The following is an 85,590-nucleotide window of genomic DNA, read 5'->3' as shown; positions in this document are numbered from 1 at the left end:
TGGAACAGCTAACTCGTTGAATCTCAAGGAGTTTTCCGTTCCGACTGCGCCGGAAGTGGGGCGAATTATAGAGAGATTAAACGGGGCGTCAAGGGTTAATTTCAAAGTACTTCAAAACAACCTGCGCCCCACTCTATATATAGGTACGTTACTCAGCCTTCAAAGTAATACGCGCGAAGGCTTTCTTGCCGGCCTGGCAAACATGAGTAGCGCCCAGGGCAAATACGAAACCACGATCAACCACTTCGCCATCAACCCGAACACTACCCGCAGCAAGCAGGTCGCGAGCGGCTGCCGAGTTCTTCACCAGGCCCGCCTTATTAAGGATTGCAGAGATCGGCATCTCCTCACTCGCCAGCACTTCGACCTCAGGTAGATCTTCCGGCAGCTCACCATCCTTCATACGGTTGCCTGCACCGCGATGCGCATTCGCCGCTGCTTCTTCACCGTGGAAGCGTGCAACGATTTCTTCCGCAAGCTTGATCTTGATATCGCGCGGGTTCGCACCGGCCGCCACATCGGCGCGGAACGCATCGATCTCGTCCATCGAACGGAAGCTCAGCAGCTCGAAGTAACGCCACATCAGCGTGTCAGGGATCGATACCAGCTTGCTGTACATCACGCCCGGCGCTTCCTGGATGCCAACATAGTTACCCAGCGACTTGGACATCTTCTTGATGCCATCGAGACCTTCAAGCAACGGCATGGTCACGATGTTCTGCGCTTCCTGGCCGTAGGAGCGCTGCAATTCGCGCCCCATCAGCAGGTTGAACTTCTGATCAGTACCACCCAGTTCGACATCCGCCTTGAGCGCCACCGAGTCATAGCCCTGCACCAGCGGGTAGAGAAACTCGTGAATGGCAATCGGCTGATTGCTGGTGTAGCGCTTGTCAAAGTCGTCGCGCTCAAGCATGCGCGCCACGGTGTACTGCGAGGCCAGGCGAATGAAGTCAGCCGGCGTCAGCTTGTCCATCCAGGTGGAGTTGAACGCAACCTCGGTCTTGGCCGGGTCGAGAATCTTGAACACCTGCTGTTTATAGGTCTCGGCGTTATCCAGCACCTGCTCGCGGGTCAGCGGCGGACGCGTGGCGCTCTTGCCGCTCGGATCACCAATCATGCCGGTGAAGTCGCCGATCAGGAAAATCACCTGATGCCCCAGATCCTGGAACTGGCGCAGCTTGTTAATAAGGACGGTATGCCCCAGGTGCAGGTCGGGTGCGGTCGGATCAAAACCCGCCTTGATCCGCAGCGGCTGCCCGCGCTTGAGCTTCTCGACCAACTCGGACTCTACCAGTACCTCTTCCGCACCACGCTTGATCAGCGCTAGCTGCTCTTCAACCGACTTCATAACAGACCCGCAGGCTCAGATTCAAAGGGCCCCAACCATACAAGATCAGCCATCAATTACAAGTTTTTGCCCCGGATGTGACCCCGTAGCCGACTGATGACGTCTGCGCGCTTGCGCTAGAAGGGATTTGGTTATATTTTATACAGTTATTTCATCTTCATCATGTCATTCATCTTTTCCAATTCATCTATTTCAAAGTCAATTCATCTATGACCAACGAACCGCCTAAAGCGCCCCCGCTTTATCCGAAGAGCCATCTGTTGGCCGCCAGCGGCATCGCCGCCTTGCTCAGTCTGGCCTTGCTGGTGTTTCCCTCCAGCGAGGTAGAAGCCAAGAAAACCACCTTGAACCTCGAGCTGGAGAGCCCTGCCGAGCAGCTCAAGCAAGAACCGGACGCACCACTGGCGCAGAACGCAGAGGCATCCACCGCCTCACCGTTTGCCCAAATCGACAACAGCCCTGCGCCCACCGAGGAGACCGCCAAGGTCGAGCCGGCTGCTGCACCTGCGCCAGTACAAGCCGCCCCAGCCAAGGACCCTAGCCATCGCGAAGTGACCGTGAGCCGTGGCGACACCCTGTCGACCCTGTTCGCCAAGGTCGGCCTGCCGGCCAGCGCAGTGCAAGAAGTACTGAGCAGTAACAAACAGGCGAAACAGTTCAGCCAGCTCAAAAGTGGTCAAGTGCTGCAGATCGAACTGGACAAGGACGGTCAGCTGACCAGCCTGCACAGCAAGGTCAGCAACCTGGAAACCATTCGCCTGACCAAAGGCGCAAACGGTTACGCCTTCAATCGCGAAGTCAGCAAACCGGTGATGCGCTCGGCTTATGCCCACGGTGTAATCAAGAGTTCGCTGTCGGCATCCGGTCAGCGCGCCGGCCTGCCTCACAGCATGACCATGGATCTGGCACGGATCTTCGGCTACGACATCGACTTCGCCCAGGATATCCGCCAGGGCGACGAGTTTGATGTGATCTACGAGCAGAAGGTCATGGATGGCAAGGTGGTTGGCAACGGCAACATCCTTTCTGCCCGTTTCACCAACCGTGGCAAGACTTTCACCGCAGTTCGCTACACCAACAAGCAAGGCAATACCAACTACTACACCGCCGACGGCAACAGCATGCGCAAGGCCTTCATCCGCACCCCGGTTGATTTCGCCCGCATCAGCTCGCGCTTCTCGGCCGGTCGCAAGCACCCGATTCTCAACAAGATCCGCGCCCACAAGGGTGTCGACTACGCCGCACCACGTGGCACCCCGATCAAGGCTGCCGGTGACGGCAAGGTATTGCTCGCCGGACGTCGCGGCGGATACGGCAACACGGTAATCATCCAGCATGGCAACCGCTACCAGACCCTCTACGGCCACATGCAGGGCTTTGCCAAGGGCGTGAAAACCGGCGGCACCGTCAAGCAGGGCCAGGTCATTGGCTATATCGGCACCACCGGCCTGTCCACCGGACCGCACCTGCACTATGAGTTCCAGGTCAACGGCGTCCACGTCGATCCGCTGGGGCAAAAGCTGCCAATGGCCGATCCGATCGCCAAGGCCGAGCGTCAACGCTTCCTGCAGCAGAGCCAGCCACTGGTGGCTCGCATGAACCAGGAAAAAGCCACCATGCTCGCTTCCAACAAGCGCTAAGCAATGGCTCTTTATCTGGGGGTGATGTCCGGCACCAGCCTCGACGGCCTGGACATCGCCTTGATCGCACAGGAGCAGAGCACCCGGCTGCTCGCTACCCACTACATCCCCATGCCCGCCAACCTGCGCCAGGACCTGCTGGACCTGTGCGCCAGCGGCCCGGATGAAATCGCCCGCGCTGCGCTGGCAGAAGCACAGTGGGTAACGCTCGCAGCTCAGGGTATCGAACACCTGCTGGCCGCCCAAAACCTCAACCCGGCTGATATTCGCGCCATTGGCAGCCATGGTCAGACCATCCGCCATGAGCCGGCACGCGGCTTCACCGTGCAGATCGGCAATCCTGCTTTGCTCGCCGAGCTCAGCGGCATCTGCGTGGTGGGGGATTTTCGGCGCCGTGATGTGGCCGCAGGAGGCCAGGGTGCACCGCTGGTTCCAGCCTTTCATGAGGCACTGTTCGAGCATCAGGGACAACGCCTGGCGGTACTCAACGTCGGCGGTTTCAGCAACCTCAGTCTGATCGAACAGGACAAGCCAGTCAGTGGTTTCGACTGTGGCCCGGGCAACGTTCTGCTTGATGCATGGATTCATGAGAAACAGGGCCGCAGCTACGATGCCGACGGCGCCTGGGCAGCCAGCGGCCAGGTGCATGCCGACCTGCTTGCCAGCCTGCTCAGCGACCCGTTCTTCGCCGGTACCGGCCCGAAGAGTACCGGGCGCGAAGTATTCAACCTGCCCTGGCTCAAGCACCACCTGGCCACACAGCCGGTGATTGCCGCTGCCGATGTCCAGGCCACGCTGCTCGAGCTTACAGCCCACAGCATTGTCAGCTCGCTGCAGACAGCCCAGAAAGACACCCAGGCATTGCTGGTCTGTGGGGGTGGCGCCCACAACGGCACATTGATGAGCCGTCTGGCCGCCCTGCTACCTCGCGCCCGTGTCAGTAGCACTGCAGCTCACGGCATTGACCCGGACTGGGTCGAAGCCATGGCCTTTGCCTGGCTCTCCCACTGCTGCCTGCAAGGCATTCCGGGCAATCGTCCAAGCGTCACTGGCGCCCGCGGCCTGCGGGTGCTTGGCGCGATTTACCCAGCCTGAACCGCACACAGCAAAACGCCGCGCATTAGCGCGGCGTTTGCGGTGCAAGCAACCCAGCGATCAAATCGAGAACGACGAACCGCAACCACAGGTGGTGCTGGCGTTCGGGTTCTTGATGACAAAACGCGAGCCTTCCAGGCCTTCCTGGTAATCCACTTCGGCTCCTGCCAGGTACTGGAAGCTCATCGGATCGACCACCAGGGCCACCCCTTCGCGCTCGACGATGGTGTCGTCTTCAGCGACATCTTCATCAAAAGTAAAACCATATTGAAAACCCGAGCAACCGCCCCCGGTCACGAACACTCGCAACTTCAGGCGATCATTGCCTTCTTCATCGACCAGGGTCTTCACCTTGTGCGCTGCACCCTCAGTGAACTGCAATGCCACAGGGGTGAAGGATTCGACGCTCATGCTGACTATCTCCCGGCGCTATGCCGCCATAATGCGTGATGACGCGCATTATCCGCTTCTCCGAGAAAATCGGTCAACAATTGTGCGGCTTTCGTCTGGGTGCCGAGCAAAAACAACAAGGCCCGCACAAGGCGGGCCCGCTATCAGCAACGATACTTATGGCAGCAAGCCGGCATGCGACAGCCCCATGCGCTCATCCAGCCCGAAAAGGATGTTGAGGTTTTGTACAGCCTGGCCCGACGCACCTTTGACCAGGTTGTCGATGACTGACAGTACGACAACCAGATCACCACCCTGGGGCCGGTGCACGGCAATACGGCAGACGTTGGCACCGCGCACGCTGCGGGTTTCCGGGTGGCTGCCGGCGGGCATAACGTCGACGAACGGTTCATCGGCATAGCGTTTTTCGAACAGCGCCTGCAGGTCGACCGAGGTGTCGGCAACCGTTGCATACAGGGTGGAATGAATGCCACGGATCATCGGCGTCAGGTGCGGAACGAAGGTCAGGCCGACATCGCTCCCTGCCGCCCGGCGCAGGCCCTGGGTAATCTCTGGCAGGTGGCGGTGACCTTTGACGGCGTAGGCCTTCATGCTTTCACCGGCCTCACAGAACAGCGAACCCACCGCTGCGCCACGACCGGCACCACTCACGCCCGACTTGCAGTCGGCGATCAAGCGCGAGGCGTCAGCGATACCAGCCTCCAGCAATGGCAGGAAACCCAGCTGTGTTGCAGTAGGGTAGCAACCCGGTACGGCGATCAGGCGCGCTTGGCGAATCTGCTCGCGGTTGACTTCCGGCAGGCCATAGACCGCATCTTTGAGCAATTCCGGAGCGCCATGGGGCTGGCCATACCATTTGGCCCACTCATCGGCATCCTGCAGACGGAAGTCAGCAGACAGGTCGATGACCTTGGTGCCTGCCGCCAACAGTTCGCCCGCCAGGGCATGGGCAACACCGTGAGGGGTGGCGAAGAACACCACATCACAGGCCGCCAGGGTTTTCACGTCCGGCACGCTGAACGCCAGGCCGTCGTAATGGCCACGCAGGTTCGGGTACATGTCGGCAACCGCCAGGCCGGCTTCGGAACGCGAAGTGATAACCGCCACCTCAGCCTGTGGATGCTGTGCCAACAGACGCAGCAGCTCGACCCCGGTGTAACCCGTGCCGCCAACGATACCGACCTTGACCATAACGCGTGCCCCTTATCAACGAACCTACAGGAAAGCCCACGATAATAGGGGGCCTGAAACACGCCCACAACTGTTGAGATGGCCCGCCAGGCGCCTAGCCTCTACTATCTGACGACCGTGAACCCTGAAGGAACTCAACTCCATGCTTTTTCTCTGGATCAAAGCGCTGCATATCGTCAGCGTGGTCTGCTGGTTTGCCGGGCTGTTCTACCTGCCCCGCCTGTTTGTCTATCACGCGCAAAGCCAGGACAGCACCAGCCAGGAACGCTTCGTGACCATGGAGCGCAAGCTGTATCGCGGCATCATGCTGCCGTCGATGATCGCCACGCTGGTCTTCGGTATCTGGCTGATGAGCCTGACCCCGGGCTTTCTCAGCCAGGGCTGGATGCACGCCAAGCTCACGCTGGTGATCCTGCTGGTCGGCTATCACCACATGTGCGGCGCCCAGCTCAAGCGCTTCGCCCGCGGCGAAAACACCCGCAGCCATGTGTTCTACCGCTGGTTCAATGAAGTGCCGGTGCTGATCCTGCTGGCCGTGGTAATTCTGGTGGTGGTCAAACCGTTCTAACCTAAACCCTTACTCAGCCTCGGGATACCTGCCATGTCATTGCCTGCCCTGCTCGAACAACGCTTGCGTCTGCCGGTGGTTGCGGCACCCATGTTTCTGATCTCCAACCCGCAACTGGTGCTGGCCTGTTGCGCCAACGGGATCGTCGGCAGTTTCCCGGCGCTGAACCAGCGTGACAGTAGCGGCTTCAAGGCCTGGCTCGAGGAAATCGAGACGGGCCTGGCCGCCCTGGACAAACCTGCGCCCTACGCGGTCAACCTGATCGTGCACCAGAGTAATCCGCGTCTGCAGGCAGACCTGGCACTGTGCGTCGAACACAAGGTGCCGATTGTCATCACCAGTCTCGGTGCCGTGAAAGAACTGGTCGATGCCGTGCACAGCTATGGCGGTCTGGTGTTTCATGACGTGACGACCCGGCGCCACGCCGAGAAAGCCGCTGAAGCCGGGGTCGATGGACTGATCGCTGTCGCCGCCGGTGCCGGTGGCCACGCCGGTACCTGGAGCCCGTTCGCGCTGATTGCCGAGATCCGCCAGTTCTTCGACAAGACGTTACTGCTGGCAGGCTGCATCAACCGCGGCCATGAAATTCTCGCCGCGCAGCTACTCGGCGCAGACCTGGCGTACCTGGGCACCCGCTTTATCGCCACTCACGAAAGCCAGGCCCCAGGCCCCTACAAAGAAATGATGCTAGCGGCCAAGGCAGCCGATATCATCCACACCGCTGCGGTTTCCGGGGTGCCTGCCAGCTTCATGCGCCAGAGCCTGGAAAACGCCGGTTTCGACATGGCCGCCCTGCGCAGCCACACCGAAACCAAACTCAAACCCATTAGTGATGAGGCCAAGGCCTGGAAGACCGTATGGTCGGCAGGGCAAGGCGTCGGCGCCATCGACAAACTGTGCGCTGTCGAGCAACTGATTAACTGTCTTGACACTGAATATCGCCAGGCACAAGCCTCGGCCAAAGCCCTGAGCCAGCACTGGCCGGGTTGACCGATGAATTACGAAGGCAAAGGAAGCCCGTATGAATACCACCTTGGTCTCTGCAGTCTCGAGCAAGCCAAAGTTCATGAGCACGAAGGGGCGAATAGGCCGAGTGCGCCTGCTGGCCTGGACTCTGGCGCTGGCTGTAGCAACGATCAGTGGCCTGGTTGTACTGAGCGGGGTGTACAGCGCAATGCCGTCGATTCTGGTCGGCCGGCTGGTCATCGCTGGTTTGCTCATCGTCCAGATCCTGACCATGCTACCTGTCATCCAGCGCCTTCACGACCTGAACTGGAGCGGCTGGTTTTGCTGGCTGGGATTGATACCCTGGATAGGCTTGGTCTTTGTCTTGATCTTGGTACTGATGCCAGGTAGTCGCGCAGACAACCGCTTTGGCCCAGTACCAGTGCCCAACAGTACCCTCGAGGGGATTCTGGCCTGCCTATGGCCGCTACTGATCCTGGGCTTTATCGGTATCGCCGCACTCTAAACCGGAATCTAGGGCCCGCCTGCAGCGCTCGGGCTACCGTACCTGTAAACTGGGGGCTTTAGCCGCCCTTTCCGATTGGAGAACTGCATGACCCGTTACGCCATGATCACTGGTGCCTCCAGTGGCCTGGGCCTGGCACTGGCCGAGGCGCTGGCACGTCGGGGACGCAATCTGATCCTGGTGGCCCGCCAGCGTGACCCACTGGAAAGCATCGCCATCGAGCTGACCCAGCGTTTTGGCGTCGAAGTGCTATTTCGCGCCTGTGATCTGGGCGAACCACTGCGACTGTCCGGTTTCCTGCTGGAACTTGAAGAAAGCGAGCGCCACATCGACCTGCTGGTCAACTGCGCCGGCATTCGCTCCTACGGGCCGTTCCTGGCCCAGGAATGGGGCGACGAACAGGACCTGATCGAAGTGAACATTCTCGCCCTGACCCGACTTTGCCATGCGCTAGGCAATGCCATGGCCGTCCAGGGTGGCGGGCAGATCCTCAATGTCGCGTCCCTCGCAGCCTTTGCTCCAGGGCCATGGATGAGCAGCTATGCGGCGAGCAAGGCGTATGTGTTGCACTTCTCCGAAGGTTTGCGTGAAGAACTCAAACGCACCGGCATCAAGGTTTCGGTACTTTGTCCAGGCCCGGTCCGCTCGCCGTTACGGCGCATCCCGCGCTTGGAAAAGGGCCAGCGCTGCCTGAGTCCCGAGGAAGTCGCCTTGTACACCGTCCGTGCCCTGGACAAGAACCGTGCGCTGATCATTCCCGGTCGGCGCAACCGCTGGCTGGCATTCAGCCCGCGCCTGTTGTCGCGCTGGATGACCCGCAAACTGGCGGGCGCCATCAATCAAGCCTATTGCCCGCGCTGACTGCGCAGGGCTGGGCGTCGATACCCAGCCTGAGTACACTCAGGCCCGATCCCTCACATGGAGCAACCGTAGTGGAAACTCTGTTCACCAAGATCATCAACCGGGAAATCCCGGCCAAGATCATCTACGAGGACGACCAGGTTCTGGCCTTCCACGATATCGCCCCACAGGCGCCGGTGCATTTTCTGGTCATCCCGAAAAAGCCTATCCGCACACTCAATGATCTGACCGAAGACGACAAGGGCCTGGCTGGACACATCCTGTTCACTGCCCAGCGGCTGGCCAGGGAACTGGGCTGTGAAGACGGTTTCCGCGTAGTCATGAACTGCAATGAACTGGGCGGCCAGACGGTCTACCACATCCACATGCACGTACTGGGTCAGCGTCAGATGCACTGGCCGCCGGGCTGATCCAGGGCAAGCCCGATCACCTCGATTGCGGTAAACTGTCGGGCACATTCTTGCGGAGGTGCCCGATGGCTACCGAACGTCACTATTCGCCGCTCGACCGCTTGTTGCTGCAGGCCGATACCGCCATGCGCACCTTGCTACCTTTCAGCGGCCAACCATCCCGCCCGTCACCGGCCATCATCCAGCCGGATGTCACCCTGGACGATACCCAGACCCGTCACGTGGCCGGCCTCATGCGTATCAACCATACCGGTGAAGTCTGCGCGCAGGCGCTGTATCAGGGGCAGGCCCTGACCGCCAAGCTGCCACAAGTGCGCAAGGCCATGGAGCACGCGGCCGAAGAAGAGATTGACCACCTGGCCTGGTGCGAACAGCGTATCCGTCAGCTCGGTAGCCATCCAAGCGTACTCAACCCACTGTTCTACGGCATGTCGTTCGGCATCGGCGCACTGGCCGGTCTGGTCAGCGACAAGGTCAGCCTGGGTTTTGTTGCCGCCACCGAGCATCAGGTGTGCAAGCACCTGGACGAGCACCTGGAGCAGATTCCGAGCGAAGATGAAAAATCCCGGGCTATCCTTGAACAGATGCGCGTCGACGAAGAACAGCACGCCGAATCAGCCCTGGAGGCTGGCGGCTTCCGCTTCCCTGCCCCCGTGCGTTTTGGCATGAGCCTGATGGCCAAGGTCATGACCAAAAGCACCTACCGTATCTAGGACATGCCATGGCGGAACGCTTCGATGCCAAGGACCTGGCCCGCGCGGTGAGCGCAGGCGTTCTGAACCCGGGCCAGGACCAGGCCCTGCTTGAGTTTTTCAAGCGCCAACCGAGCACGCAGGCCAGCTTCCAGCTGGCTCATGTCGCATTCTACCTCGGCGCCCTGCTGATCATGGCTGCCATGGGCTGGCTGCTCAACGAGGCCTGGATGCGTATCGGCGACAGCGCCTTGCTGCTGATCGCCGTGGCCTACATTGCCGTTCTGACCCTGGGCGGGTTGTTCATGCAACGCCGCGGGCAGATCATCCCTGCCGGTGTGCTCGGCGCGGTTGCAGTCAGTATTGTGCCGTTGGCAGTGTTCGCAGTGGAGCGGCTCACCGGTTTCTGGCCGCTTGACGACACCCAGACCGGTTACCACAACTACTACACCTATGTGCAAGGTGGCTGGCTGCTGATGGAGGCGGCAACGGTTGTCGCCGGCTTGCTGATGCTGCGGGTGATCCCCTTCCCTTTTATCGTCATGCCGATCGCCCTGGCCCTGTGGTTCATGTCCATGGACCTGAGCGAATGGTTCTACGGTCATACCTTCAACTGGGAACAGCGCCTTGCCGTGTCGTTGTGGTTCGGCCTGGTAGTGCTGGCTGTATTCCTGGTGATCGATGGCCGCACCCGCCAGGACTTTGCCTTCTGGGGATACCTTGCCGGTCTTCTGGCCTTCTGGCTGGGGTTGAGCCTGATGGAAAGCGACAGCCAGCTGGGCAAAGCCTTTTACTGCCTGATCAACCTCGGCCTGATGGGCTTGGCGGTATTGCTTCGCCGACCGATGTTCATGGTCTTTGGCGCCATGGGCGTGGCTGCATACCTGGGCTACCTGTCGTACGAAGTCTTTGAAGACTCCCTGCTGTTCCCGCTGATACTGAGCCTGATCGGCTTGGGCGTTATCGCGCTGGGGCTGCTGTATCAGAAGCACCGTGAAGATCTGAGTCGACGTTTGCGCGCGCAACTACCCAAGGGCCTGGAGCAACTGCTGCCTGGGCTGCGCCGTTGACTAATCGATCGCGGGGCAAGCCCGCTCCTACTGTAGGAGCGGGCTTGCCCCGCGATGACATAAATCAGCCGAGTTCGACGATCTCGTAGCTATGGGTAATTTCAACACCCGCACGACCCAGCATGATCGACGCCGAGCAATATTTTTCTGCCGATAGCTCTACGGCGCGCTTCACTTGAGCATCCTTGAGCCCGCGACCTTTGACCACGAAATTCAGGTGGATCTTGGTAAACACTTTGGGATCTTCGCTGGCGCGCTCGGCTTCAAGGAATGCTTCGCAGCTTTCCACCGCCTGACGGGATTTTTTCAGGATGCTGACCACATCGAAGTTGCTGCAGCCACCCAGGCCCAACAAGAGCATTTCCATAGGCCGTACACCCAGGTTACGCCCGCCGGCCTCGGGTGGGCCGTCCATGACCACGACATGGCCACTGCCCGATTCACCGAGAAACATGGCTTCACCTGCCCACTGGATACGCGCCTTCATCATCCGGACTCCCTTACTTTAAAAAAGGCTGCCAGCTTAGTCCCAGAAGCGCCGGCGGAAAAGCTCAAGCGTGCGGGTAAATCTGCCGATACAACCACAAGTGTCTGATAAGCTGACGCCAAATCACTGGCACATAGCGCCAGACTACCTATAAAAGTGTACAAGCGTTGCCTCTTACCGGGATTCAGCCATGGTTGCCTCAGCCCTTCCAGCCAAGATCAAGAACATCGACAAGCTGCTCGCACATTGCCAGCGGCGCCGCTTTGCGGCCAAGAGCAATATCATTTGTGCCGGTGATAAAGCCGATAGCCTGTCATTCATTGTCAAAGGCTCAGTGACGATCCTGATCGAGGATGACGATGGCCATGAGATGATCATTGCCTACCTCAACAGCGGTGATTTCTTTGGCGAGCTGGGCCTGTTCGAACCTGCCGGCCAGGAACATCAGCGCAGTGCCTGGGTACGGGCAAAGAGCGAATGTGAAGTAGCGGAAATCAGCTATGAGAAATTCCGCGAACTGGCTCGTCAGGACCCCGACATTCTCTATGCATTGGGCAGCCAGATGGCCCAGCGACTGCGCAACACCACGCGCAAAGTCGGTGACCTGGCGTTTTTCGATGTAACCGGACGCGTTGCCCGCTGCTTGCTGGAGCTGTGCAAACAACCCGATGCGATGACCCACCCCGACGGCATGCAGATCAAGATCACCCGTCAGGAGATCGGTCGTATCGTCGGTTGTTCACGGGAGATGGTCGGCCGCGTCCTCAAGGATCTTGAGGAACGCAGCCTGGTACACGTCAAGGGCAAGACCATGGTGGTCTTCGGCACCCGCTAGTCGCGGGCGATGCCTTCGATCACTTCAGCGTAAGCCTGGCCGAGGCGCTCGAGCAAAGGCGCCTCGGGCACCACCTCGTGCAGGGCGATATGGCTGTCGGCCAGGCAGCGCTGCTCCAGTTCGCAACATTCGTTGAAGCGGTTGACCGCAGCCACCATCGACTCGCGCTCGTTATCCAACAGCAATGCGCCGTGCACCAGCACCACTGGACGCTTGCCGCCCAGCCCCTGGCGCCAGCGCTGAGCCGTACCTACCAGTTTGCGGCCATTGAGATTGACGTTGTAACGACCGTCGCAGAACGCCCCTTCGATTTCGCCTACCGAGGCCAGTCCGCCCCATTCACGCAACACATCGCACAAAGGCAGGCACAGGCGTTCGTAGGCATTTTCGATTCGGCCGTGGTCGCCTTCACTGCGAGGGGCCACATAGATCAGCGCGATATTGATCACCGCGGGCGATTGCGGCACCGGCTCGCCACCTGTTTCGCGCAACAACACCGGCCATCCGGCAACCGCCAGTTCGGAGCAGGCCGCCTCGAAGCCTTCAAGACGACTCATGCGCCGCGGCATGACCAGGGCATGATCGGTCGGGCGCCAGAACAACAGGCCATAGTCCTTTTCGCCCTTGCACACTGCTGCCAGCAGATCCTGCTCGGCATGCAGTCCGGCCTCGACAGTCACATCGACTAATTGATCAGTCATCGCAATAACCTTGTAGATACAAAAAAGCCGGCAATGCCGGCTTCAGAGTCGAATCAGTCCAGTCCTGGCACCAGATTCTGCACCGTGCGCTCAGGGAAGAACAGACGCTGCAACTCCAGCCCCGGATGCTCGGCGCGCATGAAGGCTTCGCCGACCAGGAACGAGTAGACCTCGTTGATTTCCATCAGCTCGACATCCGCGCGATTGAGAATACCGCTCTCGGTAATCGCCAGACGGTCGCGAGGAATCCGCGGCAGCAGGTCGAGGGTGGTTTCCAGGCTGACCTCGAAGGTATGCAGGTTGCGGTTGTTGACGCCGACCAGCGGGGTGTCGAGGGTTTTCAGCGCGCGCTCCAGCTCATCGCCGTCGTGCACTTCAACCAGCACATCGAGGCCGACGCTTTTCGCGGTGGCAGCCAGCTCGGCCATCTTCACATCATCCAGCGCCGAGACGATCAACAGCACACAGTCGGCGCCCAACGCACGCGCTTCGACGATCTGATACGGATCGATCATGAAGTCCTTGCGGATCACCGGCAGCTTGCACGCCGCACGGGCTTGCTGCAGGTAGGCATCGGCACCCTGGAAATAGTCGACGTCAGTGAGCACCGACAGACAGGTCGCACCACCTTTTTCGTAGCTGACGGCGATTTCGGCCGGCACGAAATTTTCGCGAATCACGCCCTTGCTCGGCGAAGCTTTCTTGATCTCGGCAATAACTGCAGGCTGTTTACGCTTGGCCTGTTCGATCAGCGCCTTGGCAAACCCGCGTGGAGCATCGGCAGCGGCAGCCAGGCGCTCAAGCTCGGCGAGGCTGACCCGGGCGCTGCGCTCGGCAACTTCCTGAACCTTGCGCGCGAGAATGTTTTCCAGAACCGTCGGTACACTCATCCTTCATTCTCCAGCTTGAATACGGCGGTGAAAGCGCCCAGCTCTTCGAGTTTTTCCCGGGCAAGGCCGGTGTGCAGTGCGTCGTGGGCAAGCTCGACGCCTTGCTTGAGGGTCATGGCGTGATCGGCGGCGTACAGCGCGGCACCGGCATTGAGCACGATCATTTCCGCAGCCTTCTGGCCATTCTCGGTCTTGCGCCGCCCCAATGCATCGCGGATCAATTCCAGCGACTTTTCCGGACTCTCGACCGCCAGGCCATGCAGGCTCTGGCTCTTCATGCCGAGATCTTCGGGCTCGACCCAGTACTCGGTAATCTGGTCATTCTTGAGCTCGGCAACGAAAGTCGGCGCGGCCAGGCTGAATTCGTCCAGACCATCCTTGGAGTGCACCACCAGCACATGCTTGCTGCCCAGCCGCTGCAGCACTTCGGCCAACGGACGGCACAGGGCCTGGGTGAACACACCGACCACCTGGTGCTTCACACCGGCCGGATTCGTAAGCGGGCCAAGCATGTTGAACAAGGTGCGCAGGCCCAGGTCACGACGTGGGCCGGCGGCATGTTTCATCGCCTTGTGGTGGGTCTGGGCAAACATGAAGCCAATGCCGACGCTGTCGATGCAGCGGGCAACCTGCACGGGCGTCAGGTTCAGGTAGATGCCGGCAGCCTCGAGCAGGTCGGCGCTGCCGCTTTTGCCCGAAACGGCACGGTTACCATGCTTGGCCACAGTGCAACCGGCAGCGGCTACAACGAAGGCCGAAGCGGTGGAGACGTTGAAGATGTTTGCGCCATCGCCGCCGGTGCCGACCACATCGACCACTTGATCCAGGGTATTGAGTTCGACCTTGTCGGCCAGCTCACGCATCACCGAGACCGCGCCGACGATTTCGTCGATGCTTTCGCTCTTCATGCGCATGCCCATCATGAAGGCACCGATCTGCGCTTCACTGCACTGGCCGGTCATGATCTCGCGCATCACATCGCGCATTTCTTCGGTGCTCAGGTCCAGGTGGCCGACGATGCGGCCGAGCGCGCTCTTGATATCCATGATCGATCCTTAGCGGCGGCCGCCGGTCTGTTTGAGGAAGTTGGCGAACAGCTCGTGGCCCTGCTCGGTGAGGATCGACTCGGGGTGGAACTGCACCCCTTCTATGTTCAGGGTCTTGTGCCGCAGGCCCATGATCTCGTCCACCGAACCGTCTTCAAGGGCAGTCCAGGCGGTCACTTCCAGGCACTCGGGCAGGGTTTCACGCTTGACCACCAGCGAGTGGTAGCGGGTCACGGTCAGCGGGTTGTTCAGGCCGTTAAATACGCCCAGGTCTTTGTGGAAAACCGGGCTGGTCTTGCCATGCATGACCTGGCGGGCCCGCACGACATCACCGCCAAAGGCCTGGCCAATGGACTGGTGGCCCAGGCAGACACCGAGAATCGGCAGCTTGCCGGCAAAGTGCAGGATAGCTTCGATGGAAACACCGGCCTCGGTCGGGGTGCACGGACCAGGGGAAACCACGATGCGCTCGGGGTTCAGGGCTTCGATCTGGGCGATGGTCAGTTCGTCGTTGCGAATGACTTTAACCTCTGCACCCAGCTCGCCGAGGTACTGCACGACGTTGTAGGTGAAGGAGTCGTAATTGTCGATCATCAGTAACATCTGGGTTCAACCTCTTGCATCTACTGACTTTAATGACATGCCTTGCGCGCGAGTGACATACGCGCCCCGCTCTGTGTGCGACGGTAGTTTCCGAATGCAGTGACAGTGACAGCGGTTTGAAAAAGGCAAAGCGATACTGGGCCGGAAAAACCGGCAGGAGATAAAGTCAGGCGCGCCAACGCCAACGGGCGTGGGCCTTGATAACGCGCATCAAGAGTTTGCTGACGATCAACACGGGGTAGGTCTCGTTCATACGTTCCCGCACAGTAGCTTACCGCAGCGGCGCACGCAATATGGCTGGAAGCATGGGGAAACGAATGGCCGGGTAAACAATACCCCCTGATTTGCTAAGGTCGCTCGGGCGGATTCTATAAAAACAATGAAAAGGGACCTCTTCGATGCAAAAACCTCCATTTTTCCGCTCATTACTCGGCACGTTACTGCTGGCCAGCAGCCAGGCATTTGCCGCGCCTTCACCCTATTCGACGCTGATCGTTTTTGGTGACAGCCTCAGTGACGCCGGGCAATTCCCGGACCCCAGCGACCCAAGCGGCAGCGGTCTGCGCTTCACCAACCGCGATGCAAATGGCCAGTACGCCGCGGTATCGCCCATGCTGCTAGGGGCACAACTGGGTATCGCGCCGAGCGAACTGGGTGCCTCCACCTCCCCGGTGAATGCCGCCCTGGGTCGCCCGGATGGCAACAACTGGGCGGTGGGCGGCTACCGTACCGACCAGATCTACGAGTCCATCACCGGTAGCTCATTGACCGTCATCCCCCCGGGTAACCCCGGGGCCGGCACCGTTTTGCGTGAGCGTCCCGGTTATCTTGCCGGGGGGCTGCGAGCCGACCCGAACGCGCTTTACTATCTGACCGGTGGCGGTAACGACTTCCTTCAGGGGCTGGTCACCTCCCCGGCTGGCGCCGTAGCCGCAGCTGATCGCCTGGCCGCCAGCGCCCACGCGCTGCAACAGGGGGGAGCGCGCTACATCATGGTCTGGCTGTTGCCCGACCTGGGCCTGACGCCAGCATTCAGCGGTACTGCACAGCAGGGGCCACTGTCGCAGTTGAGCAGTGTCTTCAATCAGGAGCTGGTGCGGCAGCTGGGGCAGATCGATGCGCAGATCATTCCCCTGAACGTGCCCCTGCTGCTTCAGGAAAGCGTCAACGCGCCACAACAGTTCGGCCTTGCCGTCGGCCAGAACCTGGTCGGCACCTGTTACAGCGGCAATGGTTGCCTGGAAAACCCGCTGTACGGAATCAACAGCGCCACGCCTGATCCAGACAAGCTGCTGTTCAACGACTCGGTCCACCCCACCAGCGCCGGGCAGAAGCTGATTGCCGACTACGGTTACTCGCTGCTCGCCGCCCCCTGGGAACTGACGCTACTGCCGGAAATGGCCCACGCCAGCCTGCGTGCGCATCAGGACGAACTGCGCAACCAATGGCAAAGCGACTGGCAAGGCGTCGGCCAGTGGCAAGCCATCGTTGCCGCCAGCGGACAGAAGCTGGATATCGATGGCCAGCGCAGTTCGGCAAGCGCCGATGGCCATGGTTACAACCTGACCCTGGGCGGCAGTTACCGCCTCGACGAAGCCTGGCGCATCGGTCTGGCCGTCGGTATCGATCAGCAGAAGCTCGAAGCCGGTGCCCACGACTCCGAGTACAAGCTCGACAGTTATCTGGCCAGCGCATTCGCGCAGTTCCAGCGCAACCAGTGGTGGGCCGATGCCGCATTGAGCGTGGGGCACCTGGACTATGGTGACCTGAAGCGTACATTCGCCCTGGGGATCAACGAGCGCAGCGAAAAAGGTGATACCGACGGCGAAGTCTGGGCCTTTGCCGCGCGCCTGGGCTACGACCTGGCTCAGGCTGACAGCGACTGGCACCTCTCACCCTTTGTCAGTGCCGACTATGCCCGCGTGAAAGTCGATGGTTACTCGGAGAAAGGCGCCCGTGCTACGGCGTTGAGCTTTGATGATCAGGAACGTGAATCACGCCGTCTGGGTCTCGGCCTGCTGGGCAAATACCGGATTGCGCCGACCACCCAGCTGTTTGCCGAAGTCGCCCATGAGCATGAGTTCGAGGATGATCAACAGGACCTGACCCTGCATCTGAACAGCCTGCCGGGCAACGACTTCACCCTCACCGGCTATACCCCGCAAAGCAACATGAATCGCGCCAGCCTGGGTGTGACTCATCAGTTAGCACCGCAACTGGCACTGCGCGCCGGATACAACTGGCGCAAGAGTGACGAACTGACCCAGCAAGGGATTAATCTGGCCCTGAGCCTGGACTTCTGACGGCATAAAAAACGGCGCTCATCTGGAGCGCCGTTTTTTCAACTTCAGCTGCGCGGCGTTTGTTCCGCCAGCGCTACCGCGCGGAACATCGCCCGGCGTTTGTTGATGGTCTCTTCCCACTCCAGCGCCGGTACCGAGTCAGCGACGATACCGCCACCGGCCTGGACATGCAGCTCGCCATCCTTGATGACCGCTGTGCGGATCGCGATGGCGGTGTCCATGTTGCCGTTCCAGGCAAAGTAGCCGACCGCGCCACCGTAGACACCGCGCTTGACCGGCTCAAGCTCATCGATGATTTCCATCGCGCGGATCTTCGGTGCCCCGGACAAGGTCCCGGCGGGCAGAATGGCGCGCAACGCATCCATGGCGCTGAGGCCTTCTTTCAGTTCACCGGTGACATTGGAAACGATGTGCATGACGTTGGAGTAACGTTCGATCACCATCTTCTCGGTGACCTTGACCGTACCGGTTGCCGACACCCGGCCGGCGTCGTTGCGGCCCAGGTCGATAAGCATCAGGTGCTCGGCGATTTCCTTGTCGTCCGACAGCAGATCCTCTTCCAGCGCACGATCAGCCTCTTCGGTGGCGCCACGTGGACGGGTACCGGCAATCGGGCGTACGGTGACCAGATTGTCTTCGACCCGGACCAGCACTTCCGGCGAGCTGCCCACTACGTGGAAGTCACCGAAGTTGAAGAAGTACATGTACGGCGTCGGGTTGAAGCAACGCAGCGCCCGGTACAGGTCGATAGGCGCTGCCTTGAAGTCGATCGACATACGCTGCGACGGCACAACCTGCATGCAGTCGCCGGCCAGGATGTATTCCTTGATGGTATCGACCGCACGCTCGTAGTCACTCTGGGTGAAGCTGGAGCGGAAGGTCGGCTCGGCGGCTTGCGGGCCACCCAGCTCCAGGCCGCGACGCGGGGTAATCGGCTGGCGCAGTTGTTCAAGCAGGCCTTCCAGACGTGCCAGGCCGTTTTCGTAGGCCTGCTCCTGGGCCGGATCGACCAGCACGATAGCGTGCATCTTGCCCGCCAGGTTATCGAACACCACCACGGCGTCGGACACCATCAGCAGGATATCCGGCACACCCAGCGGATCCGGGTTCGGGCATTTGCCCAGACGCTTCTCGACATAGCGCACGCAGTCATAGCCGAAGTAGCCCACCAGGCCACCATTGAAACGCGGCAGGCCGGCAATGGTCGGGACGTTGTAGCGCTCTTTGAAGGACTCGACGAAAGCCAGCGGATCTTCCACCTCGTGACGTTCGATTTCGACATCGTCATGGGTGATGCGTACCTGATGGTCATGCACCCGCAGCACGGTGCGGCACGGCAGACCAATGATCGAGTAACGCCCCCACTTCTCACCGCCCTGCACAGATTCAAGCAGGTAGGAGTTAGGTTGATCGGCCAGTTTCAGGTAGATCGACAACGGCGTGTCGAAGTCGGCCAGCGTCTCGCAGGCCAGGGGAATACGGTTGTAGCCGGCAGCGGCCAGGCGCAGGAATTCTTCGCGGGTCATGATAGCCTCGTGGCAAGCAGCAAATGGGTCAAACAGGCAAACGGGCCGGCAACGGCCGGCAGCGAACAGTCAGGCGCGCCAACGCCAACGGGCCAGGGCCTTGATGACTTTCATCCAGAGTTTGCCGGTAACCGCCACGATGGAATCTCGATCTTTGGGGGAATGAACGTCAGCCAACGTTATCCCAGTGGCCGCATCTAAGCAACCGGGCAACAGCGCGCGCAGGTCATCGATGACCAGGCACGGCTCTTCTTCGCTGATCGGCCGTCCGTGATTGTAGCCATAGCTCAAGCCCACGCACTTGACCCCGGCTGCTTTGGCCGCCAGCACGTCGCTGCGCGAATCGCCAACGAACAAGGCGGCTTCAGCCGAGACGTTGGCCATTTTCATGACAAACAGCAATGCTGCCGGATCAGGCTTCTTCTGCGGCAGCGTGTCGCCACCGATGATCCAGCGAAAATAGCGACCGATTTTCATCTGGTCGAGCAACGGCGCGACAAAGCGCTCCGGCTTGTTGGTGATCAGGGCCATTTCCACGCCCTGTTTGTGCAACCACTTGAGCGTGTCGCGTACGCCGGGGTACACCACCGTCAGCTGGTGGTTGTCGGCATAGGCCTGCAGGAACAACTCCAGGCCTTTCTCTGCCTCGTCTTCATCGACGCCGGCATGATCCAGACCACCGGCCAGGGCCCGGCGCACCAGCACCGGGGCACCATTACCGACCCAGTGGCGCACCGCCTCCAGGCCAGCGGGCTTGCGCCCCATTTCGAGCAGCATGTTATCCACCGCCGCTGCCAGGTCCGGTACCGAATCGATCAGGGTACCGTCCAGATCAAACATCACCAGTTTGGGCAGTGCGCCGGGGAACAGCTGCTCGAAGCCACTCATGGGCGCGCCAGGGCCAGTTCGGCATGCATCTTGGCAATGACCTCCTGGTAGTTCGGGGTATTGAAGATCGCCGAACCGGCGACGAAGGTATCGGCACCGGCGGCAGCGATCTCACGAATGTTGTTCACATTCACTCCACCGTCGATTTCCAGACGGATATCGCGGCCGCTGGCATCGATCAGCGCACGGGCTTCACGCAGCTTGTCGAGGGTGCCGGGAATGAATTTCTGACCGCCAAAACCTGGGTTGACGCTCATCAACAGGATCATGTCGACCTTGTCCATCACGTACTTGAGGGTGTCGAGCGGGGTTGCCGGGTTGAACACCAGGCCGGCCTTGCAACCACCGTCACGAATCAACTGTAGTGAACGATCGATGTGCAGGGTGGCTTCCGGATGGAAGGTAATGTAGCTGGCGCCCGCGTCGATGAAGTCGCCGATGATGCGGTCGACCGGACTGACCATCAGGTGCACGTCGATCGGCGCGGTGATGCCGTACTTGCGCAGTGCGGTGCAGACCATAGGGCCGATGGTCAGGTTCGGTACGTAGTGGTTGTCCATTACGTCGAAGTGAACGATGTCGGCACCAGCGGCCAGTACATTGTCGACCTCCTCGCCCAGGCGAGCGAAGTCGGCAGAAAGAATCGAGGGGGCAATAGCGTAGGGCTGCATGGCGCACCTGTAGGGCAGAATCACAGTGGCGCGCATTGTACCTCAGGCGAATGGCCATGGGCTGACCGGTATCAAAGCGGTCGTCGGATGTCGTACCGGGCTCCTTCGCAGCCCATCGCCGGCAAGGCCGGCTCCCACAAGAGCCAGTACATCTCCTGAGCTGTGGGAGCCGGCCTTGGCGGCGATGGGGCCAGCTTGGTCAGGCGGGCTGTTGGGTCCGCAGTTTCTCGCTACGCCCGCGCAACCATTCCAGGGTCAGCAACAGCACTACCGAGAAGGCGATCAGCAAGGTCGCCGCCGCGGCGATGGTCGGGCTGAGGTTCTCGCGGATACCGCTGAACATCTGCCGTGGCAGGGTCGCCTGCTCGGGGCCGGCGAGGAACAGGGTCACCACCACTTCGTCAAACGAAGTGGCAAAGGCAAACAGGGCACCGGAAATCACCCCGGGGGCAATCAGTGGCAAGGTCACCCGGCGGAAGGCTGTCAGCGGCGAGGCGCCAAGGCTGGCTGCCGCACGCACCAGGTTGTAGTTGAAGCCCTGCAGGGTCGCCGACACGGTAATGATGACGAACGGCACACCGAGCACCGCATGCACCAGAATCAGCGAAATGAAGCTGTTACCCATGCCCAGCGGCGCGAAGAACAGGTAGCTGGCGACACCGATGATTACCACCGGCACCACCATCGGCGAAATCACCAGGGCCATGATCAGCGGCTTGCCGGGGAAGTCACCGCGGGTCAGGCCGATCGACGCCAGGGTGCCGAACACCATGGCCAGGAAAGTCGCCGCCGGGGCGACGATGATGCTGTTCTTCAACGCCCGCATCCACTCGGCCGAGGCAAAGAAGTCGTGGTACCACTGCAACGAAAAGCCTTGCAGCGGATAAACCAGGAAGCTGCCGGAGTTGAACGACAACGGAATGATCACCAGTACCGGCAATACCAGGAACAACAGGATCAGCCCGCAGAGGATGCGCAAACTGTAGAACCAGACCCGCTCAACGGGCGACATGTAAGGGCTCAGCATGACAACGCTCCTCAGCTCAGACGCAGGCGGCTGGCACCGACCAGCCAGCTATAGATCAGGTACAGAATTACGGTAGCGAGCAGCAGCAGACCGCCCAACGCAGTAGCCATACCCCAGTTGATGCTGGTGTTGGTATAGAACGCCACGAAGTAGCTGACCATCTGATCGTTCGGGCTGCCGAGCAGCGCCGGGGTGATGTAGTAGCCGATGGCCAGGATGAACACCAGCAGACAGCCCGCGCCTACACCTGCGTAGGTCTGCGGGAAGTACACCCGCCAGAAACTGGTGAACGGATGGCAGCCCAGGGAGATCGCTGCACGCATGTAGGTGGGTGAGATGCCCTTCATCACGCTGTAGATCGGCAGGATCATGAACGGCAGCAGAATGTGGACCATGGAGATGTATACACCGGTGCGGTTGAATACCAGCTCCAGCGGTTTGTCGATGATGCCCAGGGCCATCAGTGCGCTGTTGATCAGACCACCCGATTGCAACAGCACAATCCAGGCGGCAACCCGCACCAGAATCGAGGTCCAGAACGGCAGCAGTACCAGGATCATCAACAGGTTGCTCTGCCGGGTTGGCAGGTTGGCCAGCAAATAGGCCAGCGGATAAGCCAGCACCAGGCAGATGGCGGTGATGACAAAGCCCATCCACAGGGTACGGGTGAAGATGTCCAGGTAAATGGCCTGGTCCGGGGTGGCCTTGGCCAGCTCGCCGAGATCATCGATGCGGTGGTCCAGAGCCGCCAACAGGTAGAACGGGGTGACGCTACTGGTGTTACGGCGAATAGCCTGCCAGTAGGCCGGATCGCCCCAGCGCTCGTCCAGCTCTTGCAGTGCTTCTTTATAAGAAGCCGGCTCGGTCTTGAACGGCAAGGCTCGGGCGGTTTTCGCCAGCAGGCTGCGATAGCCGGCCAGCTCCATGTTCAGACGCTTGGAGGTGTCGCCGAGGGTCTGGTTCTTGCGCGCCTGGCCAAGGTCTTCGCTCAGTGCCTTGTACACCGACTCGTCCGGCAGGCCCTTACCGTCCCACTGCGTGACCGCCGCAACGGTCTGCGGCAAGCCTGTGACAACTTCCGGGTTACCGACGCTCTTGTAGAGCAGCGCGGCAATCGGCACCAGGAAAACCAGCAGCAGGAATAGCGCCAGCGGCGCGATCAGGGCTTGCGCCTTCCAGCGGTTGACCCGCTCGGCACGCGCCAGACGCTGCTTGAGTGTGGAACCGGCGCCTTCATTCAGGGGCACTGCGATGGCCATAGCGAACTCCGAAATCTTGAGAACAGGAAGCGTCGGCGACGTGCCGACGCTCCATCAGCCGACCTTACTTGGCAGCCCAGGCGTTGAAGCGTTGCTCCAGTTGCTCGCTGTTGTCGGCCCAGAAGGCGACGTCGATCTGCACCTGGTTGGCAATGTTTTCCGGGGTGGTCGGCATGTCTTTCTTGATCTCGTCGGAGAGCAGGCTCACCGCTTTGGAGTTGGCCGGACCGTAGGCAATGTTTTCCGAGTAGATCTTCTGCTGCTCAGGCTTGACCGAATAGGCGATGAACTTCTTGGCTTCTTCGGCATTTTTCGCGCCCTTCGGGATGGCCCAGGCGTCGAAATCGTAGATGCCGCCGTTCCATACCACCTTCAGGTTGCTTTCTTTCTGTACTGCGGCGATCCGGCCGTTGTAGGCCGAGCTCATGACCACGTCACCCGAGGCCAGGTACTGTGGCGGCTGAGCGCCAGCTTCCCACCACTGGATGCTTGGCTTGAGTTCGTCGAGTTTCTTGAAGGCGCGATCCTGGCCTTCTTTGGTGCCGAGCACCTTGTAGACATCTTTAGGCGCGACACCGTCGGCCATCAGGGCGAATTCCAGGGTGTACTTGGCGCCCTTGCGCAGACCGCGCTTGCCCGGGAACTGCTTGGTGTCCCAGAAGTCGGCCCAGCTGGTCGGCGCGGTTTTCAGTTTGTCGGCGTTGTAGGCCATCACCGTGGACCAGACGAAGAAGCCTACGCCGCACGGTTGAATAGCACCCGGGACATAATCGGACTCGTCGCCGAACAGCGCCGGATCGAGTTCTTCGAACATGCCTTCGTCACAACCACGGGCCAGTTCCGGCGACTCGACTTCAACCAGGTTCCAGGACACGCTCTTGGTGTCGACCATGGCTTTGACCTTGGCCATTTCACCGTTGTACTCGCCCGCAACGATCTTGCCGTTGCCAGCCTTTTCCCATGGCTCGTAGAACGCTTTGGTCTGGGCTGCCTTGTTGGCACCACCGAAAGAGATCACGGTCAGGTCAGCCGCCGCCATGGCCTGGCCCGCCGCAAACAGCCCCAGCGTCAGAGCGGTCAACTTCAAGTGCTTTAGCATTATTATTTTCTCCACAGTACAGGGTTGGTGAAGCAAACCTTCAATTGGCTTCCAGGATCGGATCGAGCGCGCGGGCGTGCTCCACTTCCCAGCCAAGCGGTACCACGTCGCCCACGGCCAGGGCCGGGTCGAGTTCGGCAATCGGCTGCTTCACGAAGAAATCGGCCTTGCCGCATACCTCCAGACGAACCCGTACGTGGTCGCCCAGATAGATGAATTCGGCCACTCGCCCGGAGAAGCGGTTGACGCAGCTCTCGCTGTGGCCATTGAGGCGTACGCGCTCGGGGCGAATCGACAGGGTCACCGGCTCGCCGCTCTCGCCGACATTGACTGCCAATGCCTCGACCTTCTCACCGCGGGCCAGTTGCACCAGGCAACGCTCGCCGTCCTGACTGATCAGGCGGCCATTGATGCGGTTGTTTTCACCGATGAAGTTGGCGACGAAGGTGTTCTTCGGCTCTTCATAGAGAGTGCGCGGGTCGGCGATCTGCTGGATTTCGCCCTGATGGAACACGGCCACGCGATCCGACATGGTCAGCGCTTCGCCCTGGTCGTGGGTTACATACACCACGGTGACACCCAGGCGCTGGTGCAGGTGTTTGATTTCCATCTGCATGTGTTCACGCAGCTGCTTGTCGAGCGCGCCGAGCGGTTCGTCCATCAGTACCAGCTGTGGCTCGAACACCAGTGCCCGCGCCAGGGCCACCCGCTGCTGCTGGCCGCCGGACAACTGGCCGGGATAGCGCTTGGCGAACGCATCGAGCTGGACCATGTTGAGCACGCGCTTGACCCGCTCGCTGATGTCGGTCTTGCTCAGGTTGCGCACACTCAAGGGGAAGGCGAGGTTCTCCGCCACGGTCATGTGCGGGAACAGTGCATAGTTCTGGAACACCATGCCGATGTCGCGTTTGTGCGGCGGCACGTTGTTGATCGAGCGTCCGGCCAGCTGGATCTCGCCGGCGGTCGGGGTCTCGAAGCCTGCCAGCATCATCAGGCTGGTGGTCTTGCCGGAGCCGGAAGGGCCGAGCAAGGTCAGGAATTCGCCTTTGCGAATATCCAGATTGAGGTCTTTGACGATCAACGTTTCGCCGTCATAGCTCTTCTGCACACCGCGGAAGCTGACCAGCACTTCGCCGGCTGCAGCGCTCGAATTCACCTCACTCATACCCGTACCTTCTTGTTGGATGACTGCGTGCTGACAGCCTAGTGAAGGGGCGAGGCGGCGCAAATCGGGGGTGGAGAGAGATTGGTATCAGCAGGATGGAAGGTTTGGGGTAGGGATTGCCCTACAAGGATGGCGTTTTTAGACATGAGTCACCCAGGACCACCGCTATCGCTGGCAATGCCAGCTCCCACAAAAGGCCAGCTGCATGTAACCCTGTGGGAGCTGGCCTTGCCAGCGATGAATGCGACGCGGTGTCGTTTCTGGAACACTCAGAGCAACTTGTGCTCCATGGCGTACTTCACCAACTCCGCCAGCGAGTTCACATTGAGCTTCTGCATCAGGCGCGCCTTATGGGTGCTGATGGTCTTGTTGCTCAGTGCCAGCTGCTGGGCGATATCGTTGACATTGGCGCCTTGGGCCAGGCGCTCGAACACCGAAAACTCGCGCTCCGACAGCAGCGAATGCAGGGGCCGGGCATCAGTCAGGCCGACCTCGAAGACCATCCGGTCAGCCAGATCCGGATCAATATACCGACCACCGCCGGCCACCCGCCGAATGGCCGTCAGCAACAAGGCCGGATCGCTGTCCTTGGTCGCATAGCCCGCAGCACCGACCTTCAGCGCCCGCGCGGCCATCTGCGCCTCGTCATGCATCGACAGCACCAGGATCGCTGGCGGGTTGCTCAAGGCGCGGATCCGCGGAATTGCCTCAAGGCCATTGACCCCGGGCATGGAAATATCCAGCAGCACCACTTCGCAATCGGTATGGCGCAAAGTCTCCAGCAATTGCTCGCCATTACCGGCCTCCCCTGCCACCTGCATATCCTTGGCCAGGCCAATCAACTGCTTGATGCCTTCACGAACGATGGTGTGGTCTTCGGCAACCAGAACTCGAATCACAATACCGCTCCTATTTCAGGGGAATTGCCACGCTCAGGCTGGTGCCCTCGCCCGGCTCGCTCTCCAGGGTCATTTGTCCGCCCAGCATCAGTACCCGCTCCCGCATCCCGACCAGACCGAAAGATGTCGGGCGGTTTTCATCCAGCGCAAAGCCGATGCCATCGTCGATAACCGTCAAACGCAGGGTGCGACCGTCCAGGCTCAAGCTGATCTGCACAGTATGCGCCTGGGCGTGACGCATGACATTGGTCAGCGCCTCCTGCAGGATGCGGAACAGGCCAATGGCCTTGGCATCGCTCAACGGCGGCAGGTTTTCCGGGACCTGGACCAGACAAGGAATCTGCGTGCGTGCCTCGAAACGCCGCGCCTGCCACTCGATCGCCGAGGCGATGCCAGCATCCAGAATCGGCGGTCGTAACGCGGTGGCGACATCTCGAACCAACTGGAACAGTTGGGCAATCAGGCGTTTCATGCTGGCCAGGCGCTCGTTGAGGCCGGGATCGAGGTCAGCGTAGGCCAGCTCGCACATCGACGTTTCCAGCTTGAGCACCGTCAGCATCTGCCCCAGTTCGTCATGCACTTCCCGGGCGATACGGGCTTTCTCTTCTTCACGGACACTTTCCAGGTGCGCCGACAGATCGCGCAATTGCTCCTGGGAGCGGGCCAGCTCCAGCTCGGCCCGCTTGCTCTGGGTAATGTCCCAGACCACGCCGTCCCAGACCACGCGGCCATCGCCCAGGCTACGGGTACTGGCCTTGATATCAGCCCAGCGCTGCTCACCCTCGCGGGTCAGGATGCGCCCCTGCCAGGACCAGTCGCGGTCGGTGGCCAGGGCCAGGTCCTGGACCTTGTGGTAATCGGCCCGGTCATCCGGGTGAACCAGGTTGCGCAGGCCCATGTCCGGATGCTGCAAGGCGGCCGGGGTATAACCGACCAGGGCCTCGCTGCCTTCACTGATGTAGGGGAATTCCAGCTCGCCTTCAGCCGGGTTGCGCTCAAGCCGGAACACCAGCCCCGGAACGTTGCCGGCAATCCCCTTGAGCCTGGCTTCGCTTTCGCGCAAGGCAGCCAGGGCCCGACGCCGTTCGGTCACGTCGGTGAGAAACACCACCAGGTACTCGGCATCGCGAAAGCGCAAAAAGCTCAGCGACACATCCACCGGCAGCAGGCTGCCATCGGCGCGCAGGCACTGGGTTTCGAAATGCAGGGCAACATCGTTGCTGGCCCGTGCGCCTTTCCACAGTTCAAGCCAGCGGTCCATATGCAGTCCGGGCTCGAAGTCGATCAGTGGCCGGTCGACCACCGCACCCTCGGCATAGCCAAGCATGTTTTCAGCGGCGCGGTTGGCATAACGCACATGGCTATCCCAGTTGACCCAGAGAATGCCCACCGTGCTCTGGTCGATGGAGAACTGACTCAAGCGCAAGGCCTCTTCCCGTGCCTGACGCTGGTTGATGGTCTCCCGCGCAGCCAGCAGGTGGTGCTCCAGCTGACGCAACTGGCGCCGCTGCCACACCACGATGGCAATGCAGCTGAACAACAGCGCAGCAAGCAGTAGTCCCAGGTTCTGCCAGAAACCCGGCGATTCGCTCAAGCGCGGGTACTTGGGTTCCAGCCAGCGCTGGTGCAACTGTTCCAGGTCCTTGGCCGGGATGGCCTGCAGACCGCGCTCAAGAATCTCTGCCAGCTGCGGCCAGTCACGTCGCGAGGCAACCCGCAACAATTGCGGCAGGCCGATATCGCCGACCACCGCCAGGTCGCTGAACTCGCTTTCTCGCGACAGCCGGCTTAGCTGCGCTTCATCCACCACGGCGTAGCGGGCTTGTTCGCTGAGTACCAGCTGCAGCGCCTGACGTTCCTCGGGAACGCCTTGCAAATTGAGGTTCGAGTAGGTGGCGCGCAGGTAGTCGGCCACCGCGCTGGGCATGCGCACCGCGACCCGTTCATTGTCGCCGAGCTTCTCAAGATCCACCGCCACCGCCCCACTGCGCGGCCCAACGATCAACTGCGGCACACGCATGTACGGATCGCTGAATAGCCACAAGCGCAGGCCGGCCGGTGTCTGGGTCAGGCCTGGCGCCAGATCGACCTCACCAGCCACCAGCGCCCGCTCCAGCGCGGCCTGATCCGGGAAGTTACGCCAGGTCAGGTCCAGCCCCAGCGAACGACCCAGCCAGTTCATCAGCTCGACGTTGACCCCATACAGCTGCTGCAGGCGACGATCGAACTGGGCAAACGGTGCTTGCAACACCAGCCCGACCCGCAGGCTGCGGTGCTGCTCGAGCCATTGCTGTTGCGCAGGGTCGAGAACCACAGCGGTCGACGTGCTTGCCGGGACCGCCCAAGCGATCAAGGACCAGCACAAACAGCCGATAACCAACAGGCAGCGCAGTGACTTCATCTAAACGCTCATCAAAGAATGGATGGCCGCCGAGCATGGCCGTCCCGGACAAATACTATTAGGCTGCCGGTATTATTCTGGCCTGGACCACTCCATGTTCGCACTTTTTCGCACGACGCTTCCGGCGTTTTGCCTTGTATTGATACTACCTTGTAGCGCACAAGCGGCTGCAGATGAAACACCGCAAGCTGCTGAAAACACGCCACCGGCAAGCGTCCAGCGCCAACCGCTGGCTGAACGCAGCCAGGAAGATGCCCAGGCGCTGGAGCGGCAGGTTCCCCAGGCCGAGCAACAAATGCTGCAAGCCGGCAGCGACAACTTCCTCGCGCTGTGGAAACCGGCCAACACCAGCGAACCCGAGGGCGCACTGATCATCCTCGCCGGTGCTGGCGAAACCGCCGACTGGCCAAAGACCGTCGGCCCGTTGCGCCGCAAGTTTCCGGACGCCGGCTGGCATAGCCTGAGCCTGAGCTTGCCGGACCTGCTGGCCGACAGCCCGCAAGCACGCGTCGAAACTGCACCGGCTCCAAGCCAGCCGGTGGCCCAAAGTCAGAGCGCACCGGCCAAGGACACGCCTGACGACGCCAATGCCAGCGTCGAAAAAGCCACGACCGCCGAGAGTGAAGCCAGCGAAAGTGCAGACCGGTCCGAGGCCCCAGGCATCAATGACAAAGCCGATGCCGAGCGCATCTTTGCCCGTCTCGATGCCGCTGTGGCCTACGCCCAGCAGCACAACGCACGCAGCATCGTCCTGCTGGGCAATGGCAGTGGCGCCTACTGGGCTGCCCGCTATCTCAGCGAACGGCAACCGGCACAGGTGCAGAAACTGGTGATGGTCACAGCACAAACGCCCGCTCAAGCCGAACAGAGCCTGGACGCCCTGACGCCTTCACTGAAAGTCCCCACCGCGGACTTCTTTTACACCAACCAGCCCCAGGCGCGACGCGCTGCCGAGCAGCGTCTGCAAGCCAGCAAACGGCTCAAGGACCACAATTATCGTCAGGTAGGCTTGACCGCCATGCCCGGTAACAGCGCAGCAGAACAGGAGCAACTGTTCCGCCGCGTGCGTGGCTGGCTCAGCCCGGAAAAGCTTGATTAGAAACCGCGGCGCTGGCGGATGATCGCGTAGGCCTGGTGCAGCTCGCGGGTGCGCTCGGTGGCTTCGCGCACCTGGGATGGGCTGGCGCCACTGCCGACCAGCTTGTCCGGGTGGTGGCGGCTGACCAGCCGCCGATAGGCCTGTTTGATCTGGCCCGGCTCAGCGTGCGCCTCAACGCCGAGCATGCGCAAAGCGTCCTGATAACCGAGGTTGGCGCTGGATAAGCCCGCCCGCTGGGGCTCATATTCCAGCGCCAGTGCCTGGACCTTGGGCGCCGACCACCCCAACTGCTGCCCCCAGTCGAGCAACAGTTCGCGTTCGTGTCGACCTGTCCGGCCATCGGCCCAGGCCATGCGCAAGCACGCGCGCAACATGCCCTCGGCGGCATGGGGCTGTTGCCGCAAACGACGCAGGTAGACACCCAGGCGGTCCTTGCCACTCTTGCCGCGGTTGAACGCGGCAATCGCCCGGCGACGCGCAGGCTCACTCATTTCCAGGCGCTGCATCTCCTGACGCGCCTGCTGGATATGCCCGTCGACCACCCGCCCGTCACTCTTGGCCAGACGCCCAAGCAGCACGAACAGCACCTCATCGTCACGCAAGACCGGACGTCCACCCAGACGTTCCCGGACATGCGCCCAACTGTGCAACTGCAAGCGGCGGTCCATCGCCTGACCCAGCAACGCCCCCAGCAATGCCCCTGGAATGCTGGCAATGGCGAAGCCGGCCCCGGCACCAATCACTGTGCTCGGCCACAACATGTCAACGGCGTCCTTTGATCAGTTGTTCGACTTCCGCCAGACGCTCCTGCGTACCGACATCCACCCAGTGACCACTGAAATGTTCGCCACTGACCTGACCCGCTGCCATTGCCTGACGCAACAGCGGTGCCAGTTTGAAGGCTCCGGCCGTACAGTCTTTGAACAAGGCCGGATCAATGACGGCGATGCCGCTGTAGGTCAGGGTGTCTGCCCCGTCCTGACCGTCACTGACCAACCCCTGCTGCAGGCAGAAATCGCCCTTGCCGTGATGGCCCGGGTTATCGACCAGCACCAGATGGGCAAGGCCTGCAGGCTTTTGCGGCAAACGGCTGAAGTCGTAATCGGTCCAGACATCACCGTTGACCAGCACAAAGGGCTCATTACCGAGCAACGGCAGGGCCTTGAAGATCCCGCCCCCGGTCTCCAGCGGCTCGCCCTCCGGCGAGTAGCTGATGTTCAGGCCCCAACCGGCACCGTTACCCAGATGAGCTTCGATCTGCGCACCGAGCCAGGCATGGTTGATCACCACCTCCTTGAAACCTGCTGCCACCAGGGCGCGCAGGTGGTACTCGATCAGCGGCACGCCCGCCACCGGCAGCAGGGGCTTGGGCGTGTGCAGGGTCAGCGGACGCATCCGCTCGCCCTTGCCCGCCGCGAGAATCATTGCCTTCATGGACGCGCTCCAGCCTCAGCCTGCAGACTCTCGATCAACTCATCCAGCTCGGCCAGTTCAGGACGGCGGGCAATCACTTCATCTATATAGGCAAAGAAGCGTGGTACGTCGGTCAGGTAGCGTGGCTTGCCATCACGGTGGCAGATCCGCGCGAAAATACCGATGACCTTGAGGTGCCGCTGCACGCCCATCAGGTCGCTGGCGCGGTAGAAGTCCTGGAAATCGGCCTGCACCGGAATGCCTTTGGCCTGCGCCCGGTCCCAGTAGCCCTTCAACCAGCCTTCGACCCGCGCTTGCGGCCAGCTCAGGAACGCATCTTTGAACAGGCAGGTGACGTCATAGGTGACCGGCCCATACACGGCATCCTGGAAATCCAGTACGCCAGGGTTCGGAACGCTCTGCATCAGGTTGCGTGGCATATAGTCGCGGTGCACCAGCACCTTGGGCTGGGCCAGGGCGCTGTCGATCAGCAGTGTGCTGATGCGCTGCCAGGCGGCCAGTTGCCGGTCAGTGAAGCCCAGACCCAGTTCGCGCCCCACGTACCACTCGGGAAACAGCTCCAGCTCGCGACGCAAAAGGGCCACATCGTAGCTCGGCAACGGCGCGTCCATCGGCAATTGCTGGAACGCCAGCAGCGCATCGATGGCGTCATTGAACAAGCCATCGGCATTGTCGGCATTGATCACATCGAGATAAGTCTGGGTACCCAGATCGCTGAGCAGCAGGAACCCGCGCTCCAGATCCTGCGCATGAATTACCGGGACATTGACCTTGGCAGAGGCCAGCAAGTGCGCGATATCAACAAAAGGACGGCAGTTTTCCTGCGGCGGCGGTGCGTCCATGACAATAAAACTGTGGCCTTCGGCCTGCCAGCGGAAGTAGCGGCGAAAGCTCGCATCGCTGCTCGCAGCGGTCAGGCTGGCCGCTGGAACCGCACCCCAGCCCTGTTTATCGAACAGATCGGTCAGTTGTGCATCGAGCCAGACAGTGAGGTGTTGCAGGCGTACATCGTGATCAGGCATTACAAGGGTCTCCGACGGCCCTAGCCGTCAAGCGGGTCATGCTTTATTATCCAGCATCTTTTTCAGACCATCGAGAGGCGTGCGGCCCCACACGCGGGCAGATGGCACGCAGGAAGCCCGGACTAATAAGATGGCATTGAAATCCCCCGCGTTTCGTAAAAAATTCCCGTTGCTGGTCACCGGCGGTCTGCTGGCGCTGCAACCTCTGGCCACCTCGTATGTGGTCGCCGCAGAGCAATTCGACTGCCAAGTGTCCGCTGCCGGAGGCTGGGACTGCAAGCCCAAAGCCAATGCTGCCGCGCTGCCGCCTCGTCCGGTGCATCCGGGTGCAGCTGCCAGCTCGACGGGTGAAGCCACCGCTGAGAGCGGCGAAGCCGTCGAAGAGGCCGGCAAGGGCCCGATGCTCGTTACCGAGAGCAAAGGCCGTGTGCTGAAATCCCGCAGCGCCGACTACAGCCACCTGGACTGGGTTCCGCGTGATCAGCTGACCCCTGCCCAGCTCGCCGAAACCGGGCCGTACTGTGCCGGCGCCTATATCGAGCCGACCCGTCCGGGCATGGATGACACCACGCCAAAAGACGAAGCCCCGACCTTCATCGGTGCCAAGGTTTCCCGCTACCAGCAAGAGCAGCAGATCGCCACCCTCGCCGGTGATGTGGTCATGCGCCAGGGCAGCATGCAGGTTGAAGCCGACGAGGCCAACCTGTACCAGGCCGAGAATCGTGGCGAACTCGCCGGCAACGTCAAGATCCGTGACAACGGTTCGCTGGTGGTTGGCGACCATGCCGACATTCAGCTCGACACCGGTGAAGCCAAGGTCGACAACGCCGAATACGTGATGCACAAGTCGCGCATCCGCGGTAGCGCGCTGTACGCCAAGCGCGCCGAGAACGCCATCATCCGCCTCAAGGATGGTACCTACACTACCTGTGAGCCGAACAGCAACGCCTGGCAGCTCAAGGGCAACAACATCACCCTGAACCCGGCCACCGGTTTCGGTACCGCGACCAACGTCACCCTGCGGGTCAAGGATATTCCGGTGTTCTACACGCCGTATATCTACTTCCCGATCGACGACCGCCGCCAGTCCGGCTTCCTGCCGCCATCGTTCAGTACCAGCAGTGACACCGGCTTCATGCTGGTCACGCCGTACTACTTCAACCTGGCGCCAAACTACGACGCCACCTTGTATCCACGCTACATGGCCAAGCGCGGCATGTTGATGGAAGGCGAGTTCCGCTACCTGACCAAGTCCAGTGAAGGTCAGTTCGGTGGTGCTTTCCTGAATGACAAGGAAGACGAGCGCAAAGAACAGACCGACTACGAAGACCAGCGCTGGATGGTCAACTGGCAGCACAAGGGCGGCCTTGACGAGCGTCTGCTGACTGAAGTCGACTACACCGACATCAGCGATCCGTTCTACTTCCAGGATCTGGAATCGGATCAGATTGGTGTCGAAAGCCAGGACTTCCTCAATCAGCAAGGTGCCTTGACCTGGCGTGGCGACAGCTACACTGCGCGCTTGAACGTGCAGGCCTTTGAGCTGGCGACCATTTCGCAGATCACTCCGTATGACAAGCTGCCACAAGTCACCATCAACGGGATGCTGCCTTATCATCCGGGTGGCCTGGACCTCAGTTATGAGACGGAAGCTGTTCGGTTTGACCGTAATTTGAAAAATGACCTAGTTTTCGACGAGGATGGTAATCCAGACCTCACTGCTGGCGCTGTTACAGATGCATCTGGCAATGTCATTGGTGGCAAAAGGCTTGACGAAAACGTATTCGGTCTGGCCCGCGCAAACGGCACCCGCCTGAACGCAGCACCGAAAATTAGCCTGCCTCTTACCGCGACCTACGGTTACCTGACGCCTTCGATCAAGTATATGACCACTCATTACGATCTTGATCTGGACAGTAAAGGCAAGAACGATCTGGCGACCGCAACCCCTGAGTTTGTAGACCTGCAGGGTAACTTCAAAGGCACGCAAAATCGCAATGTGCCCATTTTCAGCGTAGACAGCGGCCTGTACTTCGACCGTAACACTCAGTGGTTCGGGAAAAACTATCGCCAGACCCTGGAACCGCGCCTGTACTACCTGTATGTGCCCTATGAAGACCAGAAGGATATTCCAATCTTCGACTCTGGCGAGAGCACGTTCAATTACAGCTCGCTGTTCCGTGATAACCGCTTCGCCGGTATTGACCGTATTGGCGACGAAAACAAGCTGTCGCTGGGCGTGACCAACCGCTGGATTGAAGAAAACGGCTTCGAGCGCCAAACATTCAGTATTGGCCAAGCACTGTACTTCAAGGACCGCAAGGTCCAGCTTCCAGGCATTGACTGGAAAACCCGTGATGACGCCCAATCGGATGTATCGCCTTACGCGCTGGAGTACGCCTACCGCTTCAACCGCGACTGGCGCTTCAACTCCGACTTCAACTGGGACCCGGACAGCCACAGCACCCGTTCGGGCAGCGCGATGTTCCACTACCAGCCTGAAGACAACGTCAACAAGGTTGTTAACCTCGGTTACCGCTACCGCAATGACACGGTCTCCTACAACAGCACTACCGGCCAATGGCAAGTAGGCGGTGGCGACTACGGCAAACCAGGCGACCCGAACTACATCAAGGACTACTACAAGATCCAGCAACATGACTTCTCGGTCATGTGGCCGATCGTTCCGCAGTGGACCGCGATCGCCCGCTGGCAGCACGACTACAACCGCAACCGTACCCTGGAAGCCTTCGGTGGTTTCGAGTACGACAACTGCTGCTGGAAGCTGCGTCTGATCAACCGTTACTGGATTGACTACGACGATTTCAGCCAGGCAACTCCGCAAAACGAAAAAGGTGACCACGGCGTCTTCCTGCAGGTTGTGCTGAAAGGCCTCGGCGGCGTAGTGGGCAATAAGGTCGAGTCTTTCCTCGACAAAGGCATTCAAGGTTATCGTGAACGTGAAGACCAAGCTTACTGATTGTCTGCGCCCGCTGTTGCTGGGCGCTGTATTGCTGAGCGGCGCGGCGCATGCCGCGGTGCAACCACTGGATAGCGTTGTGGCCATCGTCGATAACGACGTGGTCATGAAGAGCCAGCTGGACCAGCGCGTGCGTGAAGTGCAGCAGACCATCGCCAAGCGTGGCGGCGCTGTGCCGCCTGCTGGCGTGCTCGATCAACAGGTGCTTGAACGCCTGATCGTGGAAAACCTGCAACTGCAGATCGGCGACCGCTCCGGCATCCGCATCACCGACGAAGAGCTGAACCAGGCCATCGGCACCATCGCCCAGCGCAATGGCATGAATCTGGAGCAGTTCCGCGCAGCCCTGGCCCGCGACGGCCTGTCCTATGACGATGCTCGCGAGCAAGTTCGTCGCGAGATGATCATCAGCCGTGTGCGTCAGCGTCGTGTCGCCGAGCGCATTCAGGTGTCGGAGCAGGAAGTGAAGAACTTCCTCGCCTCGGACATGGGCAAGATGCAGCTGTCGGAAGAGTTCCGTCTGGCCAACATCCTGATCCCTACCCCGGAACGTGCTGATTCGGCCACCATCCAGGCCGCAGCCAAGCAAGCGGAGCAGGTTTACCTGCAACTCAAGCAGGGGGCCGATTTTGCTCAACTGGCCATCGCCCGCTCGGCAAGCGAAAGCGCGCTGGAAGGTGGTGAGATGGGCTGGCGTAAAGCGGCTCAGCTGCCACCTCCCTTCGACCGCATGCTCAGCTCGATGTCGGTGGGTGATGTCACCGAGCCGGTCCGCACCCCGGGCGGCTTCATCATCCTCAAGCTGCAGGAAAAGCGTGGCGGTCAGACCATGGTCCGTGACGAAGTGCACGTTCGCCACATCCTGATCAAACCTAGCGAGATCCGCAGCGAAGCGGCTACCAAAGCACTGGCAGAGAAACTCTACGAGCGCATCCAGAACGGTGAAGATTTCGCCCAGCTGGCGAAGAGCTACTCCGAAGACCCGGGTTCGGCTCTCAACGGCGGCGACCTGAACTGGATCGACCCGAATGCCCTGGTGCCCGAGTTCCGTGAGGAAATGGCCAACGCCCAGCAGGGCCAGGTCACCAAACCGTTCAAAACCCAGTACGGCTGGCATGTCCTCGAAGTCATCGGTCGTCGCGCCACTGACAGCACCGAGCAAGCCCGTGAGCAGCAAGCGATGAACGTACTGCGTAACCGCAAGTACGACGAAGAGCTGCAAACCTGGCTGCGTCAGATCCGTGACGAAGCCTACGTTGAAATCAAGCTTCCTGGCGCCGATCAGGCCTCCCAGTGAAACTTCAGCGCTTCGCCCTCACACCCGGTGAGCCGGCCGGTATAGGTCCCGACCTGTGCCTGCTGCTCGCCGCGCAAGCCCAGCCTCACCCCCTGATTGCCATCACCAGCCGTGACCTGCTCGCCGAGCGGGCCACGCAGCTGGGTGTGGCTGTCAATCTGCTCCCGGTCAGCCTCGACGCACTTCCAGACCAGCCTGCTCCAGCCGGCAGCCTGTATGTCTGGGATACACCACTGCAGAACCCGGTGGTGGCTGGCCAGCTGGACAAGGCCAATGCCGCTTTTGTCCTGGAAACCCTGACCCGCGCAGGCCAAGGCTGCCTGGATGGGCATTTTGCCGGGATGATCACCGCGCCCGTGCACAAGGGTGTGATCAACGAGAGCGGTATCGCCTTTTCCGGTCATACCGAATTCCTCGCCGACCTCACCGGCACTGCGCAAGTGGTGATGATGCTGGCCACTCGCGGCTTGCGTGTGGCCCTGGTGACCACTCACCTGCCCCTGCGCGATGTAGCCGACGCCATCACCCCGGAACGCCTGGAACGCGTCACGCGGATCCTGCACGCCGACCTGCAACAGAAGTTCGGCATCGCCAATCCGCGCATCCTGGTCTGCGGCCTGAACCCGCACGCCGGTGAAGGTGGCCACCTTGGCCATGAAGAAATCGACACCATCGAACCCACATTGGCGCGCCTGCGCAGCGAAGGCATGGACCTGCGCGGCCCGCTGCCCGCCGATACCCTGTTTACCCCCAAATATCTGGAGCACTGCGACGCAGTGCTGGCGATGTACCACGACCAGGGCTTGCCCGTACTCAAGTACAAGGGCTTTGGCGCCGCCGTCAACGTGACTCTGGGCCTGCCGATCATCCGCACGTCGGTCGATCACGGCACCGCCCTGGATCTGGCCGGCAGCGGCAAGATTGACACCGGCAGCCTGCAAGTCGCCCTGGAAACCGCCTACCAGATGGCCGAGACCCGACTATGAGTGAGCAATACCAACACCGGGCGCGCAAGCGCTTCGGCCAGAACTTCCTGCACGATGCCGGGGTCATTGACCGCATCCTGCGCTCAATCCACGCCAAGGCGGGCGATCGCATGCTGGAAATCGGCCCGGGCCAGGGCGCCCTGACCGAAGGCCTGCTGGGCAGCGGCGCACAGCTTGACGTGGTCGAGCTGGACAAGGATCTGGTGCCGATCCTCAACCAGCAATTCGCTGGCCGCGACAACTTCCGCCTGCACCAGGGCGACGCCCTGAAGTTCGACTTCACCAGCCTGGGCGCCGCGCCGAACAGCCTGCGCGTGGTCGGCAACCTGCCGTACAACATCTCCACGCCACTGATCTTCCACCTGCTGGCCAATGCCGAGCTGATCCGCGACATGCACTTCATGCTGCAGAAGGAAGTGGTCGAGCGCCTGGCTGCAGGTCCCGGTGGTGGCGACTGGGGCCGCCTGTCGATCATGGTCCAGTACCACTGCCGGGTCGAGCATCTGTTCAACGTCGGCCCCGGTGCATTCAACCCGCCACCGAAGGTCGACTCGGCCATCGTGCGCCTGGTTCCGCACGAAACCCTGCCGTTCCCGGCCAAGGATCACCGCCTGCTTGAGCGCATCGTCCGCGAAGCCTTCAACCAACGCCGCAAGACCCTGCGCAATACCCTCAAGGCCCTGCTCAGCAGCGAAGCCATCGAAGCCGCTGGCGTCGACGGCAGCCTGCGCCCGGAGCAGCTGGACCTGGCCGCCTTCGTCCGCCTGGCTGACAAGCTGGCCGAGCAACAAGGCAGCCACTAAGCCGCTGCAACGGCCAGTCATGCCCGCATGACTGGCCGGCAACCCCGCCAATAGCCTAGACTGGACGCAATTGCCGTATCCGCGTCTGCTTCCAAGGCCCCTTGCATGTCTGATCCCCGCTACCAGATCGACGTCAGCGTCGTGACCCGCTTTCTCAAAGAACAATCCGACCCCGAAAACGAGCGTTTCGCCTTCGCCTACACCATTACCGTGCAGAACAATGGTTCGGTGCCAGCCAAACTGATGTCGCGCCACTGGCTGATCACCAATGGCGATGGCCAGGTCGAAGAGGTCAAGGGCGCAGGCGTGATCGGTCAGCAACCGCTGATCGAACCCGGCAAGAGCCATACCTACAGCAGTGGCGCAGTGATCAGCACCCAGGTCGGCACCATGCAGGGCAGCTACCAGATGTTCGCCGAAGACGGTAAGCGCTTCGAGGCCATCATCGCCCCGTTTCGCCTGGCCGTTCCCGGAGCCCTGCACTGATGGCGGTGTACGCAGTAGGTGACTTGCAAGGGTGCCTGCAACCGCTCAAGTGTCTGCTTGAACGAGTTAACTTCAACCCCGCCGTCGACCGCCTGTGGCTGGTCGGTGACCTGGTCAACCGCGGCCCGGAGTCGTTGGAAACCCTGCGCTTCCTGTATTCCATCCGTGAATCACTGGTGTGTGTGCTGGGTAACCACGACCTGCACCTGCTGGCGGCCTGGCACAACATCGAGCGTCTGAAAAAGAGCGACACCCTGCGCGAGATTCTCCAGGCGCCGGACGCTGACGAACTGCTTGACTGGTTGCGACAGCAAAAACTGCTGCACTACGACGAGCAGCGTGGCGTGGTCCTGGTCCATGCTGGCATTCCACCGCAGTGGACCCTGGGCAAGGCGCTGGAGCTGGCGAGTGAGGTCGAGGAAGTGCTGCGCGACGACAACCGCCTCAAGCCCTACCTGGACGGTATGTATGGCAATGAGCCGAACAAGTGGAGCAAAGATCTCAGTGGCGTGACCCGCCTGCGGGTGATCACCAACTACTTCACCCGCATGCGTTTTTGCACCAGTGAAGGCAAGCTCGACCTCAAGGGCAAAGAAGGTGTCGAGACCGCCCCGCCGGGCTACAAGCCGTGGTTCGCCCACAAAGGGCGGCGCTCGCGGCATGTGAAGATCATCTTTGGCCACTGGGCGGCACTTGAAGGCCGCTGCAAGGAGCCAGGCGTGATTGCCCTGGACACCGGCTGCGTCTGGGGCGGGGCGATGACCCTGTACAACGTCGACAGTGGCCAGTTCCATCGTTGCGACTGCACCGACGAAGGCACACCACGCCCTCTACCAGCGCCAGCACAACCCGCTAGAATAAGCGACCAGTCCTGAAGGAAACCGTACCCATGAGCGAATTCAAACGCATCCCTCCCGAGCAGGCTCAGGCGCTGCGCGAGCAAGGTGCGGTCGTGGTCGATATTCGCGACCCGCAAACCTATGCCCTCGGCCACATCACCGGTTCCAGGCATCTGGACAACCATTCGGTGGCAGATTTCATCCGCGGCGCCGACCTCGACGCCCCCACTGTGGTGGTCTGCTATCACGGCAACTCCAGCCAGAGCGCTGCCGCCTATCTGGTCAGCCAGGGCTTTTCCGACGTCTACAGCCTCGACGGTGGCTTTGAGCTGTGGCGTGGCACGTACCCGGCAGAAACCGCTCAAGGCACTACCGAATAATTTTTTTCACCTGCCGCAGCCCGCGTCCTGTGCGGGCTCGCGCCTGACCAGACGAACGGTCATGGCGAACTTCATGCGCAACCGCCCTTGACCTCCCCGATTACGAACTATCCTTAAGCCCAGGCCATCCAAAAAGGGGAGAGCCGGTACACCGGCGTGCGGGTCATCGGTAGCGAGTTCTAGGTGTTCTGGGGGGTATACAGCAATCGGCATTCGTCGATTGCATGCCAGCATCAGCTGACTGATCCGGCGTCGGCTCCACGTATCGAGCGAGGTGACGTCATGAGTATTTTTAGCCACTTCCAACAACGTTTCGAGTCCACCCGTCAGGAAGAACTTTCGCTGCAGGAGTACCTTGAGCTCTGCAAAAGCGATCGCAGTGCTTACGCGTCGGCGGCTGAACGCCTGTTGATGGCCATCGGCGAGCCGGAACTGGTCGACACCTCGAACAACTCAAGGCTGTCGCGAATCTTCTCCAACAAGGTGATCCGCCGTTATCCGTCCTTTGAGGACTTCCATGGCATGGAGGAGTGCATCGATCAGATCGTCTCCTACTTCCGCCATGCCGCTCAGGGCCTGGAAGAGAAGAAACAGATCCTCTACCTGCTCGGCCCCGTGGGTGGCGGCAAGTCCTCCCTGGCGGAAAAACTGAAGCAACTGATGGAGAAGGTGCCCTTCTATGCCATCAAGGGCTCGCCGGTCTTCGAATCGCCTCTGGGGCTGTTCAACGCCACGGAAGACGGCGCGATTCTCGAAGAAGACTTCGGTATTCCGCGGCGTTACCTGAATACCATCATGTCGCCCTGGGCGACCAAGCGACTGGCCGAGTTCGGGGGCGACATCAGCCAGTTCAGGGTGGTCAAACTGTACCCGTCGATCCTCAACCAGATCGCCATCGCCAAAACCGAACCGGGTGACGAGAACAACCAGGATATTTCCGCCCTGGTCGGCAAGGTCGATATCCGTAAACTCGAGGAATACCCACAGAACGATGCCGACGCCTACAGCTATTCGGGCGCACTGTGCCGGGCCAACCAGGGCCTGATGGAATTCGTCGAGATGTTCAAGGCGCCCATCAAGGTTCTGCACCCGTTGCTGACTGCCACCCAGGAAGGTAACTACAACAGTACCGAAGGCCTGGGTTCGATCCCCTATTCCGGGATCCTGCTGGCCCACTCCAACGAATCGGAATGGCACAGCTTCCGCAACAACAAGAACAACGAAGCGTTCATCGACCGGATCTACATCGTCAAGGTGCCTTACTGCCTGCGGGTCAGCGACGAGATCAAGATCTACGACAAACTGCTGTTCAACAGTTCGCTGGCCAAGGCCCATTGCGCACCCGATACCCTGAAGATGCTCGCCCAGTTCACCGTGCTGTCGCGACTCAAAGAGCCGGAAAACTCGAACATCTATTCGAAGATGCGCGTCTACGACGGCGAAAACCTCAAAGACACCGACCCGAAAGCCAAGTCGATCCAGGAATACCGCGACGCTGCCGGAGTGGACGAAGGCATGAACGGTCTGTCGACCCGCTTTGCCTTCAAGATCCTGTCGAAGGTGTTCAACTTCGATCCTCACGAGATCGCTGCCAACCCGGTGCACTTGCTCTACGTGCTGGAGCAGCAGATCGAACAGGAACAGTTCCCGGCCGAAGTGCGCGAGCGCTACCTGCGCTACCTGAAAGAGTACCTGGCACCGCGTTACATCGAGTTCATCGGCAAGGAAATCCAGACTGCTTACCTGGAGTCCTACAGCGAATACGGTCAGAACATCTTCGACCGCTACGTGCTGTACGCCGACTTCTGGATCCAGGACCAGGAGTACCGCGACCCGGAAACCGGCGAAATCCTCAACCGCATCGCACTCAACGAAGAGCTGGAGAAAATCGAGAAACCGGCGGGCATCAGCAATCCGAAGGATTTCCGCAACGAGATCGTCAACTTCGTGTTGCGCGCCCGGGCCAACAACAACGGCAAGAACCCGACCTGGCTCAGCTACGAAAAACTGCGGGTAGTGATCGAGAAGAAAATGTTCTCCAACACCGAAGACCTGCTGCCGGTCATCAGCTTCAACGCCAAGGCGAGCAAAGAGGATCAACAGAAACACAACGACTTCGTCACTCGAATGGTGGAACGCGGCTACACAGACAAGCAAGTTCGGCTGCTCTCGGAATGGTACCTGCGGGTCAGAAAATCGCAGTGACCGAGCTGTAAGTGGCAAGCCGCAAGCTCTGCGCCAGGCTCTTGTCAGCCGCCTGGCCCGGCTTGCGGCTTGAAGCTTGAGTCTTCAGCTCCCCGGAGGGGCCTATGAGCTATGTGATCGACCGACGCCTGAACGGCAAGAACAAGAGCACGGTCAACCGCCAGCGTTTCCTGCGGCGTTACCGTGACCACATCAAGAAAGCCGTCGAGGAGGCCGTAAGTCGCCGCTCCATTACCGACATGGAGCATGGTGAGCAGATCAGCATTCCCGGTCGTGATATCGACGAGCCGGTGCTTCACCACGGCCGCGGTGGCAAACAGACTGTGGTCCACCCAGGCAACAAGGAATTCACCGCCGGCGAACACATCGCCCGGCCACAGGGTGGCGGTGGCGGCGGCGGGCGAGGCAAGGCCGGCAATTCCGGCGAGGGCATGGACGAATTCGTCTTCCAGATTACCCAGGAGGAATTTCTCGAATTCATGTTCGAGGACCTGGAGTTGCCCAACCTGGTCAAACGCCACCTGGCCGGCACTGACACCTTCAAGACCGTGCGGGCCGGTATCAGCAATGAAGGTAACCCGTCACGCATCAACATCATCCGCACGCTGCGTTCGGCTCACGCCCGACGCATCGCGTTGTCTGGCAGCAGCCGCGCCAAACTGCGTGTAGCGCAAGAGGAACTGGCGCGACTTAAACGGGAAGAACCAGACAATTTCGGCGATATTCAGGAAATAGAAGCCGAAATTGAGCGCCTGAGCGCAAGAATAAACCGCGTACCTTTCCTCGACACCTTCGACCTCAAGTACAACCTGCTGATCAAGCAACCCAACCCCAGCTCGAAAGCGGTGATGTTCTGCCTGATGGACGTTTCCGGGTCCATGACCCAGGCCACCAAGGACATCGCCAAGCGTTTTTTCATCCTTCTGTACCTGTTCCTCAAGCGCAACTACGACAAAATCGAAGTGGTGTTCATCCGCCACCACACCAGTGCCCGTGAAGTCGACGAAGAGGAATTCTTCTACTCCCGGGAAACCGGCGGCACCATCGTCTCCAGTGCCCTGAAACTGATGCAGGAGATCATGGCCGAACGCTACCCGGCCAACGAATGGAACATCTACGCCGCCCAAGCCTCCGACGGCGACAACTGGAACGATGATTCACCGATCTGCCGCGAAATCCTCACCAAGCAGATCATGCCGTTCGTCCAGTACTACACTTACGTTGAGATCACCCCCCGCGAACATCAGGCATTGTGGTTCGAATATGAACGCATCGGCGAAGCCTTTGCCGATACGTTCGCCCAGCAGCAGCTGGTGTCGGCCGGCGATATCTATCCGGTCTTCCGTGAACTCTTCCAGCGCAGGTTAGTGACATGACCGCTAGAGAGCAGAAGCGCCACCCCATATCCACCGGGTCCGAATGGACATTCGAACTGATCCAGGCCTATGACCGGGAAATCAGCCGCCTGGCCGAGCGCTATGCCCTGGACACCTACCCCAACCAGATCGAAGTGATCACCGCCGAGCAGATGATGGATGCCTACGCGTCCGTCGGCATGCCTCTGGGCTATCACCATTGGTCCTACGGTAAACACTTCCTCAGCACCGAGAAGTCCTACAGCCGAGGCCAGATGGGCCTGGCCTACGAGATCGTGATCAACTCCGACCCGTGCATTGCCTACCTGATGGAAGAAAACACCATCTGCATGCAGGCCCTGGTGGTTGCTCACGCCTGTTACGGGCACAACAGCTTCTTCAAGGGCAATTACCTGTTCCGCACCTGGACCGATGCCAGCTCGATCATCGACTACCTGGTGTTCGCCAAGCAGTACATCACCCAGTGCGAGGAGCGCCACGGCATCGATGCGGTGGAAGACCTGCTCGACTCCTGCCACGCCCTGATGAACTACGGTGTCGACCGCTACAAACGCCCCTACCCGATTTCCGCCGAGGAGGAACGGCGGCGGCAGAAGGAACGCGAAGAACACCTGCAAAAGCAGATCAACGATCTGTGGCGGACCATTCCCAAAGGTGCCGACAAGAACAGCGACCGTGACAACGCGCGCTTTCCGGCCGAGCCGCAGGAGAACATTCTCTACTTCATCGAAAAACACGCACCGCTGCTCGAACCCTGGCAACGCGAGATCGTGCGCATCGTGCGCAAGATCGCCCAGTACTTCTACCCGCAACGCCAGACCCAGGTGATGAACGAGGGCTGGGCGACTTTCTGGCACTACACCCTGATGAACGACCTGTACGACGAAGGCCTGGTCACCGAGGGCTTCATGATGGAGTTCCTGCAGTCGCACACCAGCGTGGTGTTCCAGCCCGGCTTCGACAGCCCCTACTACAGCGGCATCAACCCCTATGCGCTGGGTTTTGCCATGTACCGGGACATCCGGCGCATGTGCGAACACCCCACCGAAGAAGACCGCCGCTGGTTCCCGGAAATCGCCGGCAGCGACTGGCTGTCGACCATCAAGTTCGCCATGAGCAGCTTCAAGGACGAGAGCTTCATCCTGCAGTACCTGTCACCCACGGTGATCCGCGACCTCAAGCTGTTCAGCATCCTCGATGACGACCAGCGCGATGACCTGCTGGTACCGGCCATCCATGACGAAAGCGGCTACCGGATCATCCGTGAAACCCTGGCCGCCCAATACAACCTGGGCAACCGCGAACCCAACGTGCAGATCTGGAGCATTGACCGTCGTGGCGACCGTTCCCTGACCCTGCGCCACCAGCAACACGATCGCAAGCCGCTAGGCGACTCGACCGAGGAGGTTCTCAAACACCTGCACCGCCTCTGGGGCTTCGATATCCACCTGGAAACCCTGCAGGGTGACCAGATCATGAAAACCCACCACGTGCCGCCCAAGGGCGAGCATGGCGAGGCCGAGTACGGGCGCCTGGACCTGGCGGTCGTGCACCTCTAGCCAGCCCTCCGTTGCTGCCAGACAGGGTATCCTGTGGCATCAACGGAGGATTTTCATGCAGATCTACAAAGTCGGCGGTGCCGTACGCGACCGCCTGCTCGGCCGGCCGGTCAGTGATATCGACTGGGTTGTGGTCGGCGCTAGCGCAGAGCAAATGCAGGCACTCGGCTATCGGCCCGTGGGTGCCGACTTTCCGGTGTTCATCCACCCCAAAAGCGGCGAGGAATACGCCCTGGCGCGCACCGAGCGCAAGAGTGGCCGCGGTTACGGTGGCTTCACCTTTCACGCCAGCCCCGAGGTAACCCTCGAGGAAGACCTGATCCGGCGCGACCTGACCATCAACGCCATGGCCGAAGATGAGCAGGGTAACGTCAGCGATCCTTATGGCGGCCAGAAAGATCTCGAAGCCCGAATTTTACGCCATGTTTCCCCGGCATTCGCCGAAGATCCCCTGCGGGTCCTGCGCGTCGCCCGCTTTGCCGCGCGCTATGCCGCAATGGGTTTCAAGGTAGCGCCGCAAACCATTGAGCTGATGCGCCAGCTCAGCGAATCCGGTGAACTCCAGGCACTCACCGCCGAGCGCAACTGGAAAGAAATTTCCCGGGCACTGATGGAGGATCAACCTCAGGTGTTCATTCAGGTGCTGCGCGATTGTGGCGCCCTCAAAGAGCTGATGCCTGAACTCGACACTCTGTTCGGCGTACCGCAACCTGCAGCCCACCATCCGGAAATCGACACTGGCATACACACCCTCTCGGTCCTCGCACAAGCCGCACAGCATCAGCAACCCCTGAGCGTGCGCTGGGCTTGCCTGCTCCACGATCTGGGCAAAGGGCTTACCCCGGAGGAGGAATGGCCGCGGCACATCGCTCACGAACAACGCGGGCTCAAGCTGATCAAAGCCGTCAACCAGCGTTTCAAGGTGCCACGTGAGTGTCAGGAGCTGGCGGCACTGGTCGGTGAGTACCACACGCACTGCCACCGCGCCCTGGAACTCAGGGCGTCGACCTTGCTTGAACTGCTGCAAAGCTTCGATGTTTATCGTCGGCCGCAGCGTTTTGAGGAGTTCATTGCTGCTTGTGAAATGGATGCTCGGGGACGCAAGGGACTGGAGCAGCGGCAGTACCCCCAAGCCGATTACCTGCGCGGTGCAGCGGCGGCAGCGCGGGCAGTACAGGTGCAGCCACTGGTGCAGCAAGGGCTCACTGGCCAGGCGCTGGGTGAAGCACTGAAGGGCGAGCGGCTGAAAGCGCTGCAGGTTTACAAGGACAGTTTCCGCAGCTGATACCGTGGCGCTCGCATCGCCGGCAAGGCCGGCTCCCACACTGTCTCGCACAAGAACCTTGTGGGAGCTGGCCTTGCCAGCGATTGGGCCTCAAAGATCGGTTAATTGTTGCTCACGCCACTCAAAGGGCACGGGCGCAAGCACCTGGTCGATCTGCGCCTCTTCCCACAACCGGCCCATGGTTTTGCCTGCTCCCGGATGCAGCAGCTCAGGGGCAATCAACGAAAGCGGCCACAGCACAAAGGCATTCTTGAGGATCTCGGCGCGGGGCAGCACCAGGCCGTCAAAACTGCCATGCAGATCGTTGTACATCAGCACATCGATATCCAGCGGCAGGCCTTTGCGCTCTGGCGCATAGCGGCCATTGTCAGCCTCGATGAACTTGAGCCGACGGTCGAGCTCCATCAACGGCATATCGGTCAATCCGGTCACCACCAGATTGAAGAACGGACCGCTTTTTATGCCTACCGCCTGGCTTTCGAACACAGCCGAACACTGCATGTCCTGCAGAAAAACAGCCAGCGCATCCAGCCCCGCCGTCAAATGCCGTTCACGCTCGACATTACTGCCAAGGCCAAGGTAAACCCGGTTCAGAGACATCCGCGCTCAATCTCCACGCCCACTCCAGTGGCGGCCGCGATGGCGCCGGGCTTGGTCAACTTGAGGGATAGCCAGGGAATCTGGAATTCGCTCATCAGCACTGCCGCAAGGCGTTCGGCAAAGGTTTCAACCAGTTCAAACTCCGCTTGCTCGGCAAATGCCTGGATACGCGCAGTTACACTGGCGTAATCCAGGGCCAGGGTCAGGTCGTCGCCCGCCGCTGCCGGCCGGTTGTCCCAGGCAAAACGCAGGTCCAGGCGCAGGCACTGGCGAATGCCACGCTCCCAGTCATAGGCACCGATGACGGTATCGACTTCCAGGCCTTCGATGAACACTCTGTCCAAGCACTTCTCTCCACTGCACGACAAGGGCGACTGGCGCCGTTAGAATCAAGGCGTCCTCGCCCGGAATAGTTAGCATGTTTTGGTTACTGGCGCTGCTCGCCTACCTGCTTGGCTCGCTGTCCTTTGCCATACTCCTCAGCCGCCTCAATGGCAGCCCGGACCCGCGCATGAGCGGTTCTGGCAACGCCGGGGCAACCAACATGCTGCGTCTGGCCGGCCGCAAACTGGCGGTCCTGACCCTGCTTGGCGACCTGTGCAAGGGCTTGCTGCCCGTGCTGGTCGCCAATCTTGCCGGCCTTGACCTGCAACAACAGGCCTGGATCGGCGTGTGTGCAGTCATCGGCCACCTGTTTCCGGTGTACTTCTGCTTTCGCGGCGGCAAAGGTGTCGCCACCGCTGCCGGCCTGTTACTGGGGCTCTACCCGCCAGCAGCACTGCTGGCCATCTGCGCCTGGCTGCTGACCTTCTACCTGACCCGCACCAGCTCCCTCGCAGCACTGATCGCCACACCTCTGACCCTGCCACTGCTGGCCTGGCGCGAGCCGGAAGCGCTATTGCCGATCAGCGTGCTGACCGTGCTGATCGTCTGGCGTCACCGCGGCAATCTACGCGACCTTTTTGCCGGCCGCGAACGGCATTTCTGAATCGGACGCATGAACGCCGCTCATCACAGCGGCGCCAGCTGCTCCATCGGCCAGCGTGCCTGCACACTGATCGCCAGACTTTCCTGCTGCCCTGCAGCCAGACGCTGGCAACCGGCATAGGCAATCATGGCGCCATTATCGGTGCAGAACTGTGGGCGCGCGTAGTACACATTACCCTTGATGCCCGCGAGCATGTCTTCCAGCGAGGTCCGCAGGGCCTTGTTGGCACTGACACCACCGGCGATCACCAGGCGCTTGAGGCCGGTCTGCTTCAGGGCACGCTTGCACTTGATGGTCAGAGTCTCCACCACCGCCTGTTGGAAGGCCAGTGACACGTCGCAACGGGTTTGCTCGCCGTCGTCTCCAGCACTCTGGCACTGCTGCCAGGTGTTCAGGGCAAAGGTCTTGAGGCCGCTGAAGCTGAAATCCAGGCCAGGACGATCGGTCATCGGCCGCGGGAAAACGAAACGTCCGGGAACGCCCTGAGTCGCAAGGCGGGCGATCTCCGGGCCACCTGGATAATTCAGCCCCATCAGCTTGGCGGTCTTGTCGAACGCCTCACCCGCTGCGTCATCAAGGGTTTCACCCAACAATTGGTAACGGCCAATGCCGTCCACACGCACCAGCTGGGTATGTCCACCGGACACCAGCAAGGCGACAAACGGGAACTCAGGCGGCTGCTCTTCGAGCATCGGCGCGAGCAGATGACCTTCCATGTGATGCACGCCCAACGCCGGAATACCCCAGGCAAACGCCAGGGCCTGGGCGCAGGACGCCCCCACCAGCAGCGCACCGACCAGCCCGGGGCCGGCGGTATAGGCAATGGCATCAATTTCGGTAGCGACACAGTCGGCCTCGTCCAGCACCTGGCGGATCAACGGCAGCATGCGCTTGACGTGATCGCGTGAGGCGAGCTCCGGCACCACGCCGCCATAGGCACGGTGCAGGTCGATCTGACTGAACAATGCATCGGCCAAAAGACCGCGTTCACTGTCGTATAATGCGACGCCGGTTTCGTCGCAGGATGTTTCCAATCCCAGTACTAGCATGGGTCTGCGCCTTGTGGAGGCTGAATTCGAAGGCGCGCATGATAGTCCCCACTCCCGGTGCCGACCAGCGGTTTTCGATCAGAGGCTTTGCATTCCGGCTGGCTAAGGGTTAACATCCGCAACCCTTAAAAACCGACGTTCTCCAGTGCACAGTTTTGCCACGAGTTCGTTGACCCCCGGTAATGAATGAAGGTAGCTCTGGATGCCAGCCGTCAAAGTTAAAGAGAATGAACCCTTCGACGTAGCTCTGCGTCGTTTCAAGCGCTCCTGCGAAAAAGCCGGTGTTCTGGCTGAAGTTCGTAGCCGCGAATTTTACGAGAAGCCGACTTCTGAGCGTAAGCGCAAAGCAGCAGCCGCTGTTAAACGTCACGCCAAGAAAGTTCAGCGCGAACAGCGCCGCGCCGTTCGTCTGTACTAATACAGACGTCCGTCGCAAGCTTCTGCCTCGCCCGGCCCAAAGCCGGGCTGCCGGCAGTAGTTGTTTGATCCTCAGGCCTTCGTGCCCGAGGCGTCCCATTGCCCTGCAGTGTGGACAACCTGCCTGAAACGTCAGAACTGGCCTCAACGCCAGCTGTGCACGTCATTACTGACGAGCCCTCACCGGCTACAGACGAGCACGTCTTTCCGAATTTTGTGTTACGCCATTCGACATCGCTCGAACGCGCAGCCGTTCCCGCAGCATTAGCGATTACACTTGCTTATCGCCTGATGATGAGAGTGCCATGGCCGGGCTGATTCCCCAAAGCTTCATCGACGACCTCCTCAACCGTACCGACATCGTCGATGTGGTGAGTTCGCGCGTGCAGCTGAAAAAGGCCGGCAAAAACCTCACCGCCTGCTGCCCGTTCCACAAGGAAAAAACCCCGTCCTTCAGCGTCAGCCCCGACAAGCAGTTCTATTACTGCTTTGGCTGCGGCGCGGGCGGCAACGCCCTTGGCTTCATCATGGACCACGACAACCTGGACTTCCCCCAGGCCGTCGAGGAACTGGCCAAGGCTGCCGGCATGGAAGTCCCTCGCGAGGAAGGCGGACGCGGGCAAAAGCCCCGGCAACCCACCGACTCGCCGCTATACCCCCTGCTGGAAGCGGCTGCCGAATTTTATCGCCAGGCCCTGAAAAGCCACCCGACCCGTCGCTCGGCGGTGGAATACCTCAAGGGCCGTGGCCTGTCCGGGGAAATCGCTCGCGACTTCGGTCTCGGCTATGCCCCGCCCGGCTGGGACAACCTGTTCAAGCATCTGAGCAGCGACACCCTGCAACAGAAGGCCATGATCGATGCCGGCCTGCTGATCGAGAACGCCGAGTCTGGCAAGCGCTACGATCGCTTCCGTGACCGGGTCATGTTTCCGATCCGCGACAGTCGCGGCCGGGTCATCGCCTTTGGCGGCCGGGTGCTCGGCGACGACAAGCCCAAGTACCTGAACTCCCCGGAAACCCCGGTGTTCCACAAAGGCCAGGAGCTGTACGGGCTCTACGAGGCGCGCAAGTTCAACCGCAACCTCGATGAAATCATCGTCGTCGAAGGCTACATGGACGTCATTGCCCTGGCCCAGCAAGGCCTGCGCAATGCGGTGGCGACCCTGGGTACCGCCACCAGCGAAGAGCACCTCAAGCGCCTGTTCCGCGTGGTACCCAGCGTATTGTTCTGCTTCGACGGCGACCAGGCTGGCCGCAATGCCGCCTGGCGCGCCCTGGAGGCCACCCTTTCGAGCCTGCAGGACGGCCGCAAAGCACGCTTCCTGTTCCTGCCCGAAGGTGAAGACCCGGACACCCTGGTCCGCGCCGAAGGCACTGACGCGTTCCGCGCCCGCATCAACCAGCATGCCCAGCCTCTGGCCGACTACTTTTTCCAGCAGCTGACCGAAGAAGCCGACCCGCGCTCGCTTGAGGGCAAGGCGCATATGGCCACCCTGGCAGCACCGTTGATCGAAAAAGTGCCCGGCGCCAACCTTCGCGCATTGATGCGCAATCGCCTCAAGGAAATCACCGGGCTCGACAACCAGCAGGTCGAGCAACTGAGCCATAGCGCCCCCAGCGAAGCGCCACCCAGCTACGACCCGGGCATCGATTACGACGCCATTCCCGACTACACCCCGGACTACGGTGACTTCCACCAACCCGAGTACGCGCCGCCGCAACAGCAGTGGACGCCGAACAAGGGCGGCAAGAAGAAATGGGAAGGCAAACCGTGGGACAAGAAGGGCAAGCCCTGGGAGCGCAACGGTCAACGCCAGGATGCGCCGCCACGGGTGCCGACTTCGGTGGAACCCCCGACCTTGAGCGCTTTGCGTACCCTGCTGCACCATCCGCAGCTGGCCAAAAAAGTCGAAGATGCCGGCCATTTCGCGGCCGAAGAACACGTCTACGCCCAGCTGCTGGTGGCGCTGCTGGAAGCGTTGCAAAAGAATCCTGAGCTACGCTCACTACAGCTGATTGCACGCTGGCACGGCACTGAACAAGGCCGATTGCTGCGGGCATTGGCAGAAAAGGAATGGCTGATCGATGCCGACAACCTTGAACAACAGTTTTTCGACACTATAACTAGCTTGTCCGCTCGCCAACGCGAGCGAAGCCTGGAACATTTGCTCAGGAAAGCACGTCAAAGTGAACTGAGCGCAGAGGAAAAAAATCAGCTGCGCGACCTGTTAAGCCGGAATGTTCCCGCACAAACCCCGACCTCAACTGGCGCGTGAGGTCCTAGCTCGGGTATAATCCTCGGCTTGTTTTTTGCCCGCCAAGACCTTCAGTGGATAGGGTGTTATGTCCGGAAAAGCGCAACAGCAGTCTCGCATCAAAGAGTTGATCACCCGCGGTCGTGAGCAGGGCTACCTGACTTACGCGGAGGTCAACGACCACCTGCCAGAGGATATTTCAGATCCGGAGCAGGTGGAAGACATCATCCGCATGATCAACGACATGGGGATCAACGTATTCGAGAGTGCTCCGGATGCGGATGCCCTTTTGTTGGCCGAAGCCGATACCGACGAAGCCGCAGCTGAAGAAGCCGCCGCTGCGTTGGCGGCTGTGGAAACCGATATCGGTCGCACGACGGACCCAGTGCGCATGTACATGCGTGAAATGGGTACCGTCGAGCTGCTGACCCGCGAAGGCGAGATCGAAATCGCCAAGCGTATCGAAGAAGGTATTCGCGAAGTCATGGGCGCTATCGCTCACTTCCCGGGTACTGTCGAATACATTCTCAGCGAATACGACCGGGTAACCGCCGAAGGCGGCCGCCTGTCGGATGTTCTCAGTGGCTACATCGACCCGGACGACGGCATCGCCCCGCCGGCCGAAGTACCGCCGCCTGTCGATCCGAAAGCACCGGCCAAGGCCGAAGCCGACGACGAAGAAGACGAAGAGAAAGAAGGCAGTGACGATGAGGAAGAGGCCGAAAGCGGTCCCGATCCAGTCGTTGCCCAACAGCGCTTTGGTGCCGTCCAGGAACAACTGAACGCCACCCTCAAAGTACTGAAAAAGAACGGCCGCCAGCACAAGGACAGCCTCAAGGCGATGCTTGAACTGGCAGAACTGTTCATGCCGATCAAGCTGGTGCCAAAGCAGTTCGAAGTACTGGTCGAACGCGTTCGCAGTGCCCTGGATCGTCTGCGTCAGCAAGAACGCGCCATCATGCAACTGTGTGTCCGTGACGCACGCATGCCACGCGCCGACTTCCTGCGCCTGTTCCCGAGCAACGAGACCGACCAGACCTGGAGCGGTGACCTTTCCAAGCGCAGCACCAAGTGGGCCGCCGCGCTGGGCGAGAAGAACGACGCGATCGTCGCTTGCCAGCAGAAGCTGATCGACCTGGAAACCGAAACCGGTCTGACCATCGCCGAGATCAAGGACATCAACCGTCGCATGTCGATCGGTGAAGCCAAGGCTCGTCGCGCGAAGAAGGAAATGGTTGAGGCCAACCTGCGTCTGGTTATCTCGATCGCCAAGAAGTACACCAACCGCGGCCTGCAGTTCCTCGACCTGATCCAGGAAGGCAACATCGGCCTGATGAAGGCGGTGGACAAGTTCGAATACCGTCGCGGTTACAAGTTCTCGACCTATGCCACCTGGTGGATTCGCCAGGCGATCACCCGTTCGATCGCCGACCAGGCCCGCACCATCCGTATTCCGGTGCACATGATCGAGACGATCAACAAGCTCAACCGTATTTCCCGGCAGATGCTGCAGGAAATGGGTCGCGAACCGACCCCGGAAGAGCTGGGTGAGCGCATGGAAATGCCTGAGGACAAAATCCGCAAGGTATTGAAGATCGCCAAAGAGCCGATCTCCATGGAAACCCCGATCGGCGATGACGAAGACTCGCATCTGGGTGACTTCATCGAAGACTCGACCATGCAGTCGCCAATCGATGTCGCCACGGTCGAAAGCCTCAAGGAAGCGACCCGTGATGTGCTCTCCGGTCTGACCGCGCGCGAGGCCAAAGTGCTGCGCATGCGTTTCGGTATCGACATGAACACCGATCACACCCTCGAAGAGGTCGGCAAGCAGTTCGACGTGACCCGTGAACGGATCCGTCAGATTGAAGCCAAGGCGCTGCGCAAGCTGCGCCACCCGACGCGAAGCGAGCATTTGCGCTCCTTCCTCGACGAGTGATGACAAACCCCGGCCCAGGCCGGGGTTTTTCTTTTCTGCGATCACACACTTTAAGTCTTTCGCCACTACCCTGGCGCAGAAATGCCCGTCTACACTCGAAGCAGTTCATCTGTGTGACGAGGCCGTTATGCCCAAAATGCCGGCCCTCCTGTTGCTGTTCCAGATGCTCTGGAGCGCAACGGCCGGCGCCTTGACCCTGACCGACGAAGAACAAGCCTGGCTCAGCGCCCACCCGCAGCTGCGCCTGGGCGTCGACGCATCCTGGCCACCGTTTGAATACCGTGACCAGGATGGTCGCTACCAGGGATTGGCTGCCGATTACATTGCCCTTATCCAGGAACGACTGGGCGTAGCGTTCAAACCGGTCGAGCCTTCCAGTTGGTCTGCCGTGCTTGAACAGGCACGGCGAAACCAGCTGGAGTTACTCCCTGGAGTCATGTCGACACCGGAGCGTCAGGGTTTCCTGGCCTTCACCCGCCCCTACCTGGATTTCCCGATCGTCATTCTGGCCCATGAGGGCGGAGCGCAACCGCGCACCCTGAAAGACCTCTACGGGCTGAAGATTGCCGTGGTAGAGAACTATGCACCGCATGAATTGCTGCGTACCCATCACCCTGACCTGAACCTGGTGGCCCTGCCCAACGTCAGCTCGGCCCTGCAGGCACTGGCCACCGATGAAGTCGACGCAGTGGTCGGCGACCTCGCATCGAGTATCTGGAGCCTGCGCCAGCTCAAACTCGACGGTCTGTATGTCAGCGGTGAAACCAACTACCGCTACCAGCTGGCCATGGCGGTACCGCGGGAGCAAAAGATCCTGGTCGGCATTCTCGACAAAGTCATGGCCGACATGAGCACCAGCGAAATCAGCAAGATCCAGGAGCGCTGGGTCGGCAATGTCCTCGATCACCGGACCCTCTGGTACGACCTGTTGATCTACGGACTGCCCGGCATATTGCTGTTGGTGGCAATACTGGCGGCAATGATGCGGGTCAACCGGCGGCTGAGTTCGGAAATTTCCCGGCGCATCGCTCTGGAACAGGAACTGCGCAGCAGCGAATACCACTACCGTGGCCTGATCGAAAGCCTCTCGGCGATTGCCTGGGAAGCCGATGCCAATGACTTTACTTACAGCTACGTCTCGCCGCATGCCGAAGACCTGCTCGGCTACCCGCTGGTACATTGGCTGCGCCCGGGCTTCTGGCGCAGCATCATTCACCCCGACGACGCCCTTTGGGCCCAGGCCTACTGCGACAGCGAGACCGCTGCCGGACGCGACCACAGCCTCGATTATCGGGTGATTTGCGCCGATGGCCGCAGCCTGTGGGTGCGCGATATCGTCAGCCTGATCGAGCATGGGCACAAGCCGGTGATGCGCGGCCTGATGATCGATATCAGCGAAACCAAGAATGCCGAGGATGCTCTGCGTCTGTCGGAGCAGAAATTCGCCTCGGTGTTCCAGCAGTGCCCCGACATCCTGCTGATCGCCCGCCTCAGCGACGGCTGTTTGCTGGAGGTCAACGAGGCCTTCGAAGAGCAGATCGGCTTGAGCTCGGCGCAGGTCATTGGCCGCACCGCTACAGAGTTGAGTATCTGGGGAGTCGACGGGATCGGCCCAGGATTACTCCTGCGCCTGCAGTCAGGCAGCATACGTAACCTGGAAACGCTGTTCCGGCGCAGCAACGGCCAGTTGTTCACCGGTTTGATCTCGGCGGAGACCTTTGAGCTCGACAACACACCAGCCCTGGTTGTGGCCGTGCGCGATATCAGCCAGCTCAAGGAAACCCAGGAGCAACTGCAAACCTCCGAAGAAAAGTTCGCCAAGGCCTTCCATGCTTCCCCTGACGGTCTGCTGCTGTCGCGCCAGAGTGATGGCTTGCTGCTTGAGGTCAACGAAGGTTTCTGCCGCCTGACCGGCTTCGACAGCCATACCTCGCTGGATCACACCTCGCTGGACCTGGGCATCTGGGTGGATCTCAACGAACGTCGGCGCCTGCTGGAAATGCTGAAAAAAGACGGCTTCGTCCGTGATTTCAGCTGCCACATCCGCCGCAGCGACGGCCAGATACGCCTGTGCGAGCTGTCTGCCCGGCCATTGCCGATAGCCGGTGTCGACTGCATGCTGACCATCGCCCGCGACATCACCGAACGCCACCTGATGCAGGAAAAGCTGCAACTGGCCGCCACTGTGTTTGAAAATACCGCCGAAGGCGTGTTGATCACTGACACCGAACAACGCATCAGCGCCGTCAACCGGGCGTTCAGCGAAATCACCGGTTACAGCGAATTCGAAGCCTTGGGACAAACACCGCGCCTGCTCGCCTCGGGCCAGCACGACAGCGCTTTTTATGCCGCCATGTGGCACCAGTTGACCGCCGAAGGGCACTGGCAGGGCGAAATCCACAACCGGCGCAAAAACGGCGAGCTGTATCCCAGCTGGCTGACCATCAGTGCCGTGCGCAACAGCGAGCGGGCCATCACCCACTTTGTCGCGGTGTTCGCCGATATTTCCAGCCTCAAGCATGCCCAGGCGAAACTCGACTACCAGGCTCACCACGACCCACTCACTGGCTTGCCCAACCGCACGCTGTTCGAAAACCGCCTGCAGGCGGCCCTCACTTGTGCCCAGAGCTCAAAACGTCAGGGAGCCGTGCTGTTTCTCGACCTCGACCGTTTCAAGCACATCAATGACAGCCTTGGCCATCCGGTCGGCGACCTGCTGCTCAAAGGCATCGCCCAGCGCCTGAAAGAACAGGTGCGCGATATCGATACAGTGGCGCGGTTGGGAGGGGATGAGTTCATCATCCTGTTGCCCGGCCTGCACCAGCCCAGCGACGCCAGTCATATCGCCAACAAATTGCTGGCCTGCTTCAGCGCGCCGTTCCAGGCCGGCGAACACGAGTTCTTCACCAGCGCGAGCATCGGCACCAGCCTGTACCCGCAGGACGGCACCGATGTCGCCTCGTTGATCCGCAATGCCGACGCAGCGATGTACCGCTCCAAGGCCAAAGGCCGCAACCGGGTCGAATGCTACACCCGCGACCTCACGGCCCAGGCCAGCGAGCGCATTGCCCTGGAACACGAATTGCGCCGGGCCATAGAGCGCAACGAGCTGAGCCTGAGCTACCAGCCCAAATTCAGCCTGAAAACCCAGAGCCTGGTGGGCGCCGAAGCCCTGATTCGCTGGACCCACCCGCTGTTTGGCGACGTACCTCCAGAACATTTCATCGGCCTGGCTGAAGAGAACGGAATGATTCTGCAACTGGGCGACTGGGTACTGGAGCAGGCCTGCCGGCAAATGCAGGCCTGGAAGAAACACTATCAGGCCTTCGGACCGCTGTCGGTCAACCTGGCCGGCGCCCAACTGCGTCAAACCAGTTTGATCAAACGCATTGAACAGTTGCTCAAGACTCACCAGCTCAAAGCCGGTGACCTGCAACTGGAAATCACCGAGAATTTCATCATGAGCCAGGCCGAAGAAGCCCTGGCCATTCTCCACCAGCTCAAGCACCTGGGAGTGCAACTGGCGATCGACGACTTTGGCACCGGCTACTCGTCACTGAGCTACCTCAAGCGCCTGCCGCTGGACATCCTCAAGATCGACCAATCGTTCATTCGCGGCCTGCCGGATGACCCCCACGATGCCGCCATCGCCCGGGCGATCATTGCCCTGGGGCGCAGCATGCAATTGACCATCATTGCCGAAGGCGTCGAGAACCAGGCCCAACAGCAATTTCTCGCCGCCGAAGGCTGCGAGCAGATCCAGGGCTACATCGTCAGCCTGCCGTTACCTGCGGAGGAATTCGCCGCGTCATTCCTTCGTATAGCAGTTTCGGATCTTTCGGATGGCACAGCCTGGAAACCCTCGTTATAATCCGCGACCACTGGGGCCTATAGCTCAGTTGGTTAGAGCAGAGGACTCATAATCCTTTGGTCCACGGTTCAAGTCCGTGTGGGCCCACCAAATAAAAAGCCGCGCATTGCGCGGTTTTTTGCTTTTCTGGCACCTGCCAATGCACATCGCCTATTGCCCATCACCCATGCTGCTTCGCAGCTATTAGCAATCAGGTCAGGAAAACTTATAAAATAAGTGGTCTTCGCCCAGCCATCCCCAATCATCGATGCAGTTAAGGAAATCTAAAATGGACGCTTCCACAGCACGGTTGATTTCTGACGTGCCTTTGAGCGTCAGCCATTTCGATGAATGCCGCAATGCAGGGTCAGGCTCGGTTTTCGTGATCGCTTCGGGCAGTTCGGCAAAGGACTTTCCTTTCCATGAATTCTCCGACATTCCGATGATCACAATGAACGGCGCGATCTCCATGTTCGTCGATACGCCGATCAAGCCATTTTTTTATGTCTGCACGGACAAGGACTTTTCCAACCAGCAACCCGAGCTGTTTGCCGAAGCCATGCGCCGCAGTGAACGGGTTGCGCTCTGGGAAGATCACTACAAGTCCGCCGGTGTTGCCGCCAGCGGCGAGCTGTATTTTCTGCGCAAAGCCCGCAAGGCGAGGTTTTCCGACCTGCTGCGAAAAGACCCTGAGCTCATCCGCAATCGCCCCTTCCCGGGCAGTCGCAGGAAACCCCTGGGGTTCAGCAAGAACCTGCACCGCGGCTTCTTTGATGCACGCACGGTGGCTTACGTAGCGCTGCAGATTGCCTACCATGCAGGTTTCAACAAGGTCTTCATGGTTGGCGTGGACTTGAACCAGAATGTCGGCAGGTTCTACGAAAACCGACATTCCAAGCTGTCACCTTGCGGCCTGGACCAACACTTCGATTCGCGCATCCTGCCGTCCTTCGAGTTGCTGGCCGAGTCGGTGGTCGACAAGGATTTCGCCGTCTACAACCTGTCGCCCACCTCCCGCCTGCCACGCACAGTGATTCCTTACAAAACCCTCGATGAAGTGCAGGCACTGGTGCGCAGTTGAGCAAGCACGGCTTGCTCGCCAGTGTCCGGTGTGGATAGGCTAATGCATTCAGTTCATGCGCCGTACTACGCGGCGCACACCCGAGAGTCTCCATGTCCGACAGCCGTCCCGTCGCCCTCGATGAAATCGACCGCCAACTGATTTCGCTACTGCAGATCAATGCCCGCGAAAGTGTCGCCATGCTGGCCCGGCAGTTGGGCATCGCACGCACCACGGTGACCTCGCGCCTGGCGCGCCTGGAAAAGACCAAGGTCATCAGCGGCTATGGCGTACGCCTGGGCCAGCGCCTGATCGACGGCGGCTTGCAGGCCTATGTCGGGATCAAAGTGCAACCACGCTCGGGCAAGGACGTGGTGCGCCGCCTGAGTGCCATGGGGCAAGTCCAGCAGCTGTGCGCGGTAAGTGGCGAGTTCGACTACGTGGCCTGGCTGCGCAGTGATTCGCCGGAGCAGCTGGACCAGTTACTCGACCAGATCGGCAGTGTCGAAGGTGTGGAAAAGACCACGACCTCGATCATCCTCAGCAGCAAGGTTGACCGCGGGTAAACGCGGCCTGACGATATGACGAAATAACCATACAAACCGACAAGTAACATCACAAATAGACGACACTCTGCATCTTAATTACGTAACTCCCACCCTCTAAACTGACCGCCAGCGTTTTCCTATACTCAAGCTCCGCATCCTGCGCAGCCCTGGCAAGGTCATCTATGAACAAGAACAATCGCCACCCCGCCGATGGCAAGAAACCTGTCACTATTTTCGGCCCGGATTTCCCGTTCGCCTTTGACGACTGGATCGAGCACCCCGCAGGCCTGGGCAGTATTCCGGCCGAGCGCCACGGTGAAGAAGTGGCGATTGTCGGTGCCGGTATCGCCGGCCTGGTGGCGGCCTACGAGCTGATGAAGCTGGGCCTCAAACCGGTGGTCTACGAAGCGTCGAAGATGGGTGGCCGCCTGCGTTCGCAGACCTTCGAAGGCACCGACGGGATCATCGCCGAACTTGGCGGTATGCGCTTCCCGGTATCATCCACGGCGTTCTATCACTATGTGGACAAGCTGGGCCTTGAGACCAAGCCCTTTCCCAACCCGCTGACGCCGGCCTCAGGCAGTACGGTCATCGACCTGGAAGGCCAGACCCACTACGCGGAAAAACTCTCCGACCTGCCGAAGCTGTTCCAGGAGGTTGCCGATGCCTGGGCCGACGCGCTGGAAGATGGCGCCCGCTTCGGTGACATCCAGCAGGCAATCCGCGACCGCGATGTGCCACGCCTCAAAGAACTGTGGAACACCCTGGTGCCGCTGTGGGACGACCGCACCTTCTACGACTTCGTCGCCACTTCCAAGGCCTTCGCCAAGCTCAGCTTCCTGCACCGGGAAGTGTTCGGCCAGGTCGGCTTCGGTACCGGCGGCTGGGACTCGGACTTCCCCAACTCGATGCTGGAAATCTTTCGCGTGGTGATGACCAACTGCGACGATCACCAACACCTGGTGGTCGGCGGCGTCGAGCAAGTGCCGCTGGGCATCTGGCGTCATGTCCCCGAGCGTTGCGCACACTGGCCGCAAGGCACCAGCCTCAGCTCGCTACACCGTGGCGCGCCACGTCCCGGGGTCAAGAGCATCGCCCGCGACGCCGACGGGCGCCTGGCGGTGACCGACAACTGGGGCGACACCCGCCACTACGCTGCCGTGCTCACCACCTGCCAGAGCTGGCTGCTGACCACCCAGATCGAATGTGAAGAGTCGCTGTTCTCGCAAAAAATGTGGATGGCCCTGGACCGTACCCGCTACATGCAGTCGTCGAAAACCTTCGTCATGGTCGACCGGCCGTTCTGGAAGGACAAGGATCCAGAGACCGGCCGCGACCTGATGAGCATGACCCTGACCGACCGTCTGACCCGCGGCACCTACCTGTTCGACAACGGTGACGACAAGCCGGGGGTCATCTGCCTGTCCTACTCGTGGATGAGCGACGCCCTGAAGATGCTCCCGCACCCGGTGGAAAAGCGCGTGAAGCTGGCCCTCGACGCGCTGAAGAAGATCTACCCGAAAGTCGACATCGCCGGCCACATCATTGGCGACCCGATCACCGTGTCCTGGGAAGCCGACCCGCATTTCCTCGGGGCGTTCAAGGGCGCCTTGCCTGGTCATTACCGTTACAACCAGCGCATGTACGCGCACTTCATGCAGCAGGACATGCCCGCCGAACAGCGCGGTATCTTCATTGCCGGTGACGACGTGTCGTGGACCCCGGCCTGGGTCGAAGGCGCGGTGCAGACCTCGCTCAATGCGGTGTGGGGTATCATGAATCACTTCGGTGGGCATACCCATCCTGATAACCCAGGCCCGGGCGATGTATTCAACGAGATCGGACCGATCGCCCTCGCCGACTGACGGGAGTAACGCCATGCGCATCGCGCTGTATCAAGGTGCTCCGCAGCCACTGGACGTACCCGGCAATCTCGAGCGCCTGCACCAGCAGGCGCAACTGGCCGCAGCCCGGGGTGCAGAGTTGCTGGTGTGTCCGGAGATGTTCCTGAGCGGCTACAACATCGGCAGCGAGGCCGTGGAACGCCTGGCCGAGGCCGAAGACGGGCCTTCGGCCATGGCCGTGGTGGAGATCGCCCAAAGCAATCGCATCGCCATTGCCTACGGTTATCCCGAGCTGTCCGAAGACGGCCGGATCTACAACGCCGTACAGCTGATCGACGCCCATGGCAGCAGCCTGTGCAACTACCGCAAGACCCACCTGTTCGGCAGTCTGGACCGGGCGATGTTCAGCCCGGGCCCCGATCATTTCCCGGTGGTGGAATTGAACGGATGGCGCCTGGGCTTGCTGATCTGCTACGACATCGAGTTTCCGGAAAATGCCCGGCGCCTGGCCCTGGCCGGTGCCGAGCTGATTCTGGTGCCGACGGCGAACATGGTGCCTTACGACTTCATTGCCCAGGTCACTGTGCGCGCCCGCGCCTACGAGAACCAGTGCTACCTGGTCTACGCCAACTACTGCGGCAGCGAAGACGAGATCCACTACTGCGGACAAAGCAGCATTGTCGGCCCGGACGGCAGCATCCTGGCCATGGCCGGCCGCGACAGCACCCTACTGCAGGCAGACCTGGAACTGCAACGGGTCCACGAAGGACGCGCCAGCACGCCCTACCTGCACGACCTGCGCCCTGAGCTGTATGGCGATCCGCGCGATCGCGGATAATCCGCTAGCATGACGGTTCGCGCTGCAACGGAACCGTCATGCCCAGCACTGTGCAACACCTCATCCTCGACAATGGCCTGCAAGTCATCCTGCGGCATGCCCCGCAGCTGAAGCGCTGTGCCGCTGCCGTGCGGGTCATGGCCGGCAGTCATGACGCCCCGCGCGCTTATGCAGGGCTCGCGCATTTTCTCGAGCACCTGTTGTTTCTCGGCACCGAGCGTTTCCCCCAGGGCGACGGCCTGATGCGCTATGTGCAGCGTCATGGCGGCCAGGTCAACGCCAGTACCCGCGAGCGCACCACCGACTACTTTTTCGAAGTCCCGCAAGCGGCGTTTTCCGGCGGCCTCGAGCGTTTGTGCGACATGCTCGCCCGCCCGGTTTTCGATCAACAGCGCCAGTTGCGCGAACGTGAAGTGATCCATGCCGAATTCATCGCCTGGTCGCGCAATCCCCAGGCCCAGGCTCAATTTGCCCTGCTGCAGAGGGTTTCCGGCCAGCATCCCCTGAGTGGTTTCCAGGCCGGCAACCGCTACAGCCTGCCCGTGCACAGCCGCGACTTTCAGACTGCGTTGCAGGCTTATCACCAGCGTTACTACCAGGCAGGACAGATGATCCTGAGCCTGAGCGGCCCGCAAAGCCTTGAGCAACTGGAAGCGCTGGCCCGTGCCGCTGCCAGCCACCTGGCCAGCGGTGTTCGGATCGGGCAGACGCAACCACCCACGCTTGTCGACGAAAGGCTTGAGCCGCAACTGAGCGCTCAGCAACTGGACCTGTTGTATGCCGTGGAGCAACAACCGACGGGCACGGAACAGGCCATCGAGTTTCTCAGCACCTGGCTGACCGATGCCCGGGCAGGTGGGCTGCTGGCAGCACTTCGTCATCGAGGGTTGCAAGCGCTTGAGTGTTCGCCGTTGTACGGCTTTGCCGGTCAGGCACTGCTGCACATCCGCCTGAAACTCAACGACGCGGCCATAGGTGATCAGGCACAGGCGCTTGTACAGAGCTGGTTAAGGTTCTTCCGCGAGGTGGACCGGTCGGTGCTGTACCAGGAATACGCAAGCTTGCAACAGTGCCGCGCCCAGGCGGCGACAGCCTTGGACCTGGCATGCCGTGACAGTGCTGCCCGGCCCTATGAAGCACTGAGCGAGCAAGCCCGGCACGCCCTGGACAGCTTGCTCGACAGCCTGCTGCAAGGCGACTCACCGACATGCACTGAGAGCTGGCATTTACCCGCCCCGGAACCCTTGCTCAACGTGCATTACGCCGACCACCCAGCCATCCCCGCTCCCACGGGGCTGTGTTTGAGTCCGCTACTACCGCCTGAACGCCGGCATGGGGTCGTCTATCTACGCTGGCAGCTGACCGCGGCCACACACGCCCCGCTCTGGCTGGTCCTGGACCGGGCTTTGCAGCCCCTGCGTGAACGTGCGGCAAGGGCTGGGGTGACATTGCAGTTCGAAGCCTGTGGCACGTTCTGGCAGTTACGCTGCGCCGGCGTACCTGAAACGGTAGACGCCGTAACCCAAGAGGCGCTGGAGGTACTCCAACATCCCGGTGCGGCCAGCTGGACTGCAAAGCCTGCGAGTGAAGCCGACGGCATGCCGATTCGCGTCCTGCTCCGCCAGCTCCCCGAGCAGCTCATCGGCCCAGACGAAGCACCTTTGCCCGCTTGTACCCTCGGGCAGAGCGACCTGCAGGCTGTGTGGCAACACGCCCGATGGCAGGCCATGGCCACTGGATTCGGCGAAGGACCGCAACAAACCCTCAATCGCGTACTGCAGAATGTTCCCGGGCAGCCTGGCGCGCATCACCCGATCGTTGTGGAGCCTGTTCGCCGCTGGCACTGCCTGCCACCGCTAGCCAGCGAGCAGGCATTGCTGCTGTTCTGCCCCGTGGCGATCACTGAAGAAGCCAGCACCCGTTTGCTGGCACAGCACATTCAAGGGCCGTTCTATCAACGCCTGCGTGTCGAACTGCAACTGGGTTACGCCGTATTCAGCGCCTTCCGTCAGATTCAGGGCGTCAACGGCCTGCTGTTCGGCGTGCAGTCGCCGAGTGCCAGCCACGTGCAGATCCTTGCCCATATCGATGATTTCCTCACGTCCCTGCCGACTACACTTACCGCTAGCCCCGACGTTCGCCAGGCCCTTGCCGAACAAATGAACGAAGCCGCAATGAGTAACGCCGACGTCGCCGAGTGGGCCTGGCAGGCACAGCTGGCGGGCCGCAGCCAGACGACGCTGAACGATCTCCAGATAGAGATTCTCGCCATTGATGACGCACAGCTGCGACAGAGCGCCGAGGATCTTTTGCACGCCAAACGAGGCTGGCTGATCCTGGCCAATGGCCCCGCAGCCGAAGACGGCGACTGGGTTACCGGGTGATTCTTACCGAATATGTAACGGCATTTATCGTAGATTTAACCATTCAGTACGTAGTTTTTAGTAAGATAGCGCAATCTCGGCGAGTGGAACCCCTCGTCATCCGAGCGGACTAAACCAGTAACCGCCCAACCCAGACCAATCCGGAAGGAGTCATTCCATGTGGACCAAACCTGCTTACACTGATCTGCGTATCGGCTTTGAAGTGACCATGTACTTCGCAAGCCGCTGAGTTCGCTTGCGTTACAACGCCTCGGTCAGCCGGGGCGTTTTTATTTCAAGACGCGGCAGGAGTGGCCATGTACATCCAGATTCTAGGTTCCGCCGCCGGTGGCGGATTCCCGCAGTGGAACTGCAACTGCGAGAACTGCAAAGGCTTTCGCGACGGTACCTTGCGCGCTGCAGCGCGTAGCCAGTCGTCGATTGCCCTGTCTGACGACGGTGTGCACTGGGTGCTGTGCAACGCCTCGCCGGATATCCGCGCGCAACTGCAAGCCTTCGCCCCCATGCAGCCCGCACGCGCCCTGCGCGACACCGGGATCAGTGCGATTGTCCTGCTCGACAGCCAGATCGATCACACCACCGGCCTGCTGAGTCTGCGTGAAGGCTGCCCGCATCAGGTCTGGTGCACCGACATGGTCCACCAGGACCTGAGCACCGGCTTCCCGCTGTTCAGCATGCTCAGCCACTGGAACGGCGGCCTGCAGTGGAACCGCATTGAACTGGAAGGCAGCTTTGTCATCGACGCCTGCCCGAACCTGCGCTTCACCCCCTTCCCGTTGCGCAGCGCTGCCCCGCCCTACTCGCCACACCGCTTCGACCCGCACCCGGGCGATAACCTTGGGCTGATGGTCGAAGACCTGCGCACTGGCGGCAAACTGTTCTATGCCCCGGGCCTGGGCCAGGTCGATGCCAAGCTGCTGCAGATGATGCACGAAGCCGACTGCCTGCTGGTCGACGGCACCCTGTGGGAGGATGATGAAATGCAGCGCCGTGGTGTCGGCACGCGCACCGGCCGGGAAATGGGTCACCTGGCGCAGAACGGCCCCGGTGGCATGCTTGAAGTGCTGGAAGGCTTCCCTGAGCAACGCAAGGTGCTTATCCACATCAACAACACCAACCCGATTCTCGACGAAGACTCGGCCGAACGCGCCGAACTCGATCGCCGTGGCGTCGAAGTCGCCTTCGACGGTATGAGCATCACTCTCTAGCAGGAGCCGACATGAGCGACGCCAAAGCACTGTCCCCCGCCGAATTCGAACAGGCCCTGCGCGCCAAGGGTGCCTACTACCACATCCATCACCCTTACCATGTGGCGATGTATGAAGGCCGCGCCAGCCGCGAACAGATCCAGGGCTGGGTGGCCAACCGTTTCTACTACCAGGTCAACATCCCGCTCAAGGATGCCGCGATCCTCGCCAATTGCCCGGACCGCGAGATCCGCCGCGAGTGGATTCAGCGCCTGCTCGACCATGACGGTGCGCCGGGTGAAGACGGCGGTATCGAAGCCTGGTTGCGCCTGGGCCAGGCGGTCGGCCTCGACCCTGACCAACTGCGCTCCCAGGAGCTGGTACTACCCGGTGTGCGCTTTGCCGTCGATGCCTATGTCAACTTCGCCCGCCGCGCCAGCTGGCAGGAAGCGGCCAGCAGCTCGCTGACCGAACTGTTCGCCCCGCAGATCCACCAGTCGCGCCTGGACAGCTGGCCGCAGCACTACCCGTGGATCGACCCGGCCGGCTACGAATACTTCCGCACCCGCCTGGGCCAGGCCCGCCGCGATGTCGAGCACGGGCTGGCGATCACCCTGCAGCACTACACTACAGTAGAGGGCCAGCAGCGCATGCTGGAGATCCTGCAGTTCAAGCTGGATATCCTCTGGAGCATGCTCGATGCCATGAGCATGGCGTATGAACTGAACCGTCCGCCTTATCACAGTGTCACCAGCGAAAGGGTCTGGCACAAAGGAATCGCCTTATGAGTTTTGATCGCACGCAAACCCCGAAATGGCGTCCGGGTTATCGTTTCCAGTACGAGCCAGCGCAGAAGGGCCACGTGCTGCTCTACCCCGAGGGCATGATCAAGCTCAACGAAAGCGCGGCGCTTATCGGTGGACTGATCGATGGTCAGCGTGATGTCGCCGCGATCATTGCCGAGCTGGACCAGCAGTTCCCCGGTGTCGCCGAGCTCGCTGACGACATCGAGCAATTCATGGAGGTCGCCCGTGCCGAACACTGGATCGTCCTTGAGTGAAGTGCCGGCAAAACCCGAGGTCGGCCTGCCGCTGTGGCTGCTCGCCGAGCTGACCTACCGCTGCCCGCTGCAATGCCCGTACTGCTCCAACCCGCTGGACTTTGCCGCCCAGGGCCAGGAACTGAGCACCGAACAGTGGTTCAAGGTGATGGCCGAGGCGCGGGAAATGGGTGCGGCGCAGCTGGGCTTTTCCGGTGGTGAGCCGCTGGTACGCCAGGACCTCGCCGAGTTGATCGGCGAAGGCCGGCGCCTGGGGTACTACACCAACCTGATCACCTCCGGCATCGGCCTGACCGAAGCAAAAATCGCCGCCTTCAAAGCGGCCGGCCTTGACCACATCCAGATCAGCTTTCAAGCCAGCGACGAGCAGGTCAACAACCTGCTGGCGGGCTCGAAAAAAGCCTTCGCGCAAAAGCTCGAAATGGCCCGGGCGGTCAAAGCCCACGGCTATCCGATGGTGCTCAACTTCGTCACCCATCGGCACAACATCGACAAGATCGACCGCATCATCGAGCTGTGCATCGCCCTGGAAGCCGACTTCGTTGAACTGGCCACCTGTCAGTTCTATGGCTGGGCTCAGCTGAACCGCGCTGGCCTGTTGCCAACCCGTGCACAGCTGGAACGCGCCGAACGCATCACCAATGAGTACCGCGAGCGACTCAAGGCTGCCGGCAACCCGTGCAAACTGATTTTCGTCACCCCCGACTACTACGAAGAGCGCCCCAAAGGCTGCATGAACGGCTGGGGTAGCGTGTTCCTCACGGTGACCCCGGACGGCACCGCGTTGCCATGCCATGGCGCCCGGCAGTTACCGGTGCAGTTCCCCAACGTGCGCGAACACAGCATGCAGCACATCTGGTACGACTCATTCGGCTTCAACCGCTTTCGCGGTTATGACTGGATGCCCGAGCCGTGCCGCTCCTGCGACGAGAAGGAAAAGGACTTCGGCGGCTGTCGCTGCCAGGCCTTCATGCTCACTGGCGACGCCAGCAACGCCGACCCGGTGTGCGCCAAATCAGCGGACCACGGCATCATCCTCAAGGCCCGCGAAGAAGCCGAGAGTGCCCAGTTGAACATTGAACAGTTGACCTTCCGTAATGAGCGAAATTCCCGTGTCATTGCCCGCGGCTGAGCGTTTCAGCGCCGAACAGGCGGTGGCCGCCGGCACCGATTTCGCTGAGTTGCGGGTGGGCCCGCAGGGCTTGTTCTGGAACGAGTTTCGTCCACGCGACGGTGCCTGCCGGATCTGGCACTGGCGTCATGGCCAGGCCCATTGCCTGACCCCGGACGGCTTCAGCGTACGCAGTCGGGTCTACGAGTACGGCGGTGGCAGCTTCTGCCTGAGTGATGACGGCCTGGTATTCGTCAACGAGTCTGATCAGCAGATTTATACCCAGGAACTACAGGCTGGTGTGCCCCAACCGTTAACACAGGGCGAACGCCGATACGGCGATCTGCGCTGGGCCGCAGGCCAGGTCCTGGCCGTGGAAGAAACCCATGCCGCAGATCAGGTCGAACACCGCCTGGTGGCCATCGCTGCGCAGCAGCGAGAGGTACTCGCCGAAGGTGCGGATTTCTATGCCGCGCCAACCCTGAGCGCCGATGGCTCACGCCTGGCATGGATCGAGTGGAGCCGCCCCGAACAACCCTGGACCGCTACCCGCCTGTTGTGTCGCGAGCGTATGAATGACGGGTGCTGGGGCGAACCTCGCTGCATAGCCGGCGACCAGGGCCCGGCGCAATCGCTGCAACAACCGCGCTTCGATGGTCGTGGCCGCCTGTACTGCCTTTCTGACCGCAACGGCTTCTGGCAACCCTGGGGCGAAACGGCCGAGGGCTGGAGTGCGCTGCCTGCGGCAAACGCCGATCACGCTGCAGCCCCTTGGCAACTGGGTGCCTGTACCTGGCTGCCACTGGGCGAACACCACTACCTGGCCACCTGGCTTGAGGACGGCTTCAGTCGTCTCGCTCTGTGTCATGCCGATGGCTCGCAGCAGCCGGTGCAAACTGCCTACAGCCGTTTACGCTGCCTGGACCTGGATCAGGATCGTCTCTACGCCATCGCTGCCTCGCCCACCAGCCCACCGGCAGTCATCGCCATCGACCGTAAGGACCATCGTGTGCAGGTCCTGGCCGGTGGCGCAGCGCCCTTGCCTGCCGAACGCATCAGTCGCCCGCAATCATTGTGCTACCCCAGCGGCGACGGCATCGCCCACGGTTTCTTCTACCCGGCCATGAACGGCGCCAAACGGCCACCCTTGATCGTGTTCATCCATGGCGGCCCGACTTCGGCGTGCTACCCGGCGCTCGACCCGCGCATCCAGTACTGGACCCAGCGCGGCTTCGCCGTGGCTGACCTCAACTACCGCGGCAGCAGCGGCTACGGCCGGGCGTATCGCCAGGCCCTGCACCTGCGCTGGGGTGAAATCGATGTCGAGGATGCCTGCGCGGTGGTCGAGCACCTGGCCGATCGCAAGCTGATCGACCCGACCCAGGCCTTTATCCGCGGTGGCAGTGCCGGCGGCTATACCACCCTCTGCGCCCTGGCCTTTCATGATGTCTTCCGCGCGGGCGCCAGTCTTTACGGCGTCAGCGATCCTCTGGCGCTGGCCCGGGCCACGCACAAGTTCGAAGGTGACTACCTGGACTGGCTGATCGGTGACCCGCAAAAAGATGCCGAACGCTACCGGCAGCGGACGCCGTTGCTGCATGCCGCAAGCATCAAGGTCCCGGTGATTTTCTTCCAGGGTGAGCTGGATGCCGTGGTGGTGCCTGAACAGACCCGTTCGATGCTTGAAGCACTCAAGGCCAACGGCATCCGTGCCGAAGGGCATTTCTACCCGTCGGAACGTCACGGCTTTCGCACGGCGGCCAATCTGGCTCATGCGCTGGAAGAAGAGTGGAAGTTTTATCGGCAAGTGCTAGGAGGTCTGTAGGAGCGGATTTATCCGCTCCTACAGGCGATGGACGCTCAGCGCTTGGCGATGATGTACACCGCATGCACGATGCCCGGAATGTACCCCAGCAAGGTCAGCAGAATATTGAGCCAGAAGGCGCCGCCGAAGCCGACCTGCAGGAACACGCCAAGCGGCGGCAGGAGTATGGCGATGATGATGCGGATAAAATCCATGGCGCAGCTTCCTTCAGTGATGTACTAGAACTGACTGTAGCGCCGTGCCAGGGTTCAACCGGTAAACCACAGATAAAAAAACGCCCCAGGCCAAAAACTACAGGCCCGGGGCGATGCGCAGGAACGCGAGACGGTTCGGTTAATTCGTAGATTCGCGGGCAATCAGGCCGTAGCTTCTCGCCGCTGGTGCTGTTGCGCCGAGTGCACTCGGGCAAAGGCCCGGGCCAGACGCAGGAGCATTTCGTCGATGTTGCCCTTGCTTACCGTCAAGGCTGGCGACAAGCGCAGCACATCCGGCTGTGGCGCATTGAGCAACAGGCCTTCATGGAGCGCAGCCTTGACCAGCTCGGCGGCATTGTCTTCGCTTAGTTGCAATGCCCAGAGCAGGCCCTGGCCCCGGACTTCGCTCTGGCCGTAACGACCTGCCAGACGACTCAGGCCATCACGCAGGTGCCTTCCGGACTCCTGAACGTGCTCAAAGAAGCCTGGCTCCAGCACGGTTTCCAGCACCGCCAGGCCCGCGGCGCTCATCAGCGCATTGCCATGGTGACTGCCTTCAAGTTCGCCGGCTTCGGCGCAGCAGGCGCTGCCCCGGGCCAGCAATGCGGCCAGTGGTACACCGCCGCCCAGGCCCTTGCCCAGGGTGATGATGTCGGCGCGTACGTCGTAGGTCTGCTCGGCAAGCAGGGCACCGCAGCGGCCAACACCCGTCTGCACTTCGTCGAGAATCAGCAGGATGCCCAGCTCGCGGCACAGACGCTCAACGCCCTTGAGATAGGCGGCCGTCGCCGGAATCACCCCGGCTTCGCCCTGAATAGGTTCGAGCATGATCGCCACGGTGCGCGAATCGACAGCGGCGTGCAGCGCCTCCAGGTCGTTAAACGGCACCTTGCTGAAACCTGGCAGACCCGGCTCGCAACGGTTGCACGGCGACGGATCGGACGCCGACAACGCACCCAGGCTACGCCCATGGCAACTCTGGCTGGCGGTGATGATGTGATAGGCGCCGTTGCGATGCAGCTGGCCCCACTTGCGCGCCAGTTTGATCGCCCCTTCGCAGGCCTCGGAGCCACTGTTGAGCAGGTATGCCTGGTCGCTGCCGGTGCTCTGGCAGAGAAGGTTGACCAATTTCAGCAAACCACGGTTATGAAAACCGGCGCCCGGATTGATCAACGCCTGGGCCTGGCTGCCCAATGCCTTGACCAGCACGCTCGGGCTATGGCCGAGGCTGTTGACCGCGCAGCCCTGCGTAAAGTCGAGATAGGCGTGGCCTTCGCTGTCCCACAACCACGAGCCCTGACCGCGAACGAACACGTGCGGCGCACGCTCAGTGGCCGGCATCAGGCAATCGCGAGGCAGTGCCTCAGCGGCCACGGCGGCAACCGGCATAGGCTTGCGCTCGGCCACCATCGGCGTCGGGCGGCGAAAACTGAACAGATTCATGTTTTCAACCCTTTTGCCAATCCTATGTAAACAACATCAAGATACACAGTGTTCATCGCGCCTTGTGGCCCTGCAAGCCTTGTGAATACGGGATAGACTAGGCGTATTGCCGGCTAACGGCCATTTGGTTTTTCGAGCATTTTTGATAAGTATTACTTATGGATTTTCGCCAACTGCGTTATTTCGTCGCGGTCTATGAAGAAGGCCATGTGGGCCGGGCCGCCGAGCGCCTGTCGTTGTCGCAACCGGCGCTGTCGCAACAGATCCGCCAGCTCGAACACAGCCTGGATGTCAGCCTGTTCGAGCGGGGCAACAAGCGCCTGTTGCCGACCCTCGCCGCACACACCTTGTACAACCATGCCCTGCCCCTGCTCGACGGTTTGCAACGCGCCCGCGAGGCCTTGCGCAACTTCAAGGGCCAATCCCTGCGGACCCTGGCCATTGGCGTCCTGCAAACCGTACGCCCAAGCCTGGTGCCACAACTGCTCGACCGGGTGCGCAAGGCCCAGCCGCACCTGGTGGTGCAGATCTACGAGTTGTCGGGCCTGGAGATCGAACGCCGCCTGCTCAATGGCAGCCTGGACATCGGCATCAGTTACCTGCCGCCACGCCAGCCAGGCCTGCATGGTTTGCTGCTGTACGAAGATGAACTGCAACTTGTAATCCCCAACACTCACCCGCTGCGGGAGTTCAAGAAAGTCTCGCTCAAGCAAGCCGCGGAGCTGCCCATGCTGCTGCTCGGTGAAGAGTTCCAGGTGCGGCAGATCTGGCAAACGCAACTGGCCAACCTCGGTCGGCGGCCACAGGTGCAGGCCGAAATGAACAACATGGGCGGGATTCTCGACAGCCTCGGCCACACCTCGCTGGCCACCGTGCTGCCGGGGCGGGCCAAGGAAGTGGTCGAGGACGATCAGGAACTGCTGTGGAAGCCGCTGAGCGAACCACGGGTGCCGCTGAAGATCGGCCTGGTGTTTCGCGATGCGCAGCGCCAGCAAGCGTCGGTCGAGCTGCTGCGCACACTGCTGGAAGAGGAGGCCGATCCAAGGCAGATCGGGGTATCGCCGCTGGATGTGCTGGGCTGAAACTTTTCTTTGGGCAAAAGAAAACCCCGCCGAAGCGGGGCTTTGCAGACTGTTTCCCTGACATCCATTTCGCCCCGCCACCCTGGCAGGAATCCTACGTGTCCGTGTTATGTACTTTGCGCTTCCTGCGCGACGTCCATGTGAGAAGATTAACTGTGGATCCAATCTTCCGATAGAGGCGAAAAGTCACCACGTCGTGTAAGAGATTGCTTACACGACGCGCCAATCTCAAAACTGTGCCGCATCCAGCAGGTACAGCGACTCGCTACCAGCTTTCACCGAAGCGCTGAGCGAGTGGATTCGCGGCAGCAAACGGGCGAAGTAGAAGCGCGCGGTGCCGAGTTTGCTGGCGTAGAAATCGTCTTCACCCTGTTTGGCCAGTGCGGTACGCGCCATCAGTGCCCACATGTAGGCATAAGCGGTGTAACCGAATACCTGCAGGTACTCCACCGACGCTGCGCCGATTTCGTTCGGGTTGTTCTTGGCCCGGTCCAGAACCCAGGCGGTCAGGTCGTCGAGGTTGTCCAGGGCGGCGTTCAGCGGTTTGACGAACTCGCCCAGCTCACTGCCGGCAGTGGCGGTGAAATGGCGGATCTCGTCGGCGAACAGCTTGTACAGCGCACCGCCGCTGCCCACGACCTTGCGGCCCATCAGGTCCAGCGCCTGGATACCGTTGGTGCCTTCGTAGATCTGGGTGATGCGTACATCACGCACCAGTTGCTCCTGGCCCCACTCGCGAATATAGCCATGACCGCCGAACACTTGCTGGCCATGCACTGCAGACTCCAGGCCGAGATCGGTGAGGAAAGCCTTGGATACCGGAGTCAGCAGGGCGACGAGGTCTTCGGCGCGTTTACGGGTGGTTGCCTCTTCGCTGAACTTGGCGGTGTCCAGCTGCATGGCGACGTAGGTAGAAAAGGCACGACCGCCTTCGTTCAACGCCTTCATGGTCAACAGCATGCGCCGAACGTCGGGGTGCACGATGATCGGGTCAGCGACCTTGTCCTTGGCTTGCGGGCCGGTAGGTGAACGGCTCTGCAGACGATCACGGGCGTACTCGATGGCGTTCTGGTAGGAACGTTCCGCCGACGCCAGGCCCTGGATTCCCACGCCCAGACGCTCGTAGTTCATCATGGTGAACATTGCCGCCAGGCCCTTGTTCGGCTCACCGACCAGGTAACCCACGGCTTCGTCGAAGTTCATCACACAGGTGGCCGAAGCCTGGATACCCATCTTGTGTTCGATCGAGCCGCAGTTGGCCGGGTTGCGTGCACCCAGGCTGCCATCGGCGTTGACCATGAACTTGGGCACCAGGAACAGCGAAATGCCCTTCGGCCCGGCGGGCGCATCCGGCAGCTTGGCCAGCACCAGGTGGATGATGTTCTCGGTCAGGTCGTGCTCACCGCCGGTGATGAAAATCTTGGTGCCGCTGACTTTGTAGCTGCCATCAGCTTGCGGCTCGGCCTTGGTGCGAATGATGCCCAGGTCGGTTCCCGCGTGCGGCTCGGTCAGGCACATGGAGCCTGCCCAGATACCGGCGTACATGTTCGGCAGGTACTTTTCCTTGAGCTCGTCGCTGGCGTGGGCGTTGATCGACAGACAGGCGCCAGCGGTCAGCATCGGATACAGACCGAAGGCCAGGCTCGACGAGTTGACCATTTCCTCGACCTGAGCCGAGATCACCTTGGGCATGCCCATGCCGCCGTAGGCAGGATCACCACCGACGCCGACCCAGCCACCTTCAGCGTAGGTCTTGTAGGCCTCGATGAAACCGGCCGGGGTGCGCACCGCACCATTGTCCCAATGGCAGCCTTCTTCGTCACCGCTGCGGCTCAGCGGCGCGATGCTTTTGCCTGTGACCTTGCCGGCCTCCTCCAGCACCGCCAGAGCGGTCTCTTCATCGACAGCTTCGGCCAGGCCCGGCAATTGCGCCCAGAGCTTGGCAACTTCGAAGACTTCATTGAGGACGAAGCGCATATCGCGCAGGGGCGCTTTATAGTCAGCCATGGCAACCTCTCACACTTGAGTCGGGGACGGTCCCGCAGGACCGCTTCACTGTTATGCAAGCAGTGTAACCGAACAACTTTTGCGAGACATAGGGTCATCTGGTGACTATATAGTCATACGCGGTCACGCCGTACGCACTGCACCCCGTTTGGCCTGATGACCGTAGGCCATGACGCAGTTACGCCCCGCACCCTTGGCGCTGTAGAGCGCCTGGTCCGCCGACTTGAGCACTTCGTCGGGAGAGCGGTGATCGATCAGGCGTTCGCTGGCGCCGATACTGATGGTCACAGAAACACTGGTCGCTGCAGACGCCCCGCGGCGCTGGCGCCCCTGCTGATCGTCCTGCGGGCGGTTGTCCTGGTTGCGCAACTGGATGTTGTAGTTGGCGATCACCTCGCGCACCGCTTCCAGGTGCGGCATGCACTCCTCGATGCTCTTGCCGGCAAACACCAGGGCAAACTCCTCACCACCGTAGCGATAGGCGCGGCCGCCACCGGTCACCTTGGACAGCTTGCTGGCCACCAGACGCAGCACCTGGTCACCGACATCGTGACCATGGGTGTCGTTGAATTTCTTGAAGTGATCGACGTCGGTCATCGCCAGCACATAGTTGCGCCCCAGGCGCTGCATGCGCTCGTTGAGGGCGCGGCGTCCGGGCAGGCCGGTGAGTTCATCACGAAACGCCATCTGATAGGCCTCGTGGGAAACCGCCGCAGCGATCATCAGCATCACCTGACTGCACATGATGTTCAGGGTGAAGGGCAGGATGAAGGTCTTGGGCAACATCCAGAAAATCCCGATCAGACCGATGACCTGCGCGGCATGCAAAGGCCTGGGCTCACGCAGGTACTGCACCACGAGCAGGACGAAGGCGATGATGAACACCGGGTAAGCCAGCTGGATCAAGCTCATCCACTGACCATGCAGCGACGGCCAGCGAATCTCTGCCAACCAGCCCAACAATGCCTGTGGAAAACTTTGCTCAAGGCCCAGGGCGACGCTGCCGACAGCCAGCAAGACGGCGAAACGCGCGACCATGTCCTGGAACAGGTGTGTGCGCTCCTGCCAGGCGCCGTAGAGGGCAAACATCAGTGGCAGCAGTAGACAGACCAAATGGAACACCACCGCCGCATCTTCCCGAACCCGGCCATTGTCGCGATAGAAATCGGTCTGGGTATCGAGCAGGAAATAGGCGATGTACACCGTGACCATCAGAAACAGTTCGCGCTGACGGCGATACACGGTGCAGTAGGCACCGCCCAGCAACAGCACCAAGGTAGGCAAGACATTGAACAGCGATGTGAAGAAGACGCTGAGGTCTCTCACATAAGCGGCGGCGAGCCCTGACACCAGCAAACAGACTGACGGCAGGAAGTGGCTCGGACGTACAGCGGATAAACGAAACAAGGGTAATCTCCGACCCGGCAGATCAATAATGGCATTGTGCCTTTAAGGTATCGGCAGTGCACATGAATTGATGAATGCGCTTGGTCGGAAACAGCGATGGAAGGGGGAACACCGCCCCCACCAGGACACCACAAACAAAAAAGCCTGCCGGTAAGGGCAGGCTTTTTAGCTACAGCAGATAACTCAGTACGAGAGACCGAAGTGCTCTTCGTTCATGTCCATCAGGTTGTTGGCGCCCGACAGCATGGTTGCAACGTGGGTGCGGGTACGCGGCAGGATGCGCTGGAAGTAGAAGCGCGCGGTCTGCAGCTTGGCGGTGTAGAAAGCTTCTTCGCTGGTGCCGGCAGCCAGTTTCTCGGCAGCCAGGCGCGCCATGTCAGCCCAGAAGTAGGCCAGGCAGGCGTAACCGGAGTACATCAGGTAGTCCACCGAGGCAGCACCAACTTCTTCGCGGTCTTTCATCGCCGCCATACCGACCTTCATGGTCAGCTCGCCCCACTCTTTGTTCAGCTGGGCCAGCGGTGCGACGAACTCGCTGATCGCTTCGTTGCCTTCGTTGTTCTGGCAGAACTTGTGCACGATCTTGGTGAAGCCCTTGAGCGCTTCGCCCTGGGTCATCAACACTTTACGGCCGAGAAGGTCCAGCGCCTGGATGCCGGTGGTGCCTTCGTACAGCATGGAAATACGGCTGTCGCGAACGTTCTGCTCCATGCCCCACTCGGCGATGAAGCCGTGGCCGCCATAGATCTGCACGCCGTGGTTGGCCGCTTCGAAGCCGACTTCGGTCATGAAGGCCTTGGCGATCGGAGTCATGAAAGCCAGCAGGGCGTCGGCTTTCTTCTTCTCTTCTTCGTCCTGGCTGTACTTGACGATGTCGACCTGCTTGGCGGTGAAGTACACCATCGCGCGGTTGCCTTCGGCGAAGGCTTTCATGGTCAGCAGCATGCGACGTACATCAGGGTGAACGATGATCGGGTCAGCGGCTTTGTCCGGCGCTTTCGGGCCAGTCAGCGAGCGCATTTGCAGGCGGTCGCGAGCGTATTTCAGGCCACCCTGGAACGCCACTTCGGCGTGGGCCAGGCCTTGCAGCGCGGTACCCAGGCGAGCGGTGTTCATGAAGGTGAACATGCAGTTCAGGCCTTTGTTGGCCGGGCCGATCAGGTAGCCGGTTGCGGCGTCGAAGTTCATCACGCAGGTGGCGTTGCCGTGGATGCCCATCTTGTGTTCGATGGAGCCACAGGACACGGCGTTGCGCTCACCGACAGTGCCTTCGGCGGTCGGCAGGAACTTCGGCACGATGAACAGCGAGATACCTTTGGTACCCGCCGGTGCATCGGGCAGGCGAGCCAGCACGATGTGGACGATGTTGCCGGCCATGTCGTGTTCACCGGCCGAGATGAAGATCTTGGTGCCGGTCACTTTGTAGGAACCGTCGGCCTGAGGTTCGGCCTTGGTGCGCAGCATGCCCAGGTCGGTACCGCAGTGAGGTTCGGTCAGGCACATGGTGCCGGTCCACTCGCCGGACACCAGCTTGGTCAGGTAGGTCTCTTGCTGCTCGGCGGTGCCGTGCTCGGAGATGGTGTTCATCGCGCCATGCGACAGGCCAGGGTACATGCCCCACGACCAGTTCGACTCACCGACCATTTCGCTGATCGCCAGGCCCAGCGACTCGGGCAGACCCTGACCGCCGTGCTCGACGTCATGGGCCAGGCTCGGCCAGCCGCCTTCGACGAACTGGTTGTAGGCTTCCTTGAAACCGGTCGGGGTCTTCACGCCCGACTCGCTCCAGGTGCAGCCTTCCAGGTCACCGACACGGTTCAGCGGGGCCAGCACCTGTTCACAAAACTTGGCGCCTTCCTCGAGGATGGCATTCACCATGTCTGGAGTGGCGTCCTGGCAAGCCGGCAGGCTCTGATAATGCGCTTCGTAACCCAGCAGCTCGTCACGAACGAAGCGAATATCACGCAAGGGGGCTTTGTAATCAGGCATAGCGATGAACCTCTGCTGATGAATCCTGGATAGAGAGACCACGACCGATCCGTTGTTGTTGGCATTCGGTCAAACAGTTGTTTGAAACATACGTTTACGCCGAAAACTTGTCAAGCATCAACCCGAGGGCAGTTCGGTCATGCAAGACTGCGTGGTTTGGCGGGCAAAAAAACCCACGCACGCGCAGCCGAGCGCCTGCCGGCAAGGCCAAGGCGCTGATACTCAAAGAATAGTTGAAGACCCGCAGCGAGCGCGGCGGGAGGGTCAGGCGTAGGTGTCGATCAGCGTGCCGAGCATTTCGTCCGATGCTTTGGCCACTTTGACACCGAGTTCGACCTGATGCTTGCCCAGGGCCATTTCCACACTGCTGGTGGCCAGGTCCATCTGCTGGCTGCGATCGACCGCACGCAAACGCTCGGCCTGATAGTCACTGGACTGGCTGGTGGCGGCGCGCTCGACGGTGGTGTTGGCGATCTGGCTGGCGGCCTGATCGACGCGGTTCTGCCCGGCCTGGATCGCACCGAGCCCGGCGTAGAATGCTGAGTTGCCTGAGATTTCCATGTCGAAACTCCATGACGCTGAAGGCGAACAGCCCCTATTGAAGCAGACCTGCTGGCAAAAGGCCCGTTGAAATCGCTAATGGCATGTTGCCATACGATAGACGCAGGCTAGTCCAGCAGATCCAGTTGCAAGTGGTCCGCCACTGCTTCAGCGCTTACCTGTTTGAGCTTGGGTACCCGCCCCAGGCACGGCGCTGGCAATCGCTCGGCCAGACTCGCCAGGTTCTCTTCAAGGCGCGAGGTGCGCGGGTCAACAATGTTCGCGACCCAGCCGGCCAGTTGCAGCCCATCGCGGGCAATGGCTTCGGCGCTGAGCAAGGCATGGTTGATGCAGCCCAGGCGCACGCCGACCACCAGAATCACCGGCAGCTTCAAGGCAATGGCCAGGTCCGACAGGTTGGCTTGATCGGACAGCGGTACGCGCCAGCCACCGGCACCTTCGATCAGGGTGAAATCTGCGTCCTGAGCCAGCACTGCGCGCATAGGGTCCAGCAAAGCCTGCACGCTCAAAATGACTCCGGCTTCGCGGGCCGCCAGATGCGGGGCAATGGCGGGCTCGAAAGCGAAGGGATTGATCTGCTCGTAAGGCAACTTGATCGAACTCTGGGCAATCAGCGCCAGGGCATCGTCATTGCGCAAGCCTTTGGCGCCGGCGCTGCATCCGGAGGCTACCGGTTTGGCCCCCAGCGTGCTCAGGCCCGCCAGCTGCGCCGCATGCAACAGCCCGGCAGCCACGGTGGTCTTGCCGACATCGGTGTCGGTTCCGGCGATGAAATAGGCTGGGCTCATTTCACTTCCCTTCTATCAGCGGCTTTTGCAGTACACCGTAGACCACCTGATAAGTGGCTGGCAGTCCTTGCGCTTGACGAAATTGCTCATAGGCCTGCAACAACCCCTGCATCCGCGCCCGTCCGGTCAGCCCGGCAGGGCGGCCCGGGTTGAGGTTGTGCGCGCCGAGCGCCTTGAGTTCGTGGGTCAGGCTGCGCACATCGGGGTAATACAGCACATGCGGACGAGCCTCCAGCCCCAGTACCTGCAACTCACTCCCGGCACACAGGCGCTGGTAGTCCTGCAGAGGGCGGAAGCGATTGACATGCACCAGGCCGTCGACCGCCTGCCAGCTCTCGCGCAGCTCATGCAATGTGCCGGCGCAAAGGCTGGCGAAGGCCAGCACACCGCCCGGTTGCAGGACCCGTCGAGCTTCACTGAGCACGGCGCGAAAATCGCCACACCATTGCACCGCCAGGCTGGTAAAGATCAGCTCGACGCTGGCGTCCTGCATTGGCAAACGCTCGGCATCGCCAGCCACATGGTAGTGCGCCCCGCCTTGCTCACGTGCATGCTGGAGCATGCCCTCGGCGATATCCACGGCAACACCTGCGGCCTGCGGGAAGCGCTTGTGCAAGGCGCGGCTGAAATAGCCGGTGCCGCTGCCCAGGTCCAGCCAGCGTTGCGGCGCAATGCTGGTGGGCAGTTGTTCAAGCAAGGCGCTACCCACCGCGCGCTGCAGTTCGGCAACGCTGTCGTAGCTGGCGGCAGCGCGCGAGAACGAGGCCGCGACCTGACGCTTGTCGGGCAAGGCGCCGGGCAGGCCCGGCTGGGAAAGATCAGTCATCGCCACTCTCATGTACAAAGGCCTTTATCGCAGCCGCCAACTCATGAGGTGTTTCCATCACAAAACCATGAGCACTGTCTTCCAGCAGCCCGACTTCCACGTCGGGCAATTCTTCGAGCAACACCCCGGCGACTTCGGCCGGCACCAGCCCGTCACGACCGGCAAACAGGTGCAACTGCGGGCCGCCATAGGCCTGCAGCGCTGCCCGGGTATCGAGCTGGCCGAGCACTTCGAGGCCGGCCACCAGTTGTTCGGGGGCAGGCTCAGGCATCGCCGCACCAAGCAAGCGGGCCAGGCTGCGCGGTTCTTCAGCGCCCTGGCTGCACAGCGAAATGAAGCGCTTAAGCGTGACCTGGGTGTGATAGCGGCAGCCTTCGAGGAAGGTCTGGAACGTGTCTGCCGGCATAGCGTGCGGCCAGTCCGGGCGGCTGACGAAACTGAGGTTGCTGCCCAGGGTGATCAATCCGTAGCAGTCATCGCCGCGCCGTGCTGCCAGTTCGGCGGCGAGCATGCCGCCCAACGACCAGCCGCCGAGCCAGGCATTGCGTGGCAATTGTCGGTCGAGCTTGTCGAGCCAGTCCTGCGGATCACTCGACACCAGACTGGGCAAATCCTGAATTTCGACCTGCAAGCCGGGGTCGATGGCGCGCAACGCCGCCACCAATGGTTGCAATGCCGAACGTCCCAGGCCCCAGCCTGGCAGAAGAACCAGTCGGTTACGCATCAGCAGGCTCCAGCAGCGGATAACAGTCGGACAATGCATCCAACAATAGCTGCACCTGAGCCGCACTGTGTGCCGCACTCAAGGTTACCCGCAGGCGCGCGCTGCCAGCGGGCACCGTCGGTGGACGGATCGCAGTGACCAGCAAACCGCGTTCGCGCAGCATCTGCGAAAGACGCAAGGCCCGCGCACTGTCGCCGATCAGGATCGGCTGAATCGGGGTGAAGCTGTCCATCAACTGCAGGCCGATTTGCTCGGCGCCGCTACGAAACTGCTGGATCAGCGCCGCCAGATGCTCTCGGCGCCAGTGCTCGCTGCGCAGCAGTTGCAGGCTGCGCAAGGTGGCACACGCCAAAGCCGGTGGCTGGCTGGTGGTATAGATGTAGGGGCGGGCGAACTGGATCAGGCACTCGATCAGTTCCTCGCTGCCGGCGACAAAAGCACCGGCAGTACCGCACGCCTTGCCCAGCGTGCCGATGAGTACCGGCACCTGCTCGGTACCCAAGCCGAAATGCTCGACAATCCCGCCGCCGTTGCGCCCCAGCGTACCGAAACCATGGGCATCATCGACCATCAACCAGGCGTCGCGGGTTTTCGCCGTGGCGGCCAGGGCCGGCAGGTCGGCAATGTCGCCATCCATGCTGAACACCCCGTCAGTGACCACCAGGGTATTGCCCACCGCCTTGTCCAGACGACTGGCCAGGCTGCCCGCGTCGTTGTGCAGGTAACGGTTGAAGCGCGCGCCACTGAGCAGGCCGGCATCAAGCAGCGAGGCATGATTGAGGCGGTCTTGCAGCACCGTATCACCCTGCCCCACCAGCGCCGTCAAGGCACCGAGATTGGCCATGTAGCCGGTGGTAAACAGCAACGCGCGCGGCCGGCCGGTGAGTTCGGCCAGCGCCTCCTCCACTTCATGGTGCGGGGTGCTGTGGCCGATCACCAGGTGCGAAGCGCCTCCGCCTACGCCCCAGCGTTCAGCACCGGCGCGCCAGGCGGCGATCACTTCGGGATGATTGGCCAGGCCCAGGTAGTCGTTGCTGCAAAAAGCCAGCAACGGCTGGCCATCGACCACCACTTGCGGCCCTTGCGGGCTCTGCAGTAATGGCCGCTGACGGTACAGGTCGGCAGCGCGGCGTTGTTCCAGCCGCGCACGAAGATCAAAAGCCATGAGCGCCTCAGGCCGAGGCGGCGTTGTAGAACAGCTCGCTGCTCTTCTGTTCGATCAGCGCCTGCTCGATGGCCGCCTGATGGACTTCGTCGGCATGCTCTTCACGGGCTTCAGGCTGGATGCCGAGGCGGGCGAACAGCTGCATGTCCTTGTCAGCCTGCGGGTTGGCGGTGGTCAGCAGTTTCTCGCCGTAGAAAATCGAGTTGGCGCCGGCAAAGAACGCCAGGGCCTGCATCTGCTCGTTCATCGCCTCGCGTCCGGCCGACAGCCGCACATGGGATTTCGGCATCAGGATCCGCGCTACGGCGAGCATGCGGATAAAGTCGAACGGATCGACCTCTTCGGCGTTTTCCAGCGGCGTACCAGCGACCTTCACCAGCATGTTGATCGGTACCGACTCCGGATGCTCCGGCAGGTTGGCCAGCTGGATCAGCAGGCCGGCGCGGTCGTCCAGCGACTCGCCCATGCCGAGGATCCCGCCCGAACAGATCTTCATCCCGGCGTCACGCACGTAGGACAGGGTCTGCAGGCGCTCGCTGTAGGTACGGGTGGTGATGATGCTGCCGTAGAACTCCGGCGAGGTGTCGAGGTTGTGGTTGTAGTAATCGAGTCCGGCTTCGGCCAGCGCCTGGGTCTGCTCCTGGTCGAGCTTGCCCAGGGTCATGCAGGTTTCCAGGCCCATGGCCTTGACCCCTTTGACCATCTGCAGCACGTAGGGCATGTCTTTGGCCGACGGGTGCTTCCAGGCCGCGCCCATGCAGAACCGGGTAGAGCCGATAGCTTTGGCGCGAGCGGCCTCTTCGAGGACCTTCTGCACTTCCATCAGCTTCTGTTTTTCCAGCCCGGTGTTGTAGTGACCGGACTGTGGACAATATTTGCAATCTTCCGGGCAGGCGCCGGTCTTGATCGACAGCAGGGTCGAGACCTGAACGCGGTTGGCGTCGAAGTGCGCACGGTGCACGGTCTGCGCCTGGAACAGCAAGTCATTGAACGGTTGCTGGAACAGCGCCTTGACCTCGGCCAGGGTCCAGTCGTGACGTGTTGTTGCAGTTGTGCTGGCGCTCATCGGCGGTTCCTTGTTTAGGCTTGTTCTGGCGCCGGAACAGGATTGCCCGCCAGCGCATCACGGATAGCTCGCATAGTTAAGGAAGCTCGATGCACTGTCAACCACAACTCAAAAGCATGGTTTACAAGTGGTTAAATAATAACCATGACTGTCTACTGTGCAATGAAACCGCCGACCAACCCTACCCGCTTTGCGTCGCCTGCGAAGCCGAGCTGCCCTGGCTGGAAGATGGCTGCCAGGTGTGCGCCTTGCCGCTGCCGATGCACGGTTTGACCTGCGGCCAGTGCAGCCGCCGCGCCCCGGCTTTCTACCGGGTTGAGGCGCCCTGGCACTACGGCTTTCCGCTGGATGCGCTGATCAGTCGGTTCAAGTATCACAGCCAGTGGCCGCTCGGGCACCTGTTGGCGCAGTTGCTGGGCCGCTGGCTGACACATCGTTTCAGCGACGGCCTGCCGCGCCCGGTGCTGCTCCTGCCGGTACCCCTGAGCCGTCGCCGCTTGCGCCAGCGCGGCTACAACCAGGCCGCCATGCTGGCCCGCTGGCTGGCCGCGCACACCGGTATCGCCTGCGACGAACGGATACTCAGGCGCCTGGTCGACACACCGGCGCAGCAGGGCCTCAACGCCCGGCAGCGCAAACGCAATCTACGCCAGGCTTTTGCTGTGGAAAACGTCGACCGGCTGGAAGGTCGGCACCTGGCCCTGATCGACGATGTGCTGACCACCGGCGCCACCGCCCAGGCCCTGGCCAGCCTGCTGCTCAAGGCCGGCGCCCGCCGCGTCGATGTCTATTGTCTGGCACGCACCGCCAAGCCTGGCAGCGCTTGACTTGCCGTCAGGCTGCGGGCACTTTCGTGACTGATATTTCCTACATACTCGTGCCCGCACATGTCCTTGCCAGCCCTGCTCACCCAACACATTGTTCGCCGCCCACAGCGGATCGCCTTGCTGCAGCACATTGCCGAACAAGGCTCGATCACCCGTGCGGCCAAGAGCGCCGGCATGAGTTACAAAGCGGCGTGGGATGCCATCGACGAACTCAATAACCTGGCGGCCAGCCCACTGGTAGAGCGCAGTGTCGGTGGCCGCGGCGGTGGTGGCGCCAAGCTGTCGCAAGAAGGCCAACGGGTGCTGCGCCTGTACCAGCGCCTGCAAGCGTTGCAGGCACAGATTCTGGAAGCCGCCGAAGACGCCAGCGACCTCGACCTGCTCGGTCGCCTGATGCTGCGCACCAGCGCACGCAATCAGCTGCACGGCCGGGTCAGTGCCATCGAGACACAAGGACATTACGACCGCATCAGCCTGGCCCTGGCCGGCGACCTGAGCATCGACGCACTGATTACCCGCGATAGCACCCAGCGCCTGGAACTGACTCCGGGCACTACCGTGGTGGCCTTGATCAAGGCGGGCTGGCTGACCCTGCTCAGCCCTCAAGAGCGCCCACTGGCGGGCTACAACTGCCTGCAGGCCAAGGTCGAGGAACTGCTCGACGAGCCTCAGGGGCCGACTGAGGTGCGCCTGACATTGAGCAACGGGCAAACCCTGTGCACCTTCGCTGAACCTGCCTGGCTCAACGCCCATGCAGTGGCTGCAGGTAGCAACCTACGCGTTCAGTTTCAACCGTCCTACGTCCTTATCGGAACGCCTTTGTAAAACCGACACAAAACCGTCATAAGCGCTGACTAAGGTGACTGCCAAACCCGCAGGAAGCCTGTCATGAACCTATTAGAAGAACACCAGTCCACCGACCTCGAACAGCTGGTCAGCCTGAGTCGCCGTCGTTTCATCGGAGCGGGCGCCCTGTGCGGCGCCGCCCTGTTCCTGAGTGGCAATCTGCTCAGCCGCAGCGTCATGGCCGCCAGCGTCAGCGCCGCCAACAGCAGCCTGCTCGGCTTTGCCAGCATCCCCAGTGCCACCGCCGACAGCATCAGCCTGCCCCCTGGTTACAAGGCCTCGGTACTGATCAGCTGGGGCCAGCCGCTGCATGCCGACGCCCCGGCCTTCGATGCATCCGGCCAGGGCACAGCCAAGGCCCAGGAACTGCAGTTCGGTGACAACAATGACGGCATGAGCCTGTTCCCCTTCCCCGATGATGACAATCGGGCGTTGATGGCCATCAACAACGAATACACCAACTACCGCTATCTGTTCGCTCACGGCGGGCAACCGGCCTCCGCCGAAGACGTGCACAAGGCACAGGCTGCCGAAGGCGTCTCGGTGATTGAGGTCAAACGCAGCAATGGCCAATGGCAGTTCGTCCAGGGCTCACCCTACAACCGGCGCATCCACGGCAACTCACCGATCCGTGTCAGCGGCCCGGCGGCGGGCGATGCCTGGATGAAGACCGCGGCCGACAACAGCGGCCGCAAGGTGCTCGGCACGTTCCAGAACTGCGCCAACGGCAAGACGCCGTGGGGCACCTACTTGACCTGCGAAGAGAACTTCACCGACTGCTTCGGCAGCAGCGATCCGGCCCATGTGTTTGATGCCGGGCAGAAACGCTACGGAGCCACGATCGACAGCAAGGAAATCGGCTGGCACCCGCACGACCCGCGCTTCGACCTGGCGAAGAACCCCAACGAACTGAACCGTCATGGCTGGGTGGTGGAGATCGATCCGTTCGACCCGGACTCGACCCCGGTCAAGCGTACGGCGCTGGGCCGTTTCAAGCACGAAAACGCGGCCCTTGGCGAAACCCGCGATGGCCGGGCGGTGGTCTACATGGGCGACGATGAGCGCGGTGAGTTCATCTACAAATTCATCAGCCGCGACCGCATCGACCACAAGAACCCCAGCGCCAACCGCAGCCTGCTCGACCACGGCACCCTGTATGTCGCACGGTTCGACGATGGCGACCAGAACACCGACCATCCGCGAGGCAAAGGCCAGTGGCTGGAGCTGAGCCATGGCAAGAACGGCCTGATTGCCGCCAACGGTTTTGCCAGCCAGGCCCAGGTCCTGATCCATGCGCGCCTGGCTGCCAGCCAGCTCAAGGCCACGCGCATGGACCGCCCGGAATGGATTGTGGTCAGCCCCAAGGACGGCCAGGTCTATTGCACCCTGACCAACAACGTCA

Annotated in this window: 78 protein-coding genes and 1 tRNA gene (1 of these 79 cut by a window edge); 44 read left to right on the top strand and 35 right to left on the bottom strand. The window is 61.1% G+C overall.

What is annotated here, in order from left to right; genetic code table 11:
* Nucleotides 1-148 precede the first annotated feature (148 nt).
* Complete coding sequence (gene tyrS / locus AC07OF_RS09540) at nt 149-1,348, bottom strand: tyrosine--tRNA ligase (RefSeq protein WP_157190966.1); 1,200 nt, start codon at nt 1,346-1,348, stop codon at nt 149-151.
* A gap of 209 nt (nt 1,349-1,557) precedes the next feature.
* Here tyrS and AC07OF_RS09535 point away from each other — a divergent pair, with 209 nt between their 5' ends.
* Both AC07OF_RS09535 and AC07OF_RS09530 read left to right on the top strand, forming a co-directional pair.
* Nucleotides 1,558-2,988, top strand: coding sequence for a peptidoglycan DD-metalloendopeptidase family protein (locus AC07OF_RS09535; RefSeq protein WP_157190965.1), 1,431 nt, complete (start codon nt 1,558-1,560; stop codon nt 2,986-2,988).
* A gap of 3 nt (nt 2,989-2,991) precedes the next feature.
* Nucleotides 2,992-4,083, top strand: coding sequence for an anhydro-N-acetylmuramic acid kinase (locus tag AC07OF_RS09530; protein ID WP_157190964.1), 1,092 nt, complete (start codon nt 2,992-2,994; stop codon nt 4,081-4,083).
* A gap of 60 nt (nt 4,084-4,143) precedes the next feature.
* Here the strand turns inward: AC07OF_RS09530 and erpA are convergent, their stop codons facing one another.
* Nucleotides 4,144-4,494, bottom strand: a complete 351-nt coding sequence (erpA, locus tag AC07OF_RS09525; protein ID WP_028942121.1) for an iron-sulfur cluster insertion protein ErpA — start codon at nt 4,492-4,494, stop codon at nt 4,144-4,146.
* A 156-nt stretch (nt 4,495-4,650) separates the two neighbouring features.
* Nucleotides 4,651-5,685, bottom strand: coding sequence for an N-acetyl-gamma-glutamyl-phosphate reductase (gene argC, locus AC07OF_RS09520; RefSeq protein WP_157190963.1), 1,035 nt, complete (start codon nt 5,683-5,685; stop codon nt 4,651-4,653).
* A 142-nt stretch (nt 5,686-5,827) separates the two neighbouring features.
* Here argC and hemJ point away from each other — a divergent pair, with 142 nt between their 5' ends.
* The 7 genes from hemJ to AC07OF_RS09485 all read left to right on the top strand — a co-directional run bounded on the left by hemJ (nt 5,828) and on the right by AC07OF_RS09485 (nt 10,757).
* Nucleotides 5,828-6,253, top strand: a complete 426-nt coding sequence (hemJ, locus tag AC07OF_RS09515) for a protoporphyrinogen oxidase HemJ (RefSeq protein ID WP_157190962.1) — start codon at nt 5,828-5,830, stop codon at nt 6,251-6,253.
* Nucleotides 6,254-6,286: 33 nt separating this feature from the next.
* On the top strand, nt 6,287-7,243 hold the full coding sequence (locus AC07OF_RS09510) for an NAD(P)H-dependent flavin oxidoreductase (RefSeq protein ID WP_157190961.1): 957 nt from the start codon (nt 6,287-6,289) through the stop codon (nt 7,241-7,243).
* 31 nt (nt 7,244-7,274) lie between these two features.
* Nucleotides 7,275-7,724, top strand: coding sequence for a DUF805 domain-containing protein (locus AC07OF_RS09505; protein ID WP_157190960.1), 450 nt, complete (start codon nt 7,275-7,277; stop codon nt 7,722-7,724).
* A gap of 87 nt (nt 7,725-7,811) precedes the next feature.
* Nucleotides 7,812-8,585: an SDR family NAD(P)-dependent oxidoreductase gene (locus tag AC07OF_RS09500; protein ID WP_157190959.1), complete on the top strand. Its 774-nt coding sequence runs from the start codon at nt 7,812-7,814 to the stop codon at nt 8,583-8,585.
* A 71-nt stretch (nt 8,586-8,656) separates the two neighbouring features.
* Nucleotides 8,657-8,995 carry a histidine triad nucleotide-binding protein gene (locus tag AC07OF_RS09495; RefSeq protein WP_107026538.1) on the top strand — a complete coding sequence of 113 codons (339 nt, stop codon included), beginning with the start codon at nt 8,657-8,659 and terminating at the stop codon, nt 8,993-8,995.
* 65 nt (nt 8,996-9,060) lie between these two features.
* On the top strand, nt 9,061-9,708 hold the full coding sequence (coq7, locus tag AC07OF_RS09490) for a 2-polyprenyl-3-methyl-6-methoxy-1,4-benzoquinone monooxygenase (RefSeq protein ID WP_038606107.1): 648 nt from the start codon (nt 9,061-9,063) through the stop codon (nt 9,706-9,708).
* 8 nt (nt 9,709-9,716) lie between these two features.
* Nucleotides 9,717-10,757 carry a DUF2157 domain-containing protein gene (locus AC07OF_RS09485; RefSeq protein WP_157190958.1) on the top strand — a complete coding sequence of 347 codons (1,041 nt, stop codon included), beginning with the start codon at nt 9,717-9,719 and terminating at the stop codon, nt 10,755-10,757.
* Between the two features lie 64 nt (nt 10,758-10,821).
* Here the strand turns inward: AC07OF_RS09485 and AC07OF_RS09480 are convergent, their stop codons facing one another.
* Entirely contained in the window at nt 10,822-11,244 is a 423-nt protein-coding gene (locus tag AC07OF_RS09480; RefSeq protein ID WP_038616192.1) for an OsmC family protein, read from the bottom strand.
* Between the two features lie 190 nt (nt 11,245-11,434).
* On the opposite strand from AC07OF_RS09480, the gene crp reads away from it, so the two are divergent.
* Nucleotides 11,435-12,079 (top strand): cAMP-activated global transcriptional regulator CRP, encoded by a 645-nt coding sequence (gene crp, locus AC07OF_RS09475; protein ID WP_038606102.1) that lies wholly within the window; start codon nt 11,435-11,437, stop codon nt 12,077-12,079.
* On the opposite strand, the gene AC07OF_RS09470 is transcribed toward crp, so the two are convergent.
* From AC07OF_RS09470 to AC07OF_RS09455, 4 genes are read right to left on the bottom strand one after another with little or no spacing between them, the layout of a single operon-like run.
* Nucleotides 12,076-12,780 (bottom strand): lipoate--protein ligase family protein, encoded by a 705-nt coding sequence (locus AC07OF_RS09470; protein WP_157190957.1) that lies wholly within the window; start codon nt 12,778-12,780, stop codon nt 12,076-12,078. The genes crp and AC07OF_RS09470 overlap by 4 nt on opposite strands.
* Nucleotides 12,781-12,833: 53 nt before the next feature.
* On the bottom strand, nt 12,834-13,670 hold the full coding sequence (gene trpC / locus AC07OF_RS09465; protein ID WP_157190956.1) for an indole-3-glycerol phosphate synthase TrpC: 837 nt from the start codon (nt 13,668-13,670) through the stop codon (nt 12,834-12,836).
* The gene (gene trpD / locus AC07OF_RS09460) at nt 13,667-14,716 is read right to left on the bottom strand and encodes an anthranilate phosphoribosyltransferase (protein WP_157190955.1); all 1,050 of its coding nucleotides are present in this window, start codon (nt 14,714-14,716) and stop codon (nt 13,667-13,669) included. Before trpD ends, trpC begins: the two co-directional genes overlap by 4 nt.
* Nucleotides 14,717-14,725: 9 nt before the next feature.
* Nucleotides 14,726-15,319, bottom strand: a complete 594-nt coding sequence (locus AC07OF_RS09455; protein WP_157190954.1) for an aminodeoxychorismate/anthranilate synthase component II — start codon at nt 15,317-15,319, stop codon at nt 14,726-14,728.
* 398 nt (nt 15,320-15,717) lie between these two features.
* Here AC07OF_RS09455 and estP point away from each other — a divergent pair, with 398 nt between their 5' ends.
* Complete coding sequence (gene estP / locus AC07OF_RS09450) at nt 15,718-17,622, top strand: esterase EstP (RefSeq protein WP_157190953.1); 1,905 nt, start codon at nt 15,718-15,720, stop codon at nt 17,620-17,622.
* A gap of 44 nt (nt 17,623-17,666) precedes the next feature.
* Here the strand turns inward: estP and trpE are convergent, their stop codons facing one another.
* From trpE to AC07OF_RS09405, 9 genes are all read right to left on the bottom strand, one after another.
* Nucleotides 17,667-19,148 carry an anthranilate synthase component I gene (trpE, locus tag AC07OF_RS09445; RefSeq protein ID WP_157190952.1) on the bottom strand — a complete coding sequence of 494 codons (1,482 nt, stop codon included), beginning with the start codon at nt 19,146-19,148 and terminating at the stop codon, nt 17,667-17,669.
* A 69-nt stretch (nt 19,149-19,217) separates the two neighbouring features.
* Nucleotides 19,218-20,036, bottom strand: a complete 819-nt coding sequence (locus AC07OF_RS09440) for a phosphoglycolate phosphatase (protein ID WP_157190951.1) — start codon at nt 20,034-20,036, stop codon at nt 19,218-19,220.
* A complete protein-coding gene (gene rpe, locus AC07OF_RS09435; RefSeq protein ID WP_157190950.1) occupies nt 20,033-20,707 on the bottom strand; it encodes a ribulose-phosphate 3-epimerase in 675 nt (224 codons plus the stop codon). The genes AC07OF_RS09440 and rpe overlap by 4 nt, the downstream gene beginning before the upstream one ends.
* Before the next feature lie 199 nt (nt 20,708-20,906).
* Nucleotides 20,907-21,734 carry an ABC transporter permease gene (locus tag AC07OF_RS09430; protein ID WP_157190949.1) on the bottom strand — a complete coding sequence of 276 codons (828 nt, stop codon included), beginning with the start codon at nt 21,732-21,734 and terminating at the stop codon, nt 20,907-20,909.
* An 11-nt stretch (nt 21,735-21,745) separates the two neighbouring features.
* The gene (locus AC07OF_RS09425) at nt 21,746-22,993 is read right to left on the bottom strand and encodes an ABC transporter permease (protein ID WP_157190948.1); all 1,248 of its coding nucleotides are present in this window, start codon (nt 22,991-22,993) and stop codon (nt 21,746-21,748) included.
* 64 nt (nt 22,994-23,057) lie between these two features.
* Nucleotides 23,058-24,092: an ABC transporter substrate-binding protein gene (locus tag AC07OF_RS09420; RefSeq protein ID WP_157190947.1), complete on the bottom strand. Its 1,035-nt coding sequence runs from the start codon at nt 24,090-24,092 to the stop codon at nt 23,058-23,060.
* A gap of 40 nt (nt 24,093-24,132) precedes the next feature.
* Nucleotides 24,133-25,257, bottom strand: a complete 1,125-nt coding sequence (locus AC07OF_RS09415) for an ABC transporter ATP-binding protein (RefSeq protein ID WP_157190946.1) — start codon at nt 25,255-25,257, stop codon at nt 24,133-24,135.
* A gap of 269 nt (nt 25,258-25,526) precedes the next feature.
* Entirely contained in the window at nt 25,527-26,159 is a 633-nt protein-coding gene (locus AC07OF_RS09410; RefSeq protein WP_174446954.1) for a response regulator, read from the bottom strand.
* Between the two features lie 7 nt (nt 26,160-26,166).
* A complete protein-coding gene (locus AC07OF_RS09405; RefSeq protein WP_157190945.1) occupies nt 26,167-28,557 on the bottom strand; it encodes a PAS domain-containing sensor histidine kinase in 2,391 nt (796 codons plus the stop codon).
* A 94-nt stretch (nt 28,558-28,651) separates the two neighbouring features.
* On the opposite strand from AC07OF_RS09405, the gene AC07OF_RS09400 reads away from it, so the two are divergent.
* Nucleotides 28,652-29,656, top strand: coding sequence for an alpha/beta hydrolase family protein (locus AC07OF_RS09400; protein ID WP_495072784.1), 1,005 nt, complete (start codon nt 28,652-28,654; stop codon nt 29,654-29,656).
* On the opposite strand, the gene AC07OF_RS09395 is transcribed toward AC07OF_RS09400, so the two are convergent.
* Genes AC07OF_RS09395 through AC07OF_RS09385 form a run of 3 tightly spaced genes read right to left on the bottom strand, consistent with a single transcriptional unit; the run spans nt 29,653 to nt 32,112 of the window.
* Entirely contained in the window at nt 29,653-30,417 is a 765-nt protein-coding gene (locus AC07OF_RS09395; RefSeq protein WP_495072783.1) for a DnaJ domain-containing protein, read from the bottom strand. The genes AC07OF_RS09400 and AC07OF_RS09395 overlap by 4 nt on opposite strands.
* Before the next feature lies 1 nt (nt 30,418).
* Nucleotides 30,419-31,090, bottom strand: a complete 672-nt coding sequence (gene murU / locus AC07OF_RS09390) for an N-acetylmuramate alpha-1-phosphate uridylyltransferase MurU (protein WP_157190942.1) — start codon at nt 31,088-31,090, stop codon at nt 30,419-30,421.
* Complete coding sequence (locus tag AC07OF_RS09385) at nt 31,087-32,112, bottom strand: aminoglycoside phosphotransferase family protein (RefSeq protein WP_157190941.1); 1,026 nt, start codon at nt 32,110-32,112, stop codon at nt 31,087-31,089. The genes murU and AC07OF_RS09385 overlap by 4 nt, the downstream gene beginning before the upstream one ends.
* 130 nt (nt 32,113-32,242) lie before the next feature.
* On the opposite strand from AC07OF_RS09385, the gene AC07OF_RS09380 reads away from it, so the two are divergent.
* From AC07OF_RS09380 to AC07OF_RS09330, 11 genes are all read left to right on the top strand, one after another.
* Nucleotides 32,243-35,092 carry an LPS-assembly protein LptD gene (locus AC07OF_RS09380; protein WP_495072782.1) on the top strand — a complete coding sequence of 950 codons (2,850 nt, stop codon included), beginning with the start codon at nt 32,243-32,245 and terminating at the stop codon, nt 35,090-35,092.
* Nucleotides 35,073-36,389, top strand: a complete 1,317-nt coding sequence (locus tag AC07OF_RS09375) for a peptidylprolyl isomerase (protein ID WP_157190939.1) — start codon at nt 35,073-35,075, stop codon at nt 36,387-36,389. The genes AC07OF_RS09380 and AC07OF_RS09375 overlap by 20 nt, the downstream gene beginning before the upstream one ends.
* On the top strand, nt 36,386-37,375 hold the full coding sequence (gene pdxA / locus AC07OF_RS09370) for a 4-hydroxythreonine-4-phosphate dehydrogenase PdxA (protein ID WP_157190938.1): 990 nt from the start codon (nt 36,386-36,388) through the stop codon (nt 37,373-37,375). Before AC07OF_RS09375 ends, pdxA begins: the two co-directional genes overlap by 4 nt.
* A complete protein-coding gene (gene rsmA / locus AC07OF_RS09365; RefSeq protein ID WP_157190937.1) occupies nt 37,372-38,178 on the top strand; it encodes a 16S rRNA (adenine(1518)-N(6)/adenine(1519)-N(6))-dimethyltransferase RsmA in 807 nt (268 codons plus the stop codon). The genes pdxA and rsmA overlap by 4 nt, the downstream gene beginning before the upstream one ends.
* A gap of 105 nt (nt 38,179-38,283) precedes the next feature.
* Nucleotides 38,284-38,664: a Co2+/Mg2+ efflux facilitator ApaG/CorD gene (apaG, locus tag AC07OF_RS09360; protein WP_038606039.1), complete on the top strand. Its 381-nt coding sequence runs from the start codon at nt 38,284-38,286 to the stop codon at nt 38,662-38,664.
* The gene (locus AC07OF_RS09355; RefSeq protein WP_157190936.1) at nt 38,664-39,539 is read left to right on the top strand and encodes a symmetrical bis(5'-nucleosyl)-tetraphosphatase; all 876 of its coding nucleotides are present in this window, start codon (nt 38,664-38,666) and stop codon (nt 39,537-39,539) included. The genes apaG and AC07OF_RS09355 overlap by 1 nt, the downstream gene beginning before the upstream one ends.
* Before the next feature lie 14 nt (nt 39,540-39,553).
* A complete protein-coding gene (gene glpE / locus AC07OF_RS09350) occupies nt 39,554-39,883 on the top strand; it encodes a thiosulfate sulfurtransferase GlpE (protein WP_476446440.1) in 330 nt (109 codons plus the stop codon).
* 282 nt (nt 39,884-40,165) lie between these two features.
* Nucleotides 40,166-42,088 carry a PrkA family serine protein kinase gene (locus tag AC07OF_RS09345; RefSeq protein WP_157190934.1) on the top strand — a complete coding sequence of 641 codons (1,923 nt, stop codon included), beginning with the start codon at nt 40,166-40,168 and terminating at the stop codon, nt 42,086-42,088.
* Between the two features lie 104 nt (nt 42,089-42,192).
* Nucleotides 42,193-43,464, top strand: coding sequence for a YeaH/YhbH family protein (locus AC07OF_RS09340; RefSeq protein WP_038606029.1), 1,272 nt, complete (start codon nt 42,193-42,195; stop codon nt 43,462-43,464).
* Entirely contained in the window at nt 43,461-45,023 is a 1,563-nt protein-coding gene (locus AC07OF_RS09335) for a SpoVR family protein (protein WP_157190933.1), read from the top strand. The genes AC07OF_RS09340 and AC07OF_RS09335 overlap by 4 nt, the downstream gene beginning before the upstream one ends.
* A gap of 55 nt (nt 45,024-45,078) precedes the next feature.
* Nucleotides 45,079-46,308 carry a multifunctional CCA addition/repair protein gene (locus AC07OF_RS09330; protein WP_495072781.1) on the top strand — a complete coding sequence of 410 codons (1,230 nt, stop codon included), beginning with the start codon at nt 45,079-45,081 and terminating at the stop codon, nt 46,306-46,308.
* 90 nt (nt 46,309-46,398) lie between these two features.
* Here the strand turns inward: AC07OF_RS09330 and folK are convergent, their stop codons facing one another.
* Entirely contained in the window at nt 46,399-46,908 is a 510-nt protein-coding gene (folK, locus tag AC07OF_RS09325) for a 2-amino-4-hydroxy-6-hydroxymethyldihydropteridine diphosphokinase (RefSeq protein ID WP_157190931.1), read from the bottom strand.
* Entirely contained in the window at nt 46,899-47,252 is a 354-nt protein-coding gene (gene folB / locus AC07OF_RS09320; protein ID WP_157190930.1) for a dihydroneopterin aldolase, read from the bottom strand. The genes folK and folB overlap by 10 nt, the downstream gene beginning before the upstream one ends.
* Before the next feature lie 74 nt (nt 47,253-47,326).
* Between folB and plsY the strand changes: the two genes are divergently transcribed.
* The gene (gene plsY / locus AC07OF_RS09315) at nt 47,327-47,896 is read left to right on the top strand and encodes a glycerol-3-phosphate 1-O-acyltransferase PlsY (RefSeq protein WP_038606016.1); all 570 of its coding nucleotides are present in this window, start codon (nt 47,327-47,329) and stop codon (nt 47,894-47,896) included.
* A gap of 23 nt (nt 47,897-47,919) precedes the next feature.
* On the opposite strand, the gene tsaD is transcribed toward plsY, so the two are convergent.
* Nucleotides 47,920-48,945: a tRNA (adenosine(37)-N6)-threonylcarbamoyltransferase complex transferase subunit TsaD gene (gene tsaD, locus AC07OF_RS09310; protein ID WP_157190929.1), complete on the bottom strand. Its 1,026-nt coding sequence runs from the start codon at nt 48,943-48,945 to the stop codon at nt 47,920-47,922.
* 202 nt (nt 48,946-49,147) lie between these two features.
* Here tsaD and rpsU point away from each other — a divergent pair, with 202 nt between their 5' ends.
* The 5 genes from rpsU to AC07OF_RS09285 all read left to right on the top strand — a co-directional run bounded on the left by rpsU (nt 49,148) and on the right by AC07OF_RS09285 (nt 57,517).
* Entirely contained in the window at nt 49,148-49,363 is a 216-nt protein-coding gene (gene rpsU, locus AC07OF_RS09305) for a 30S ribosomal protein S21 (RefSeq protein ID WP_002551877.1), read from the top strand.
* A 304-nt stretch (nt 49,364-49,667) separates the two neighbouring features.
* A complete protein-coding gene (gene dnaG, locus AC07OF_RS09300) occupies nt 49,668-51,638 on the top strand; it encodes a DNA primase (RefSeq protein ID WP_157190928.1) in 1,971 nt (656 codons plus the stop codon).
* Between the two features lie 67 nt (nt 51,639-51,705).
* Nucleotides 51,706-53,556, top strand: a complete 1,851-nt coding sequence (gene rpoD, locus AC07OF_RS09295; RefSeq protein WP_157190927.1) for an RNA polymerase sigma factor RpoD — start codon at nt 51,706-51,708, stop codon at nt 53,554-53,556.
* A 127-nt stretch (nt 53,557-53,683) separates the two neighbouring features.
* Nucleotides 53,684-57,427, top strand: a complete 3,744-nt coding sequence (locus tag AC07OF_RS09290) for an EAL domain-containing protein (protein ID WP_495072780.1) — start codon at nt 53,684-53,686, stop codon at nt 57,425-57,427.
* A 13-nt stretch (nt 57,428-57,440) separates the two neighbouring features.
* Nucleotides 57,441-57,517, top strand: a tRNA-Ile gene (locus AC07OF_RS09285).
* A 105-nt stretch (nt 57,518-57,622) separates the two neighbouring features.
* Here the strand turns inward: AC07OF_RS09285 and AC07OF_RS09280 are convergent.
* Nucleotides 57,623-57,877 carry a hypothetical protein gene (locus AC07OF_RS09280; RefSeq protein WP_232478290.1) on the bottom strand — a complete coding sequence of 85 codons (255 nt, stop codon included), beginning with the start codon at nt 57,875-57,877 and terminating at the stop codon, nt 57,623-57,625.
* Between AC07OF_RS09280 and AC07OF_RS09275 the strand changes: the two genes are divergently transcribed.
* From AC07OF_RS09275 to AC07OF_RS09225, 11 genes are all read left to right on the top strand, one after another.
* Complete coding sequence (locus AC07OF_RS09275; RefSeq protein WP_495072785.1) at nt 57,789-58,487, top strand: WaaZ-like lipopolysaccharide core biosynthesis protein; 699 nt, start codon at nt 57,789-57,791, stop codon at nt 58,485-58,487. The genes AC07OF_RS09280 and AC07OF_RS09275 overlap by 89 nt on opposite strands.
* Before the next feature lie 92 nt (nt 58,488-58,579).
* Nucleotides 58,580-59,032: an Lrp/AsnC family transcriptional regulator gene (locus AC07OF_RS09270; RefSeq protein WP_157190924.1), complete on the top strand. Its 453-nt coding sequence runs from the start codon at nt 58,580-58,582 to the stop codon at nt 59,030-59,032.
* Between the two features lie 164 nt (nt 59,033-59,196).
* On the top strand, nt 59,197-60,879 hold the full coding sequence (locus tag AC07OF_RS09265; protein WP_157190923.1) for a flavin monoamine oxidase family protein: 1,683 nt from the start codon (nt 59,197-59,199) through the stop codon (nt 60,877-60,879).
* 13 nt (nt 60,880-60,892) lie between these two features.
* A complete protein-coding gene (locus AC07OF_RS09260) occupies nt 60,893-61,696 on the top strand; it encodes a carbon-nitrogen hydrolase family protein (RefSeq protein WP_157190922.1) in 804 nt (267 codons plus the stop codon).
* Nucleotides 61,697-61,734: 38 nt separating this feature from the next.
* Nucleotides 61,735-64,080 (top strand): pyrroloquinoline quinone biosynthesis protein PqqF, encoded by a 2,346-nt coding sequence (pqqF, locus tag AC07OF_RS09255; protein ID WP_157190921.1) that lies wholly within the window; start codon nt 61,735-61,737, stop codon nt 64,078-64,080.
* Between the two features lie 157 nt (nt 64,081-64,237).
* Nucleotides 64,238-64,309: a pyrroloquinoline quinone precursor peptide PqqA gene (gene pqqA, locus AC07OF_RS09250; RefSeq protein WP_008365141.1), complete on the top strand. Its 72-nt coding sequence runs from the start codon at nt 64,238-64,240 to the stop codon at nt 64,307-64,309.
* Between the two features lie 67 nt (nt 64,310-64,376).
* Nucleotides 64,377-65,288: a pyrroloquinoline quinone biosynthesis protein PqqB gene (gene pqqB, locus AC07OF_RS09245; protein WP_157190920.1), complete on the top strand. Its 912-nt coding sequence runs from the start codon at nt 64,377-64,379 to the stop codon at nt 65,286-65,288.
* Between the two features lie 11 nt (nt 65,289-65,299).
* The gene (gene pqqC / locus AC07OF_RS09240) at nt 65,300-66,055 is read left to right on the top strand and encodes a pyrroloquinoline-quinone synthase PqqC (RefSeq protein WP_038605986.1); all 756 of its coding nucleotides are present in this window, start codon (nt 65,300-65,302) and stop codon (nt 66,053-66,055) included.
* Nucleotides 66,052-66,327, top strand: coding sequence for a pyrroloquinoline quinone biosynthesis peptide chaperone PqqD (gene pqqD, locus AC07OF_RS09235; protein ID WP_157190919.1), 276 nt, complete (start codon nt 66,052-66,054; stop codon nt 66,325-66,327). The genes pqqC and pqqD overlap by 4 nt, the downstream gene beginning before the upstream one ends.
* A complete protein-coding gene (pqqE, locus tag AC07OF_RS09230; RefSeq protein ID WP_157190918.1) occupies nt 66,299-67,459 on the top strand; it encodes a pyrroloquinoline quinone biosynthesis protein PqqE in 1,161 nt (386 codons plus the stop codon). Before pqqD ends, pqqE begins: the two co-directional genes overlap by 29 nt.
* Nucleotides 67,425-69,263, top strand: a complete 1,839-nt coding sequence (locus AC07OF_RS09225; protein WP_495072779.1) for a S9 family peptidase — start codon at nt 67,425-67,427, stop codon at nt 69,261-69,263. The genes pqqE and AC07OF_RS09225 overlap by 35 nt, the downstream gene beginning before the upstream one ends.
* Nucleotides 69,264-69,298: 35 nt before the next feature.
* Here the strand turns inward: AC07OF_RS09225 and AC07OF_RS09220 are convergent, their stop codons facing one another.
* Nucleotides 69,299-69,457, bottom strand: coding sequence for a YqaE/Pmp3 family membrane protein (locus AC07OF_RS09220; RefSeq protein ID WP_003177654.1), 159 nt, complete (start codon nt 69,455-69,457; stop codon nt 69,299-69,301).
* 162 nt (nt 69,458-69,619) lie between these two features.
* Nucleotides 69,620-70,900 (bottom strand): aspartate aminotransferase family protein, encoded by a 1,281-nt coding sequence (locus AC07OF_RS09215; protein ID WP_157190916.1) that lies wholly within the window; start codon nt 70,898-70,900, stop codon nt 69,620-69,622.
* A gap of 158 nt (nt 70,901-71,058) precedes the next feature.
* Between AC07OF_RS09215 and AC07OF_RS09210 the strand changes: the two genes are divergently transcribed.
* Nucleotides 71,059-71,982 (top strand): LysR family transcriptional regulator, encoded by a 924-nt coding sequence (locus AC07OF_RS09210; protein WP_038605972.1) that lies wholly within the window; start codon nt 71,059-71,061, stop codon nt 71,980-71,982.
* A 228-nt stretch (nt 71,983-72,210) separates the two neighbouring features.
* On the opposite strand, the gene AC07OF_RS09205 is transcribed toward AC07OF_RS09210, so the two are convergent.
* The 9 genes from AC07OF_RS09205 to bioB all read right to left on the bottom strand — a co-directional run bounded on the left by AC07OF_RS09205 (nt 72,211) and on the right by bioB (nt 82,515).
* Nucleotides 72,211-73,989, bottom strand: coding sequence for an acyl-CoA dehydrogenase C-terminal domain-containing protein (locus AC07OF_RS09205; RefSeq protein WP_157190915.1), 1,779 nt, complete (start codon nt 73,987-73,989; stop codon nt 72,211-72,213).
* A gap of 123 nt (nt 73,990-74,112) precedes the next feature.
* A complete protein-coding gene (locus AC07OF_RS09200; protein ID WP_157190914.1) occupies nt 74,113-75,396 on the bottom strand; it encodes a GGDEF domain-containing protein in 1,284 nt (427 codons plus the stop codon).
* A gap of 183 nt (nt 75,397-75,579) precedes the next feature.
* The gene (locus tag AC07OF_RS09195) at nt 75,580-77,385 is read right to left on the bottom strand and encodes a phenylacyl-CoA dehydrogenase (RefSeq protein ID WP_038605966.1); all 1,806 of its coding nucleotides are present in this window, start codon (nt 77,383-77,385) and stop codon (nt 75,580-75,582) included.
* A gap of 264 nt (nt 77,386-77,649) precedes the next feature.
* Nucleotides 77,650-77,946 (bottom strand): hypothetical protein, encoded by a 297-nt coding sequence (locus AC07OF_RS09190; RefSeq protein ID WP_038605964.1) that lies wholly within the window; start codon nt 77,944-77,946, stop codon nt 77,650-77,652.
* 107 nt (nt 77,947-78,053) lie between these two features.
* Nucleotides 78,054-78,734, bottom strand: coding sequence for a dethiobiotin synthase (bioD, locus tag AC07OF_RS09185; protein ID WP_157190913.1), 681 nt, complete (start codon nt 78,732-78,734; stop codon nt 78,054-78,056).
* Between the two features lies 1 nt (nt 78,735).
* A complete protein-coding gene (gene bioC, locus AC07OF_RS09180; RefSeq protein ID WP_157190912.1) occupies nt 78,736-79,560 on the bottom strand; it encodes a malonyl-ACP O-methyltransferase BioC in 825 nt (274 codons plus the stop codon).
* A complete protein-coding gene (locus AC07OF_RS09175) occupies nt 79,553-80,284 on the bottom strand; it encodes an alpha/beta fold hydrolase (RefSeq protein WP_157190911.1) in 732 nt (243 codons plus the stop codon). Before AC07OF_RS09175 ends, bioC begins: the two co-directional genes overlap by 8 nt.
* Nucleotides 80,277-81,449, bottom strand: coding sequence for an 8-amino-7-oxononanoate synthase (bioF, locus tag AC07OF_RS09170; RefSeq protein ID WP_157190910.1), 1,173 nt, complete (start codon nt 81,447-81,449; stop codon nt 80,277-80,279). Before bioF ends, AC07OF_RS09175 begins: the two co-directional genes overlap by 8 nt.
* A 7-nt stretch (nt 81,450-81,456) precedes the next feature.
* Nucleotides 81,457-82,515: a biotin synthase BioB gene (gene bioB / locus AC07OF_RS09165; protein ID WP_157190909.1), complete on the bottom strand. Its 1,059-nt coding sequence runs from the start codon at nt 82,513-82,515 to the stop codon at nt 81,457-81,459.
* An 89-nt stretch (nt 82,516-82,604) separates the two neighbouring features.
* Here bioB and AC07OF_RS09160 point away from each other — a divergent pair, with 89 nt between their 5' ends.
* The 3 genes from AC07OF_RS09160 to AC07OF_RS09150 form a co-directional block, all read left to right on the top strand.
* Nucleotides 82,605-83,342: a ComF family protein gene (locus AC07OF_RS09160; RefSeq protein WP_157190908.1), complete on the top strand. Its 738-nt coding sequence runs from the start codon at nt 82,605-82,607 to the stop codon at nt 83,340-83,342.
* 60 nt (nt 83,343-83,402) lie between these two features.
* Entirely contained in the window at nt 83,403-84,167 is a 765-nt protein-coding gene (locus AC07OF_RS09155; RefSeq protein ID WP_157190907.1) for a TOBE domain-containing protein, read from the top strand.
* Nucleotides 84,168-84,230: 63 nt separating this feature from the next.
* On the top strand, nt 84,231-85,590 hold the 5' portion of the coding sequence (locus AC07OF_RS09150; RefSeq protein ID WP_157190906.1) for a PhoX family protein. It continues 542 nt past the right edge of the window; only the first 1,360 of its 1,902 coding nucleotides appear in the window; the start codon lies at nt 84,231-84,233; its stop codon lies beyond the right edge, outside the window.

This window comes from Pseudomonas sp. GW821-FHT10B02 (assembly GCF_059415665.1).
Note: the sequence above shows the minus strand (reverse complement) of the source record. Positions and strands in the feature narration are given on the sequence as shown.

What these genes read in the sequence shown, in the direction of transcription:
- tyrS (WP_157190966.1), bottom strand. Translation starts at nt 1,348, where the DNA reads ATGAAGTCGGTTGAAGAGCAGCTAGCGCTGATCAAGCGTGGTGCGGAA.
- AC07OF_RS09535 (WP_157190965.1), top strand. Translation starts at nt 1,558, where the DNA reads ATGACCAACGAACCGCCTAAAGCGCCCCCGCTTTATCCGAAGAGCCAT.
- AC07OF_RS09530 (WP_157190964.1), top strand. Translation starts at nt 2,992, where the DNA reads ATGGCTCTTTATCTGGGGGTGATGTCCGGCACCAGCCTCGACGGCCTG.
- erpA (WP_028942121.1), bottom strand. Translation starts at nt 4,494, where the DNA reads ATGAGCGTCGAATCCTTCACCCCTGTGGCATTGCAGTTCACTGAGGGT.
- argC (WP_157190963.1), bottom strand. Translation starts at nt 5,685, where the DNA reads ATGGTCAAGGTCGGTATCGTTGGCGGCACGGGTTACACCGGGGTCGAG.
- hemJ (WP_157190962.1), top strand. Translation starts at nt 5,828, where the DNA reads ATGCTTTTTCTCTGGATCAAAGCGCTGCATATCGTCAGCGTGGTCTGC.
- AC07OF_RS09510 (WP_157190961.1), top strand. Translation starts at nt 6,287, where the DNA reads ATGTCATTGCCTGCCCTGCTCGAACAACGCTTGCGTCTGCCGGTGGTT.
- AC07OF_RS09505 (WP_157190960.1), top strand. Translation starts at nt 7,275, where the DNA reads ATGAATACCACCTTGGTCTCTGCAGTCTCGAGCAAGCCAAAGTTCATG.
- AC07OF_RS09500 (WP_157190959.1), top strand. Translation starts at nt 7,812, where the DNA reads ATGACCCGTTACGCCATGATCACTGGTGCCTCCAGTGGCCTGGGCCTG.
- coq7 (WP_038606107.1), top strand. Translation starts at nt 9,061, where the DNA reads ATGGCTACCGAACGTCACTATTCGCCGCTCGACCGCTTGTTGCTGCAG.
- AC07OF_RS09485 (WP_157190958.1), top strand. Translation starts at nt 9,717, where the DNA reads ATGGCGGAACGCTTCGATGCCAAGGACCTGGCCCGCGCGGTGAGCGCA.
- AC07OF_RS09480 (WP_038616192.1), bottom strand. Translation starts at nt 11,244, where the DNA reads ATGAAGGCGCGTATCCAGTGGGCAGGTGAAGCCATGTTTCTCGGTGAA.
- crp (WP_038606102.1), top strand. Translation starts at nt 11,435, where the DNA reads ATGGTTGCCTCAGCCCTTCCAGCCAAGATCAAGAACATCGACAAGCTG.
- AC07OF_RS09470 (WP_157190957.1), bottom strand. Translation starts at nt 12,780, where the DNA reads ATGACTGATCAATTAGTCGATGTGACTGTCGAGGCCGGACTGCATGCC.
- trpC (WP_157190956.1), bottom strand. Translation starts at nt 13,670, where the DNA reads ATGAGTGTACCGACGGTTCTGGAAAACATTCTCGCGCGCAAGGTTCAG.
- trpD (WP_157190955.1), bottom strand. Translation starts at nt 14,716, where the DNA reads ATGGATATCAAGAGCGCGCTCGGCCGCATCGTCGGCCACCTGGACCTG.
- AC07OF_RS09455 (WP_157190954.1), bottom strand. Translation starts at nt 15,319, where the DNA reads ATGTTACTGATGATCGACAATTACGACTCCTTCACCTACAACGTCGTG.
- estP (WP_157190953.1), top strand. Translation starts at nt 15,718, where the DNA reads ATGCAAAAACCTCCATTTTTCCGCTCATTACTCGGCACGTTACTGCTG.
- trpE (WP_157190952.1), bottom strand. Translation starts at nt 19,148, where the DNA reads ATGACCCGCGAAGAATTCCTGCGCCTGGCCGCTGCCGGCTACAACCGT.
- AC07OF_RS09440 (WP_157190951.1), bottom strand. Translation starts at nt 20,036, where the DNA reads ATGAGTGGCTTCGAGCAGCTGTTCCCCGGCGCACTGCCCAAACTGGTG.
- rpe (WP_157190950.1), bottom strand. Translation starts at nt 20,707, where the DNA reads ATGCAGCCCTACGCTATTGCCCCCTCGATTCTTTCTGCCGACTTCGCT.
- AC07OF_RS09430 (WP_157190949.1), bottom strand. Translation starts at nt 21,734, where the DNA reads ATGCTGAGCCCTTACATGTCGCCCGTTGAGCGGGTCTGGTTCTACAGT.
- AC07OF_RS09425 (WP_157190948.1), bottom strand. Translation starts at nt 22,993, where the DNA reads ATGGCCATCGCAGTGCCCCTGAATGAAGGCGCCGGTTCCACACTCAAG.
- AC07OF_RS09420 (WP_157190947.1), bottom strand. Translation starts at nt 24,092, where the DNA reads ATGCTAAAGCACTTGAAGTTGACCGCTCTGACGCTGGGGCTGTTTGCG.
- AC07OF_RS09415 (WP_157190946.1), bottom strand. Translation starts at nt 25,257, where the DNA reads ATGAGTGAGGTGAATTCGAGCGCTGCAGCCGGCGAAGTGCTGGTCAGC.
- AC07OF_RS09405 (WP_157190945.1), bottom strand. Translation starts at nt 28,557, where the DNA reads ATGAAGTCACTGCGCTGCCTGTTGGTTATCGGCTGTTTGTGCTGGTCC.
- AC07OF_RS09400 (WP_495072784.1), top strand. Translation starts at nt 28,652, where the DNA reads ATGTTCGCACTTTTTCGCACGACGCTTCCGGCGTTTTGCCTTGTATTG.
- AC07OF_RS09395 (WP_495072783.1), bottom strand. Translation starts at nt 30,417, where the DNA reads ATGTTGTGGCCGAGCACAGTGATTGGTGCCGGGGCCGGCTTCGCCATT.
- murU (WP_157190942.1), bottom strand. Translation starts at nt 31,090, where the DNA reads ATGAAGGCAATGATTCTCGCGGCGGGCAAGGGCGAGCGGATGCGTCCG.
- AC07OF_RS09385 (WP_157190941.1), bottom strand. Translation starts at nt 32,112, where the DNA reads ATGCCTGATCACGATGTACGCCTGCAACACCTCACTGTCTGGCTCGAT.
- AC07OF_RS09380 (WP_495072782.1), top strand. Translation starts at nt 32,243, where the DNA reads ATGGCATTGAAATCCCCCGCGTTTCGTAAAAAATTCCCGTTGCTGGTC.
- rsmA (WP_157190937.1), top strand. Translation starts at nt 37,372, where the DNA reads ATGAGTGAGCAATACCAACACCGGGCGCGCAAGCGCTTCGGCCAGAAC.
- apaG (WP_038606039.1), top strand. Translation starts at nt 38,284, where the DNA reads ATGTCTGATCCCCGCTACCAGATCGACGTCAGCGTCGTGACCCGCTTT.
- AC07OF_RS09355 (WP_157190936.1), top strand. Translation starts at nt 38,664, where the DNA reads ATGGCGGTGTACGCAGTAGGTGACTTGCAAGGGTGCCTGCAACCGCTC.
- glpE (WP_476446440.1), top strand. Translation starts at nt 39,554, where the DNA reads ATGAGCGAATTCAAACGCATCCCTCCCGAGCAGGCTCAGGCGCTGCGC.
- AC07OF_RS09345 (WP_157190934.1), top strand. Translation starts at nt 40,166, where the DNA reads ATGAGTATTTTTAGCCACTTCCAACAACGTTTCGAGTCCACCCGTCAG.
- AC07OF_RS09340 (WP_038606029.1), top strand. Translation starts at nt 42,193, where the DNA reads ATGAGCTATGTGATCGACCGACGCCTGAACGGCAAGAACAAGAGCACG.
- AC07OF_RS09335 (WP_157190933.1), top strand. Translation starts at nt 43,461, where the DNA reads ATGACCGCTAGAGAGCAGAAGCGCCACCCCATATCCACCGGGTCCGAA.
- AC07OF_RS09330 (WP_495072781.1), top strand. Translation starts at nt 45,079, where the DNA reads ATGCAGATCTACAAAGTCGGCGGTGCCGTACGCGACCGCCTGCTCGGC.
- folK (WP_157190931.1), bottom strand. Translation starts at nt 46,908, where the DNA reads ATGTCTCTGAACCGGGTTTACCTTGGCCTTGGCAGTAATGTCGAGCGT.
- plsY (WP_038606016.1), top strand. Translation starts at nt 47,327, where the DNA reads ATGTTTTGGTTACTGGCGCTGCTCGCCTACCTGCTTGGCTCGCTGTCC.
- tsaD (WP_157190929.1), bottom strand. Translation starts at nt 48,945, where the DNA reads ATGCTAGTACTGGGATTGGAAACATCCTGCGACGAAACCGGCGTCGCA.
- rpsU (WP_002551877.1), top strand. Translation starts at nt 49,148, where the DNA reads ATGCCAGCCGTCAAAGTTAAAGAGAATGAACCCTTCGACGTAGCTCTG.
- dnaG (WP_157190928.1), top strand. Translation starts at nt 49,668, where the DNA reads ATGGCCGGGCTGATTCCCCAAAGCTTCATCGACGACCTCCTCAACCGT.
- rpoD (WP_157190927.1), top strand. Translation starts at nt 51,706, where the DNA reads ATGTCCGGAAAAGCGCAACAGCAGTCTCGCATCAAAGAGTTGATCACC.
- AC07OF_RS09290 (WP_495072780.1), top strand. Translation starts at nt 53,684, where the DNA reads ATGCCCAAAATGCCGGCCCTCCTGTTGCTGTTCCAGATGCTCTGGAGC.
- AC07OF_RS09280 (WP_232478290.1), bottom strand. Translation starts at nt 57,877, where the DNA reads ATGGAGATCGCGCCGTTCATTGTGATCATCGGAATGTCGGAGAATTCA.
- AC07OF_RS09270 (WP_157190924.1), top strand. Translation starts at nt 58,580, where the DNA reads ATGTCCGACAGCCGTCCCGTCGCCCTCGATGAAATCGACCGCCAACTG.
- AC07OF_RS09265 (WP_157190923.1), top strand. Translation starts at nt 59,197, where the DNA reads ATGAACAAGAACAATCGCCACCCCGCCGATGGCAAGAAACCTGTCACT.
- AC07OF_RS09260 (WP_157190922.1), top strand. Translation starts at nt 60,893, where the DNA reads ATGCGCATCGCGCTGTATCAAGGTGCTCCGCAGCCACTGGACGTACCC.
- pqqF (WP_157190921.1), top strand. Translation starts at nt 61,735, where the DNA reads ATGCCCAGCACTGTGCAACACCTCATCCTCGACAATGGCCTGCAAGTC.
- pqqB (WP_157190920.1), top strand. Translation starts at nt 64,377, where the DNA reads ATGTACATCCAGATTCTAGGTTCCGCCGCCGGTGGCGGATTCCCGCAG.
- pqqC (WP_038605986.1), top strand. Translation starts at nt 65,300, where the DNA reads ATGAGCGACGCCAAAGCACTGTCCCCCGCCGAATTCGAACAGGCCCTG.
- pqqD (WP_157190919.1), top strand. Translation starts at nt 66,052, where the DNA reads ATGAGTTTTGATCGCACGCAAACCCCGAAATGGCGTCCGGGTTATCGT.
- AC07OF_RS09225 (WP_495072779.1), top strand. Translation starts at nt 67,425, where the DNA reads ATGAGCGAAATTCCCGTGTCATTGCCCGCGGCTGAGCGTTTCAGCGCC.
- AC07OF_RS09220 (WP_003177654.1), bottom strand. Translation starts at nt 69,457, where the DNA reads ATGGATTTTATCCGCATCATCATCGCCATACTCCTGCCGCCGCTTGGC.
- AC07OF_RS09215 (WP_157190916.1), bottom strand. Translation starts at nt 70,900, where the DNA reads ATGAATCTGTTCAGTTTTCGCCGCCCGACGCCGATGGTGGCCGAGCGC.
- AC07OF_RS09210 (WP_038605972.1), top strand. Translation starts at nt 71,059, where the DNA reads ATGGATTTTCGCCAACTGCGTTATTTCGTCGCGGTCTATGAAGAAGGC.
- AC07OF_RS09205 (WP_157190915.1), bottom strand. Translation starts at nt 73,989, where the DNA reads ATGGCTGACTATAAAGCGCCCCTGCGCGATATGCGCTTCGTCCTCAAT.
- AC07OF_RS09195 (WP_038605966.1), bottom strand. Translation starts at nt 77,385, where the DNA reads ATGCCTGATTACAAAGCCCCCTTGCGTGATATTCGCTTCGTTCGTGAC.
- AC07OF_RS09190 (WP_038605964.1), bottom strand. Translation starts at nt 77,946, where the DNA reads ATGGAAATCTCAGGCAACTCAGCATTCTACGCCGGGCTCGGTGCGATC.
- bioD (WP_157190913.1), bottom strand. Translation starts at nt 78,734, where the DNA reads ATGAGCCCAGCCTATTTCATCGCCGGAACCGACACCGATGTCGGCAAG.
- bioC (WP_157190912.1), bottom strand. Translation starts at nt 79,560, where the DNA reads ATGACTGATCTTTCCCAGCCGGGCCTGCCCGGCGCCTTGCCCGACAAG.
- AC07OF_RS09175 (WP_157190911.1), bottom strand. Translation starts at nt 80,284, where the DNA reads ATGCGTAACCGACTGGTTCTTCTGCCAGGCTGGGGCCTGGGACGTTCG.
- bioF (WP_157190910.1), bottom strand. Translation starts at nt 81,449, where the DNA reads ATGGCTTTTGATCTTCGTGCGCGGCTGGAACAACGCCGCGCTGCCGAC.
- bioB (WP_157190909.1), bottom strand. Translation starts at nt 82,515, where the DNA reads ATGAGCGCCAGCACAACTGCAACAACACGTCACGACTGGACCCTGGCC.
- AC07OF_RS09160 (WP_157190908.1), top strand. Translation starts at nt 82,605, where the DNA reads ATGCACTGTCAACCACAACTCAAAAGCATGGTTTACAAGTGGTTAAAT.
- AC07OF_RS09155 (WP_157190907.1), top strand. Translation starts at nt 83,403, where the DNA reads ATGTCCTTGCCAGCCCTGCTCACCCAACACATTGTTCGCCGCCCACAG.